The organism is Pseudomonas putida, assembly GCF_009883635.2.
GTDB classification, from domain to species: Bacteria; Pseudomonadota; Gammaproteobacteria; order Pseudomonadales; family Pseudomonadaceae; genus Aquipseudomonas; species Aquipseudomonas putida_W.
In genome coordinates this window covers 904809-1020151 of sequence record NZ_CP026115.2, presented here as the reverse complement: position 1 = coordinate 1020151, position 115343 = coordinate 904809, and the positions used below count along the sequence as shown (strand labels likewise).

At 63.8% G+C, this 115343-nt stretch carries 73 protein-coding genes and 6 tRNA genes (1 of these 79 only partly in view); 47 read left to right on the top strand and 32 right to left on the bottom strand.

Features of this window, described 5'->3' with window-relative positions; all coding sequences use genetic code 11:
* Positions 1–1405: the 5' portion of a type I secretion system permease/ATPase gene (locus C2H86_RS04540; RefSeq protein ID WP_159413057.1), read on the bottom strand. The gene continues 731 nt to the left of window position 1, outside the view; 1405 of the gene's 2136 nt are visible here — the first part of the coding sequence; it begins with the start codon at positions 1403–1405; the stop codon falls past the left edge of the window.
* 75 nt (positions 1406–1480) lie between these two features.
* Entirely contained in the window at positions 1481–2854 is a 1374-nt protein-coding gene (locus tag C2H86_RS04535; protein ID WP_159411599.1) for a TolC family outer membrane protein, read from the bottom strand.
* A 468-nt stretch (positions 2855–3322) separates the two neighbouring features.
* Here C2H86_RS04535 and C2H86_RS04530 point away from each other — a divergent pair, with 468 nt between their 5' ends.
* Positions 3323–11188 carry a retention module-containing protein gene (locus C2H86_RS04530; RefSeq protein WP_159411598.1) on the top strand — a complete coding sequence of 2622 codons (7866 nt, stop codon included), beginning with the start codon at positions 3323–3325 and terminating at the stop codon, positions 11186–11188.
* 80 nt (positions 11189–11268) lie between these two features.
* Here C2H86_RS04530 and C2H86_RS04525 read toward each other — a convergent pair whose 3' ends face one another.
* Together C2H86_RS04525 and C2H86_RS04520 are read right to left on the bottom strand one after the other, a co-directional pair.
* Positions 11269–11634 carry a YbaN family protein gene (locus tag C2H86_RS04525; RefSeq protein WP_159411597.1) on the bottom strand — a complete coding sequence of 122 codons (366 nt, stop codon included), beginning with the start codon at positions 11632–11634 and terminating at the stop codon, positions 11269–11271.
* A gap of 7 nt (positions 11635–11641) precedes the next feature.
* Positions 11642–12229 carry a YecA family protein gene (locus C2H86_RS04520; protein WP_012315632.1) on the bottom strand — a complete coding sequence of 196 codons (588 nt, stop codon included), beginning with the start codon at positions 12227–12229 and terminating at the stop codon, positions 11642–11644.
* Positions 12230–12474: 245 nt separating this feature from the next.
* Here C2H86_RS04520 and recQ point away from each other — a divergent pair, with 245 nt between their 5' ends.
* Together recQ and C2H86_RS04510 are read left to right on the top strand one after the other, a co-directional pair.
* Positions 12475–14619 carry a DNA helicase RecQ gene (recQ, locus tag C2H86_RS04515; protein ID WP_159411596.1) on the top strand — a complete coding sequence of 715 codons (2145 nt, stop codon included), beginning with the start codon at positions 12475–12477 and terminating at the stop codon, positions 14617–14619.
* Between the two features lie 138 nt (positions 14620–14757).
* On the top strand, positions 14758–15195 hold the full coding sequence (locus tag C2H86_RS04510) for a MarR family transcriptional regulator (protein ID WP_027921057.1): 438 nt from the start codon (positions 14758–14760) through the stop codon (positions 15193–15195).
* 32 nt (positions 15196–15227) lie between these two features.
* Here the strand turns inward: C2H86_RS04510 and C2H86_RS04505 are convergent, their stop codons facing one another.
* Entirely contained in the window at positions 15228–17414 is a 2187-nt protein-coding gene (locus C2H86_RS04505) for a patatin-like phospholipase family protein (protein ID WP_159411595.1), read from the bottom strand.
* 67 nt (positions 17415–17481) lie between these two features.
* On the opposite strand from C2H86_RS04505, the gene C2H86_RS04500 reads away from it, so the two are divergent.
* Positions 17482–17763: a SelT/SelW/SelH family protein gene (locus tag C2H86_RS04500; protein WP_159411594.1), complete on the top strand. Its 282-nt coding sequence runs from the start codon at positions 17482–17484 to the stop codon at positions 17761–17763.
* Here C2H86_RS04500 and C2H86_RS04495 read toward each other — a convergent pair whose 3' ends face one another.
* Together C2H86_RS04495 and C2H86_RS04490 are read right to left on the bottom strand one after the other, a co-directional pair.
* Complete coding sequence (locus tag C2H86_RS04495) at positions 17764–18654, bottom strand: DMT family transporter (protein WP_159411593.1); 891 nt, start codon at positions 18652–18654, stop codon at positions 17764–17766.
* 174 nt (positions 18655–18828) lie between these two features.
* Positions 18829–19593: a helix-turn-helix domain-containing protein gene (locus tag C2H86_RS04490; protein WP_159411592.1), complete on the bottom strand. Its 765-nt coding sequence runs from the start codon at positions 19591–19593 to the stop codon at positions 18829–18831.
* A 126-nt stretch (positions 19594–19719) separates the two neighbouring features.
* Between C2H86_RS04490 and C2H86_RS04485 the strand changes: the two genes are divergently transcribed.
* On the top strand, positions 19720–20532 hold the full coding sequence (locus tag C2H86_RS04485) for a UDP-2,3-diacylglucosamine diphosphatase (RefSeq protein ID WP_159411591.1): 813 nt from the start codon (positions 19720–19722) through the stop codon (positions 20530–20532).
* On the opposite strand, the gene C2H86_RS04480 is transcribed toward C2H86_RS04485, so the two are convergent.
* Positions 20529–20840 (bottom strand): DUF962 domain-containing protein, encoded by a 312-nt coding sequence (locus tag C2H86_RS04480; RefSeq protein WP_110636860.1) that lies wholly within the window; start codon positions 20838–20840, stop codon positions 20529–20531. The genes C2H86_RS04485 and C2H86_RS04480 overlap by 4 nt on opposite strands.
* A 155-nt stretch (positions 20841–20995) precedes the next feature.
* Between C2H86_RS04480 and C2H86_RS04475 the strand changes: the two genes are divergently transcribed.
* Positions 20996–22057 carry an AraC family transcriptional regulator gene (locus C2H86_RS04475; RefSeq protein ID WP_159411590.1) on the top strand — a complete coding sequence of 354 codons (1062 nt, stop codon included), beginning with the start codon at positions 20996–20998 and terminating at the stop codon, positions 22055–22057.
* On the opposite strand, the gene C2H86_RS04470 is transcribed toward C2H86_RS04475, so the two are convergent.
* The gene (locus C2H86_RS04470; RefSeq protein ID WP_159411589.1) at positions 22014–23468 is read right to left on the bottom strand and encodes a TrkH family potassium uptake protein; all 1455 of its coding nucleotides are present in this window, start codon (positions 23466–23468) and stop codon (positions 22014–22016) included. The two genes, C2H86_RS04475 and C2H86_RS04470, sit on opposite strands and share 44 nt — an antisense overlap.
* 102 nt (positions 23469–23570) lie before the next feature.
* Here C2H86_RS04470 and C2H86_RS04465 point away from each other — a divergent pair, with 102 nt between their 5' ends.
* Positions 23571–24128, top strand: a complete 558-nt coding sequence (locus C2H86_RS04465) for an NAD(P)H nitroreductase (protein WP_159411588.1) — start codon at positions 23571–23573, stop codon at positions 24126–24128.
* Between the two features lie 34 nt (positions 24129–24162).
* On the opposite strand, the gene C2H86_RS04460 is transcribed toward C2H86_RS04465, so the two are convergent.
* From C2H86_RS04460 to C2H86_RS04440, 5 genes are all read right to left on the bottom strand, one after another.
* Positions 24163–25500 carry a sensor histidine kinase gene (locus tag C2H86_RS04460; protein WP_159411587.1) on the bottom strand — a complete coding sequence of 446 codons (1338 nt, stop codon included), beginning with the start codon at positions 25498–25500 and terminating at the stop codon, positions 24163–24165.
* A 60-nt stretch (positions 25501–25560) separates the two neighbouring features.
* Positions 25561–25977, bottom strand: a complete 417-nt coding sequence (locus C2H86_RS04455) for a Spy/CpxP family protein refolding chaperone (protein ID WP_159411586.1) — start codon at positions 25975–25977, stop codon at positions 25561–25563.
* 124 nt (positions 25978–26101) lie between these two features.
* The gene (locus C2H86_RS04450) at positions 26102–26779 is read right to left on the bottom strand and encodes a response regulator transcription factor (RefSeq protein ID WP_110636848.1); all 678 of its coding nucleotides are present in this window, start codon (positions 26777–26779) and stop codon (positions 26102–26104) included.
* Between the two features lie 79 nt (positions 26780–26858).
* Positions 26859–27158, bottom strand: a complete 300-nt coding sequence (locus C2H86_RS04445) for a YciI family protein (protein WP_008091826.1) — start codon at positions 27156–27158, stop codon at positions 26859–26861.
* 1 nt (position 27159) lies between these two features.
* Positions 27160–27753 (bottom strand): septation protein A, encoded by a 594-nt coding sequence (locus C2H86_RS04440; RefSeq protein WP_205524596.1) that lies wholly within the window; start codon positions 27751–27753, stop codon positions 27160–27162.
* A gap of 67 nt (positions 27754–27820) precedes the next feature.
* Here C2H86_RS04440 and C2H86_RS04435 point away from each other — a divergent pair, with 67 nt between their 5' ends.
* The 7 genes from C2H86_RS04435 (at position 27821) to C2H86_RS04405 (ending at position 39093) form a co-directional block, all read left to right on the top strand.
* Positions 27821–28681, top strand: a complete 861-nt coding sequence (locus C2H86_RS04435; RefSeq protein ID WP_159411584.1) for a PHP domain-containing protein — start codon at positions 27821–27823, stop codon at positions 28679–28681.
* A gap of 13 nt (positions 28682–28694) precedes the next feature.
* Positions 28695–29324 (top strand): L-threonylcarbamoyladenylate synthase, encoded by a 630-nt coding sequence (locus C2H86_RS04430; protein WP_033696652.1) that lies wholly within the window; start codon positions 28695–28697, stop codon positions 29322–29324.
* A 128-nt stretch (positions 29325–29452) separates the two neighbouring features.
* Positions 29453–30178, top strand: a complete 726-nt coding sequence (locus C2H86_RS04425) for a segregation and condensation protein A (protein WP_163986004.1) — start codon at positions 29453–29455, stop codon at positions 30176–30178.
* The gene (scpB, locus tag C2H86_RS04420) at positions 30165–30935 is read left to right on the top strand and encodes an SMC-Scp complex subunit ScpB (RefSeq protein WP_159411582.1); all 771 of its coding nucleotides are present in this window, start codon (positions 30165–30167) and stop codon (positions 30933–30935) included. The genes C2H86_RS04425 and scpB overlap by 14 nt, the downstream gene beginning before the upstream one ends.
* A gap of 273 nt (positions 30936–31208) precedes the next feature.
* Positions 31209–32315: a 23S rRNA pseudouridine(2605) synthase RluB gene (gene rluB / locus C2H86_RS04415; protein WP_159411581.1), complete on the top strand. Its 1107-nt coding sequence runs from the start codon at positions 31209–31211 to the stop codon at positions 32313–32315.
* 644 nt (positions 32316–32959) lie between these two features.
* Complete coding sequence (locus tag C2H86_RS04410; RefSeq protein ID WP_163985939.1) at positions 32960–34378, top strand: amino acid permease; 1419 nt, start codon at positions 32960–32962, stop codon at positions 34376–34378.
* Positions 34379–34542: 164 nt separating this feature from the next.
* Positions 34543–39093: a dermonecrotic toxin domain-containing protein gene (locus C2H86_RS04405; RefSeq protein WP_159411580.1), complete on the top strand. Its 4551-nt coding sequence runs from the start codon at positions 34543–34545 to the stop codon at positions 39091–39093.
* A 53-nt stretch (positions 39094–39146) separates the two neighbouring features.
* Here the strand turns inward: C2H86_RS04405 and C2H86_RS04400 are convergent, their stop codons facing one another.
* Positions 39147–40031 (bottom strand): LysR substrate-binding domain-containing protein, encoded by an 885-nt coding sequence (locus C2H86_RS04400; protein ID WP_159411579.1) that lies wholly within the window; start codon positions 40029–40031, stop codon positions 39147–39149.
* A 151-nt stretch (positions 40032–40182) separates the two neighbouring features.
* Between C2H86_RS04400 and ydiJ the strand changes: the two genes are divergently transcribed.
* A complete protein-coding gene (gene ydiJ, locus C2H86_RS04395) occupies positions 40183–43203 on the top strand; it encodes a D-2-hydroxyglutarate dehydrogenase YdiJ (protein ID WP_159411578.1) in 3021 nt (1006 codons plus the stop codon).
* Between the two features lie 136 nt (positions 43204–43339).
* On the opposite strand, the gene C2H86_RS04390 is transcribed toward ydiJ, so the two are convergent.
* The 4 genes from C2H86_RS04390 to phhA form a co-directional block, all read right to left on the bottom strand.
* Positions 43340–44533 carry an MFS transporter gene (locus C2H86_RS04390; protein WP_159411577.1) on the bottom strand — a complete coding sequence of 398 codons (1194 nt, stop codon included), beginning with the start codon at positions 44531–44533 and terminating at the stop codon, positions 43340–43342.
* A gap of 98 nt (positions 44534–44631) precedes the next feature.
* Positions 44632–44760 carry a hypothetical protein gene (locus C2H86_RS28535; protein WP_256587427.1) on the bottom strand — a complete coding sequence of 43 codons (129 nt, stop codon included), beginning with the start codon at positions 44758–44760 and terminating at the stop codon, positions 44632–44634.
* 200 nt (positions 44761–44960) lie between these two features.
* The gene (locus tag C2H86_RS04385) at positions 44961–45317 is read right to left on the bottom strand and encodes a 4a-hydroxytetrahydrobiopterin dehydratase (RefSeq protein WP_159411576.1); all 357 of its coding nucleotides are present in this window, start codon (positions 45315–45317) and stop codon (positions 44961–44963) included.
* A gap of 39 nt (positions 45318–45356) precedes the next feature.
* Positions 45357–46145, bottom strand: coding sequence for a phenylalanine 4-monooxygenase (phhA, locus tag C2H86_RS04380; RefSeq protein ID WP_110636292.1), 789 nt, complete (start codon positions 46143–46145; stop codon positions 45357–45359).
* A gap of 255 nt (positions 46146–46400) precedes the next feature.
* Between phhA and C2H86_RS04375 the strand changes: the two genes are divergently transcribed.
* On the top strand, positions 46401–47960 hold the full coding sequence (locus C2H86_RS04375; RefSeq protein WP_103446422.1) for a sigma-54-dependent transcriptional regulator: 1560 nt from the start codon (positions 46401–46403) through the stop codon (positions 47958–47960).
* A 98-nt stretch (positions 47961–48058) separates the two neighbouring features.
* Here C2H86_RS04375 and C2H86_RS04370 read toward each other — a convergent pair whose 3' ends face one another.
* The gene (locus C2H86_RS04370; RefSeq protein WP_085675843.1) at positions 48059–48313 is read right to left on the bottom strand and encodes a DUF2790 domain-containing protein; all 255 of its coding nucleotides are present in this window, start codon (positions 48311–48313) and stop codon (positions 48059–48061) included.
* A gap of 420 nt (positions 48314–48733) precedes the next feature.
* On the opposite strand from C2H86_RS04370, the gene acs reads away from it, so the two are divergent.
* The 13 genes from acs to astE all read left to right on the top strand — a co-directional run bounded on the left by acs (position 48734) and on the right by astE (position 63483).
* Positions 48734–50695, top strand: a complete 1962-nt coding sequence (gene acs / locus C2H86_RS04365; protein WP_110636298.1) for an acetate--CoA ligase — start codon at positions 48734–48736, stop codon at positions 50693–50695.
* A 490-nt stretch (positions 50696–51185) separates the two neighbouring features.
* Complete coding sequence (locus C2H86_RS04360; protein WP_103446424.1) at positions 51186–51971, top strand: ABC transporter substrate-binding protein; 786 nt, start codon at positions 51186–51188, stop codon at positions 51969–51971.
* 91 nt (positions 51972–52062) lie between these two features.
* The gene (locus tag C2H86_RS04355) at positions 52063–52752 is read left to right on the top strand and encodes an ABC transporter permease (RefSeq protein ID WP_027921088.1); all 690 of its coding nucleotides are present in this window, start codon (positions 52063–52065) and stop codon (positions 52750–52752) included.
* Entirely contained in the window at positions 52749–53447 is a 699-nt protein-coding gene (locus tag C2H86_RS04350; protein ID WP_159411575.1) for an ABC transporter permease, read from the top strand. Before C2H86_RS04355 ends, C2H86_RS04350 begins: the two co-directional genes overlap by 4 nt.
* A gap of 22 nt (positions 53448–53469) precedes the next feature.
* Positions 53470–54234 carry an ABC transporter ATP-binding protein gene (locus C2H86_RS04345; RefSeq protein ID WP_159411574.1) on the top strand — a complete coding sequence of 255 codons (765 nt, stop codon included), beginning with the start codon at positions 53470–53472 and terminating at the stop codon, positions 54232–54234.
* Positions 54235–54334: 100 nt separating this feature from the next.
* Positions 54335–55315, top strand: a complete 981-nt coding sequence (argR, locus tag C2H86_RS04340; protein WP_159411573.1) for a transcriptional regulator ArgR — start codon at positions 54335–54337, stop codon at positions 55313–55315.
* A 534-nt stretch (positions 55316–55849) separates the two neighbouring features.
* Entirely contained in the window at positions 55850–57070 is a 1221-nt protein-coding gene (locus C2H86_RS04335; protein ID WP_103446427.1) for an aspartate aminotransferase family protein, read from the top strand.
* A 138-nt stretch (positions 57071–57208) separates the two neighbouring features.
* Positions 57209–58228, top strand: coding sequence for an arginine/ornithine succinyltransferase subunit alpha (aruF, locus tag C2H86_RS04330; RefSeq protein WP_159411572.1), 1020 nt, complete (start codon positions 57209–57211; stop codon positions 58226–58228).
* A gap of 66 nt (positions 58229–58294) precedes the next feature.
* A complete protein-coding gene (gene astA, locus C2H86_RS04325) occupies positions 58295–59323 on the top strand; it encodes an arginine N-succinyltransferase (RefSeq protein ID WP_159411571.1) in 1029 nt (342 codons plus the stop codon).
* A complete protein-coding gene (gene astD, locus C2H86_RS04320; RefSeq protein WP_159411570.1) occupies positions 59324–60787 on the top strand; it encodes a succinylglutamate-semialdehyde dehydrogenase in 1464 nt (487 codons plus the stop codon).
* A gap of 23 nt (positions 60788–60810) precedes the next feature.
* Entirely contained in the window at positions 60811–62160 is a 1350-nt protein-coding gene (gene astB / locus C2H86_RS04315) for an N-succinylarginine dihydrolase (RefSeq protein ID WP_159411569.1), read from the top strand.
* Between the two features lie 14 nt (positions 62161–62174).
* Positions 62175–62465: a hypothetical protein gene (locus C2H86_RS04310; protein WP_027921097.1), complete on the top strand. Its 291-nt coding sequence runs from the start codon at positions 62175–62177 to the stop codon at positions 62463–62465.
* A gap of 10 nt (positions 62466–62475) precedes the next feature.
* Entirely contained in the window at positions 62476–63483 is a 1008-nt protein-coding gene (astE, locus tag C2H86_RS04305; protein WP_159411568.1) for a succinylglutamate desuccinylase, read from the top strand.
* Positions 63484–63532: 49 nt separating this feature from the next.
* Here astE and C2H86_RS04300 read toward each other — a convergent pair whose 3' ends face one another.
* Entirely contained in the window at positions 63533–64705 is a 1173-nt protein-coding gene (locus tag C2H86_RS04300) for a M91 family zinc metallopeptidase (RefSeq protein WP_159411567.1), read from the bottom strand.
* 308 nt (positions 64706–65013) lie between these two features.
* Here C2H86_RS04300 and alaS point away from each other — a divergent pair, with 308 nt between their 5' ends.
* The 9 genes from alaS (at position 65014) to mgtE (ending at position 71923) form a co-directional block, all read left to right on the top strand.
* The gene (gene alaS / locus C2H86_RS04295; RefSeq protein ID WP_159411566.1) at positions 65014–67638 is read left to right on the top strand and encodes an alanine--tRNA ligase; all 2625 of its coding nucleotides are present in this window, start codon (positions 65014–65016) and stop codon (positions 67636–67638) included.
* Positions 67639–67723: 85 nt separating this feature from the next.
* The gene (locus tag C2H86_RS04290) at positions 67724–68959 is read left to right on the top strand and encodes an aspartate kinase (protein ID WP_085675858.1); all 1236 of its coding nucleotides are present in this window, start codon (positions 67724–67726) and stop codon (positions 68957–68959) included.
* Positions 68960–69124: 165 nt separating this feature from the next.
* Positions 69125–69313, top strand: coding sequence for a carbon storage regulator CsrA (gene csrA / locus C2H86_RS04285; protein ID WP_003254503.1), 189 nt, complete (start codon positions 69125–69127; stop codon positions 69311–69313).
* Positions 69314–69385: 72 nt separating this feature from the next.
* Positions 69386–69476: transfer RNA gene (locus C2H86_RS04280), tRNA-Ser, on the top strand.
* 106 nt (positions 69477–69582) lie between these two features.
* Positions 69583–69659, top strand: a tRNA-Arg gene (locus tag C2H86_RS04275).
* A 73-nt stretch (positions 69660–69732) separates the two neighbouring features.
* Positions 69733–69809: transfer RNA gene (locus C2H86_RS04270), tRNA-Arg, on the top strand.
* Between the two features lie 71 nt (positions 69810–69880).
* Positions 69881–69957: transfer RNA gene (locus C2H86_RS04265), tRNA-Arg, on the top strand.
* A 70-nt stretch (positions 69958–70027) separates the two neighbouring features.
* Positions 70028–70104, top strand: a tRNA-Arg gene (locus tag C2H86_RS04260).
* Between the two features lie 376 nt (positions 70105–70480).
* Positions 70481–71923, top strand: a complete 1443-nt coding sequence (gene mgtE / locus C2H86_RS04255; RefSeq protein WP_103446435.1) for a magnesium transporter — start codon at positions 70481–70483, stop codon at positions 71921–71923.
* A 96-nt stretch (positions 71924–72019) separates the two neighbouring features.
* Here mgtE and C2H86_RS04250 read toward each other — a convergent pair whose 3' ends face one another.
* Positions 72020–72346: an Arc family DNA-binding protein gene (locus tag C2H86_RS04250; protein ID WP_102683085.1), complete on the bottom strand. Its 327-nt coding sequence runs from the start codon at positions 72344–72346 to the stop codon at positions 72020–72022.
* On the bottom strand, positions 72303–72464 hold the full coding sequence (locus C2H86_RS04245; RefSeq protein ID WP_163985918.1) for a hypothetical protein: 162 nt from the start codon (positions 72462–72464) through the stop codon (positions 72303–72305). The genes C2H86_RS04250 and C2H86_RS04245 overlap by 44 nt, the downstream gene beginning before the upstream one ends.
* 229 nt (positions 72465–72693) lie before the next feature.
* On the opposite strand from C2H86_RS04245, the gene phnN reads away from it, so the two are divergent.
* The 7 genes from phnN to C2H86_RS04210 all read left to right on the top strand — a co-directional run bounded on the left by phnN (position 72694) and on the right by C2H86_RS04210 (position 100588).
* The gene (gene phnN / locus C2H86_RS04240; protein ID WP_159411565.1) at positions 72694–73281 is read left to right on the top strand and encodes a phosphonate metabolism protein/1,5-bisphosphokinase (PRPP-forming) PhnN; all 588 of its coding nucleotides are present in this window, start codon (positions 72694–72696) and stop codon (positions 73279–73281) included.
* Positions 73282–73409: 128 nt separating this feature from the next.
* A tRNA-Arg gene (locus C2H86_RS04235) sits at positions 73410–73484 on the top strand.
* Positions 73485–73688: 204 nt separating this feature from the next.
* Entirely contained in the window at positions 73689–74666 is a 978-nt protein-coding gene (locus tag C2H86_RS04230; RefSeq protein ID WP_159411564.1) for a TauD/TfdA family dioxygenase, read from the top strand.
* Positions 74667–74810: 144 nt separating this feature from the next.
* A complete protein-coding gene (locus C2H86_RS04225; RefSeq protein WP_159411563.1) occupies positions 74811–78206 on the top strand; it encodes a non-ribosomal peptide synthetase in 3396 nt (1131 codons plus the stop codon).
* Positions 78207–78208: 2 nt separating this feature from the next.
* On the top strand, positions 78209–85975 hold the full coding sequence (locus C2H86_RS04220) for a non-ribosomal peptide synthetase (protein WP_163985937.1): 7767 nt from the start codon (positions 78209–78211) through the stop codon (positions 85973–85975).
* On the top strand, positions 85968–99581 hold the full coding sequence (locus C2H86_RS04215; protein ID WP_163985935.1) for a non-ribosomal peptide synthase/polyketide synthase: 13614 nt from the start codon (positions 85968–85970) through the stop codon (positions 99579–99581). Before C2H86_RS04220 ends, C2H86_RS04215 begins: the two co-directional genes overlap by 8 nt.
* A 59-nt stretch (positions 99582–99640) precedes the next feature.
* The gene (locus tag C2H86_RS04210) at positions 99641–100588 is read left to right on the top strand and encodes an alpha/beta hydrolase (RefSeq protein WP_159411561.1); all 948 of its coding nucleotides are present in this window, start codon (positions 99641–99643) and stop codon (positions 100586–100588) included.
* 39 nt (positions 100589–100627) lie between these two features.
* On the opposite strand, the gene C2H86_RS04205 is transcribed toward C2H86_RS04210, so the two are convergent.
* From C2H86_RS04205 to pvdM, 6 genes are all read right to left on the bottom strand, one after another.
* A complete protein-coding gene (locus tag C2H86_RS04205; RefSeq protein WP_159411560.1) occupies positions 100628–100891 on the bottom strand; it encodes a DUF3077 domain-containing protein in 264 nt (87 codons plus the stop codon).
* 211 nt (positions 100892–101102) lie between these two features.
* Positions 101103–103583 (bottom strand): TonB-dependent siderophore receptor, encoded by a 2481-nt coding sequence (locus C2H86_RS04200; protein WP_159411559.1) that lies wholly within the window; start codon positions 103581–103583, stop codon positions 101103–101105.
* Positions 103584–103667: 84 nt separating this feature from the next.
* Positions 103668–105326 carry a cyclic peptide export ABC transporter gene (locus C2H86_RS04195; RefSeq protein ID WP_159411558.1) on the bottom strand — a complete coding sequence of 553 codons (1659 nt, stop codon included), beginning with the start codon at positions 105324–105326 and terminating at the stop codon, positions 103668–103670.
* A gap of 155 nt (positions 105327–105481) precedes the next feature.
* Entirely contained in the window at positions 105482–106336 is an 855-nt protein-coding gene (locus tag C2H86_RS04190) for a formylglycine-generating enzyme family protein (RefSeq protein ID WP_159411557.1), read from the bottom strand.
* Positions 106337–106361: 25 nt separating this feature from the next.
* A complete protein-coding gene (gene pvdN, locus C2H86_RS04185) occupies positions 106362–107651 on the bottom strand; it encodes a pyoverdine-tailoring periplasmic protein PvdN (RefSeq protein ID WP_159411556.1) in 1290 nt (429 codons plus the stop codon).
* Positions 107651–109009, bottom strand: coding sequence for a pyoverdine-tailoring dipeptidase-like protein PvdM (pvdM, locus tag C2H86_RS04180; protein WP_159411555.1), 1359 nt, complete (start codon positions 109007–109009; stop codon positions 107651–107653). Before pvdM ends, pvdN begins: the two co-directional genes overlap by 1 nt.
* Before the next feature lie 177 nt (positions 109010–109186).
* On the opposite strand from pvdM, the gene C2H86_RS04175 reads away from it, so the two are divergent.
* Entirely contained in the window at positions 109187–110821 is a 1635-nt protein-coding gene (locus C2H86_RS04175; RefSeq protein WP_159411554.1) for a twin-arginine translocation signal domain-containing protein, read from the top strand.
* A gap of 140 nt (positions 110822–110961) precedes the next feature.
* Here C2H86_RS04175 and C2H86_RS04170 read toward each other — a convergent pair whose 3' ends face one another.
* Positions 110962–111918 carry an endonuclease gene (locus tag C2H86_RS04170; protein ID WP_159411553.1) on the bottom strand — a complete coding sequence of 319 codons (957 nt, stop codon included), beginning with the start codon at positions 111916–111918 and terminating at the stop codon, positions 110962–110964.
* A gap of 132 nt (positions 111919–112050) precedes the next feature.
* On the opposite strand from C2H86_RS04170, the gene C2H86_RS04165 reads away from it, so the two are divergent.
* Positions 112051–113889, top strand: a complete 1839-nt coding sequence (locus C2H86_RS04165; RefSeq protein ID WP_159411552.1) for a diguanylate cyclase domain-containing protein — start codon at positions 112051–112053, stop codon at positions 113887–113889.
* 349 nt (positions 113890–114238) lie between these two features.
* Here the strand turns inward: C2H86_RS04165 and C2H86_RS04160 are convergent, their stop codons facing one another.
* Positions 114239–114565 carry an AzlD domain-containing protein gene (locus C2H86_RS04160; protein WP_159411551.1) on the bottom strand — a complete coding sequence of 109 codons (327 nt, stop codon included), beginning with the start codon at positions 114563–114565 and terminating at the stop codon, positions 114239–114241.
* Positions 114562–115281: an AzlC family ABC transporter permease gene (locus C2H86_RS04155; RefSeq protein ID WP_159411550.1), complete on the bottom strand. Its 720-nt coding sequence runs from the start codon at positions 115279–115281 to the stop codon at positions 114562–114564. Before C2H86_RS04155 ends, C2H86_RS04160 begins: the two co-directional genes overlap by 4 nt.
* Positions 115282–115343 lie beyond the last annotated feature (62 nt).

Genomic DNA, 115343 nt, shown 5'->3' with positions numbered 1-115343 from the left:
GCTCCAGGGCCTGCTGGTCCAGCTGACGTTCCTGAGGCAGGGCCATCAGCGCATCGGTGCTGCGCATGGTCAGCTGTGCCTGCTGGTATCGGGTGATCAGCCCGGCGATCTGGCCGAGGGGGGCTAGCACCCGGCTGCCAAGCATGTAGCTGGCGACCAGGGCGCCGACGCTGAGGTTGCCGGCGATGATGCTGTACACCCCGGCAACGATGGTCGCCATGCCGCAGAACTGCTGGATGAACAGCGTGCCGTTGCTGGCCAGCGACGACAGGTTGCGGGCATGGGCGTCGAGGCGGGCGATGGCGGCGTTGGTGTGCTCCCACTGGTACTGGCGTTCGCTTTCGGCGCCGCAGGCCTTGAGGGTTTCCAGGCCGCCCAGGGTTTCGATCAGCAGGGCCTGGCGCACGGCACCGAGGCTCAGGCTTTTCTGCACGGTGTCGCGCAGGCGGGCCTGGATGATCAGGGCAAAGCCCACTGCCAGCGGGAAGGCGATCAGCGGGATCAGTACCAGCCAGCCACCGAGCAGGCCGATCACCAGCAGCATCAGGGCCACGAAGGGCAGGTCGATGATGCTGGTCAGGGTAACGGCGGTGAGAAATTCACGCAGGCCCTGGAAGTCATGGATGCTCTGGGCGAAACCACCGATGGTGGCGGGCTTGGCCTTCATGGCCATGCCGGTGATGCGCTCGAACAGGGTGGCGGAGAGGATCAGGTCGGTTTTCTTGCCGGCCTGGTCCAGCAGGTGGGCGCGGACCATGCGCAGCACCAGCTCGAAGGCGGTGCCTAAGAAAAGGCCGGCGACCAGCACCCACAAGGTCGACAGCGCCTGGTTGGGCACCACGCGGTCGTAGGTCTGCATGACGAACAGCGGCACCATCAGGCCGAGCAGGTTGATCAGCAGGCTGGCCAGCAGGGCGTCGCCGTACAGCCAGCGGGAATGGCGCAGGGTGTCGCGGAACCAGGCGTTGACCCGCGGCAGCAGCGGAGCACGCACGTCTTCCAGGGTATGGCGTGGGCGGGCGAACAGGGCGTTGCCGCTATAGGCCTGTTGCAATGCTTCACGTTCGACCCATTGCTCGCCACCTTCAGCTTCGCAGGGCAGGATCAGCGCACGGCCGTCATCGCCCCAGCGTTGCAACACCGCGCTGCGGCCATTGTCGAGCAACAGCAGCACGGGCAGGTTGAGCGCCGAGATGTCATCAAGCGCTCGTTCCAGCACCCGCGCTTGCAGGCCGGCTCGCGCCGCAGCGCGCGGCAGCAAGCCTACGCCCAGGCGCTGCTGGGCCAGGGGCAGGCCGCTACACAGGCTGGCACGGCTGGCAGGGCGACCGTGCAGCCGGCACAGGATCAGCAGGCCATCGAGCAGTGGGTCATCGACATCCGGACGCGGTTGCGCGCTTTGCATACTGGTCACGATGGCCTACTCCCGCCAGGGTGGATGGGTTGCTGTGCAGGCGATCCGTGCCAGTGCGTGCGACGCTTAGCGCATCTCGGGCAATCTGGCTTCGGTCCGTACCTCGTTGTTGGCGATAGCCTCCGGGGGTAGTGAAATACGTTGCTTGCTCAACAGTTCACCCATGGTCGCCAGTACCCGGTACATGGAAAACTCTTCGGTGTAGCGCACTTCGGTGTAGCGGCGGTTGGCGTTGTACAGCTCGTTTTCACTGTCGAGCACGTCGAGCAGGGTGCGCTGGCCCAGGCCGAACTGGTCCTGGTAGGCCGCGCGCACGCGCTGGGTGGTCTCGGCGTACTCACGTGCGGTCGGGGTCTGCTTGCGGGCGTTGTTCATGGCGTTCCAGGACAGGCTGAGGTTTTCGGTCAGCTCGCGCAGGGCATTGTTGCGGATGTCCAGGGCCTGGTTGATCTTGTGCGCATCGGATTGCAGCCGAGCCTTGTCACTGCCGCCACGGAACAGGTTGTAACTGAGCTCGACGCCGGCCTGCCAGTCGTTGTTGCTGTGGCCTTGCTCGCCACCGATATTGTTGTTGGCACCTGTGGCCAGCACCGCGTCCAGGCGCGGGTAGAACGGCGACTTGGCCACTTCGTACTGCTGTTCTGCGGCATTGACGTCGGCCTGGGCCGATTTGAGGTAAGGGTTGTTCTGGCGCATGCCTTCGCGTGCCTGGTCGAGGGTGCCGGGTATTTCCACCTTGATCGACTGTGGCCCTTCCAGCTCGTCAGGCACGCGGCCGACCACGCTGTAGAAGTTGGCTTCGGCATCGGCGAGGTCGACTTCGGCGGTATCCAGGTTGTTTTCTGCCAGGGCGCGACGGGCGCGGGACTGGTCGAGGTCGGCGGTGCTGCCTACGCCGCGCTCGCTGCGCAGGCCGATCTGGTCGTTGACGCGCAAGTGCGCTTGCAGGTTGTTCTTGGCCAGGTCCACCAGCTCTCGACGCTTGAGCACCTCCAGGTACACCTCGACCGTGCGCAAGGCGACGTCCTGGGCGATGGCCTGGGTGTAATAGGCGCGCGAGGTCGCCACTGCCTCGGTGCGGCCCACCTCGTTGGCGGTGTTGAAGCCGTCGAAGATCATCTGCCGCAGGCGCAGTTCCGACTGTGTGTAGTTCAGGGTTTCCTTGTTGTGGTTGGTCGTGCCGTCCGGGTTGAGGCCGCGGGTATTGAGGTTGTCCGAACGCTGGCGCCCGTAACCGGCGACGAGGTCCACGGTCGGGTAGTAGCCACCACGGGCGAATTTCACATCCTCGTCGGCGGAAAGCTTGCTGTTGCGATTCGAGCTGATCTGCGGGTGGTAATCCACGGCACTCTGGATAGCTTCGTTGAGGGACATCGCCTCGACGTTGGTGCATGCCATGGCTACCAGCATTGCGCTGGCGAGGGGTGTTAGAACGCGCATGGGGGTACTTCTCCCTGGGTCACAAAAAATTCCTGCTTTCGCCAATAAAATGACGATATTTATAGTTCAAATCGTTTCACGTTTGTAACAACAGAGCTAAGAACATTTAACGCGCGAGCTAAGAATATTTTTTCATAACGCATATGCGAAAAAAAACTTATGCGGTCTATGCAAAGCAAGACATTGTTTCATCCAAGTGAATTTGCGAGCCGCTGCAAGGCGCGGCTTACAGGCACTTCAGGAAATTCCAGATTTTTTACAGCTAAGGACACGGATCGGATAGGTGAAAGCAGTATTTGGCGACAAAAAATTGGCATGTATTGATGGCCAACTTACATTACTACTATCGCCAAAGTAGTGCCTGAGAGAACGATTCTCACCGTTGAGATTTTTCGGACTCCTTGCTCACACCTGCCTGCGCAATGTCATTGGCTGATATAGCCGATCAGTTAGGGGAGGCGTGCGCTCATGGCTAAGTTAGTCGGTGTGGTCAGCAAGGTGATTGGTCAGGTTTTCGCAGTTGCCAGCGATGGTAGTCGGCGACCCTTGATCGAAGGTGACCGCCTGTTCGCTGGCGAGCAACTGGAAACGGGGGCTGCGGGGGCCGTGGCGGTGCACCTGCAGAACGGTGCCGAATTGACCCTGGGCCGTGACAGCAGCCTGGAAATGACCCCGGACCTGCTCGCCAACCGGGCACCTCATGTGCAGGGCCACGACGTTGCACCGAGCGATGCGCAACTGAGTGATGTGGAGCGCATCCAGCAGGCGATTGCGGCTGGCGACGACCCCACCCAAAGCGCCGAGGCAACCGCTGCCGGGCCAGGCAACGGTAATGCTTCGGGGGCTCTGGGGGGTGGCCACAGTTTCGTCATGCTGAGTGAAGTCGGCGCCCGTGTCGATCCGGTGGTGGGCTTCCCGACGGCAGGCTTCAATGGCTTTCCCGAGCTTGCCAACCGCGAAGTGGGCGGTCTCGACCCCAGCAATGGTAGTTCGCTCAACGGTCGGCCGGTTGGCGGCGACGATGGCGGCACGGGGCCTACGGAGCCGTCCATCCCGACGGTAGACGAAAACCATCCGGTCACGCTGCTGGGCCTTGATATCACACCCGGTGAGCTGAGCCTGAACGAGGCGAACCTGCCGCTGGGCTCTGCCAGTGATGCAGCGGCCTTGACCCAGCACGGCAGCTTTACCGTGGTGGCTCAGGATGGCGTGTTCAACCTCAGTGTTGGTGGCATCAATGTGGTCACGGGTGGCGTGGTGACCGGCGTTGGCCAGTCGATCACCACCGGGCTGGGCAACATCCTGACGATTACCGGCTACAACCCGAGCACTGGCGTGGTGAATTACAGCTACACGCTGACTGCAACCGGGCAACATATCGAGGACGACGGGGCCAAGTCGCTGACCGAGCACTTGCCGGTTCTGGTGAGTGACAGTGACGGCGATGTCGCCCAAGGTTCGCTGGACGTGATCATTCACGATGATGCGCCGCAGGCTTTCAACGATGGCAACGGGGTCACGGCGACCGAGCAGCATGTCGAACTGACTGGCAACGTGCTGACCAACGACGTGCAAGGCGCCGACCGCGTGGCTGGCGGCCCAGTGATTGCCGCCACTTATACCGGCACCTACGGCACGCTGGTGCTGGCCGCAGACGGCTCCTACACCTACACACTCAACCCCAACGCCCCGGACTTCAAGAACCTGGGCGGTGGCGGCAATGGCGTGGAGAACTTCACCTACACGATCAAGGACGCTGACGGCGACACCAGCACGGCGACGTTGACGCTGAACATCAGCAACCTCAACAACCCGGTCACTCTCGACGGCCTGGCCGTGCAGAACGGCGAACTGACGGTTTACGAGAAGCACCTGAGCGACGGCACCGCGCCAGACGCGAGTGCACTGACCCAGCAAGGTACCTTCAAGGTGACGGCGGCTGACGGCCTGCAAAGCCTGACCGTGGGCGGTATCGCCGTGGTCACAGGTGGCGTGGCTGCCGGCTTCCCGCAATCGGTGATGACGCCGGAAGGCAACACCCTGACCATCACCGGCTACAACCCGAGCACTGGTGTGGTGAGCTACAGCTACACCCTGACTGGCAACGAAAGCCACCCGGACGGCGCTGGTACCAACAGCATCAGCGAGCACTTCGACGTGGTCGCCAAGGATGTAGATGGCAGCACCGCCACCGGCAGCCTGGACGTGAACATTGTCGATGACGTACCGCAGGCGGCGGCGGATACCACCAGCGTGGTGGAAGGCGGGACAGCCACGGGCAACGTGCTGTGGAACGACAAGCTGGGGGCGGACCAGGCGGGCACGAGCAATGTCGTGGTCGGCGCACGCGCCGGCTCCGATACGTCGACATCGGCCATCGGCAATCTCAACACCGCGATCGTTGGCCAGTACGGCACCTTGACCATCGATGCGGCGGGTAATGCGGTCTATCACGCCAACCCGAATGCGGTGCTGCCACAAGGCGCCAGCGACGTTTTCGTCTATACCATTCGCGACACTGACGGTGACGAGAGCACCACGACCATCACGATCAATGTGCAGGACTGCTCGCTCGTTGCCGGCCCCGTTGGCGGGGTAACGGTCCACGAGAGCGCCCTGGATACGCATCAGGACGGCAACGACCTGGCCGCCGGCAGCGTCACTGGCAGCGACCCGGACTCGACCCGCGAAACCGCGTCCGGCAGCCTGGCGGGCACGGCCAGCGGCGGTGTCGGTGCGTTGACCTACAGCCTGTTGGGCAATGCCACTGGCCAGTACGGCCAGCTTCACCTGAACGCCGACGGTACCTACACCTACACCCTGACTTCGCCGGCCAATTCACCCACCCACGCCAATGACGGCCCCAACACCGTTACCGAAACGTTCACCTACCAGGTGAAAGATTCGGTCGGCAACTCGACCACCAGCACCATTGTCATCACCATCGTCGACGACGTGCCGCAAGCCCACAGCGATTTTACGAGTGTGTACAAGGGCGACGTAGTGCGCGGCAATGTGATGTACAACGATGTGGTCGGGGCCGACGTGCGCAGCGATGGCAACTACGTGGTCGGCGTGCGCGCCGGTAGCGACACTTCTACGTCGGCCATCGGCCAGCTGAACACCCAGGTGAACGGCCAATACGGCTACCTGACCATCGACGAGAAGGGCAACGCGGTCTACCACTCCAACCCGGACGTGGTGTCGCCGCGAGATGCCGTCGACACCTTCGTCTACACCATCCGCGATGCCGACGGTGACGAAAGCACCACGACGATCACCATCAACGTCCACAACTCGCTGATGGCTTGTGCGGACCGCGATGTCACGGTGTACGAAAACGCTCTGGACCTGCACAAGGATGGCAATGACTTGGCCGCCGGCAGCGTCACTGGCAGCGACCCGGATTCGACCCGCGAAACCGCCAGCGGCACCTTGGTCGGCTCTGCCAGCGGGGGTGTCGGTGCGTTGACCTACAGCCTGTTGAGCGATGCCACGGGCCAGTACGGCCAGCTTCACCTGAACGCCGACGGCACCTACACCTACACCCTGACTTCGCCGGCCAATTCACCCACCCACGCCAATGACGGCCCCAACACCGTCACTGAAACCTTCACTTACCAGGTGAAAGACTCGGTCGGCAACTCGACCACCAGCACCATCGTCATCACCATCGTCGACGACGTACCGCAAGCCCACAGCGATTACACCAGCGTGTACAAGGGCGAGGAGGTACGCGGCAATGTGCTGTACAACGATGTGGTCGGTGCCGACGTGCGCGGCGATGGCAACTACGTGGTCGGCGTGCGCGCCGGTAGCGACACTTCTACGTCGGCCATCGGCCAGCTGAACACCCAGGTAAACGGCCAATACGGCTACCTGACCATCGACGAGAAGGGCAACGCGGTCTACCACTCCAACCCGGACGTGGTGTCGCCGCGAGATGCCGTCGACACCTTTGTCTACACCATCCGCGATGCCGACGGTGACGAAAGCACCACGACGATCACCATCAACGTCCACAACTCGCTGATGGCTTGTGCGGACCGCGATGTCACGGTGTACGAAAACGCTCTGGACCTGCACAAGGATGGCAATGACCTGGCCGCCGGCAGCGTTACTGGCAGCGACCCGGATTCGACCCGCGAAACCGCCAGCGGCACCTTGGTCGGCTCTGCCAGCGGCGGTGTCGGTGCGTTGACCTACAGCCTGTTGAGCGATGCCACGGGCCAGTACGGCCAGCTTCACCTGAACGCCGACGGCACCTACACCTACACCCTGACTTCGCCGGCCAATTCACCCGCCCACGCCAATGACGGCCCCAACACCGTCACTGAAACCTTCACTTACCAGGTGAAAGACTCGGTCGGCAACTCGACCACCAGCACCATCGTCATCACCATCGTCGACGACGTACCGCAAGCCCACAGCGATTACACCAGCGTGTACAAGGGCGACGAGGTGCGCGGCAATGTGCTGTACAACGATGTGGTCGGTGCCGACGTGCGCAGCGATGGCAACTACGTGGTCGGCGTGCGCGCCGGCAGCGATACCAGTACCTCGGCCATCGGTCAGCTGAACACCCAGGTGAACGGCCAGTACGGCTACCTGACCATCGACGAGAAGGGCAATGCGGTCTACCACTCCAACCCGGATGTGGTGTCGCCGCGAGATGCCGTCGACACCTTCGTCTACACCATCCGCGATGCCGACGGTGACGAAAGCACCACCACGATCACCATCAACGTGCATGACCCGCGCATCGAAGTGTGCATGGACGGCGAAGCCACGGTGTTCGAGAAAGCCCTGGACTTGAACAAGGATGGCAGCGATCTGGCCGCCGGTACGGTCACCGGCAGCGATCCGACATCGCCCCTGGAAACCGCCTCTGGCAGCCTGGCCGGTTTGGCCAGTGGTGGCATCGGCGCATTGTCCTACAGCCTGGTCAGCAATGCCGTTGGCCAATACGGCCAGATTCACCTGAATGCCGACGGCAGCTACACCTATACCCTGACCTCACCGGCAAACTCACCGACCCATGCCAACGATGGCGCCAACACCGTCACTGAATCCTTTACCTATCAGGTTCAGGACGCCTACGGCCATTCGGCCACCAGTACCATTGTCATCAGCATTGTCGACGACGTGCCCCAGGCCCATTGCGATTTTGTCAGCGTCTACAAGGGCGACGAGGTGCGCGGCAATGTGATGTACAACGATCTGGTCGGTGCCGACGTGCGCGGCGATGGCAACTACGTGGTCGGCGTGCGTGCCGGCAGCGACACATCCACTTCGGCCATCGGCCAGCTGAACAGCCAGGTGAACGGCCAGTACGGCTACCTGACCATCGACGAGAAGGGCAATGCGGTCTACCACTCCAACCCTGACGTGGAGTCGCCGAGGGATGCCGTCGACCGCTTCGTCTACACCATCCGCGATGCCGATGGCGACGAAAGCACCACGACCCTGACCATCAACGTGCACGACGCAAGGCTCATGGCCTGCGAGGACCGCGATGTTACGGTGTACGAAAAAGCCCTGGACCTGCACAAGGATGGCAACGACCTGGCGGCAGGCAGCGCCATCGGCAGCGACCCAAGCTCGACCGGCGAAACGGCGTCCGGCTCGCTGGTGGGTTCGGTGTCCGGTGGTGTAGGGGCAATTACCTACAGCCTGGTGGGCAACGCGGTCGGCCAGTATGGGCAGATCAGCGTCAACCCTGACGGCAGCTATACCTACACGCTGACCTCGCCCGCCAATACACCGGGTGCCGACTCTACGGTCGAATACTTCACTTACAAGGCCACCGATTCCCTGGGTCACAGCATCACCAGCAACATTGCCATCACCATCGTCGACGATGTGCCCAACGCGGTTTGCGCCGAGCGCAGCATCACCCCGGGCCAGGTGGATTCCAACATCCTGCTGGTGGTCGATGTGTCCAGCAGTATGGCGTCGGCATCCGGCATCCCGGGCCTGACCCGCCTGGAAGCGGCCAAGCAGGCCATCGCTGCACTGCTCGACAAGTACGACGATATGGGCGACATCAAGGTGCAGATCGTCACCTTCGGCACCGGTGCAGAAATCAAGTCGGCCGAATGGGTCAGCATCGACGTCGCCAAGTCGATCGTCAACGGCCTGCACGCTGGCGGCACCACCCACTACGACAGCGCCGCCACCACTGCCCAGACGGCTTTTGCCCAGAACGGCAAGCTGGACGGCGCGCAGAATGTCAGTTACTTCTTCTCCGATGGCGAGCCCAGCTCCGGCCACGCCATTACCCCTGCCCGTGAAACCACCTGGGAAGCCTTCCTCGACAGCAATGGCATCAAGGCCTATGCCATTGGCCTGGGCAAGGATATCAATGCGGGCAACCTCAACCCGTTGGCCTACGACGGCACCAGCCATACCGACACCAACGCGGTAATCGTCACCGACTTCAACCAGCTCCATGGTGTGCTGTCAGGCACTGTGCAGGGTTCGCCGATTACCGGCAGCCTGCTCAGCGATGGCACCTTTGGTGCCGATGGCGGTTTCATCAAGGCACTGCTGGTGGACGGCACCACCTACACTTACGACCCGAAAGCCAACGCCGGGCAGGGCGGATACCTGGCTAGCGGTGTCGCAGACAACGCCAGCTTCGACACCACGGGCAATACGCTCACCATCAAGACCAGCCTGGGTGGCAACCTGCTGGTGAACATGGACAGCGGCGAGTTCACCTACACGCCGCCCAAGGGCGCTGACTACTTGCAGTCCGAACGCTTCGGCTTCATGGTCAGTGACAACGACGGCGATACCAGCAGCGCCGACTTGCTGGTGCTGATCAATGGCAATCATGCGCCGATGGCAGGCGCGGACCATGTGATTACCAATATCACCGGTGCCAGTATTACCGTGCCGTCCGAAGCGCTGCTGGCCAACGACAGCGACGCCGACAACGACCGTCTGAGTGCGGCGCCGATCACCGTCGACACAAACTTCGCCAGCAAGGGGGCAGGTTTCACCCTCGGCAACAGCGTTGCGAGCATCTCTTTCGATGGCCATGGCAATACGCTCGACAACCAGTTCAAAGCCCTGGAACGCAGCGCCTTCACCACAGCGGCCGGCAGCATGACCGCAGCGCTGGTGGTACTCGGCTACCTCGGCAACATCAGCAGCAGCAACGCCAACAGCGAGGATGTGATCACCGTCAGTCTGCGCAAGGGCGAGACCCTGCAACTGGACCATGATCGCCCAGACGGCAACGTGGGCCTGGAGTGGAAGGATGCCAACGGCAGCTACCAGCCCATTGCCGATGGCGGCAGCTTCACCGCCAGCCATGATGGCGTGTACAGCATCCATGTGGTCAACCAGATCAACCCGTCGGACCACAGCAAGGCTGCCGAGAGCTACAAGCTGAGCCTGGTGGTCGATTACAGCAACGCCGTGAACGAAGTGCATCAGGCCAGCTACACGGTCACCGATGGTCATGGCGGCAGTGCGGCCGGTGCGGTGGATATCACCTACCAGGCCGGGACTACCCTGGACGGCACGGCAAGCAATGATGTGTTGATGGCAAGCAACGCCGACACCATTCTCAATGGTGGTGACGGCCATGATGTGCTGGTGGGTGGTGCAGGCAACGATCAACTATACGGCGGCAATGGCGATGACCTGCTGATCGGAGGCGCCGGCAACGATCTGCTCGACGGCGGGGCCGGCAATGACACCGCCAGCTATGCCTCGGCCACCAGCGCGGTCACCGTAGACCTCAGCCTGGGCGGCCCGCAGAATACCCACGGCGCCGGCATCGACACCCTGGTCAGCATCGAGAACCTGATCGGCTCCGACTACAACGACACCTTGATCGGCAATGCCGGTGACAACGTGCTCAATGGCGGCCTGGGCAACGACGTGCTGAAGGGTGGTGACGGCAACGACACCCTCATCGGCGGGCCGGGCGATGACATCATGACCGGCGGCAATGGCAACGACACCTTCGTCTGGCAGAAGGGCGACACCGGGCATGACACTGTCACCGACTTCACTCCGGGCAGCGATCACCTGGACCTGTCGCAGCTGCTGCAGGGCGAGAATGCCACGGCGGCTTCGCTGGATGACTACCTGCACTTCAAGGTCAGCGGGACTGGCAGCAATGTGGTCTCGACCATCGAGGTCAGCAGCGTGGCGGGCGCGGCGCCGACCCAGACCATCGACCTGGCGGGCGTCGACCTGGCTCAGCATTACGGGGTGACTGCGGGGGCGGGCGGGGTGATTTCGGCGGGGCATGATACGGCGACCATCATCAACGGGATGATCAATGACCATTCGTTGAAGGTGGATACGGTGTAAGCAGGTCCGTCCTCTTCGCGGGGCAAGCCTGTAGGAGCGGGCTTGTCCCGCGAAGAGGACGGCACAGGCGACAGCAGGGCTCAGTTGGGCCGGCGCAAGGTCTTCTGCTTGAGGATGTAGGCAGTCACCAGCACTGCACTGGTGAGCATGAAAGTCCTGGCCCAGAACAACGGCACCAGGTAGCAGGACAAGCCGATGCTCGCCCACATCAGCCCGATGGCGTAGACCTTGCCCTTAAGCGGAATGCCTTCGCCACTGAGGTAGTCGCGGATCCACGGCCCAAGCCTGGGATGGTTGACCAGCCAACCGTGAAAGCGCGGTGAGCTGCGGGCGAAGCAGGCTGCCGCCAGCAGCAGGAACGGGGTGGTGGGCAACACTGGCAGGAAGATCCCCAGCACCCCCAGCGCAACACTGAGCCAGCCGATGGCCAGCAGCAGGTAGCGCACGGCCGACTCAGTGGTGGCGTGGCTTGAGCAGCGCCGGTTTCTCGTCTGGAGCGTGCAGCAGCAGGAACAGCGCGCTCAGCGCTTCCGGGATCTGCACGATCATGTCGTCCTGCAGGTTGGCGTTGCTGGCGATGTCGGCGAATTCAGGCTGTTCGTCGAACAGGCCGGAACCGACCATGATCGGCAGCAGCATCTCGCTGACTTCTTCCTCGGCGTTCTCGAACCAGGCCTCTTCACGCAGGAACACCCCCTCCATGAAGCCGATGCACCAGCCGCGCAGGTCGGAATCGTCCGGCTCGTCGGTCAGGTCCAGGTCGCATGGCAGGTCGAATTCCTCGTCGCTGGCCAACTGGCGGGCGATGTGGCCTTTGAGGGCCACCAGCGTCGCTTCGATTTCGGTGCGCTGGGCATCGCTGGCGTAATGGGGTTCTTCGGCGAACAGCGCGTCGATCCATTCACGCTCGGGGACGTCCTCGGAGCAGATCGACAGCGCGGTCAGGTAGCCGTGTGCGGCGACGTAGTCCAGCGCTTCTTCGTGCAGCTCGTCGGCGTCGAGGAAGGCTTGCAGGCGGGTCAGTTGCTCGGCGAAGGACATTACAGGGCTACCTTGGGGAATAAACGATAGTGAATTCTAGCACCTTGCGGCGACGCCGGGGCAAAGGGAACGTCTGTCACCGGGCATCCTGTGCGGGCCGTCACTACGGTATACTCCGCCGTTTTTCATCCAGGGGCGGGATTTCCCGACCTTCTGGCAAAAGCCGCTTACGCTTTTGGCGTGTGCGGGGCGGGTTTTTCGTCCAGCCTGTGTCCAGGATGGTACGGCGATTTGTGGAGTTGCACATGCTCGAACAGGCTCAGCGCGTTCTCAAGGATATCTTCGGTTACGACAGTTTCCGTGGGCGCCAGGCAGCGATCATCGAATGCGTGGCCAACGGCGGCGATGCCTTGGTGCTGATGCCTACCGGTGGCGGCAAGTCCCTGTGCTTCCAGGTGCCTGGCTTGTTGCGCCCGGGCCTGACGGTGGTGGTGTCGCCGCTGATCGCGCTGATGGACGACCAGGTCGCCACTCTCGACGAACTCGGCGTGGCCGCAGCGGCGCTGAATTCCACCCTGAGCCCGGAGCAGCAGCGTGACCTGGCCGGGCGCCTGCGCCGGGGCGAGGTGAAGATGCTCTATCTGGCGCCTGAGCGCCTGGTGCAGCCGCGCATGCTGGACTTCCTGCGTGACCTCGACATCTCGCTGTTCGCCATCGACGAAGCCCACTGTGTCTCGCAATGGGGCCATGACTTCCGCCCCGAGTACCTGCAGCTCGGTCAGCTGGCCGAATTGTTCCCCCATGTGCCGCGGATCGCCCTGACTGCCACCGCCGACATGCGTACCCGCGAGGAGATCGTCCAGCGCCTGCACCTGCAGGGTGCCGAGCGCTTCCTGTCGAGTTTCGACCGGCCGAACATCTTCTACCGCATCGTGCCCAAGGAGGCGCCACGCAAGCAGCTGATGGCCTTCCTCGGCGAGCGCCGTGGCAACGCCGGCATCGTGTACTGCCTGTCGCGCAAGAAGGTCGATGAAACCGCTGCGTTCCTCTGCGAGCAAGGTTTCCCGGCCTTGCCGTACCACGCCGGCCTGGCCGCCGAGACCCGCGCCGCCAACCAGCACCGCTTCCTCAACGAGGAAGGGCTGATCATGGTCGCCACCATTGCCTTCGGCATGGGCATCGACAAGCCCAACGTGCGCTTCGTTGCCCACCTCGACCTGCCCAAGTCGCTCGAGGCTTACTACCAGGAAACCGGTCGTGCCGGCCGTGACGGCCTGCCGTCGGATGCCTGGATGGCCTACGGCCTGCAGGACATGGTGATGCTCAAGCAGATGCTGCAGAACTCTGAAGGTGACGAGCGCCACAAACGCATCGAGCAGCACAAGCTCGACGCCATGCTGGCCCTGTGCGAAGAAACCCGCTGCCGTCGCCAATCGCTGCTGGCCTATTTCGACGAAACCCTCGAACAGCCGTGCGGCCACTGCGACAACTGCGTCGACCAGGTCCAGACCTGGGACGCCACCGAGCCGGCCCGCCAGGCCTTGTCGGCGGTGTTCCGCACCGGCCAGCGCTACGGCGTTGGCCACTTGGTCGACGTGCTGCTGGGCAAGGACACCGAGAAGGTGCGCAACTTCGGGCACGAGAAACTTTCGGTATTCGGCGTCGGTAAGGGCCTGGCCGAGGCCGAGTGGCGTTCGCTATTCCGCCAGCTGGTGGCGCGCGGCCTGGTCGACATCGACCTGGAAGGCTACGGTGGCTTGCGCCTGTCCGACAGCTGCCGGCCGCTGCTGCGCGGCGAGGTGAACCTGCAGCTGCGCCGCGACCTCAAGCCTCAAACCGTGGCCAAGACGTCTTCCAGCGGCGGCAGCCCGGCCAGCCAGCTGGTACGGGCCGAGGAGCGCGAGCTGTGGGAGGCGTTGCGCACCCTGCGGCGCAAGTTGGCCGAAGAGCACAGCGTGCCGCCCTACGTCATCTTCCCCGATTCCACACTGCTGGAAATGCTCCGCAGCCAGCCGACCAGCCTCAGCGACATGGCCCAGGTCAGCGGTGTGGGTGCACGCAAGCTGGAGCGCTATGGCCAGGCTTTCCTCGAAGTGCTCAATGGCGCCGGTGGCACCGAGGAGGCGCCAAAAGTGGTGCTCGACCTGCGCCACGAGCTGGTCAGCCTGGCTCGCGCCGGCATGACTCCGGCCCAGATCGCCGGGCAGCTCAACTGCAGCGAGAAGAACGTCTACAGCCTTCTGGCCGAGGCCTTGGGCCGTCAGGAACTGAGCCTGGAGCAGGCGCTGGACCTGCCGGAAGACCTGATGATGGAAGTGCAGGATGCCTTCCTCGATGGCGAGGGCGAGTTGCCGCCGGTGTCGGCGATTGCCCCGCTGTTCGGCGCACGGGTGCCGGAAGGCGTGCTGTACTGCGTGCGTGCGGCGCTGGCGGCAGAGTTCGAACTCTGATGGGCGGCATTTCCGTCAACTGCTGATGTTTGTCATCCTTTTTGACGATTATCGGACGTTTCCGGGGCGGGCAGCCTTGCCTGATGCCCCGGAGCATGGTTAGCTGACTAATAATTAGTTCTAGTCTATGAGTTGCTTATGCCCCTGACCGACAACCAACACCGCTTCGGCATGCAGCTGGCACAGATGTCCCGCGGCTGGCGCGCCGAGCTGGATCGCCGCCTGGCCGGGCTCAACCTGTCCCAGGCGCGCTGGCTGGTGTTGTTGCACCTGGCCCGTTTCGAAGAGGCGCCCACCCAGCGCGAGCTGGCGCAGAGCGTGGGTGTTGAAGGCCCGACCCTGGCGCGGCTGCTCGACAGCCTGGAAAGCCAGGGGTTGGTGCGTCGCCAGGCAGTACTGGAAGACCGGCGGGCGAAGAAGATCCTGCTGTGCCCACCGGCCAAGCCGCTGATCGAGCAGATCGAGACTATTGCCAATGCCCTGCGCCTCGAACTGTTCACGGGTGTGGACGAGGCGGATCTGGAAGTGTGCATGCGGGTACATGCCAAAATCCTCGCCAACCTCGAGAAGTCCTGAATACTCTGGGGCTGCAAAGCGGCCCCGGCAATCTAGAACGTATGCCCCAGGTTCAAATACACTGCCTGCTCATTCGCGGTGTTGGCCCCATAACTCAGGTTCAACGGCCCCAACGGCGTCTCCAGCCCCAGGAAGATGCTCGCCGCATTGATGTAGCCACTGTCGAACGCGTTGTCGTTGTTCCACGCCCGCCCACGCTCCAGCGACCCACCGATATACAGCGGGAAGTCAAGCGGCAGATAGGCCCGCGGCGTCAGGCGCCGGTAGTAGACCATCCGCAGCAGGCTGACGTTCTGCCCTGACACCGAGTGCTGGCGGAAGCCCGACAGCTCCCTCGCGCCACCCAGCACGAAGCTCGAAGTCACCACCTCCGTTGGGTCCAGCGTGCGTCCATAGCGCCCGCCCAGCACGAAGGTGTTCGGGCCGACGCTGAATGCCTTGTCCAGGTTCAGCAGCCACTGCCGGTAGTCCTCGTCCGAATCCAGCGACTTGTCGTACTTGCGGAAGGTCAGGCCGATGTCCTCGCCACGGTGCGGGAAGTACACATTGTCGAGGGTGTCGAACGAATACTTCAGCTCGTAGAAGCCTTCGTTGAAGCTGACGCTGGGCAGGTCCTGATCGCCAACACGCACGTCAGCCTCACCCCAGGCCTTGCCTACGCCCAGGCGCACCTCGCCGGAAGTGCCGATCTGGCGGCCGACGTTGAGGCCGAAGCCATAGCGTTCCAGCCGGTACTCGGCGATCGGGTCGTTGTCCAGGGTCGCTTCGATGTTCTGCGAACCGAAGTCCAGATAGGGCGCGACGAAGTAGCGCGAACCCACGTCCAGCGGCTGGTAGAACTCGCTGTACAACTCCTGCTGGTCACCGATCTGGGCACGGGTCAGCCATTCCGCGCCCAGTCGGTTGATGCCGTTCATGCGGTAGCTGGCGCCAAGGTTGAAGGCGCTGTCACCGCGCAGGTCGTCCGACAGGTTCAGGCCCAGGCGCAGGTAGTCGGTGCCGCCGCGTTTGCCGCGGGCGTTGATCACCAGGGTGTTGTCGTCGCCCTTGTGCACCACGCGGTACTGCACCCGGTCGAAGTAATCCAGGCCATACAGGGTGCCCATGTCGGTCTGCAGGCGGTCGAGCGCCAGTGGTTCGCCAATTGGCTGGCGAATGTAATAGCGGATCACGTCGTCGCTGACTTTCGAGTCGTTCTCTATCCTGATTGCGGTGATCACCGGTGTGCGCTGGCCTGGCGAGCGCGCCACCGCGAGGCTGGCGTCGCTCTCTGGTTGGCGCAACGCGGCCAGGCGCGCGTCTAGCAGGCGGGTGGCGCGATAGCCAGCATCGATCATGTCCTGGGCACGGCCGAAGTCGGTGACGCCGAAGGCGGCCAACTGTGGCTGGACCAGGATGTCATCGCGTTGCAGGCTGGCGAGCTGCTCCTCGGAATTGCGCCGGGTCATCAGGGTGATCGACTGGTTGAGCACGTCGACCACCGTGGCCAATTGCTTGCGGTCGCGCAGCGGAGTGCCGATGTCGACCACGATGGCCAGGTCGACGCCCATCTCCCGGGCGACGTCGAGCGGAATGTTGTCGGTCATCCCGCCGTCTACCAGCAGGCGGCCATCCAGCTCGACCGGGGCGAACACCGCCGGGATCGACATGCTTGCGCGAATCACCTGCGGCAGGTGGCCACGGCTGAACACCACCTTCTCGCCGCTGGCGATGTCGGTGGCCACGGCGCGGAAGGGGATTGGAAGCTTGTCGAAGTCGCGGATGTCGGCGGTGTGGGCCAGCTTGCTTTCCAGCAGCAGCGCCAGGTTCTGGCCCTGGATCACCCCCAGCGGCAGGCCGAGGCTGCCGTCGTCGCGGAAGCTCAGCTTCTGTTTGACCAGGAAGTCGCGGTCATCCTGCTTGCGCCGGAACGGCACGTCCTCCCGTGGCGGTGCATCGGACAGCGCCTGCTGCCAGTCCAGCGTGGTGGCAAGTTTTTCCAGCTCCTCGATACTGTAGCCGGAGGCATACAACCCGCCCACCACGGCGCCCATGCTGGTGCCGGCGATGGCGTCGATGTGCACGCCCTGTTCTTCCAGGGCCTTGAGCACACCGATATGGGCCAGGCCACGGGCGGCACCGCCAGACAACACCAGGCCGACCTTGGGGCGGGCAGGCTCGGCGGCGAACACGGTGAGGGCAGTGAGCGTCAGCAAAAGGCATAACAGCATGCGGCGCATCTTGAGTCTCAAACCGAAGGCTAAAGACCGCTAGTATAAGCGGCTCCTTACCTGGAGATACCTCAGCATGGCCGACAACAAGCCGGAAATCGTCATCACATATTGCACGCAGTGCCAATGGCTGCTTCGTGCCGCCTGGCTGGCCCAGGAGCTGCTCAGTACCTTCACCGACGACCTTGCCCGGGTAGCGTTGGAGCCGGGCACCGGCGGTATCTTCCGCATCACCTGCGAGGGTGTGCAGATCTGGGAGCGCAAGGCCGACGGTGGCTTCCCTGAGGCCAAGGTGCTCAAGCAGCGCGTGCGCGACCAGATCGACCCGCAGCGCGACCTGGGGCACAACGATCGCTGATCAGGCGCCCTCGGCCACGGCCTTGTGCCGGGGTGGCTGTTCGGCGGCCATGCGGCTCGACAGCACGATAGCGAAGATGATCAGCACGCCGCCCAGCAGCATGCGCAGGGTTGGCGTTTCGGCAAACATCGCCCAGGCCACGGCGATGCCGTAGACCGGCTCCATGGCAAACACCACGGCGGCGGTGCGCGCCTTGATCACCGCCAGGCTGGCCACGAACAGGCTGTGGGCGACGCCGGTGCAGAAGACCCCGAGCAAGGCGATCCACAACCAGTCGATGCGGGCGACCTGGCTCAGCCCTGGGCCGGCGAAGGGCAGCAGGCACAAGCCGACTACCAGGTTCTGCCACAGCGCCGCCTGCACGGCGGGCAAGCGCCCGGAACCGGCACGGTTGGTCAGCGACAGCAGCGAGAACAGCAAACCCGAGAGCAAGGCCCAGAGCAGGCCGCCGGTGGCCTGGCTGGCCAGGTCGAATGCCGGGGTGACCAGGATCAGGCCGATGCTGACCAGCACCACCAGCACGCCTTCGTTGCGCCGGATGCGCTCGCGGAACAGCAGGCCTTCGAGGATCACTGTGAAGGCCGGGAAGCTGGCGAAACCCAGGGTGGCGATGGCCACGCCGCCAACCTTCACGGCGATGAAGAAACTGACCCAATGGCCGGCCAGCAGCACGCCGCCGAGCAGCAGGCGGCGAATGTCCTGGCCGCTCAGGCGCCGCCAGCCGGGCCCGGTGAGGCTGGCGAACAGCGCCAGGGCCAGCACGGCGAAGGCGGCGCGGCCGAAGACGATGATCGCCGGGCTGGCGCTGGCGGCCAGCTTGCCGAAGACGCCGGTCAGGCCGAAGAACAACGCGCCGATGTGCAGGGCGCCGAGGGCAGTGCGGTGGTTCATGCTGAGTCCTTGCTTGATTCTCTACTGGCTGTGCCGGCCCTTTCGCGGGGCAAGCCCGCTCCCACAGTGGCCCTGCGCACCTCGAACATTGTGGGAGCGGGCTTGCCCCGCGAAAGGGCCGGCACAGGCAAAGTGTAAAGCCACCGGCCGATACGTTCTGTCGCCATCCTGCTATCAGTTGTCGCCAGGCTCTCGCCGCATGGCCAGCGGCGAGCAACCAAACGCGCGCAACATCGCCGCCGAAAACGCACTTTGCGAGCTGTATCCCACCTGCACCGCAATCTCCCCCATGGGCAGCAAGGTCTGCGTGACCAGCCGCTTTGCCTTGAGCAGGCGTCGCTGGCGGATATAGTCCATCGGCGTCATGCCGCACTCGGCGGTAAACCGTGCATGCAGCCGGGCACTGGACAAACCCGCGATGCGCGCCAGGTCGGCCACCTGCAAGGGGTAAGCCGCCTGCTGTTCGATATGCGCGTCGAATGCGGCATAGGGCAGGCGATGGCTGGGCGTGACCCTGGCCGAGGCGCTGGGGTTGAGGCTGGCCAGCAACAGCGCCGCGCCTTGCCGGGCGATCAGTGGGTCGTCCATGGGGCTCGCCGCCAGCCAGTCCACCAGTTGCTGCTGGCGATCATCCAGCCCCAGTGCGCCAGGCTGATCGAGCAGGTGTCGGCTACTATCGGCATGCGCCCCCAGTTGCTCGTGCAACCAGTGCTCACCGGGAACATCCAGCACCAGGCAATCGCTGCCAACATCGCTGGCGCAGGTGTGATGGGCGCCAGCGGGCACCACCATCAGCCCCTGGCGGGCAATCCTGGCGCCACGGCCCTGCACCTCGAAATCCAGGCGGCCGTGCAGGCCGAACACCAATTGCGGGTGCTCGTGACTGTGGGCGATCAGCTCATCGCGATAGTGGCGCAAGGAAAGTATCGGGCCGGCCATGGTGCATCCTCGGGAAGCTGCCCGCCATTGTGCCGCATTCCTGGCAGACCATCACTCGTCACATCCCTGCCACCAACCTGTCATCTGTGCCTGCCAGTCTCCAGCAAACAGCGCCGGAGCCTGCCCATGACCCATGTCGAACTCTCTCGCCCGTCACGCAAGCAGCGCGTGCGCACCTTGTGGATATCCGACGTGCACCTGGGCACTCGTGACTGCCAGGCCGAGCACCTGTCGCAGTTTCTCAAGGGTTACCAGGCCGACCGAGTCTACCTGGTCGGCGATATCATCGATGGCTGGAAGCTGCGCAGTGGCATCTACTGGCCGCAGGCCCACACCAATGTGATCCGCCGCTTGCTGACCATGAGCAAGCGCGGCACCGAGGTGATCTACGTCACCGGCAACCATGACGAATTCCTGCGGCGTTACTCGAAGCTGATGCTGGGCAACATCCAGCTGGTGGACGAGGCCGAGCACCTGACCGCCGATGGCCGTCGCCTGCTGGTGATCCATGGTGACCAGTTCGACGTGATTACCCGCTATCACCGTTGGCTGGCCTTTCTCGGCGACCGTGCCTACGAGTTCACACTGGTGCTCAACCGCTGGCTCAACCATTGGCGTGCGCGCTACGGGTATGGCTACTGGTCGCTGTCGGCGTACCTCAAGCACAAGGTCAAGGGTGCGGTGAACTTCATCAGCGACTTCGAGGATGCGATTGCCCATGAATGCACCCGTCGCGGTTTTCACGGGGTGGTGTGCGGGCACATTCACCATGCCGAGATTCGCCAGGTGGGGGAGGTGGAATACCTCAATTGTGGCGATTGGGTGGAGTCGTGCACAGCGCTGATCGAGCACTGGGATGGCAGCATCGAGCTGTATCGGCTGGCCGACGCACAGGCCCGCCAGGCCGAGGCCGCGACGGCCCTGCGCGAGCCGGCCTAGAGGCTGATCCTGCCGAGCAGGATGTCGCGGAACATGGCGAAATCACCGATCAGGCTGTACCACGGGTGCTTGAACGTCGCCGGTTTGTTCCGCTCGTAGAAGAAATGCCCGACCCAGGCGAAGCCGTACCCGCAAAACGGTACGGCCAGCAGCAGCCACCACTTGCCGCTGCCAATGGTGTAGGCGAGCAAGGCAATCACCAGGCTGGTGCCGACGAAGTGCAGGCGTCGGCAGGTGGGGTTGCTGTGTTCCCCCAGGTAATACGGATAGAACTCGGCGAAACTGCGAAACTGCGCGGTGCTGGTCATGGGCAGTGCTCCGGGATTATCACTTTTGGACAGGATACACGGCGTGGAGCCTGAATCGAGTCTAGAGTCATTGGCGGTGCCGGCCAGTGACAATAGGCGCCAAATGAGTATCCTTGGGGTTCACCGCATGAAGCGGTCAGTATAAGAAGCCTGCCATGAGTGAAAGAACCACGTCAGCCAGCTGGGCATCAGGGATTGTCAAGGCGCTGGAGCTGGAAGGGCTCGATTGCCCGGCCATGTTCAAGCAGCTGGGGCTGGATTTCGCTGCACTCGACGACCCGGATGCACGCTTCCCGCAGGACGCCATGACCCGCCTCTGGCAGCTGGCGGTCGAACTCTCGGGCAACGAGGCCATTGGCTTGAACATGGCACGGGTGGTGCGCCCGGCTTCGTTCCATGTGGTGGGCTATGCGTTGATGTCCAGCCGCACCCTGGCCGAAGGTTTCGAGCGGCTGGTGCGCTACCAGCGCATCATTGCCGAAAGTTCGGACCTGAGCTTCATCCTCGGCCCTGAAGGCTATTCGCTGATTCTGACTGTGCATGGCGATCACCTGCCACCCACCCGGCACAGCGCCGAAGCGTCGCTGGCCTGCGCGCTGGCCTTGTGCAAATGGCTCAGTGGCAGGCCGGTGCAGCCGCGGCGCGTGCTGGTGCAAGGGCCGCAGCCGAAGGATATCGAGCCGTACAAGGTGGCATTCCATTCCCCGCTGGTATTCGATGCTCCCCATGATGCACTGGTGTTCGAGCGGGCTGACATGGAAGCGCCATTACCCACCGCCAACGAAGCCATGGCCATCCTGCATGACCGCTTTGCCGGCGAATACCTCGCGCGTTTCTCGGAAAGCCGCGTGACTCATCGGGTGCGTCAGGTACTGTGCCGCATCCTGCCGCAAGGCGAACCCAAGCGCGAAACCCTGGCCCAGGCCCTGCACCTGTCCCAGCGCACCTTGCAGCGCCGCTTGCAGGAAGAGGGCACCAGCTTCCAGACCTTGCTCGACGACACCCGCCGCGAACTGGCCGAGCAGTACCTGGCCCAGCCAGGCATGACCCTGCTGGAAACCGCCTACCTGTTGGGTTTTGCCGACCCGAGCAACTTCTACCGGGCGTTTCGCCGCTGGTTCGATGTGACCCCCAGCGAATACCGCGCCCGGCTGGGTGCGGAGCCCGCCGCGGTCAGTGACGCCAGAACGCCGGCATACACAACACCAGCACCGTGATGATTTCCAGGCGGCCGAGCAGCATGCCGGTGGCGAGGATCCACTTGGCGGCATCCGGCAGCGTCGAGTAGTTGCCCGAAGGGCCGACCACTTCGCCCAGGCCTGGGCCCACACCTGACACGGTGCCGGCAGCGCCAGTCAGTGCGGTCATCCAGTCAACGCCCAGCAGCGACAGCAGCAGGGCCATCACGCAGATGGTGATGGCGAAGAAGAACGAGAAGGTCAGGATCGAGCGGACGATTTCTTCGTCCAGTCGGTGACCGTTGTACTTCTGCTTGATCACCGCACGCGGGTGGATCAGCTGGTTGAGGCTGGCCTTGAGCAGGATGTAGGCCACCTGGAAGCGGAAGATCTTGATACCGCCGGCGGTGGAGCCGGAGCAGCCGCCGACAAAGCCCAGGTAAAAGAACAGCATCAGCGAGAAGTTGCCCCACAGGCTGTAGTCGCCCAGGGCGAAACCGGTAGTGGTGACCACCGAGGTCACGTTCAGCGCCACGTGGCGCAGGGCGTCGAGCCAGTGCAGGTTGGTGGTGTACCAGTACCAGGTGCCGAGCACGATCCAGGTCACCACCAGCATGCCCAGCAAACCTTGCACCTGCTGGTCGCGGATAAGCGCCTTGCGGTTGCCGCGCAAGGTCGCCACGTACAGCGTGAAGGGCAGGCTGCCCATGATCATCACCACCACCGCGACCCAGTGCACGGCGGGGATGTCCCATTTGGCCAGCGACTGGTCGGAGGTCGAGAAGCCACCGGTGGAGATCGCCGACATGGCGTGGTTGATGGCATCGAACGGGCTCATGCCGGCCCACCAGAAGGCAAGCGCGCCAAAGATCGAGAAGCCGACGTACACGCCGACGATCGACTTGGCGACCATGTGCGAGCGCGGCATGACCTTTTCCGAGCGGTCCGACGACTCGGTCTGGAACAGGCGCATGCCACCGATGCGCAGCAGCGGCAAGATCGCCACCGCCATGGCGATGAAGCCGATGCCGCCGAGCCAGTGCAGCATCGAGCGCCACATCAGGATGCCCGGTGACATGGTGTCGAGCCCGCTGAGCACTGTGGCGCCGGTGGCGGTGATGCCGGACATGCTCTCGAAGAAGGCGTCGGTGTAGCTGATATGCTGGGTCAGCAGAAAGGGCAGGGCGGCGAAGATGCACACCACCACCCAGCTGCTGACGGTCAGCAGGTACATGTCGCGCGGGCGCAGGTGGACGTGCTCGGGGCGGCCCTGCAGGACCATGGCCAGGCCGGCGATGAAGGTGATCAGGCTGGACCAGAGGAACGATGGCAGGTCGCCGGTGCGTTCGAAGATCACCAGGGTGGCCATGGGCACGACCATGCTGACCGCCAGGGTGATCAGGAAGATGCCGATGATGAAACCAATGATCCTTAAGGTCGGCAACGCCATGTGATCTGCTCTGACTTGAAACGGAAGGGCGCCATTCTACCTATGGGTCTGGTGATGTAAACGCTAGAATGGCCGCACATTCACCTGCCAGGAGGGTAGCCGATGGAGGCTCTCGACGCATTGCTCAACCGTGTTTCCGTACCGCGCCTGACCGACCCTGCGCCCAACGAGGCCCAGCGCGAGGCGCTGTTCCAGGCCGCCTTGCGCGCACCGGACCACGGCCAGCTGCGGCCGTGGCGCTTCCTGACCATCGAGGGTCAGGGCCGCGACAAGCTCGGTGAACTGTTTGCCGAAGCGGTGCAGCACAAGGGCGACGCCAGCCAGGCTGCGCTGGACAAGGCACGGGCGATGCCACTGCGTGCGCCGTTGCTGATCGTGGTGATCGCCAAGCTGCAGGACCATTTCAAGGTGCCCAAGTCCGAGCAGCGCCTGGCGGCGGGTTGCGCGGCCCATGGCATCCTGATTGCGGCGCATGCCCAGGGGATCGGGGCGGTGTGGCGTACCGGTGACATGGCCTTCGATGCCCATGTGCACAAGGGCTTGGGCTTGGCCGAGAACGAGGAGCTGATTGGCTACCTGTATGTCGGTACGCCGATGGCCGAACCGCGTACGGCGCCGATTCTTGAAACCGCCGAGTACGTCAGCGTCTGGGGCGAATAACGTAGGGGGCCGCTTTGCGGCCCCATTGGCCCTGTCAGTTGGCAGCAATGTTATCAGGCAACTCCAACCGGGCCACGAACCCACCCTGCGGGTGATTCTCCAGCACCAGGCTGCCGCCATGTCGCTCGGCCGCCTTGCGCGCGATCGCCAGCCCCAGCCCATGCCCCGCCGCTTCCTGCCCCGGCGCCCGGAAGAACGGCTCACCCAACTGCGCCAGGTGCTCCGGCGCCGCACCTGGCCCATGATCGCGCACGCTCAGGACGATCTTGTCCTGCTCGCGCTGCGCACTGATCTCGATCGGTTGCCCCTCCGGGTTGAAGCGCAGGGCATTGCGCACCAGGTTGTCCACGGCACGCTCGATCAGCGTCGGCCAGCCTTGTAGCGTCAGCCCCGGTTGCGCCTCCAGCTTCACTTCCTGCTCCGGCGCACTGAGCTGAGCATCCTTGCGCACGCTGCCGAGCAGCGCGTTGAGGTCGACAGGCTCGGCATGGGCCTGCTCGGCATCGACCCGGGCCAACGTCAGGATTTCGCTGATAAGGTCTTCCAGGCGGTCACATTCCCGGGTCAGGCGTGGCCACAGGGCCTGGCGCTGTTCGGTTTCTGCACGCTCGGCCAGGGCCAGGGCAATGCGCAGGCGAGCCAGTGGCGAGCGCAGCTCGTGGGACACGTCGCGCAGCAGCTGGCGCTGGCTGCCGATCAGGCTCTGCAGGCGTGCCCCCATCTTGTTGAAGTCCTTGGCCAGCACGCCGAACTCGTCACGCCGGGCGGCCAGGCGGGCCAGGCTGTTCTGTTGGTAGCTGGCCTGGCCAAGGTCGTGCACGGCGCCGCGCAGGCGGCTGAGCGGGCGGGTGATCGACAGGGTCACCAGCAGGCTGAACAAGGTCAGCACCACCAGTGCGATGCCCAGGGCACTCAACGGCCAGAGCAGGCTCTCGCGGTGCCAGGCGTCCAGCTCCGGGTGCGGGATGCGGTAGATCAACAGATAGGTGTTGCCGCTGTCGGGGCTGGTATATTCCTCGGTCAGGCGGCGCCACGGCAGGCGGCGCTCGTCATTGTGCTGGCGCGCCTCGAACGCCGCCGCGCGGCGCGGGAAGGTGCCCGGCACCACGGCATCGCCGCTGTCGTCGAGCACCTGCACATCGATCTTGTAGCGCTCCTTGCGTCGTTCCAGGAAGGCTTGGGCAGACTCCAGGCCCTCCTGCTCGTAATGCTTGGCCCAGTGGCTGGCCATGGTCTTGAGGCCCGGGTGGCGGCTGAGGATCCAGGCGTCCTGGTTGAGCATGTGGCCCAGCAGGATCGACAGGCCCGCGACCAGGGTGATAGCCAGCCAGAAACTGGCCAGGATGCGCCAGAACAGAGAACGCAAGAGCACCTCCTGAAAACGGGAAAAGCCCGGCCCGCTTGAGGGCGGGCCGGGCATTGGGGTGACAGCTTACTGGGCCTTGCCAGCTTTTTCAGCTTTCCAGGCCTGGAACTCCTTCCATTCAGCCTTGCGAGCTTCACGTTCCTTCTGCAGTTCGTCGAACTTCTTCTGCTGGTCAGGCTTAAGCAGCGCGCGGACCTGGCTGTCGGTCTTGTCGTGGCTGGCCTTGAGCTCGTCTTTCATGGCCTTCTGGTCGGCTGCCGGCAGCTTGTCCAGGTAGCGCTCGGTGATTTCGCGGCGGTGCTGCATCTGCTCGCCCATCAGCTTGCCGATCTGCTGGCGCTGGTCGCGGCTCAGGTCCAGTTGGGCGAAAGGCGCATCACCGCGATGATGCGGGCCGTCGTGACGCGGGCCGCCTTCAGGCATGGCCATGGCCACGGTCGGCAGGGCGGCGGCGAACATCAGGGCGATAAGGGTCTTGCGCATGGTGTCTCTCCTGTCATGGGCCGGTGTTTACCGGATGAGCTCAGTCTAGGGAGATCAAGGTCAAGCGCAGTCAGCGGACGGTAAAGGCAGGGTAAAGATGGGGCACAGGCGGCCCCATGCAGATTTACAGGCTGTAGTAGTAACCGCGGCTACGCAGTGCCACGATCCGCGGCCGACCATCGGGGTGTGGGCCGACTTTCTTGCGCAGGTTGCTGACGTGCATGTCCAGGCTGCGGTCATACAGGGTCAGCTTGCGCCCCAGGGCGATCTGCGCCAGTTCCTGTTTGTCCAGCGGCTCGCCCGGCTGGCGCAGCAGCGCCTCGAGAATGCGGCTTTCCGACAGGGTCAGGCTCATGTCACGGCCATCGATGCTGACCACGCCGCGCACCGGGCTGAACGCCAGGTCGCCGATTTCCAGCTGGGTGGTGGTGGCGGTGGGGTGGCTGCGGCGCAGCACGGCGCGCAGGCGGGCGGTGAGCTCACGAGGGTCGCAAGGCTTGGCCAGGTAATCGTCGGCACCCAGTTCCAGGCCGAGGATGCGGTCCAGGGGTTCGCCGCGGGCCGACAGCATCAGCACCGGCAGCTCGGCGTGTTCGCTGCGCAGCTGCTTGAGCAGCTCCAGGCCACTGCCGTCGGGCAACATCACATCCAGCACCACGGCCGCCGGGGCCTGCTCGGCCAACGCCTGTCGCGCGCTCTGGCCATCGTGGCAGGCGCGTACCGCAAACCCTTCCTGGGTCAGCCAGCTGCCGAGCAGCTCGCAGAGTTCCTGGTCATCATCAATCAGTAACAGCTCGCTCATGACTCACTCAATTCAAATCGACGGCGTCTGACGCGCTCGCCAGTGGCAAAGATACCGCAGACGCCGCCAATTTAATCGATCAGGGCAAGACTTGCTTGAATGGCTTGACGATTACCTTGTCGTACACGCCCGCGGCGATGTACGGGTCGGCATCGGCCCAGGCCTGGGCGGCGGCCAGGGAGTCGAACTCGGCGACGATCAGGCTGCCGCTGAAGCCGGCTTCACCCGGGTCGTTGCTGTCGATGGCCGGATGCGGGCCGGCCAGCACCACACGGCCTTCGGCCTTGAGCTGTTGCAGGCGCTCGATGTGCGCCGGGCGTGCGGCCAGGCGTTTTTCCAGGGAGTTCGCGACGTCGCTGGCGATGATGGCGTAGAGCATGTCAATCCTTGGGTTTGGAGGTGGAAGGGTCGTCGTGCAGGTGACGCGACAGGTACACGCCCTGCGCCACCAGGAAGATCACGGTCATGCCCAGGCTGCCGAACACCTTGAAGTCGACCCAGAAGTCCTGGAAGGTGAAGGCCACGAACAGGTTGGCGGCGCCGCAGAACACGAAGAAGGCGATCCAGGCGACGTTCAGGCGCGCCCAGATCGCGTCGGGCAGGGTCAGCGCGTGGCCCATGATGCGCTTGATCAGCACCCGGTCGCCGATGAAGTGGCTACCGGCGAAGCCCAGGGCGAACAGCCAGTTGACCACCGGCGCCTTCCACTTGAGGAAGGTTTCGCTGTGGAAGGTCAGGGTCAGGCCGCCGAACACCAGGCAGGCGACCAAGGTCAGCCACTGGCCTTTTTCCAGCTTGCGCTGGCGCAGGAAAAGCGCGCCGTACACCACCAGCGAGCTGATGATCAGCATCGCCGTGGCGCTGTAGATGCCGCCGAATTCGAAGCTGTGGCCGGCGACGTCCAGCGGGCGTGGGTCGAGCTTGTAGACGATGAAGAACAGCAGCAGCGGGATGAAATCGATGAATTGTTTCACAATGGCAGCCAGAATCGGGATGTGACGGCATAATAACAAACATCGATTCCAGCGAAAGCGCTCCTCCATGAATGTTGATCTGCACTGTCACAGCACGGCCTCCGACGGCGCCCTGTCGCCCACGGACCTGGTCGCCCGGGCCCATGAGCACGGGGTGCAAACGCTGGCACTGACCGACCACGACACCCTCGAAGGGCTGCCCGAAGCGCGCCAGGCCTGCCACGCGCGTGGCATGCGCTGGGTCAGCGGGGTTGAGCTGTCGTGCACCTGGGGCGGCGCGACCATCCACGTGCTGGGCTACCACTTCCCACTCGATGCGCCGCCCTTGCTCCAGGCGATCGAGGCCTTGCACCGTGGCCGTTGGTTGCGCGCCGAGGAAATCGACAAACGGTTGGCGGCCAAGGGCATGCCGGGCGCCCTCGACGGCGCGCGGGCCGTGCAACAGGAGCTGGGGGACAGCGGCAACGCCCCGGCGCGGCCGCACTTTGCCGAATTCATGGTCCGCGCCGGCCATGTCAAGGACCGCGGCGAGGCCTTCCGCAAGTGGCTGGGGGCCGGCAAGCTGGGCGACGTCAAGCAGCACTGGCCGACGCTCGAGGAAACTGTCGCCACCCTGCGCCAGTCAAACGCCTGGGTGAGCCTTGCGCATCCCATGCACTACGATCTGACCCGCAGCAAGCGCAGGCGGCTGATTGCCGACTATATTCAGGCAGGCGGGCAGGCACTTGAAGTGGTCAACGGGATGATGCCGGCCGAGCAGGTGGGCACGATGTCCATCCTTACCCGTGAGTTTGGCCTGCTGGCAAGCGCTGGCAGCGATTTCCACGGCCCCGGCACCTGGGGCGAGATCGGTGCCTACCGGCCATTGCCCGAGGACTTGCCACCTCTGTGGCGTCGATTCAGCCATGAACAGCCTATGGCGCTATGAACAGGACGACTTCGTGAGCCAATTTTTCCAGATTCATCCGGAGAACCCTCAACCGCGCCTGATCCGCCAGGCGGTGGAGATCATCCGCAAGGGCGGCGTGGTGGTCTACCCGACCGACTCGGCCTATGCCCTGGGTTGCCAGATCGGCGACAAGGCGGCGATCGAACGGGTACGCCGCCTGCGCGGCCTGGACAAGACCCACAACTTCACCCTGATGTGCTGCGACATGTCGCAGCTTGGGCTGTACGCCAAGGTCGACACTGGCACCTTCCGCCTGCTCAAGGCCCATGTGCCCGGGCCCTATACCTTCATCCTCAACGGTACCCGCGAAGTGCCGCGCCTGCTGCTGCATGAAAAGCGCCGCACCATCGGCCTGCGCGTGCCGGACCACGCTATTACCTTGGCGCTGCTGGCCGAACTGGGCGAGCCGCTGATGAGCGTGAGCCTGATCCTGCCGGGCGACACCGAGCCGATGACCGACCCCTACGAAATCCGCGAGCGCCTGGAGCACCATGTCGACCTGGTCATCGACGGCGGCTTCGGCGACCTCAAGGCTTCGACCATCATCGACCTGTCCGGCGACGAGCCTGAACTGATCCGCGAAGGCTGCGGCGACCCCACGCCGTTCATGGTCAACGCGTGAGCCAGGTGGAAGCACCCGAGGCGCCGGCCGAACAGATCGAGCCGCCGCCACAGCAGTTGCAGCTGGCGCTGGTCTACGGCGAAGCGCTGACCGAAATGCCGGTGGACCTGTACATTCCGCCGGACGCCCTGGAAGTCATCCTCGAAGCCTTCGAGGGCCCGCTGGACTTGCTGCTATACCTGATTCGCAAGCAGAACATCGACATCCTCGACATCCCGGTGGCGGAAATCACCCGCCAGTACATGGGCTACGTCGAGCTGATGAAGAGCGTGCGCCTGGAGCTGGCCGCCGAGTACCTGGTGATGGCCGCCATGCTCGCCGAGATCAAGTCGCGCATGCTGCTGCCGCGCTCGGCCGAGGTCGAGGAAGAGGAGGGCGACCCGCGCGCCGAGCTGATCCGCCGCCTGCAGGAGTACGAGCGCTTCAAGGCCGCCGCCGAGGGCATCGATGAGCTGCCGCGGGTGGGCCGCGACGTCGTCGTGCCGCGTCTTGAGGCCCCCCAGGCCAAGGTACGCAAGCTGCTGCCGCAGGTCAGCCTGGAGGAGCTGCTGGTGTCCATGGCCGAGGTCATGCGCCGCAACGACTTGTTCGAAAGCCACCAGATCACCCGCGAGACGCTGTCTACCCGCGAGCGCATGAGCGATGTGCTGGAGCGACTCAAGGGTGGCGCCTTCGTGCCGTTCGTCGAGCTGTTCACGCCCGAGGAGGGCAAGCTCGGCGTGGTGGTGACCTTCATGGCGATCCTCGAGCTGGTAAAGGAATCGCTGGTCGAACTGGTGCAGAATGAGCCCTTTGCGCCGATCCATGTGCGGCTGCGCCCCGAGTCTGTCGAAGAACCTGATGAATCTGAATGAACCCCGCGACCTGGCGTCGCTGATCGAAGCCTTCCTGCTCGCCTCGGGCAAGCCGCAGTCCCTCGAACGCCTCTACGAGCTGTTCGAAGAGGCCGAGCGCCCCGAGCCGAAAGTCTTCAAGAAAGCCCTGGAAGTGCTCGCCAAGTCCTGCGCCGGGCGGGCTTTCGAGCTCAAGGAAGTGGCCACCGGTTACCGCTTGCAGATTCGTGAAGATTTCGCGCCCTGGGTCGGCCGGCTGTGGGAAGAGCGCCCGCAGCGTTATTCCCGGGCCTTGCTCGAAACCATGGCGCTGATCGCCTACCGCCAGCCCATCACCCGTGGCGAGATCGAGGATGTGCGCGGCGTGGCGGTCAACAGCAACATCATCAAGACGCTGATGGAGCGCGAGTGGATTCGCGTGGTCGGCTACCGCGAGGTGCCCGGGCGCCCGGCGATGTTCGCCACCACCAAGGCGTTTCTCGATCACTTCAACCTCAAGAGCCTGGACGAGCTGCCAGCGCTGGCCGAACTGCGCGAGATGGAGCCGGAGCCGCTGCTCGACCCGGATGATGCCCCGGTGCCGGCGCATATTCAGGCCTTGGCCGATGCCAGCCTGGGTGAAGAGCAAGCAGTCGGCGAGCCGAAGGAAGAGACCAGCTTCCGCAGCTTGCTGGTGGAGCTCGATGCCATGGAAGAAGGGCTGAAGACCGACTTCGACGACCTGCGCGAGGAAGAGCCTGAAGCCTCGGTGGAGGATGAGAGTAAATTGCAGCCCTGATTGCTTTGCTGCCAGTACCGGCCTCTTCGCGGGACAAGCCCGCTCCTACAGGTTTTGAGTTTCCCCGGCGGATGGAGATCTCCTGTAGGAGCGGGCTTGTTCCGCGAAGAGGCCGGCAACGCCTACATCACCATTAGGCAGAATTCACTCCCAAAGCCCACAAAACCCTCTACCCTGCAGTGCGTTCCCCCAGCGAACCGCGTATGATGCGCGGCCTTTTGGCGCGTTCGTCGCCAGAAACCTGTTTTCATTCCTACACCGGGAGGTGCCCAGATGAGTGAGCAAGACCTGCAAAATACCGAAATCACCCCGCCAGCCGGCGAAAAGCTGCAGAAAGTGCTGGCGCGCATTGGCGTTGGTTCGCGCCGTGACGTCGAAGCCTGGATCAGCCAGGGCCGCATCAAGGTCAACGGCGTCGAGGCCACCCTCGGCCTGCGCGTCGACCTGCATGACGCCATCACCGTCGACGGCAAGCTGATCAAGCGCGAAGAGGCCGCCGAGGCCACGCGCCGGGTGATCATGTACAACAAGCCCGATGGCGAGATCTGCACCCGTGACGACCCGGAGGGCCGCCCGACCGTGTTCGACCGCTTGCCGCGGCCGAAGGAAGGCCGCTGGATCAACATCGGCCGCCTGGACATCAACACCACCGGCCTGCTGCTGTTCACCACCGACGGCGAACTGGCCAACCGCCTGATGCACCCGTCCTACGAGATGGACCGCGAGTACGCCGTGCGCGTGCGGGGTGAAGTCGACGACGAGATGATCGATCGCCTGAAGGCGGGCGTGATGCTCGAAGACGGCCCGGCCAAGTTCACCGACATCCAGAAGGCGCCGGGTGGCGAAGGCTTCAACCACTGGTACCACTGCGTGGTGATGGAAGGCCGTAACCGCGAAGTACGCCGCCTGTGGGAATCCCAGGGCATGGTGGTCAGCCGCCTGAAGCGCGTGCGTTTCGGCCCGGTGTTCCTCAACTCCGACCTGCCGATGGGCCGCTGGCGCGAAATGACCCAGGGCGAAATCGACATCCTCGCCGCTGAAGTGGGCCTGCAGCCGGTGGCGCTGCCAACCCTGAACCTCAAGGCCAAGGACAAGATGGAGCGCCTGCAGCGCAAGTCGAGCCGGCCGATGGGGCGCAACGAGCGCGTGCGCAGCCTGCGCCCGGCCCATGAAGGTGGTGCTGCAGCCGCTGAGCGCCCGGCTCGTCAGCCGCGCGATACCTCGGGTGAGCGCCCAGCACGTCAGTCGCGTGACGAAGCGCCGCGCAAAGGCAGCCGTGGCAGCGCCGTGGCCGAGCGCCCGAGCGAAATGCGCAAGCGCCCAGGCAAGCCTGACGGTGACAAACCGGCTGGCCGTGGTCGCGGTAAGCCGCGCGGCTGATGGGTCAGAGCGGTGATGAGAAGCCAGCCTTCGGGCTGGTTTTTTTATGCCTGTGAGAATTTGGGGCAGCGCAGCAGCCCCAAGATATTGAAGAAAAAGAAATTTTCGGACGACTGGCAAGTTTCCAAACCACCCTGTAAAGAAATTTATACACAGCTAGCCGAATTCAGCCTGCAATTCGGAATTTTCCTTTTCGTGTAAACAGAACTTGCCACGCCGCCCGCCGCAAAGCCCCTGCCTCCACCCCGCCCAGTCTTGCCCAAACCCCCGTACCAAGGTGATATAGCGCTCATTGCCGTGTGCAAAAGCCCGTCCACAGAGCCGGGCCAACAGAACAACAAATGGAGGCGCCATGTACGCCGATCACTTCGCCTTTTCAGGCTCCTACCACAGGACCGCTGCGTTTTTTCCCGAGGAAACGATGCAACGCGTTGACGTCTGCGCGTTTGCAGGGGTATACAGTGCGCCGCGTTTTACCTGTGACCCTCTTGCGTACCGCGCACTCTTGCCCACACCTGGCTGATCCGCCCCGGCGGCATCCTTTGGCAAGAAACCCAAGGTAACCACCTTGCCCATTCCGCTGCGCCACGAGCGCGGTGGGTCCGATTCCGTCACAGATAAAAACAATGCAGGTGACTTCGTTCATGAGTGGACAAAACATGCATTCAGGCGAGCTCAAGCGGGGCCTGAAGAACCGCCACATCCAATTGATTGCCCTCGGTGGCGCGATTGGTACCGGCCTGTTCCTCGGCTCGGCAGGCGTGATGAAATCCGCCGGCCCGTCGATGATCCTTGGTTACGCCATCTGCGGCTTCATCGCCTTCATGATCATGCGCCAGCTCGGCGAGATGATCGTCGAAGAGCCGGTGGCGGGTTCGTTCAGCCACTTTGCGCACACCTACTGGGGCGGCTTCGCCGGTTTCCTGTCGGGCTGGAACTGCTGGGTGCTGTACATCCTGGTGGGCATGTCGGAGCTGTCGGCGGTAGGCAAGTATGTTCACTACTGGTGGCCGGAGATCCCGACCTGGGTTACGGCGGCAGCGTTCTTCGTGCTGATCAACGCCATCAACCTGATGAACGTCAAGTTCTTCGGTGAGGCCGAATTCTGGTTTGCCATCATCAAGGTCGTGGCCATCGTCAGCATGATCGGCCTGGGTGCTTACCTGCTGACCAGCGGCAGCGGCGGCCCGGAAGCTACCGTAGCCAACCTGTGGTCGCATGGCGGCTTTTTCCCGAACGGTGTCAGCGGGCTGGTAATGGCCCTGGCGTTCATCATGTTCTCCTTCGGTGGCCTGGAAATGCTCGGCTTCACCGCCGCCGAGGCCGACAAGCCGAAGACCGTGATCCCCAAGGCGATCAACCAGGTCATCTACCGCATCCTGATCTTCTATGTCGGCGCCCTGGTCGTGCTGCTGTCGCTGACCCCGTGGGACAACCTGGTCGCCAGCATCGACGCTTCGGGTGGCAGCTATGGCAGCAGCCCGTTCGTGCAGGTGTTCTCGCTGCTGGGCAGTGACGTGGCCGCCAACCTGCTGAACTTCGTGGTCCTGACTGCCGCACTGTCGGTGTACAACAGCGGCACCTACTGCAACGCCCGCATGCTGCTGGGCATGGCCGAGCAGGGTGATGCCCCGGCATCCCTGGCCAAGGTCGACAAGCGCGGCGTGCCGGTGCGTTCGATTCTTGTGTCGGCGGCGGTGACCCTGATCGCCGTGCTGCTCAACTACCTGATGCCGCAAAACGCCCTGGAACTGCTGATGTCGCTGGTAGTGGCCACCCTGGTGATCAACTGGGCGATGATCAGTTACTCGCACCTGAAATTCCGCCAGCATCTGGACCGTACCGGTCAGAAGCCGCTGTTCAAGGCGTTGTGGTACCCGTACGGCAACTACGTAGTGCTGGCCTTCGTGGTGCTGATTCTCGGCATCATGCTGATGATTCCGGGTATTCAGGTGTCGGTATACGCGATTCCGGTCTGGCTGTTCGCGATGTTCGTGGTGTACATGGTCAAGCCGCGTCGTCAGGCGCAGGCGGGTCGAACTGCCGGTCACGCGGCCAAGTAAGCCGCTAAAGCTACTCGTAAAACCCGAAGCCAGGTGACTGGTTTCGGGTTTTTTTTTGCGTTGTCCCAAAGCCTGGCGGGATGCCGGGTAGTAGCCGAATAGTGCCTGCTGCAGCCTCCCTTGGCCAATGCTGCAGCTATTTGCGAGCAAGGTTTCAGGCACACATGGCTACCGACAATTTTCACTCCACACCGTCTGATGTAAGTACGCAACTGCGCAGCTTTCAGGATGGCTTTATCGCCAGACGGCTTCCTGGCTGGTTGCAAAAACTCGACCCTGCGCGGTTTGCCTTGCTGAGCGAGGCGTTGCACGCCGGGCTTGCAACGCGTCGGCAACTCTCTGCAATTTTTTCCAGGGTGCAAAACATAGATGAGTTTGCCAGGCGACGAATTGTCGATCAGTTTGGGCTGAGTACGGCACCCGATAAGCTGTTTCTGCAGCAGTGGTACACCTATTCATCGCCCACCGTGCATTGGGTTACCGGTCGGCTACCGATTCAGGACCGCGACTGGTACGCCATTTCGCTGCTATGGGCGGCGTTGCAAAACTTCAGCGATGACCACGTCACGATGAAAAAGGATTGCGTGATCGACATGGCCGGCAACAAAGTTGCGCAGCCTTCAGCCAAGGCATTTATCCAGGCGTGCCGCAGTCTTGATATCGGCGGTCAATACCAAAAGCACTTGCAATCTGTACTGCAGTCGCCAGAGGGGGGCGGCGCTAACGGGCAGGGCTTCGCTGAATTGCTGCAAAGGCAGATACGTTCGATGATGCTGGTCGATGCACTCAAGGCGCACTCGGATGGCGTCCTCAGTGAGGTGCAGCTGGAGTGGGTGATCGATGTTTATCGTCAAGGCCGCCCTGGCCGACTGGCGGGTGCGCCGGTGGTTGCCAGAAAACTGCAGATACTGGGTTGCGAGCTCCAGCAGATTGTTGTGTTCGATGTGATCGATGAAGGGGTCTTTCGTAATACCAGCCAAGCCGTGCTGGTTTACATACCAGCAGATCCGCAAGGTCCCTGGAGCGTGAGCAACGATCTCGAGGCGTTTGCCCGCAGGGTGCTGGGACGTCGCTTGCGCGATGAACAGTACCGCAAGTTTTTCAGTCGCTTTGTGCGCAGGCGTGACAGCCAGCTTTTTTTTTCCGAAGTGCAGAAACGACTGGGCGATGTCGCCGACTTTGCTACCCCAGACCTGGATCAACACATGACGCGTGATCTGGATTCGCTATTCCAGGGGCTGGCGAACGGGCGGATCAGGCAGATCAAGGATGATGCTGCGATGATTGCGGTGCCTGTAGCTCAGATCGACACTGCCGCGCAGGCGGAACATGACCGGCGCATGGTCGCTGAGGGATGGGCGGGATTGACGCTTGCGAGCCTGTTTGTGCCGCAGTTGGGCGTGATCCTGCTGGCGGTGATGGCCTGGGATCTGCTGGACGAGACATTTCAAGCTGTGGCGGATTGGCGCGAGGGCGACGACGCTGCAGCGCTGGATCATCTGCTCAATGTGGGCAAGAGCTTGGCCATTGTGGCGGCGGTGGGCGCTGCAGGTGCGGCCGCGCGACATGCGTGGCAACGTGCGGTGATGGTCGATGACATGGTGCCTGCGGTGCTGGGGGACGGTAGTGAAAAACTGTGGAACCAGGATCTTGCACCTTATGTGAGTCAGCCGCCGCCAGTGACTGCGGTGGTTGATGCGCAGGGTGTCTACCGTCAGGGCGCGCAAAGCTGGATCGAGATGGATGGGGCGTACTACCAGGTAAGTGAGCGTGTTGACGGGGAATGGTACCTTCATCCGCACGCTAATCATTCGCCTCAGCTGGAGCACAACGGCGCAGGAGCATGGCGGCTCTGGAGTGAGCGGCCAGAGCAATGGCGTGATACGCAAAGAATGTTCAGCCGACTGGGCGGCCCGTGCGCCCGGCTTCCGCGCAGCTTGGTTGATCATGTGATTGCCGTGCATGGCCTCAGCGACCTGCACCTGAGGGCGTTGCACGTTTTTGGTCAGGCACCTGAGGTTGAGCTGATTGATACGGTAAACCGGTTCCTGATGGCTGAGCGAGTGGCTGATCTGCAGCGACGTTTGCGTTCCGGTCAGCAAGTGGTGGATCAGCCTTTGTTGTTCAAAGCGCGCGAACTCCCCGGTGCCGCCGGGTTGGCGGATGATGGCCTGGCCCAAATCGTTGCCGATCATCGACGGCAGCTGTTCCAGATGCTGTATGACCCTTTGGACGTAATGGATGAAGCCACTCGTCCTTTGCGGCGGGCTTTTGCCAGCCTGCACCAACTGGCTGCGCAGCAGGTGCTGGAGGAGGCGAGTGAGGCCCAGCGCAGCCAGATGGCCGAATCGGGGCGTGTGCCGCTGACAATGGCGCTGGCTGCGCGGGAGCGAGTTTTGCGCATCAGGGTGACGCGAGTGGGCGAAGGCTTGTGGATCGACGTGCCGCAGACGTTCGATTTTGCCAGGGCTGTGCTCAAGCTTGTGCAAGGGCTGCCTGGTGTGCCTGCTGATAAAAGCTGGCACTTGATTGATGCGCAAGGCCGCTTGGCATTACCCGCGACGAACAGCCTGCCCACTGCATCGAACTTGCTCTACCAAGACGGTGCGTTCTGGTTGCGAGATGCGCAGGGCAACGATGAAAGTACACCAGGAGAACTGTTTGAAACCCTGGCCGATACATTCAGCACAGCAGAGCGTGCTGCCATGGGGATTGAAGAGCCTTTTGCCATCAACCTTCGGCAATCAGTGGCAAGGCAGTGGATGACAGGCCGGCGGGACATCGAGAGCCTGTTCGGAGGCGATCACCCTGCGGCGCCCTTCTTGCTGCCCAGGCGTTTGGATGATGGCAGAATAGGTTATCCACTTTCCGGCGGTGGTCGGCTGTTCGGCACCCGCCCGCCCGCCGCGCTACCAGCCCGGCTACGAAAGTTGTGCGCCGGCGCCAGTGACGAGCAGATCGAGGCGTGGCTGAGTGCAGCGGGGCCTGAGAATGCCGAGACAGCAATTCGTGAATTTGAGAGCCAGTTTAAAATATTGAAAACAAGCTTGACGCGTTGGCAGCGGCTCGGTGCGTTCAAGCTTGAATGGTTGGCACGTTATGGTTTTCGCAAAACGCTGATTGCGCGGTGGCGCTTTTCGATCCTCGGAAAATTTTTGGATCTCAAGTTGCCAACCGCGCTATGGGATATCGGGATAGGCTTGCAGAAACTTCCCGAGCTCCCGGAGTCAATCGTCTTTCCAAAAGTTTCCCAGTTTGCGCTGAGAGACTCCGAACTGACGGAGATTTCTGAAAAGTTTCTTCGTGCGTTCCCGGACTTGCGGGAGCTTGATCTGACCAATGGTGAAATTCGCAAGATTTCCTTGCCCTCCTTTCTTCGTGGTCAGTTGACCTCGTTAGACTTGTCGGGAAATAAAATAAAACTGGACGCCCAGCAAGTGGAGGTATTGGAAGCTTGCACGGGGCTGCAGTACCTGAACTTGTCGAATAACCCGCTGAAACGACGGTTTTCAATCAGCGGGATGCCGGAGTTGAGGTCGTTGCTGCTTAATTCTACCGAGCTCACGGCCATGCCAGAGGGCGTATTGAGGCACAGGAAATTGTCAAGGCTTGAACTGATTGGAAGCGCGGTCACTTCATTCGATGCAGGCTTTTGGGAGTCACCGATAGCGCGCGAGGGTAGATTTCGGATAGGTGTGCATGGGGAAACAGAGAGGAATTGGTACGACCCTGAGAATGTTCTGAATCCTGTGTCTCAGCGTTATCTGTGGGCAGACGCTATAGATTCGGAGTTCAGGGACGATCTGGAATCGTTATGGCAGAGTATCGAAGAGCTGCCCGGCTCGCATAATTTCTTTGACCTCCTCAAACGGTTGACCACGTCTGCACAGTTCGCTACTGACATCGGTGCGAATGAGCTTGTCTATCGGGTGCAGTCGATGATGGAGGCGATCAATGACGCCGGTGATTCGCTCGTGATTACAGAGGGTGAACTTGCCACGATCGTGGAAAACAAACTGGCGGAGGAGACCGGGTTGAATGCAGGCAGGGAAAAACTGATGGCCGATACCCGGGAGGAGTACAGCTTCAGGGCTGATTTCTTCAAGGACTCTGAGGTCAATGCCTGTGGTGATGATGCGCTCTCTCATTTTATCGATCTTGAGATGAAGATCCAGACGTGGGAGCTTATCCGAAATAATGAAGCCCACTCGGAGGCAGAGTTATTGAGAGTCGGTAGTCAATTTTGGCGGATGCAAAAGCTGGATGAGTTTGCCTGGAGGCATGCTTTTAGTTTGGGAATGGGGGCGAAGTCGGTCGACGTGCAGTTGATGTATCGAATCGAGTTGCACGATGACCTGCAACTTCCCATCCGACTTCCTGTTATGCGTTTTACCGGTGAGTTTGACCGAAGGGCTGTAGACCGTTCAGGGGTGTTGAAGGAAATCCGAGAGCATCAAGTGGTTGCCGAAATGGCCTCATGGTTTTGTGACCAAGCGTATTGGAAAAAATACCTAGAGCGGACTTCGCCTGCACGCTTCAAGCTGCCAGCGCAACGCATCAGCGAGAAGGCCACATTACTAGAAGCAGAGGACACAGAGGGTATGGAGGCATTCAACAAATGGGAGGAGGGCTGGTTGCGTGATCAGCGTAGGGTGCTGACCGAGGCGGCCATGCAGCGCGCGGCATTTATGTGGAATGTCTACATCCCCGACTGAATGATACGGCTGCAGGGCAATTGCGGGGTGCTGGGTATTCCAATGCTTACGCCCTATATCTGCCCCAGCAGCCAGCCACGAAAAGCCTTGAGCGACGGCAGCGCCTCATTTCGCGAAGGGTAGACAAGGTAATAGCTACGCTGGCTGGCAATGGCGCTGCCAGGGCTATACAGCTCGCCCTTGCTCAGTTCTTCATCAACCAGGATTCTTGGCACCAGGCCGATGCCGATCCCGGCCCGTACCGCCTGGATCAGGTGCGACGTCAATTCGAAACTTGGCCCCAGGCGCATAGCCCGATGCGGCAGGCCATGGTGCGAGAACCATTCGCCCCAGGCATGCGGGTTGTTGGCCACGTTGAGCAGCACCTCCTGGCTGATGCGCGTCGGGCCCCAGCCCTGGGGATCGGCGCCGGCCTCAGGTGGCAGGATCACCACTAGCTCTTCGGCATGCAGGCGATGGCAGATCAGCCCCGGCAAGTCGTGGCTAGCCACGCCGATGGCGGCGTCGATCTCGCTGGTGTCAAAGTTGATTGCTTCGATGCGTGAATGAATATGCACCAGCATGCCCGGGTGGGCGCTGTAGAACGCATGCAGGCGTGGCAGCAGCCACTTCGAGCCGAAGGTGGGCAGGGTGGCCAGGCGCAGGGTGCCGACCCCGGACTGGTAGGCAAGCGCCTGCAAGGTGGCGCTGCGGATGCGCCCCAGTGCCTCGCTCAACTCGCGCTGGTACAGCCGGCCGACGTCGGTCAGTTGCACCTGGCGGCCCTCGCGGCGGAACAGGGTCAGGCCCAGTTGCTGCTCCAGCGCCTGCACCTGGCGACTTACCGCGCTTTGGGTCAGCGACAGTTCGGCCGCGGCGCGGGTGTAGCTTTCATGACGGGCGGCGGCCTCGAAAGCCAGCAGCAGTGACATGGACGGTGTCAGGTGGCGGTAATTCATTCATAAAAGTCATTGATAGCGGCAGGATTATCCGTTTGCCCCTGAAGCGAAACTACAGGAACATTGGCCTATACGTCATCCCTGCATGAAGCGATGCATGCCGGAACGACAGGATTCCCGTGAATTAGCCCATATCAAGAGGCCATCCCCGATGATCGCCCAGCTGTCGACCCTTGCGCCGAGCGCCAACTACCCCGAATTCCTCGAAGCCCTGCGCAACAGTGGTTTCCGTGGCCAGATCAGCGCCGACTACGGCACCCGTACGGTGCTGGCCACCGACAACTCGATCTACCAGCGCTTGCCCCAGGCGGCGGTGTTCCCGCTGGACGCCGATGACGTGGCGCGCGTTGCCACGCTGATGGGCGAGCCGCGTTTCCAGCAGGTCAAGCTGACCCCGCGTGGTGGCGGCACCGGTACCAACGGCCAGTCGCTGACTGACGGTATCGTGGTCGACCTGTCGCGGCACATGAACCAGATCCTCGAAATCAACGTCGAGGAGCGCTGGGTGCGGGTCCAGGCCGGTACCGTCAAGGACCAGCTCAACGCCGCGCTCAAGCCTCACGGCCTGTTCTTCGCCCCTGAGCTGTCCACCTCCAACCGCGCCACCGTCGGCGGCATGATCAATACCGACGCCAGCGGCCAGGGCAGCTGCACCTACGGCAAGACCCGCGACCATGTACTGGAATTGCACAGCGTGCTGCTCGGCGGCGAGCGCCTGCACAGCCTGCCGATCGACGACGCCGCGCTGGAGCAGGCCTGCGCCGCGCCTGGCCGGGTTGGCGAGGTGTACCGCATGGCCCGGGAGATCCAGGAAGCCCAGGCCGATCTGATCGAAAGCACGTTCCCCAAGCTCAATCGCTGCCTGACCGGCTATGACCTCGCGCACCTGCGTGACGAACAAGGCCGTTTCAACCTGAACAGCGTACTGTGCGGTGCCGAGGGTTCGCTCGGCTATGTGGTCGAAGCCAAGCTCAATGTGCTGCCGATCCCGAAATACGCCGTGTTGGTCAACGTGCGCTACACCAGCTTCATGGACGCCCTGCGTGACGCCAACGCACTGATGGCGCTCAAGCCGCTGTCGATCGAAACGGTCGACTCCAAGGTGCTCATGCTGGCGATGAAGGACATTGTCTGGCACAGCGTGGCCGAATACTTCCCGGCCGACCCCGAGCGCCCGACCCTGGGCATCAACCTGGTGGAGTTCTGCGGCGACGAGCCGGCCGAGGTCAACGCCCGGGTCCAGGCGTTCATCGACCACCTGCAGAGCGACACCAGTGTCGAGCGCCTGGGCCACACCCTGGCCGAGGGCGCCGAGGCGGTGACCCGCGTCTACACCATGCGCAAGCGTTCGGTGGGCCTGCTCGGCAACGTAGAGGGCGAAGTGCGCCCGCAGCCGTTCGTGGAAGACACGGCCGTGCCGCCGGAGCAACTGGCCGACTACATCGCTGACTTCCGTGCGCTGCTCGATGGCTACGGCCTGGCCTACGGCATGTTCGGCCACGTCGATGCCGGCGTGCTGCACGTGCGCCCGGCACTGGACATGAAAGACCCGGCCCAGGCTGCGCTGGTCAAGCCGATTTCCGACGCCGTGGCGGCGCTGACCAAGAGCTACGGCGGCCTGCTGTGGGGTGAGCACGGCAAGGGCCTGCGTTCGGAATACGTGCCGGAGTACTTCGGTGAGCTGTACCCGGCGCTGCAGCGCCTGAAAGGCGCCTTCGACCCGCACAACCAGCTCAATCCGGGCAAGATCTGCACGCCGCCGGACAGCGCCGAGGGCCTGACCAAGGTCGACGGCGTGACCCTGCGTGGCGACCTCGACCGCACCATCGACGAGCGCGTGTGGCAAGACTTCCCCAGCGCCGTGCACTGCAACGGCAACGGCGCTTGCTACAACTACGACCCCAACGACGCCATGTGCCCGTCGTGGAAGGCCACCCGCGAACGCCAGCACTCGCCCAAGGGCCGTGCCTCGCTGATGCGCGAATGGCTGCGCCTGCAGGGCGAGGCCAACATCGACGTGCTGGCGGCGGCGCGCAACAAGGTCTCGTGGCTCAAGGGCCTGCCCGCGCGGCTGCGCAACAACCGCGCCCGCAACCAGGGCCAGGAAGACTTTTCCCATGAGGTGTACGACGCCATGGCCGGCTGCCTGGCGTGCAAGTCGTGCGCCGGGCAGTGCCCGATCAAGGTCAACGTGCCGGACTTCCGCTCGCGCTTCCTCGAGCTGTATCACGGCCGCTACCAGCGCCCGCTGCGTGACTACCTGATCGGCTCGCTGGAATTCACCATCCCGTACCTGGCCCATGCACCTGGCCTGTACAACGCGGTCATGGGTTCGAAGTGGGTCAGCAAGCTGCTGGCGGACAAGGTCGGCATGGTCGACAGCCCGTTGATCAGCCGCTTCAACTTCCAGTCGACCCTGACCCGCTGCCGTGTCGGCGTGGCCAGTGTGCCAGCCCTGCGCGAGCTGACCCCGGCCCAGCGCGAGCGTAGCATCGTGCTGGTGCAGGATGCCTTCACCCGCTACTTCGAGACGCCGCTGCTGGCCGCGTTCATCGAGTTGGCCCATCGCCTGGGCCACCGGGTGTTCCTGGCGCCCTACAGCGCCAACGGCAAGCCGCTGCACGTGCAGGGCTTCCTTGGTGCCTTCGCCAAGGCGGCGATCCGCAATGCGACCCAGCTCAAGGCCCTGGCTGACTGCGGCGTGCCGCTGGTGGGCCTGGACCCGGCGATGACCCTGGTCTACCGCCAGGAGTACCAGAAGGTGCCGGGCCTCGAAGGCTGCCCGCAGGTGCAGCTGCCGCAGGAGTGGCTGATGGATGTGTTGCCGGAGCAGGTGTCGACCGCGCCGGGCAACTTCCGCCTGATGGCGCACTGCACCGAGAAGACCAACGTGCCGGCCAGCACCAAGCAGTGGGAGCAGGTGTTTGCTCGCCTGGGGCTGAAACTGGTGACCGAGGCTACGGGCTGCTGTGGCATGTCGGGTACCTACGGACACGAGGCGCGCAACCAGGAGACTTCGCGGACCATCTTCGAGCAGTCGTGGGCGACCAAGCTGGACAAGGAAGGCGAGGCGCTAGCGACCGGTTACTCATGCCGCAGTCAGGTCAAGCGCATGACCGAGCGGCAGATGCGCCACCCGCTGGAAGTGGTGTTGCAGTACGCCAAGCGCTGACCTTCAGCGCCCCGGGGCTGCTCCGCAGCCCATTCGCGGGGCAAGCCCGCTCCCACAGGAATATCATTGCCCTCTGGCCCTGTGCTATCCCTGTGGGAGCGGGCTTGCCCGCGAAGAGGCCGGTACAGGCGCCCATTTATTCGGATTCTTTGCGCCGGCTACGAGCCTGCTTGTAAAGATAAAGACTCAACACCAGCCCACAACAAGCCGCCGCCGCCGCAAACAGAAACATCGAAGCAAACCCGAACCCCGATGCCACCGCACCCACCAGCGGCCCGGTAATCCCCAGCGACAGATCGATGAACAACGAGTACGCCCCCACCGCCGCCCCGCGGTTGGCCGCCGACACCTGGTTCACCGCTTCCACGCCCAGCGCCGGGAATACCAGCGAGAAGCCGAACCCGCTCAGCGCTGCCCCCGCCAATGCCATCTCGGCATTAGGCGCCATCCACAGCATCAGCAGCCCCAGTGTTTCCACCGTCAGGCAAACGATTGCCACCCTGAACCCACCAAGCCGGTTGATCAGGTTGCCGAACAGCAACCGCGCGCAGATGAAGCTGGCGCCGAACAGGCTCAGGGTCAGTGCCGCATTGGCCCAGCCGCGGCTGGCGTAATACAGGGTGATGAAGGTGGCGATGGTGCCGAACCCTATCGAGCCCAGCGCCAGCCCGGAGCCATGCGGGAACACCTTGCCCAGCACCTGCATGAACGGCAGGCGCTTGCCGCTGACCACAGGCGCTGCACGTTTCGGCCAGGCCAGCAGCAGGCCCAGGGCGCACAGCAGGATGATGCTCACGCCCATGCTCCACAGCCCCAGGCTCTTGACCATCAACACGCCCAATGGTGCGCCGATTGCCAGCGCGCCATAGCTGGCGATGCCGTTCCAGGAAATGACCTTGGCCGTGTGTTCGGCACCGACCCGGCCGATACCCCAGCCGATAGAGCCGGAACCCACCAGGCTTTCCGCACTACCCAGCACCAGGCGGCCGACCAGCAGGCAGCCCAGGCTGACCCACGGCAAGTCGGTGAGAAAGGCGCAGGCCAGCATGAACACGCCGCTCAGGCCGCAGCCGGCGAGGCCATACATGACCGCCTTCTTGCTGCCGAGGTTGTCGATGATGCGGCTGGCAGTAGGGCGGCTGAGCAAGGTGGCGAGGTACTGCACGCTGATCACCAGGCCGGCGATCACGGCGCTGAAGCCGAGGTCGTTGTGCACGTAGCCGGGCAACACGGCGAGGGGGATGCCGATGTTCAGGTAGCCGATGAAGGTGAAGAGGACGATGGAAACGACTTGCAGGGTGACCGCAAGAGGGCGCGGTGAGTCAGGCATGGGGGTCTTCGTGGCAGAGGTTCGTGACGGTGTGAAAACGTGATGACGGGGGTAGCCCGCAGGTCAGCCGTTTTCACACAGTCGGAGGGTTGCGCGGTTTATTCCTGGTCAGCGCTGGATTGATCGTCACCATCCTGATCGACGGCAGGCGTCGGTTCGGCGTGGACGGTAACGGATGGCTCTTCGGGGTTCAGGCTTGGGAAGGGAAGATTCGGGATTTCATGCATCTCGTCGTTCCTCGCAAGTGTGAGTGAAAAGTCTGCGCCAGGCGCGTTCGGAGCTTCGTAAAGCTGGGGCAGGATACACAAGTCTGGATGACAGTTTGTAAATTTTCCCGGTCGCTTGTCGGTTTTGCGGGCGGATACCGGACAGATTTCGGGTAGGCGCCGGGCAAAAAAACAGGGCCCTGAGGCCCTGTTCGTGGTGTTTACTTACGGCCTTCAGCCGTCTCGGCGACCTTGTCGGTGCGTGCGCACATGATGAAGTCATTGCGATGCAGCCCTTTGATCGAGTGGCTCCACCAGGTCACGGTGACCTTGCCCCATTCGGTCATCAGGCCAGGGTGGTGGCCTTCGGCTTCAGCGATTTCGCCCACAGCATTGGTGAATGCCAGGGCCTGCTTGAAGTTCTTGAACAGGAACACGCGCTCCAGTTCCATGTGGCCGTCGCGGACTTCGATGTTCCAGTCAGGGATCTCGCGGATCAGTACCGCCAGTTCCTCGTCGGTGACCTTGGGTGCGTCAGCGCGGCAGGCTTCGCAGTGGGCTTGGTTCAAGGCATTCATGGGTGTGTTTTCCGCTTCGAGTTGTTATCGGCAAGGCGCTCAGGCAGCGACCTTGGGTGGAAATTTCGGTGCGTGCAGCCCCAGCTGCATGGCTTGCTGGACCATGGCCATGATGTCTTCATGGGCCAGGTCGAACAGACGCTTCATGTTCGGCAGCACGAAGTACAGCGGCTGCAGGATGTCGATACGGTACGGCGTGCGCATGCACTCGATCGGGTCGAAGGCCTGGTGTTCAGGTTCGCCAGAAAGACTGTAGACGGTCTCTTTTGGCGAGGAGAGGATGCCGCCACCATAGATCTTGCGACCCTGCGCGGTTTCCATCAGGCCGAACTCGATGGTCATCCAGTACAGGCGCGCCAGGTACACGCGTTGTTCCTTGGTCGCGGCCAGGCCGAGCTTGCCGTACGTGTGGGTGAATTCAGCGAAGAACGGGTTGGTCAGCAGCGGGCAGTGGCCGAAGATCTCGTGGAAGATGTCCGGTTCCTGCAGGTAGTCCAGCTCTTCCGGGGTGCGGATGAAGGTGGCGACCGGGAAGCGCTTGCTGGCCAGCAGCTCGAAGAAGGTCTGGAAGGGGATCAGCGCCGGGACGCGGGCAACCTGCCAGCCGGTGGTGGCGCCCAGCACCTTGTTGACTTCACCGAGCTGCGGGATGCGGTCATGGGGCAGCTTGAGCTGGTCGATGCCGTCCAGGTATTCCTGGCACGCGCGGCCTTCGATGACTTTCAGCTGGCGGGTGATCAGGGTGTTCCATACCGCATGCTCTTGCTGCGGATAATCGATAAAACCGTGCGCATCGGGCTCGCGTGCCACGTATTGCGTCTGTTTCATGTGGCTCTCCTGGTGAGGGCTTTCTTGTTATGTCCACGACATGACTTAGGAATATCCCTTCACCAGACGATTTGCACGGGGGCAGGCCCTGCTGGCGGGTGCCCATTGAGCTGCCTTGCGTAACGATAATTTTACAAAATGCCAAGTATGCCGGAAAATCCGCGTCATCAAGCTGCGTTTTATTGGGTTTTTGTCAGCTTATCTTTACGACTTTTCCGTGCGAGGTTGAAAAACTTCGCCACTTCGAGAGCATTCATGCGTATCAAAGTGCACTGCCAGAACCGCATCGGAATCCTTCGCGACATCCTCAACCTGCTGGTGGAATACGGCATCAACGTGCTGCGCGGCGAGGTGGGTGGAGACCATGGCAACGCCATCTACCTGCACTGCCCGAACCTGATCAATCTGCAGTTCCAGGCATTGCGGCCCAAGTTCGAGTCGATTGCTGGCGTATTCGGGGTCAAGCGCGTCGGACTGATGCCCAGCGAGCGCCGGCACATGGAACTCAATGCGTTGCTCGGTGCGCTGGACTTCCCGGTGCTGTCGATCGACATGGGTGGCAGTATCGTCGCCGCCAACCGCACGGCGGCTCAGCTGCTCGGGGTGCGCGTCGACGAAGTGCCGGGCATGCCGCTGGCGCGCTATGTCGAGGATTTCGACTTGCCTGAGCTGGTACGTGCCAACAAGTCGCGCATCAATGGGCTGCGCATCAAGGTCAAGGGCGATGTGTTCCTGGCCGATATCGCGCCGTTGCAGTCCGAGCACGATGACAGCGAAGCCCTGGCCGGTGCCGTGTTGACCCTGCATCGCGCCGACCGCATCGGTGAGCGCATCTATAACGTGCGCAAGCAGGAGCTGCGCGGTTTCGACAGCATCTTCCAGAGTTCGCGGGTGATGGCGGCGGTGGTTCGTGAGGCGCGGCGTATGGCGCCGCTGGATGCGCCGTTGCTGATCGAAGGCGAGACCGGCACCGGCAAGGAATTGCTGGCCCGTGCTTGCCACCTGGCCAGCCCGCGTGGCCAGGCGCCGTTGATGGCGCTCAACTGTGCCGGCCTGCCGGAGTCGATGGCCGAAACCGAGTTGTTCGGTTATGGCCCCGGGGCATTCGAGGGAGCACGTGCCGAGGGCAAGCTGGGGCTGCTGGAGTTGACCGCCGGCGGTACCTTGTTCCTCGATGGCGTGGGGGAAATGAGCCCGCGCTTGCAGGTCAAGCTGCTGCGCTTCCTGCAGGATGGTTGCTTCCGCCGTGTCGGCAGCGACGAAGAGGTGTACCTGGATGTGCGGGTGATCTGTGCCACTCAGGTTGACCTTTCCGAGCTGTGCGCCCGTGGCGAGTTCCGCCAGGACCTGTATCACCGGCTCAACGTGCTGTCGCTGCACATTCCGCCGCTGCGCGAGTGCATGGATGGACTGGAAGGCCTGGTACAGCACTTTCTCGACCAGGCCAGCCGGCAGATCGGCTGTGCCATGCCGCGCCTGGCGCCGGCGGCCATGGACAAACTCAGCCAGTATCACTGGCCGGGTAACGTGCGGCAGCTGGAGAACGTGTTGTTCCAGGCGGTTTCGTTATGCGAGGGCGGGGTGGTGAAAGGGGAGCATATTCGTTTGCCGGATTATGGCGTGCGGCAACCGTTGGGCGAGTTTTCGCTGGACGGGGATCTGGCACAGATTGTCGGACGATTTGAAAAGGCCGTTCTGGAAAGTCTGATGGGCGAGTTTCCAAGTAGCCGGGCATTGGGTAAACGCCTGGGGGTTTCCCATACGACGATTGCCAACAAGTTGCGGGATTATTCCCTGGGCAAGTCGGCAGATTAAATAGCGGTTATTTAATGGCCCGTTAACTTTTACAGCGGCGTGGAAGTTGCGTGCGGGCAAAACGCGAACGGGGCCCACAAGGGCCCCGATTCAAGGTTTCAGCCGTTGGAGCAGCCGTTCCCCATCACGCGGTATTCGAGAATGTGCTTCTGGCCCTTGGAGTCCTCGTAGGTCATGCGGGCCGGCACGACTTCACACACGTTGGGCACTTCGCTCATGGAGATGACGCGGGCAATGTCCAGGTGCTGCGAGTAACTGTACTGTTCAACCGGGATCTGCTCGACATTGTTTGCTTCGCCGGCCATCGCCGCGCCGCAAAGACCGCCAAGTACCAATACCAGTAAAGCTTTCATTTTCATTTTACCTGTCTAAGGTCGTGAGGGGGCACGCCGCGCTTGTGGCGCCGCGAGTACTGCCAAAGTTCAACTATCAGAATGAGAGGGGGATTAACCGATTGCCTTCGTGGGGGCTGTTTCCAGTAGTTAATCGCCTTGCCGTTGCTGGCGAGGTGAATCTTATGCCTGGGCAACTAAGGGAAACAGATGGCGTTTTGATAAAGTTTTTTTGCCTTTTTCCAGAATCTGTAACAATCCCTCGGTATCTGCTATCGCCTTTTCCCCTGGCCGGGCCGGCAGCTGCGGGCTAGAGCCTTCCTCGCTGTTCACATGAAGATTTTCACGTCGCGCTACTACCATCGTCGTATGGTTTTTCCCGCTCTGGTACAGTTACAAACGATTCCATACAAAAACAACTATTACACCGAGGTAACACAGATGAGTGCGGCTCCACTGTATCCCGTTCGCCCCGAGGTTGCGGCCACTACCCTGACCGACGAGGCCACCTACAAGGCCATGTACCAGCAATCGGTGATCAACCCGGACGGCTTCTGGCGTGAGCAAGCCCAGCGTCTGGACTGGATCAAGCCGTTCACCAAGGTCAAGCAGACCTCGTTCGACGACCACCATGTCGATATCAAGTGGTTCGCCGACGGCACTCTGAACGTTTCCTCCAATTGCCTGGACCGCCACCTTGAAGAGCGTGGCGACCAGCTGGCAATCATCTGGGAAGGCGACGACCCTTCCGAACACCGCAACATCACCTACCGCGAGCTGCACGAGCAGGTCTGCAAGTTCGCCAACGCCCTGCGCGGCCAAGACGTGCACCGTGGCGATGTGGTGACCATCTACATGCCGATGATCCCCGAGGCCGTGGTGGCCATGCTGGCCTGCGCCCGCATCGGTGCGATCCACTCGGTGGTGTTCGGCGGCTTCTCGCCGGAGGCCCTGGCTGGCCGCATCATCGACTGCAAGTCCAAGGTGGTGATCACCGCCGACGAGGGCCTGCGTGGCGGCCGTCGTACTCCGCTCAAGGCCAACGTCGACCTGGCGCTGACCAACCCGGAAACCAGCAGCGTGCAGAAGATCATCGTGTGCAAGCGCACCGGTGGCGACATCGCCTGGCACCAGCACCGCGACATCTGGTTTGAAGACCTGATGAAAGTGGCCTCCAGCCACTGTGCACCGAAGGAAATGGGCGCCGAGGAACCGCTGTTCATCCTTTATACCTCTGGCTCCACCGGCAAGCCGAAGGGCGTGCTGCACACCACCGGGGGTTACCTGGTGTATGCCGCGCTGACCCATGAGCGCGTGTTCGACTACCGCCCGGGCGAAGTCTACTGGTGCACCGCCGACGTCGGCTGGGTCACCGGCCACAGCTACATCGTCTACGGCCCGCTGGCCAACGGCGCCACCACGCTGCTGTTCGAAGGCGTGCCGAACTACCCGGACATCACCCGGGTGTCGAAGATCGTCGACAAGCACAAGGTCAACATCCTCTACACCGCACCGACCGCCATCCGCGCCATGATGGCCGAAGGGCAGGCCGCCGTTGCCGGCGCCGACGGTTCCAGCCTGCGCCTGCTGGGTTCGGTGGGCGAACCGATCAACCCCGAGGCCTGGAACTGGTACTACAAGACCGTGGGTAAGGAGCGTTGCCCGATCGTCGACACCTGGTGGCAGACCGAGACCGGTGGCGTGCTGATCAGCCCGCTGCCGGGTGCCACGGCGCTCAAGCCGGGTTCGGCGACCCGGCCATTCTTCGGTGTGGTGCCGGCGCTGGTGGACAACCTGGGCAACCTGATCGAAGGGGCCGCCGAAGGCAACCTGGTGATCCTCGATTCCTGGCCAGGCCAGTCGCGTTCGCTGTACGGCGACCACGACCGCTTCGTCGACACCTACTTCAAGACCTTCCGTGGCATGTACTTCACCGGCGACGGCGCGCGCCGTGACGAGGATGGCTACTACTGGATCACCGGCCGCGTGGACGACGTGCTCAACGTGTCCGGCCACCGCATGGGTACCGCCGAGATCGAAAGTGCCATGGTCGCCCACGCCAAGGTAGCGGAGGCCGCAGTGGTCGGCGTGCCGCACGACATCAAGGGGCAAGGCATCTATGTCTACGTCACTCTCAATGCCGGTATCGAGCCGAGCGAGCAGCTGCGCCTGGAGCTGAAGAACTGGGTGCGCAAGGAGATCGGCCCGATTGCCTCGCCGGATGTGATCCAGTGGGCGCCAGGGCTGCCGAAGACCCGTTCGGGCAAGATCATGCGGCGTATCCTGCGCAAGATCGCCACCGCCGAATACGATGCCCTGGGTGACATCTCGACCCTGGCCGACCCGGGCGTGGTGCAGCACCTGATCGACACCCACAAGGCGATGAGCCTGGCTTCGGCCTGATAAGCCCGGGTTAACGAGTGTGCAAAACCCCGCCAAGGCAATCGGCGGGGTTTTTGCTTTACTGTTACCCGACAATCATCGGTAACTCTTCTGTCACCGTTTTCGCACAGGATCGGGGCACTCGGAAACAGATCTGAGCCGTTTCGGTGCGCTTGCGTGGGCATTTTCAGCAAGGTGAAACGCTGCACTTGCCGTATTGCAAGGGTTTGCCAATAATAGGCCCGGTAATTGCTTGGCTTACAGGTTATTTCTCTAGAGCTCTTGCATGATTTGCAAAAGCTGTCAACATCGCCCGCCGCGATTTCAAGCGCTTCTGTAAGTAGTTGTCGCTTTGAAGAAATATCGACTACCGGGCTGTCGTTAAAATGCCACTCACTCGCTCGTGGTCTGCGACCTTGGTCGAACCCTGCGCGGCTCGCGTTGTACCCATTCGCATATCGGGCAGCTGTTACCCCTGCCTCGTATTGCCCCGTACCGATGGAGTTACCTGATGAAGAAGCTCGCACTGCTTGGCGCCCTGGCGCTTTCCGTGTTTTCCCTGGTATCGCAGGCCGATGAAAAACCGTTGAAGATCGGCATCGAAGCCGCCTACCCACCGTTCGCCTTCAAGCAGCCGGACGGCAGCATCGCCGGTTTCGACTACGACATCGGCAACGCCCTGTGTGAAGAGATGAAGGCCAAGTGCACCTGGGTCGAGCAAGAGTTCGACGGCCTGATCCCGGCACTGAAAGTGCGCAAGATCGACGCCATCCTGTCGTCCATGTCGATCACCGATGATCGCAAGAAGTCGGTCGACTTCACCAAGCGCTACTACCTGACCCCGGCGCGCCTGGTCATGAAGGACGGCACCACCGTCAGCGACAGCCTCGACGAACTCAAGGGCAAGAAGATCGGCGTGCAGCGCGGCTCGATCCACGACCGCTTCGCCAAGGAAGTGCTGGCTCCGAAGGGCGCCACCGTAGTTCCATACGGCACCCAGAACGAAATCTACCTCGACGTTGCCGCCGGCCGCCTGGACGGTACCGTGGCCGACGCCACCCTGCTCGAAGACGGCTTCCTGAAAACCGATGCCGGCAAGGGCTTTGCCTTCGTCGGCCCATCGTTCACCGACGTGAAGTACTTCGGTGACGGCGTCGGTATCGCCGTGCGCAAGGGCGACGATGCCAACCGCGAGCGCATCAACAAGGCCATCGACGCCATTCGCGCCAACGGCAAGTACAAAGAAATCGAGAAGAAGTACTTCAACTTCGACATCTACGGTCCAGACTCGAACTAAGACGTCGGGTTTCACCTGTGCAATGGTGCAAACAGCAGAGGCTCTGAGGTTTGCACCATTTTTCATTCCCAAGCCCTGAGGAATCCCAATCATGTTGAAAGGCTATGGGGCAGTCATCCTCGACGGGGCGTGGCTGACGCTACAGCTCGCCCTGTCGTCGATGGCCCTGGCCATCGTCCTCGGCCTGATCGGCGTGGCGCTGCGTTTGTCGCCGGTGCGCTGGCTGGCCTGGCTGGGGGATCTGTATTCCACGGTGATCCGTGGCATCCCCGACCTGGTCCTGATCCTGCTGATCTTCTACGGCGGCCAGGACATCATCAACCGGGTGGCACCGCTGCTCGGCTATGACGATTACATCGACCTGAATCCGCTGGTAGCCGGTATCGGCACGCTGGGCTTCATTTTCGGTGCGTACCTGTCGGAAACCTTCCGTGGTGCGTTCCTCGGTATCCCCAAGGGCCAGGCCGAAGCCGGCGTGGCCTATGGCATGAGCGCGCGCCAGGTGTTCTTCCGCATCCAGGTGCCGCAGATGATCCGCCTGGCCATCCCGGGCTTCACCAACAACTGGCTGGTGTTGACCAAGGCCACGGCGCTGATTTCGGTGGTCGGCCTGCAGGACATGATGTTCAAGGCCAAGCAGGCGGCCGACGCCACCCGCGAGCCTTTCACCTTCTTCCTGGCCGTGGCCGCGCTGTACCTGGTGATCACCAGTATTTCGCTGCTGGCGCTGAAGTATCTGGAGCGCCGCTACTCGGTAGGCGTCAAGGTGGCTGAACTATGATTTTCGACTACAACGTCGTCTGGGAAGCCATGCCGCTGTACCTCGGCGGCCTGCTGACCACCCTCAAGCTGCTGGCGCTGTCGCTGCTGTTTGGCCTGGTGGCGGCGATTCCGCTGGGCCTGATGCGCGTCTCCAAGCAGCCGCTGGTGAACATGGGCGCCTGGCTGTACACCTACGTGATTCGTGGCACGCCGATGCTGGTGCAGCTGTTCCTGATCTACTACGGCCTGGCCCAGTTCGAGGCGGTGCGCGAGAGCATCTTCTGGCCGTGGTTGTCCAGCGCTACCTTCTGCGCCTGCCTGGCCTTCGCCATCAATACCAGCGCCTACACCGCAGAAATCATCGCCGGCAGCCTCAAGGCCACGCCCCATGGCGAGATCGAAGCGGCCAAGGCCATGGGCATGTCGCGCATGAAGATGTACCGCCGCATCCTGCTGCCATCGGCCCTGCGCCGGGCGCTGCCGCAGTACAGCAACGAAGTGATCATGATGCTGCAGACCACCAGCCTGGCGTCGATCGTCACCCTGATCGACATCACTGGCGCCGCGCGCACGGTCAATGCCCAGTACTACCTGCCTTTCGAGGCCTACATCACGGCGGGCGTGTTCTACCTGTGCCTGACCTTCATCCTCGTGCGCCTGTTCAAGATGGCCGAACGCCGCTGGCTCGGCTACCTGGCGCCGCGCAAGCACTGAACGCTCTGTGAGAACCGACAGCATGTACAAACTCGAAGTCCAAGACCTGCACAAGCGCTACGGCAGCCATGAAGTGCTCAAGGGCGTGTCCCTGGCGGCCAAGGCAGGCGATGTGATCAGCATCATCGGCTCCAGCGGTTCTGGCAAGTCGACCTTCCTGCGCTGCATCAACCTGCTCGAGCAGCCCCATGCAGGCAAGATCCTGCTCAACAACGAAGAACTCAAGCTGGTAGCTGGCAAGGATGGCGCGCTCAAGGCTTCCGACCCGCGCCAGCTGCAGCGCATGCGCTCGCGCCTGTCGATGGTGTTCCAGCATTTCAACCTGTGGTCGCACATGACTGCACTGGAGAACATCATCGAAGCCCCGGTGCACGTGCTGGGGATGAACAAGAAGGAAGCCCTGGAGAAGGCCGAGCACTACCTGGCCAAGGTTGGTGTGGCGCACCGCAAGGATGCTTTCCCGGGCCACATGTCCGGTGGCGAGCAACAACGTGTGGCAATTGCCCGGGCCCTGGCCATGGAGCCAGAGGTTATGCTCTTCGACGAACCGACTTCGGCACTCGACCCCGAGCTGGTAGGGGATGTGCTCAAGGTCATGCAGGCACTGGCCCAGGAAGGCCGCACCATGGTGGTGGTGACTCACGAAATGGGCTTTGCCCGCGAAGTGTCGAACCAGCTGGTGTTCCTGCACAAAGGCCTGGTCGAAGAAACCGGTTGCCCGCGTGAAGTGCTGGCCAACCCGCAATCGGAGCGCCTCAAGCAGTTCCTCTCCGGCAGCTTGAAGTAAAACGCTGCACCTTTGCACCAGAATAGGGCATGCTGCGCAGCGAGCGCAGCCTGACCCGGCGCCACAGACTCGAACGAACCCAGGTTTCGGACCGTACCCTATGACCACCCAGCGAATCGGTTTTCTCATCTGGCCAAGCACCAAGCCTTTGACCCTGGCGCTGGCGGAGGAAGTGTTGCAGGTGGCCCAGCGGGTGCATCCGGAGGTGGTCTACGAGATCGCCTTCCTCCAGGCAGAGCCTGCCGAGGAGGGCGCCTGGCGCCTGCCGGGCGAGCCGTGGAACGGGCGCCTGGAAGGATGCCACAAGCTGTTCCTGCTGGCCGACGACCTGCCCCAGGCGGTGGGCTCGGCGCTGTCGACGGCGCTAAAGCAGCTGGCGCGCAGTGGTTGCATGATCGGTGGCCTGTCCGCCGGGGTGTACCCGCTGGCCATGCTCGGGCTGCTCGACGGTTATCGTGCTGCGGTGCACTGGCGGTGGCAGGATGACTTTGCCGAGCGTTTCCCCAAGGTGATCGCCACCAGTCACTTGTTCGACTGGGACCGTGATCGCCTGACCGCCTGTGGTGGCATGGCCGTGACCGACCTGCTGCTGGCGGTGCTGGCCCGCGATCATGGGGCCGAACTGGCGGGGGCGGTATCCGAGGAACTGGTGGTCGAGCGCATCCGCGAAGGTGGCGAGCGCCAGCGCATCCCGCTGCAGAACCGCCTTGGCTCGAGTCATCCGAAGCTGACCCAGGCCGTGCTGTTGATGGAAGCGAACATCGAAGAGCCGCTGACCACTGACGAAATCGCCCAGCATGTCTGCGTGTCGCGCCGGCAGCTGGAGCGGATCTTCAAGCAGTACCTGAACCGCGTGCCGAGCCAGTACTACCTGGAGCTGCGGCTGAACAAGGCGCGGCAGATGCTGATGCAGACCAGCAAGTCGATCATCCAGATCGGCTTGTCCTGTGGCTTCTCCTCGGGGCCGCATTTCTCCAGCGCCTATCGCAATTTCTTCGGCGCCACGCCGCGGGAAGACCGTAACCAGCGGCGCAGCAGCAGTCCGTTCGAACTGAGCTCGGCACCGGCCGAAAAGGGCTGAGGTTTTGGTGGGGCCTGGGGTGCATGCCTTGGGTTTGATGGTGGTGCCGAAATCGAGCGCCGCCCGCGCGGCGCATCGCGAGCTAGCGCTCGCTCCTACGTTTATTTTTGGCCAGTAACGCCTGTGGCAGGCGTGCGCGACCGACTTGTTGGTACGACAATATAACGAGACGGGCGCCAAGGCGTTCGCGCGCAAATCCCACAGGAATAACTGGCCCGAAACAAACGTAGGAGCGAGCGCTAGCTCGCGATGCGCCGCGCGGGCGGCGCTCGATTTCCGCCACAACACAACAACAACGGCGTGCACCCGCTGCTCCGCCCCGAATTGCCTGTGCACACCCGTTCACCCAGCTCCCTCTCTCCCGTACACTGCGCGATTGCGACAGTGTTTGTCGCATTGCCGAAAGCCTTGGTAAAACTGGGTTTTGCGCTGTAACAAGTTGTCGCTTGGCCGCAAGGACAGGCGCGGATCAGTCCTTACAATCCCCCCATCGCTCGCCACTTCCAGGCCAGCGTTCCTCTTCAGGAGACTCAGATGTCCGTTGAGCAAGCCCCGGTGCAACGTGCCGATTTCGACCAGGTCATGGTTCCCAACTATTCTCCGGCGGCCTTTATTCCTGTGCGAGGCGAGGGTTCCCGCGTCTGGGACCAGTCGGGTCGCGAGCTCATCGACTTTGCCGGCGGCATCGCGGTGAACGCCCTGGGCCACTGCCACCCGGCACTGGTCAAGGCCCTGACCGAACAGGCCAACACCCTCTGGCACGTCTCCAACGTCTTCACCAATGAGCCGGCCCTGCGCCTGGCGCACAAGCTGGTCGACGCCACCTTCGCCGACCGTGCGTTCTTCTGCAACTCCGGCGCCGAGTCGAACGAGGCCGCCTTCAAGCTGGCCCGCCGCGTCGCCCACGACCGCTTCGGCCCTGAGAAGCACGAGATCATCGCGACCGTGAACAGCTTCCACGGCCGCACCCTGTTCACCGTCAGCGTCGGTGGCCAGCCAAAGTACTCCGACGGCTTCGGCCCGAAGATCACCGGCATCAGCCACGTGCCGTACAACGACCTGGAAGCCCTGAAGGCACAGATTTCCGACAAGACCTGCGCCGTGGTGATCGAGCCGATCCAGGGTGAAAGCGGTGTGGTGCCGGCCGACAAGGCCTACCTGGAAGGCGCGCGCAAGCTGTGCGACGAGCACAACGCCCTGCTGATCTTCGACGAAGTGCAGACCGGCGTCGGCCGCACCGGCTCCCTGTATGCCTACCAGCACTACGGTGTGACCCCGGACATCCTGACCAGCGCCAAGAGCCTGGGCGGCGGTTTCCCGATCGGCGCCATGCTGACCACCACCGACATCGCCAAGCACCTGGCCGTCGGTACCCACGGCACCACCTACGGCGGCAACCCGCTGGGCTGTGCCGTCGCCTGTGCCGTGCTGGATGTGGTCAACACCCCGGAAACCCTGGCTGGCATCAAGGCCAAGCACGAGCGTTTCAAGTCCCGCCTGGAGAAGATCGGCCAGCAGTACGGCCTGTTCAGCCAGGTGCGTGGCGTCGGCCTGCTGATCGGCTGCGTGCTGACCGAAGCCTGGCAGGGCAAGGCCAAGGACGTGCTCAACGCCGCTGAAAAACAAGGTGTGATGGTGCTGCAGGCAGGCCCTGACGTGGTCCGCTTCGCCCCAAGCCTGGTGGTCGAAGATGCCGACATCGACGAAGGCCTGGACCGCTTCGAGCGCGCTGTGGCGCAACTGACCAAGGGCTGATCGGCCTGCGGTCCGTTCACCGACCCGGGCGCTTCGCGGCGCCGGGGCGGTGAACCCCGAATTCCAGTGCGGGTGCTGATGCGCCCGCCGTTTTCCCGTGCCGTCCTGAATGGCCCGTTTTTCCAAAGGAGTGACACCATGCTGGTGATGCGCCCCGCGCAAATGGCTGATCTGAACGAAGTGCAGCGCATGGCTGCCGACAGCCCCGTTGGTGTCACCTCGCTGCCGGACGATGCCGCCCGCCTGGGCGACAAGATTGCCGCCTCGGAAACCTCCTTCGCCGCTGAAGTGAGCTTCAACGGTGAAGAGAGCTACTTCTTCGTGCTCGAGGACAGTGAGACCGGCCAGCTTGCCGGCTGCTCGGCCATTGTCGCCTCGGCCGGCTACTCCGAGCCGTTCTACAGCTTCCGCAACGAGACCTTCGTGCACGCTTCACGCGAGCTGAAGATCCACAACAAGATCCATGTTCTGTCGCTCTGCCACGACCTCACCGGCAACAGCCTGCTGACCAGCTTCTATGTGCTGCCGGAACTGGTGAACAGCGGCTGGGCCGAGCTCAACTCCCGTGGCCGTCTGCTGTTCATGGCCTCGCACCCGGAGCGCTTCGCCGATTCGGTGGTCACCGAAATCGTCGGCTACAGCGACGAGCAGGGCGAATCGCCGTTCTGGGACGCCATCGGCCGTAACTTCTTCGACCTCAACTACGCCCACGCCGAGCGCCTGTGCGGCCTGAAGAGCCGCACCTTCCTCGCCGAGCTGATGCCGCATTACCCGATCTACGTGCCGCTGCTGCCCGATGAAGCGCAGGAAGCCATGGGCCAGGTGCACCCGCGGGCGCAGATCACCTTCGACATCCTCATGCGCGAAGGCTTCGAGACCGAGCACTACATCGACATCTTCGACGGTGGCCCGACCCTGCATGCGCGTGCCTCGGGCATCCGCTCGATTGCCCAGAGCCGCGTGGTGCCGGTCAAGGTGGACGACGCCCCGGTCAAGGGCGGGCGCCCTTACCTGGTGTGCAACGGCCAGTTGCAGGACTACCGCGCAGTGCTGCTGGAGCTGGACTGGGTGCCGGGCAAACCGGTCAGCCTGAGTAGTCAGGCGGCCGAGGCCCTGGGGGTCGGCGAAGGTGCCAGCGTGCGCCTGGTCGCGGCCTGAGCCGCGGCGCGCAAGCCGGAACAATGAGTTTCGCGGCAGGCACTGGCCACCGCACAAGGAGATAGCATGATCGTTCGTCCTGTACGCAGCAGCGATTTACCCGCGCTGATCGAATTGGCCCGCAGCACCGGCACCACCGGGCTGACCACCCTGCCGGCCAACGAAGAGCGCCTTGGCCACCGCGTCGGCTGGGCCGAAAAGAGCTTCCGTGGCGAAGCCGAGCGCGGCGACACCGATTACCTGTTCGTGCTGGAGAACGATGAAGGCCTGGTGGTCGGCATCAGCGCCATCGCCGGGGCCGTGGGCCTGCGTGAGCCCTGGTACAACTACCGGGTCGGCCTCACCGTCAGCGCCTCCCAGGAGCTGAAGATCTACCGCGAAATCCCCACGCTGTTCCTGGCCAATGACCTGACCGGCAACTCCGAGCTGTGCTCGCTGTTCCTGCGCAGCGATTACCGCTCCGGGCTCAACGGCCGCCTGCTGTCGCGTGCACGCATGCTGTTCATTGCCGAGTTCCCTGAACTGTTCGGCAACAAGATCATCGCTGAAATGCGCGGCATGTCCGACGAGCAAGGCCGCTCGCCGTTCTGGGAAAGCCTGGGCCGGCACTTCTTCAAGATGGAGTTCAGCCAGGCCGACTACCTCACCGGTGTTGGCAACAAGTCGTTCATTGCCGAGCTGATGCCCAAGTTCCCGCTGTACACCTGCTTCCTGTCCGAGGCTGCGCGCGATGTCATTGGCCGTGTGCACACCGACACCGAGCCTGCGCTGGCGATGCTCAAGCAGGAAGGCTTCAGCTATCAGGGCTACGTCGACATCTTCGACGCCGGCCCGGCCATCGAATGCGAGACATCGAAGATTCGCGCCGTGCGTGAGAGCGAGACCCTCGTGCTGGCCGTGGGTACCCCGGGCGATGACGCGACCCCCTACATCATCCACAACCGCAAGCGCGACGACTGCCGCATCACCGCAGCGCCTGCGCGCCTTGCCGCAGGCACCCTGGTGGTCGATCCGCTGACTGCCAAGCGCCTGCGCATGGGTGCCGGCGACAACGTACGTGCCGTACCGCTGTCGGCAAGCCGGGAGGCCCAGTAAATGACCACGCATTACATCGCAGGCAACTGGCTGGCCGGCCAGGGCGAGGTCCTGCAGTCGCTCAATCCGGTGACCCAGGCCGTCGTCTGGCAAGGGCAGGGCGCCGATGCCGGCCAGGTTGACGCAGCCGTCAAGGCGGCCCGCCAGGCATTCCCGGCCTGGGCGCAGCTGAGCCTGGAGGCGCGTATCGACGTGCTGGAGAAGTTCGCCGAGCAGCTGAAGCAGCATGCCGAGGCGCTGGCCCACTGCATCGGAGAGGAAACCGGCAAGCCGCTGTGGGAATCGGCCACCGAAGTGACCAGCATGGTCAACAAGGTGGCGATCTCGGTGCAGAGCTACCGCGAGCGTACCGGCGAAAAGAGCGGCCCGCTGGCCGATGCCACGGCCGTACTGCGGCACAAGCCCCATGGCGTGGTGGCGGTGTTCGGCCCTTACAACTTCCCCGGCCATTTGCCCAACGGCCATATCGTACCGGCACTGCTGGCTGGCAACTGCGTGGTATTCAAGCCCAGTGAGCTGACCCCCAAGGTCGCCGAGCTGACGGTCAACTGCTGGATCGCCGCCGGCCTGCCGGCTGGTGTGCTCAATCTGCTTCAGGGCGCCCGTGAAACCGGTGTGGCGCTGGCCGCCAACCCGGGTATCGACGGCCTGTTCTTTACCGGCTCCAGCCGCACCGGCAACCTGCTGCACCAACAGTTCGCCGGCCGCCCGGACAAGATCCTCGCCCTGGAAATGGGCGGCAACAACCCGCTGGTGGTGGATGAGGTCAAAGACCTCGACGCCGCGGTGTACACCATCATCCAGTCGGCGTTCATCTCTGCCGGCCAGCGCTGCACCTGTGCCCGCCGTCTGCTGGTGCCGCAGGGCGCCTGGGGCGATGCGCTGGTTGCGCGGCTGGTCGAGGTGTGCCGGAGCATTACCGTCGGTGCCTTTGACCAGCAGCCAGCGCCGTTCATGGGCTCGGTGATCTCGCTGCAGGCAGCGCAGGCACTGATTGCGGCCCAGGCCGAACTGCTGACCAAGGGAGCCGTGAAGCTACTGGCCATGACCCAGCCCCAGGCCGACGCCGCACTGCTGACGCCCGGCATTCTCGATGTCACCGCCGTGGCCGATCGCCCGGACGAAGAGTTCTTCGGCCCGCTGCTGCAGGTGATCCGCTACGCCGACTTCGATGCCGCCATCGACGAGGCCAACAACACCCAGTACGGCCTGGCCGCCGGCCTGTTGTCCGACTCCCGGGCGCGCTACCAGTACTTCTGGCTGCGCAGCCGTGCCGGTATCGTCAACTGGAACAAGCAGCTGACCGGCGCCGCCAGCAGCGCGCCGTTCGGTGGCGTGGGTGCCAGTGGCAACCACCGCGCCAGTGCCTATTACGCAGCCGATTACTGCGCTTACCCCGTGGCTTCGCTGGAGACCGCCAGCCTTGCCTTGCCGGCGACCCTGACGCCGGGCGTCACCCTATAACAACAGGTCACGGAGCCTAGCCGATGAAATCCTATGAAGTGAATTTTGATGGCCTGGTGGGGCCTACCCACAACTACGGCGGCCTGTCCTACGGTAACGTGGCTTCACAGAGCAACAGCCAGCAAGGGTCAAACCCGCGGGAAGCGGCACGCCAGGGCCTGGCCAAGATGAAAGCGCTGGCCGACATGGGCTTCAAGCAGGGCGTGTTGGCACCGCAGGAGCGCCCGGACGTGGCCGCCCTGCGCCGCCTGGGCTTCAGCGGCAGCGATGCCGAGGTGATCCAGCGTGCCGCCAAGGAGGCCATGCCACTGCTGGTCGCCAGCTGCTCGGCCTCGAGCATGTGGGTGGCCAACGCTGCCACCGTCAGCCCGAGCGCCGACACCGCCGATGGCCGCGTGCACTTCACTGCCGCCAACCTCAACTGCAAATACCACCGCAGCATCGAGCACCCGACCACCAGCCGCGTGCTGGCGGCGATGTTCAACAACGAGAAACACTTTGCCCACCACGAAGCTCTGCCTGCCGTGGCACAGTTCGGCGACGAGGGCGCGGCCAACCACACGCGCTTCTGCCGCGAATATGGCGAGGCTGGTGTGGAATTCTTCGTCTATGGCCGCAGTGCCTTCGACAGCCGCTACCCCGCACCGCAGAAGTACCCGGCGCGGCAGACCCTGGAGGCTTCCCAGGCCGTCGCCAGGCTTCACGGCCTGAGCGATGACGGTGTGGTCTACGCTCAACAGAACCCAGCGGTGATCGACCAGGGTGTGTTCCACAACGATGTGATTTCGGTCGGTAACGGTGAAGTGCTGTTCTACCACGAGGACGCTTTCCTCGAGACCAACGAGGTGCTTGGCCAGCTGCAGGCTAAACTGGCCAGCAAGGGTGGCAACTTCCAGGCCATCCGCGTGCCGCGTTCGTCGGTAGCGGTAGAGGATGCAGTGCGCTCCTACCTGTTCAATAGCCAGCTGCTCAGCCGTGACGATGGCTCGATGCTGCTGGTGGTGCCGGAAGAGTGCCGCAACAACGAGCGGGTTTGGGCTTATCTGAGCCAGCTGACCGCCCAGGGCGGCGCGGTGAAGGAGGTCAAGGTATTCGACCTCAAGCAGAGCATGCAGAACGGCGGTGGCCCGGCTTGCCTACGTTTGCGCGTGGCATTGAAGGAATCGGAACTGGCGGCGGTCAATCCAGGCGTTATCATGACCGCCCCGCTGTACGACACCCTGGTGCAGTGGGTCGACAAGCACTACCGCGATCGCCTTGGCGAAGCCGACCTTGCTGACCCGCAGCTGCTGCTGGAGTGCCGTACCGCGCTGGATGAATTGACCCAGATCCTGAAGTTGGGCTCGGTGTACCCGTTCCAACGCCAACCTTGAAGAGAGAATTTGCAATGACCGACGCCCTGCGCCTGATCCTCGAAGATGTAGACGGCACCCAGCTGGAAACTTCCTGCACCCGTTTTGCCATTGTCTGGCAAGGCAAGGAAGTGTGGGTTCAGCAGGACGGCCGTGGCCAGCTGCTGATCGGCGTAGATGTCGAGGAAGGCGATGCTGAATACGCCAACCTGCTGCTGCGCCCGATGGCCACCAACCTGGTCAGCCTGCAGCTGGAAATGGAGCCGGCGGAAGTCGGCGAAGATGACGATCACGTCCATGGCCCCGACTGCGGCCACCACCACTAAGGAAGCGCCTATGCTCGCCCTTGGCAAATTGCTCGAGCTGACCCTGACCGATCACGAGCCGGCCGAGAAGACTCAAGTGACACCCAAGGGCGTGCGGTTGCGCTGGCTGGGGGAGGGCGCACTGGAAGTGCGTCCACCTGAAGGTGAGGATTGTGGGCTGGACCTGCTCTTGTCTGCCGGTATCCACGGCAACGAGACGGCACCTATCGAGCTGCTCGAACGGCTGTTGCATGGCGTGGCCAATGGCAAGATCAAACCCCGTGCGCGGATTTTGTTCCTGTTCGGCAACCCGGTCGCCATCCGCAAGGGTGAGCGTTTCGTCGAGCAGGATATCAACCGGCTGTTCAACGGTCGTCACGAGCTCTCCAGTGGCTTCGAGGCATTGCGTGCGGCCGAGCTGGAGCAGTTCGCCCGCGTGTTCTTCAGCAAGCCTGAGCGCACTCGCCTGCATTACGACCTGCACACCGCGATTCGCGGCTCGAAGATCGAGCAGTTTGCCCTGTACCCCTATAAAGAGGGGCGCAAGCATTCCCGGCGTGAGCTGGCTCGCCTTGCCGCAGCCGGCATGGAGGCGGTGCTGTTGCAGAGCAAGTCTTCGATCACCTTCAGCGCCTTTACCTACGAACAGCTGGATGCCGAGGCATTCACCCTGGAACTGGGCAAGGCACGGCCGTTCGGGCAAAACGAGCAGGTCAACCTCGACAAGCTCGAAGAGCGGTTGATCCGTATCATCGAGCACACCGAGCCAGAAGACGAGGGCTCGCTGGATGGTCTGCAGCTGTTCAGTGTTTCCCGCGAAATCATCAAGCACAGTGACAGCTTCCACCTGCACTTGCCGGCGGATGTCGAAAACTTCTCCGAGCTGAGCAAGGGCTACCTGCTGGCTGAAGACCTGGCCGAGACGCGCTGGGTGGTCGAGGAGGAGGGCGCGCGCATCATTTTCCCCAATCCCAAGGTAAAGAACGGTTTACGTGCCGGAATCCTGATTGTGCCGGATGCGGGGCAGCGCCTGGGTTGAGTGTCGCTGTAATTGCGCGGCGCGCGTCACTGCGCCGTGCATAGGGCATTCAATAATAGGCGCGCCCGGATAAACCCAGTTCCTCACGTAGCGCGTTTTCGTTAAAAGGTGAGGGGTTGGTGTCCGTCGGTGGGGTTTGCGCGTTTTCGTCGAAGTCAAAAAACAGCCCGGTGGGTAAGCCGATAGCCTGCAGTTGGGCTCGGGCTACGGTGATCTGTCGACGATCAATTGTTTTTATCTGGGTGGTACCGGGTACTGTTGTACCGTTGAACGCGTTATAGGCCTCGCACAAGCAGCGGTAGAAGTCGAACAGTGGCAGATTGTCGCTATCGGAGTGGGTCAGGTTGAACCACAGTTCGCCGCCCTCCGCGGGAAAGCCGGAGACCCACTCCAGGCTGCTGTTTTTACTCAAGTGGTGGTCGCTGTCGGTGGGGTCGGATATGTAAACGTCAAAATGGGTGATTTTCTGTGATTCGATGATCTTGATCCATGATCGCTTGGTTAGCTCTTCCAGCAAGCGTTGGCCACAGCGTGTATGGCGAAGGAACTTCAGATGGTTCTGGACCGCCTCTTTGAACGTATCGCTACCTAGTACCCTGAATGTATCGCTTCCCAGGGTATCAAGCGGTGCGTCCAGCGGTTGCTCAAAACGGGCATCGCCCGGCTGGTTGCGGGCGTAGATAACCGAGTCGTGGGGGTCATCAACCAGAATATGGCCTGTGATACGGCTACGCTGCTCAGCACCTTTGATAAAGGTCAGGCCTTGGCCAACGTTGATTTGCGTGTCACCAGTGCCGCTGAACACCTGGGTGATGCCGCCGCCCGTATCAATGCGTTTGTTCCCGTTGCCGGCCTGGATGATCACGGGCGTTTTGACGTCTTTCGCCACCTTGATACTGCCGCTACCGTCGGCAGTTCTTATGATTAGCGTTTGTCTGCGCGTCGGTGCAAGGACAAAGAGTTTGGTGCCCACCTGGGCCATCAGGTGGCAATCGTAAGTGGTTATTTCAATGTCTATTCCGGGTTCATGGCTTTCGATCACCATGTGGTGCTTGCCAGGGATCTGGCCTTGCTCAAACCATACCTGCTCGAGAAGGATGTCCAGCTTTTCGTCCCTGTACTCATAGAATTTATGGATATCCTTGTCTTCTGTGGCCGGGTCGATGAATTGTTGAAAGCCGCTGCTTCTACCGGAGATGAAGTAAATGGGGTTGGGGTGCATGTTGCTACCTCGCTGGCGGTGGGTGGCTATGTGCTGTCACGGATGGCCAAGGATAAGAAGCCAGCGATGGCGAGGCGTGGTAGTTATCTAGGCCCGGCACCAGAGGCGACGAGGAAGGGAAGCGGCCCGCAGGCCAGCTGAGCCACCGTCAATCGGATGCCTGGGGTGGCGAATTCATGTGTTTGGTCGTGTTGAGCGTATAAACACACTGTAACTCCCGTTCAGGCTGGCTATAATGGCGCCCTTTGCCGTCGTTTCGTCGATTCGACGTATTAGCCCAAACGGCCGCCGTTTCCGTGGAAGAACCTATGAAAAGCGCAGAAATCCGTGAAGCCTTCCTTCGCTTCTTCGAAGAGCAGGGCCATACCCGAGTCGCCTCCAGTTCGCTGATCCCGAACAACGACCCGACCCTGCTGTTCACCAACGCTGGCATGAACCAGTTCAAGGACTGCTTCCTCGGTGCCGAGAAGCGTGCCTACACCCGCGCTGTCAGCAGCCAGAAGTGCGTGCGTGCCGGTGGCAAGCACAACGACCTGGAAAACGTCGGCTACACCGCGCGTCACCACACCTTCTTCGAAATGCTGGGCAACTTCAGCTTCGGTGACTATTTCAAGCGCGACGCGATCACCTTCGCCTGGACCTTCCTGACCTCGGACAAGTGGCTGAACCTGCCCAAGGAAAAACTCTGGGTCACCGTCTACGCCTCTGACGACGAAGCCTACGACATCTGGACCAAGGAAGTCGGCGTGCCGGCCGAGCGCATGGTGCGCATCGGCGACAACAAAGGCGCCCCGTACGCCTCCGACAACTTCTGGACCATGGGCGACACCGGCCCGTGCGGCCCATGCACCGAGATCTTCTACGACCACGGCGCCGACATCTGGGGCGGCCCACCCGGCTCGCCGGAAGAAGACGGCGACCGCTACATCGAGATCTGGAACAACGTCTTCATGCAGTTCAACCGTACCGCCGACGGCGTGCTGCACCCGCTGCCAGCGCCGTCGGTGGACACCGGCATGGGCCTGGAGCGCATCAGTGCGGTAATGCAGCACGTGCACTCGAACTACGAGATCGACCTGTTCCAGAACCTGCTGTCCGCCGCGGCCAAGGCCATCGGTTGCAGCAACGACGGCCAGGCTTCGCTGAAAGTGGTGGCCGACCACATCCGTTCCTGCGGCTTCCTGATTGCCGACGGTGTACTGCCGTCCAACGAAGGCCGTGGCTATGTGCTGCGTCGCATCATTCGCCGCGCTTGCCGCCACGGCAACAAGCTGGGCGCCAAGGGCAGCTTCTTCTACCAGATCGTCGCCGCCCTGGTCGCCGAGATGGGCGAGGCCTTCCCAGAGCTGCAGAGCCAGCAGGCGCATATCGAGCGCGTGCTCAAGGCTGAAGAAGAGCAGTTCGCCAAGACCTTGGAACAGGGCCTGCGCATCCTCGAGCAGGACCTGGCCCAGCTCAAGGGCGACGTGGTCCCGGGCGACGTGGTGTTCAAGCTGTACGACACCTACGGCTTCCCGATGGACCTGACCGCCGACATCGCCCGCGAGCGTGAGCTGACCATCGACGAAGCCGGCTTCGAGCGCGAGATGGAAGCCCAGCGCGAGCGTGCCCGTTCCGCCAGCAGCTTCGGCATGGACTACAACAGCCTGGTCAAGGTCGACAGCGCCACCGAGTTCCTCGGTTATGACGCCACCGAAGGCCAGGGCAAGATCATCGCCCTGTACAAGGACGGCCAGGCCGTCGACCAGCTGGGCGAAGGCGAGCAGGGCGTCGTGGTCCTCGACCGCACCCCGTTCTACGCCGAGTCCGGTGGCCAGGTCGGCGACAGCGGCTTCCTGCAGGCCGGCGCCGCACGCTTCGACGTGCGCGACACCACCAAGACCGGCGGTGCCTTCCTGCACCACGGCGTGGTTGCCAGCGGTGCGCTGGTCATCGGTTCGCCGGTCGAGGCCAAGGTCGATGCCGAGGTGCAGCACGCCACCTCGCTGAACCACTCGGCCACCCACCTGCTGCACGAAGCGCTGCGCCAGGTACTGGGCGAGCACGTGCAGCAGAAGGGCTCGCTGGTCGACAGCCAGCGCCTGCGTTTCGACTTCAGCCACTTCGAAGCGGTATCGCCTGCGCAAATCAAGGCCCTGGAAGACATCGTCAACCGTGAAGTGCGCAAGAACACCCCGGTTGAAACCGAGCTGACCGATATCGAAACCGCCAAGGCCAAGGGTGCCATGGCCCTGTTCGGCGAGAAGTACGGTGATACCGTGCGCGTGCTGAGCATGGGCGGCGATTTCTCCGTCGAACTGTGCGGCGGTATCCACGCCAAGCGCACCGGCGATATCAGCCTGTTCAAGATCATCAGCGAAGGCGGCGTGGCCTCGGGCGTACGCCGTATCGAAGCGGTTACCGGCGCCGCTGCACTGGCCTACCTGAACGCTGCCGAAGAGCAGGTCAAGGAAGCCGCGCAGCTGGTCAAGGGCAACCGTGACAACCTGATCGACAAGCTGTCGGCTGTGCTCGAACGCAACCGCCAGCTGGAAAAGCAGCTCGAGCAGCTGCAGGCCAAGGCCGCCAGCGCCGCCGGGGACGATCTCTCCAATGCGGCCGTTGAGGTCAAGGGTGCCAAGGTGCTTGCAGCCCGCCTGGATGGGCAGGATGGCAAGGCACTGCTGGCGCTGGTCGATCAACTGAAGAACAAGCTCGGCCACGCAGTGATCCTGCTGGGCAGCGAGCATGAGGGCAAGGTCGTGCTGGTGGCCGGCGTGACCAAAGACCTCTCCAGCCAACTCAAGGCTGGTGACCTGATGAAACAAGCCGCTGCGGCAGTGGGTGGCAAGGGCGGTGGCCGTCCGGACATGGCCCAGGGTGGTGGCGTCGACGTCGCTGCACTGGACCAGGCCCTGGCGCTGGCCGTGCCGTTCGCAGAGCAGGGACTTTGAGATGAAGGGGCGGGTGGTCTAGTCATCCGCCTCTTCATGTTGGATGGTTTTTTTGAGGCCCGGTACGGGCTGAGGCACCATTGAAATGGCGTTGATCGTACAGAAATTTGGCGGCACCTCTGTCGGTTCCATCGAGCGGATCGAGCAGGTAGCCGAAAAGGTCAAGAAACACCGTGAAGCGGGCGACGACCTGGTGGTTGTGCTGTCGGCCATGAGCGGTGAAACCAATCGCCTGATCGATCTGGCCAAGCAGATCACCGATCAGCCGGTTCCGCGTGAACTGGATGTGATCGTGTCGACCGGTGAGCAGGTCACCATTGCCCTGCTGACCATGGCCTTGATCAAGCGTGGTGTGCCAGCGGTGTCCTACACCGGCAACCAGGTACGCATCCTCACCGACAGCGCGCACAACAAGGCGCGCATCCTGCAGATCGACGACCAGAAGATCCGTGCCGACCTCAAGGAAGGCCGCGTGGTCGTGGTGGCCGGTTTCCAGGGCGTCGACGAGCACGGTAGCATCACCACCCTCGGCCGTGGTGGCTCCGACACCACCGGCGTGGCCCTGGCGGCTGCGCTGAAAGCTGATGAGTGCCAGATCTACACCGACGTCGATGGCGTCTACACCACCGACCCGCGCGTCGTGCCACAGGCCCGTCGCCTGGAGAAGATCACCTTCGAAGAGATGCTGGAAATGGCCAGCCTCGGTTCCAAGGTGCTGCAGATCCGTTCGGTGGAGTTCGCCGGCAAGTACAACGTTCCGCTGCGCGTGCTGCACAGCTTCAAGGAGGGTCCAGGTACCCTCATTACCATTGATGAAGAGGAATCCATGGAACAGCCGATCATTTCCGGTATCGCCTTCAACCGTGATGAGGCCAAGCTGACCATTCGTGGCGTACCGGACACCCCGGGCGTTGCCTTCAAGATCCTCGGCCCGATCAGCGCTTCGAACATCGAAGTGGACATGATCGTGCAGAACGTTTCGCACGATAACACCACCGACTTCACCTTCACCGTACACCGCAATGAGTACGAAAAGGCCCACAGCGTGCTGGAAAACACCGCACGTGAAATCGGTGCCCGTGAAGTGATCGGCGACACCAAGATCGCCAAGGTGTCGATCGTTGGCGTCGGCATGCGCTCCCACGCGGGCGTTGCCAGCCGCATGTTCGAAGCCCTGGCCAAGGAGAGCATCAACATCCAGATGATCTCCACCTCCGAAATCAAGGTCTCGGTGGTTATTGAAGAGAAGTACCTGGAGCTGGCCGTACGCGCGCTGCACACCGCGTTCGAACTCGACGCTCCTGCCCGACAGGGCGAGTAACGCGTTGCCCGGAGGGCGCGGCTTGGCCGCGCCCTTCGCGTTTCTGGTCGCCACGCAGGCCCTGTCCTGCCGGCGGGGCGATCATCCAGGCTGTGTGTCGTCGTCCACGACTGGCCTGACATCCCAAGACTGAAATCCCTGAATGTTTTGCGTAAGGAGAAAGCTATGTTGATTCTGACTCGTCGGTGCGCCGAGAGCCTGATCATTGGAGACGGCGAGATCACCGTGACGGTGCTCGGCGTCAAAGGCAACCAGGTGCGTATTGGTGTCAGCGCCCCTAAAGAAGTGGCCGTTCACCGCGAGGAAATCTACCTGCGGATCAAGAAGGAGAAGGATGAAGAGCCAAGCCTTTAATTTTTTTGAAGTTTTTTTCAAAAAAAGGGTTGCAAAGGTGAAAGAGGTTCTTTAATATTCGCCTCGTGTTGCGGTGAGGTGGCCGAGTGGCCGAAGGCGCTCCCCTGCTAAGGGAGTATACCTCATAAGGGTATCGGGGGTTCGAATCCCCCCTTCACCGCCATTATTTGCGTAGGGCGCTGTAAACGGTAAGAACGCTAAGTCGTTGAAGTTAAACGAAAAAGTTCTTGCAAAAATGTTTCAGCGAACTATCATGCGCGGCAAGACATGGACTCATAGCTCAGCTGGATAGAGTACTCGGCTACGAACCGAGCGGTCGCAGGTTCGAATCCTGCTGAGTCCACCACTTTTGGAGTGGCTTTGTTTGCAAGGCTGCTTCAAATCAACCAGTGGTAATCTGGTCTAAAACTACCAATCGCGGACTCATAGCTCAGCTGGATAGAGTACTCGGCTACGAACCGAGCGGTCGCAGGTTCGAATCCTGCTGAGTCCGCCACTTTTTGAAGTGGCTCTGCTTGCAAAGTCGCTTCACCCGCCAGCGGTATCTGGTTTGAAACTGCCAACCACGGACTCATAGCTCAGCTGGATAGAGTACTCGGCTACGAACCGAGCGGTCGCAGGTTCGAATCCTGCTGAGTCCACCACTTTTGAAGTGGCTCTGCTTGCAAAGACGCTTCACCCACCAGTGGTAATCTGGTCTAAAACTACCACCACGGACTCATAGCTCAGCTGGATAGAGTACTCGGCTACGAACCGAGCGGTCGCAGGTTCGAATCCTGCTGAGTCCACCATACAATCAAGAAGCCCGCTCAATTGAGCGGGCTTTTTGCTTTCTGTTTCACTGCTTTGTCAGTGATGCCTGACTAGACTGCACAGTTACCGGCCCTACAAGTTTTGCGCGGTGAATGTGTTTTTTATTGCGCGCCTGCCGTCGCACTGATGGCTTCGAGCGTTGTCCCAGCTTTATCGCGCAAACGATTGTTCTGGCCAAAATTTTAAGCGATCTGACAGCTTAGGCAGTGTATGATTGCGCCCGTCAGCCCCGCCGGGGCTTGTGGAAAACCACCATGGACTTACCCAGTAGTTACTCCTTAACAAGATTCATACAGCTAGATCTGACTGATTGATTCTCCCGGCGTGCTCCGCTGCTGGGAGTGGAGTTCGCCTATGACTGAAGTAGAAGTAAAGAAAGCGCAAGAAAGCCTGCAGGATCGCCTGGCCCAGGTGGTCGAACTGCTGCAGCGCCAACGTGTGGTAGAAGACCTGACCCACCGTCAGGAAGGTCAGCACAATGACCTGGTGGAGAACCTTGTCCACCGCCAGAACCTGGTCGACCTGCAGCGCAAGCTGGACGACCTGCACCCTGCCGACGTCGCCTACATCCTCGAAGCCTTGCCCCTGCAAGACCGCCTGACGGTCTGGCAGCTGGTGCGCTCGGATCGGGACGGCGACATCCTCCTCGAAGTTTCCGACTCTGTTCGTCAATCGCTGATCGCCGACATGGACGATCACGAGATCCTGGCTGCCGCCAAGGAAATGGACGCTGACGAACTGGCCGACCTGGCGCCAGAGCTGCCACGCGATGTTGTGCACGAGCTGATGGAAAGCCTCGATGCCCAGCAGCGCGAGCGTGTGCGCTCTGCGCTGAGCTACGACGAGGAGCAGGTCGGTGCGCTGATGGACTTCGAGATGGTCACCATCCGCGAAGACGTCAGCCTGGAGGTGGTACTGCGTTACCTGCGCCGCCTGAAAGAGCTGCCCAACCATACCGACAAGCTGTTCGTGGTCGACTATGAAGGCATCCTCAAGGGCGTGCTGCCGATCAAGCGCCTGCTGGTCAACGACCCGGAGAAGAAGGTGGCGGAGGTCATGGCGACCGACCCGGTATCCTTCCAGCCCGAGGAAGATGCCTACGACGCGGCGCAAGCCTTCGAGCGTTATGACTTGGTATCGGCGCCGGTAGTCGATAAGGCCGAGCGCCTGATTGGCCGTCTGACCATCGACGAGATGGTCGACCTGATCCGTGAGGAGAGCGAGAGCGAAGTGCTCAACATGGCGGGTCTGCGCGAGGAGGAGGACATCTTCGCCTCGGTCTGGCGTTCGTTCCGCAACCGTTGGGCATGGCTGGCAATCAACCTCATTACCGCCTTCGTAGCTTCGCGCGTGATCGGCCTGTTCGAGGGGTCGATTGAAAAACTGGTGGCGTTGGCTGCGCTGATGCCGATCGTTGCTGGTATTGGTGGCAACTCAGGTAACCAGACCATCACCATGATCGTCCGTGCCATGGCGCTGGATCAGGTATCGCCGGGCAATACCAGCCGCTTGATGCGCAAGGAGTTGGCGGTATCGCTGATCAACGGCCTGGTGTGGGGCGGGGTGATTGGTGCGGTGGCGTTCTGGCTGTATGGCAGCTGGTCACTGGGCGTGGTGATGACCGCGGCGATGACCTTGAACCTGTTGTTGGCGGCGTTGATGGGGGTGTTGATTCCAATGACCCTGGCCCGCCTGGGGCGTGACCCGGCGATGGGTGCGAGCGTGATGATCACGGCTGTGACCGACAGTGGTGGCTTCTTCATCTTCCTGGGCCTGGCCACACTGTTCCTGCTGTAATGCGAGTGGGGCGCCTTGCGCGCCCTTGGTCATTTTGCAGGCGCAACGAAAAAAGCCAGCTTACGCTGGCTTTTTCGTGTCTGCTTGCTGCCGGCCTCAGGGGGCGTCGGCGGCCATTTCCACATCGTGAGCGATGAGGGCCACCAGCGCATTCTGCTGACGGTGCGACAGCTGGCGGAAACGTTGCAGGAGCTCGCGCTCGTGCAGCGACAGCTCCGGGCTGTCCAGGCGCATGCTCAGCTCGTCGCCCAGCGCACCTTCCTGGATAAGGCTCTGCTCCAGGCGCGCGATGATCTCGGAGTTCATGCTGCGGTGATGGTTGCGCGCTACCTCGGCAATGCGCTCACGCATCCCGTCTGGCAGGCGGACGACGAACTTGTCAGCGGTGCGGCTCGAATAAATAGCCTGTTTCATTGGGCGCATATAAATTGACCGGATTTACTGGTTCAGGGGAAGCGGTTCTCAAATTGGCCGCACGGGGTGGAAGTACGACCGTGGCGACGACAAAATGTTCAACCGTCATGAAAATTTGGATGGTCATCTTGCCTCATGGTCGCCGATTCCTTGGCGTCAATTCTGTGACAAATAGTGAGCCGGATAAAGGCTTTTTGCCAGTACCAATTATCAGAAATGAGCACTGGTTTGAAAAGTTTTGCATTATCCGGCCCGCCGCACCGTCAGCCTTTTGCCGTCAAAAACCTGTAAAACGCAGCAAAGGCCCCAGAAAACACCTAGAATGCGCGGGTTTCCTTCCATAGAGCATAGTGGCTATGCAACATGACGCAAGCGCCCGAGATGTAGCCTCAGGCCGCCTGATATTCCTGGTAGGACCCTCCGGTTCGGGAAAAGATTCCCTGATCGATGCTTCTCGCGCGCAATTGTCTGCTGCAGGGGTGGAAATTGCCCGTCGCGTGATCACCCGTTCCGCCGAGGCCAAGGGTGAATCTGCCCACGGCGTCAGCGCCGAGCGGTTCGCGCAGCTGCGCGAGGAGGGCGCTTTCGCCATGCACTGGCGAGCCAATGGTCTGGAGTACGGCATTCCGGCCCAGGTGGATCAGTGGCTGGCGCAAGGGCGCTCGGTGCTGGTCAATGGTTCGCGGGCATATCTGCATGAAGCACAGGCGCGCTACCCAGATCTGTTGGTCGTGTGCCTGGACGTGCAACCCGAGGTGCTGCGTGAACGCTTGCTCGCTCGCGGGCGGGAAACCCCGGAGCAGGTCGACCAGCGCCTGGCGCGCAATGCCCGGCTGCAGCTTCAGGCTGCACCGTCGGTCCACCACCTCGACAATTCAGGTGATCTGGCAACGGCAGTTGCGGCCTTGCTCGATCTGCTGCATCAGGAAAAGTTGATTGCCTGAGCGGCTCTCAGAAATACCCTACGTGCAAAAAGCCCGATTCAGGCATGACAAACGGTGGCGCGCTGGTTAACATGCTCGCCGTCCCGCTGTTGCTGCATTCAGGCAGCACACATGGCTGGCGGGTTTCAGTCCCTGTAGTTTAATGGATAGAACGGGGTCCTCCTAAGACTCTGGTGCAGGTTCGATTCCTGCCGGGGACGCCATCCACGCTAAATCCCTCCCTCTGCCCCTCGTTTCCTTTGCACAAGGCCGACGTGCGCTGCGCGCGCCCGAACCGGAGCTTGCTGTCATTTCATCGAGGGTCCAAGGATGCTTGCCGCCACCTGCTTCAAGGCCAGCCAGGCGCTGCCTGTTGCCAATCAATTGCTGCTCAACCCGCTGCGGCCAGCTGCCGCAAGGGGGAGATCATGAGCGCCATACTGGAACTGCTGGCCCGGCCCCTGCTGCCTGGCCAGCGCAGCCTGCCCTTGCTGGTCGAGGCGCCCCACGCCGGCCTGGACCTCAACGAGGCGCTGGAGCCGATCCGCGAACTGGTCGACCGGCACTTGCTCGACGCCGGCGGCATCCTTTTTCGCGGCTTCGAGGTAGGCGGCGCCGAGGCCTTCCGCAGCTTCGCCGGCGGCTTCGGCCACCCGCTGCTCAATTACGAGTTCGGCTCTACCCCGCGCAGCAACGTTACCCAGGGCGTGTACACCTCCACCGAGTACCCGCCGCACCAGAAGATCCCGCTGCACAACGAACAGGCCTACACCCGTGAATGGCCGATGAAAATCTGGTTCTACAGCATGATCGCCGCCGAGAGCGGAGGGGAGACGCCAATCGCCGACAGCCGCGAGGTGTTCCGCCGGATCGACCCGCGCATCCACGAACGCTTCAACCGCCATGGGCTGATGTACGTGCGTAACTTCGGCAATGGCCTGGATGTGCCTTGGGAGCAGGTGTTCAACAGTGACGACCCGGCAGTGGTGGAAGCCTACTGTCAGCGCCATGCGATCACCTGCGACTGGAAGTACGACGGCGAGTTGCGCACCCGCCAGGTCTGCCAGGCCGTGGCCCGCCACCCGCGAACCGGCGAGGATGTATGGTTCAACCAGGCGCACCTGTTCCATGTGTCCAACCTGCCGCCCGAGGTGCGCGAGAGCCTGCTGGAGGTCGTCGACGAGGAAGACCTGCCACGCAACGTCTACTACGGCGACGGTTCGCCCATCGAAGACGCGATCCTCGACGAGGTGCGCGGTGTGCTGGATGAGTGCACCATCGCTTTCCCGTGGCAGGAAGGCGATGTGCTGATGCTCGACAACATGCTCGCCGCCCACGCCCGCAGCACCTTCACCGGCAAGCGCAAGGTCATCGTGGCCATGGCTGAAGGCCACGCCGCGGGCTGAATCAGGCGGCAGGGCAGGGTCCGCCGGCATACCTTCGGGCGCACCGGCGGGTTTTGCATATAGCACCTAAATGCGAGCCGTAATCATTCGTTCAACAGGTATCGCGGAGCCCAGGGCGGCTCCCATCACCGGTTCGGACGACCTATGAGCACCCTCGATCAATCCCTGAAGCTGGCGCGCCGCTTCATTGAACTGCCGCTGGAAAAACGCCGTGTCTTCTTCGCCGCCCTGCGCGACGAACAGGTCGATTTCACCAGCTACCCCATCCCCGACTGCAGCGGCATCGCCGGCCGCGACCAGCTCTCCTATGCCCAGCAGCGCATGTGGTTCCTCTGGCAGCTGGAGCCGGGCAGCGCTGCTTACAACCTGCCAGGGGCCGTGCGCCTGCTCGGCGGCCTGAGTCACCAGGCGCTGGACCTGGCCTTTGCCGATCTGGTGCAGCGCCACGAGTGCCTGCGCACCACCTTCGGGGAAGTTGACGGGCAGGCGTTGCAGCGTGTCGGTGACGGTGCGCAGGTGCAGGTTCGCCATGTCGACCTGTCCGGCCTGGATGCAGATCTGCGCCTGCAGCGCACCCGCGAAGAAGTCGCCCGCGAAGCCGGCCAGCCGTTCGACCTGCAACAGGGCCCGCTGCTGCGGGTGGCGCTGCTGCAACTGGCGGCGGATGAGCATGTGCTGCTGCTGACCATGCACCACATCATTGCCGATGGCTGGTCGATGAACATCCTGATCGAGGAGTTCATGCGCTGCCTGGACGCCCGCAGCGCTGGCAACCAGGCTCAGTTACCGGCGCTGGCCGTGCACTATCGCGACTACGCCCTGTGGCAACGCAGCTGGATGGAAGCCGGCGAGCAGGCCCGCCAGCTCGACTACTGGCGCGCTCAGCTGGGCGAGGAGCATGAGCCACTGGAACTGCCCACCGACCGCCCACGCCCGGCCCAGCCGAGCCATGCCGGTGCGCGCCTGGAGTTCGCCATCGACGCGGAGCTGCGCAGCGGCCTGAAGGGGCTGGCCCAGCGTCAGGGCACGACCTTGTTCGTGGTACTGCTGGCGGCCTTCAAGACCCTGCTGTACCGCTACAGCGGGCAAGGCGACATCCGCGTCGGCGGCCTGATTGCCAACCGCAACCGCAGTGAGGTCGAGGGCCTGATCGGTTTCTTCGTCAATACCCAGGTGCTGCGCAGCCAGCTGGATGGGCGCCAGACCTTCGAGCAGTTGCTGGCAGCGCTGCGCCAGACGGCCCTTGGCGCCCAGGCCCACCAGGAACTGCCGTTCGATGCACTGCTGGAGGCGCTGCAGCCCAGCCGCAGCCAGAGCCACAACGCGCTGTTCCAGGTCATGTACAACCACCAGCCGCTGGTCACCGACATCCAGGGCATGCGCCTGGGTTGCGGCCTGCAGCTGGCGCATCTGGACGCCGAACAGAGCGTGGCCGGGGCCCGCAGCCATGCCGCAGCCAGTGACCTGATGCTGGAAACGCGCGAGGAAGGCGAACGCTTGCTGGCCGCCTTCACCTACGCCACCGATCTGTTCGACGCCGCCACCGTCGAGCGCATGGCCGGCCACTGGCGCAACCTGCTGCGCAGCGTGCTGGCCGACCCGCAACGCCGAATCGGCGAGCTGCCATTGCTCGATGCCGCAGAAACCCGCCAGTTGCAGCATTGGGCACTGCGCGCACCTGCCCCGCAGGCCTCGGCACTGGCCCATCAGCGTTTCCAGGCCCAGGCAGCACGCACGCCCGAGGCGGTCGCGCTGGTGCTGGCCGGCGAGGGGCAGGGCGCCAGCCTGAGTTACGCTGAGCTGGAGCGTCGCAGCAACCGCCTGGCCCAGCGCCTGGTGCAGTCGGGTGTCGGCCCCGAGGTGCTGGTCGGTGTGGCACTGGAGCGCTCGCTGGACATGGGGGTTGCCTTGCTGGCGGTGCTCAAGGCCGGCGGAGCCTATGTGCCGCTGGACCCGCAAGCGCCCAGCGAACGCATCGCCCAGGTGTTCGCCGACAGCGGCCTGCGCCTGCTGCTGACCCAATCGAACCTGCTGAGCCAGCTGCCAGAGGCTGAGGGTATCGAGGTCCTGTGCCTGGACCAGGCGCAGGGCGAGCAACCTGAGCATGCACCGCAGGTATCACTGCAGCCCGGCAACCTGGCCTACGTGATCTACACCTCCGGCTCCACTGGCCGCCCCAAAGGCGTCGCCATCAGTCATGGCGCGCTGGCCGAGTTCTGCGAACTGGGGGCCGACTATTCGCGCCTGACCGCGGATGATCGCGTGCTGCAGTTCGCCACCTGCAGCTTCGACGGTTTCGTCGAGCAGTTCTACCCACCGCTGTGCGTCGGTGCCCGCGTGGTGCTGCGCGACAGCCGCCTGTGGGACAGCGCCAGCTTCCTGCAGGCACTGGAGCAACACGGCATCACGGTCGCCGACTTGCCGGCCGCTTATTGGCACATGCTGGTGCAGGATTACGCGCGCGACACGCCACGGGCGTTTGCCGCACTGCGCCAGGTGCATGTCGGCGGCGAAGCCATGGCGGTGGACGGCCTCGACCTGTGGCGCCGCGCCGGCCTCGCTGGTGTGCGCCTGCTCAACACCTATGGCCCGACCGAGGCCACGGTGGTGTCCAGCATCCACGACTGCACGGCGTTGGCATCGCCGGATGTGTCCTGGCGAGGCATCCCCATTGGCCAGGGCCTCGCCGGCCGCCGCTTGCGCATTCTTGACGGCGAAATGCAGGCAGTGCCGGCCGGTGCCATCGGCGAGCTGTACATCGGAGGGCCCGGCCTGGCGCGTGGGTATCACGGCCAGCCCGCGCTCAGCGCCGAACGCTTCCTGCCCGACCCCGAAGCCCCCGGCGAGCGCCTGTACCGCACCGGTGACCGTGCCCGCTTCGACGCCAGTGGCGCCATCGAATACATCGGCCGCGTCGACCATCAGGTGAAGGTGCGCGGCTTCCGCATCGAGCTTGGCGAAATCGAGATGCGCCTGCATCAGTGCCCTGGCGTGCGGGAGGCGGCGGTGCTGGCCCTGGACATGGCCGGCGGCCGGCAACTGGTGGCCTATGTGGTCACCGAAGCAGATGACACCCGTTCCGACGCGCGACGCCAGGCGATCCGCGAGGGCCTGCGCGCGACGCTGCCGGACTACATGGTTCCTTCGCACCTGATGCTGCTGGAGCGCCTGCCACTGACCCCCAGCGGCAAGCTCGACCGCAAGGCCTTGCCCGCGCCCGACCCGAGCCAGTTGCAGGCCAGCTTCCGCGCGCCGGTCAGCGAGCAGGAACAACAGCTGGCGGCGATCTGGATGGAGGTGTTGCAGGTGCCCCGCGTCGGCCTCGACGACAGCTTCTTCGACCTGGGCGGGCACTCGTTGCTGGCAGCCCAGGTCATTGCCCGGATCAAGTCCGAACTGGGCGTAGCGCTGCCCATGCGCAGCCTGTTCGAACGCCCGCACCTGGCCGCCCTGGCTGAGGAGCTGCAGGCCCTGGGCGGCACCGCCGACGAGGACTGGGCCGACATGGAAGCGTTCATGAATTCACTGGAGGAGGTTTGAGCATGACCCGCAACACTACGCTGCGTATCGCCGAGAAGTTCATCGGGTTGCCGCTCGAACAACGCCGTCAGTTCCTCGCCAAGCTGCACCAGGATGGCAAGGACTTCGGCCTGCTGCCGATCCCGGTCAGCCGCCATGGCCTTGAGGCCATTCCACTGTCCTACGCCCAGCAGCGCCTGCTGTTCCTCTGGCAGCTCGACCCGCAGAGCGCGGCCTACAACATGGCGGCCGGCCTGCGTCTGGAGGGAGAGCTGGACCAAAGCCGTTTGCAGGGCGCCTTCGACGCCCTTGTCGAGCGCCACGAAGCGCTGCGCACCGTGTTTCAGGTCGACGGCGACCAGCCGCTGCAACGAGTGCTCGCGGCCGAGCCCCTGACCCTGCGGTATGTCGACCTCGGCACGGCCGACGAGGCCGAGCTGGCCCGCCAGGTGGAAGACGAAGTCGGTCGCCCGTTCGACCTGCTCAATGGCCCATTGCTGCGTGCCAGCCTGTTCCGTCTGGGCCAGGATGAACACGTGCTGGTAGTGTGCATGCACCACATCGTCTGCGACGGTTGGTCGATGGATGTGATGGTCCGCGAATTCGTCCAGTGCTATCAGGGCGGCGCCCAGGGCCTGCCAGCGCTGCCGTTGCAGTATGCCGACTACGCCGTGTGGCAGCGCCGCTGGCTGGAAGCGGGCGAGGGTGAGCGCCAGTTGCAGCACTGGCGCGAGCAACTGGGCGACGAACACCAGCTGCTCGACGTGGCGGCCGATTTCCCGCGCCCGCCCGTTCAGAGCCTGCAGGGCGAGACTCTCAAGTTCGATTTCGGCGGGCCGCTGTCGCAGCGCCTGCGCGATGCAGCCCGGGGCCAGGGCGTGACGCTGTTCATGCTGATGCTGACCGGCTACGCGCTGTTCCTCTCGCGCCATTCCGGCCAGCGCGACATCCGCATCGGCGTGCCCAACGCCAACCGTGGGCGCGAAGAGGTGGAAGGGCTGATCGGCTTCTTCGTCAACACCCAGGTGCTGCGTTGCGTGGTCGACGAGCGCCTGTCGCTGAGTGAACTGCTGGTGCAGGTGCGCGAGGCGACTTTCGCCGCCCAGGCCAATCAGGAGCTGCCCTTCGAGCAACTGGTGGAAGTGCTCGCGCCCGAGCGCAGCCTTGGCCACAACCCACTGTTCCAGGCCAAGTTCAACCAGAACGTCGGCGTGCAGAAGCAGACCGCGCTGCAACTGCCGGGGCTGGCCGTCAGCGAGTATCCGCTGCGCAAGGAAGGCACCCACTTCGACCTCGCCCTGGACATCACCGACGACGGCAGCCTGGTGCACGGCGAGATGACCTACGCCAGCGATCTCTACCAGCGTTCCACTATTGAAGGGTTCATCGCTGCATTGCGTGAGCTGTTCGAGACCTTGCTGGCCGCGCCAGATTCGCCGCTGCATACCCTGGTCAAGGCGCCTGCCGCAGAGGTTGTCGGTCACCGTGAGCAGCCGGCCCTGGTCCTGCAGCGCTGGGACGAACAGGTGCGCCGCCAACCCGACGGCATCGCGGCCGCGTGTGCGGGGCAGCAGCTCAGCCATGCCGAACTGGACAGCCAGGCCAATCGCCTGGCCCATCATCTGCGTGACCTGGGCGTAACCACGGGGGCACCGGTCGCGGTGCTGATGGAGCGCTCGCTGGATTGGCTGGTGTGCCTGTTGGGCATTCTCAAGGCCGGTGGCGTGTACATGCCGCTGGACATCAAGGCGCCGACCGAGCGCCTGCAAGGCATGCTGCAGCGTAGCGGCCCGCAGGTTCTGCTGTGCGATGCTGCTGAGCTGCGCCAGCAGGCGCTGGCAGCGTCTGGTTGCCAGGTACAGCCCTATGCGCCAGAGCGCTGGGCCTCGTTGCCGGGTGATGCGCCAGAAACCTGGACACTGGCAGGTGCACCGGCCTACGTGATCCACACCTCCGGCTCGACCGCCCAACCGAAGGGTGTGGTGGTCAGCCATGGCGCGCTGGCCAGCTATGTCGATGGCCTGCTGCAACGCCTGGATCTGGCCGCGGATGCGAGCATGGCGCTGGTCTCCACCATCGCTGCCGACCTTGGCCACACGGTGCTGTTCGGCGCCCTGTGTTCCGGGCGCACCCTGCATGTGCTGCCGGAGGCGCTGGGCTTCGACCCGGATGCGTTTGCCGCCTACATGGCCGAGCAGCGCATCGGTGTGCTGAAGATCGTCCCCAGCCACCTCAACGGCCTGCTGCAGGCAGCCAATGCCGCCGACGTGCTGCCCGAGCATGCTCTGATCGTCGGTGGCGAAGCCTGCTCGCCCGCGCTGTACCAGAAGGTGCGCGAGCTCAAGCCCGGCTGCCGCTTCATCAACCACTACGGCCCCAGCGAAACCACGGTCGGCGTGCTGACCCACGAACTGCAAGGTGCAGTGACGCAAGCAATGCCATTGGGCGTGGCGCTGCCGGGGGCCAGCGTGCGGGTGCTGGACGATGTGCTCAACGTGCTGCCCGCGCGCGTCGCGGGTGAGTTGTACATTGGCGGCGAGAGCCTGGCGCAAGGTTATCTGGGCCAGGCGGCACTGACCGCCGAGCGTTTCGTGCCCGACCCGTTTGGCGCGTCGGGCACGCGCCTGTACCGCAGCGGTGACCGCGTGCAGCGCGACAACGCAGGCCTGCTGCACTTCCTCGGGCGTGCCGACGACCAGGTGAAGATCCGTGGTTATCGTGTCGAGCCAGGGGAGGTCGGCCGCGTGCTGCGTGGCCTGGCGGGCGTGCATGACGCCGTGGTGTTGGCAGTACCGCAAGCGGACGACGCAGCACAGCTGCAGCTGGTCGGCTGGTGCGTGCCGGGCACCCCTCAGCTGAGCGTCGAGGCCCTGCGCGCGCAGTTGCAGGCGCTGCTGCCGGACTACCTGGTACCGGCCCATCTGCTGTTGCTGGAGCGCCTGCCGCTGACTGCCAACGGCAAGCTGGACCGCCGTGCCCTGCCGCAGCCGCAGGTGCAACTCAAGCGCCATGTCGCCGCCAGCACACCGCTGGAGGAGCAACTGCTGGCCATCTGGCAAGCGGTGCTCAAGCGTGACGACATCGGCGTCGAAGACAACTTCTTCGAACTGGGTGGCGACTCCATCCTCAGCCTGCAGATCATCGCCCGGGCCAAGCGTCAGGGCATCAAGCTGACCCCGCGCCAGCTGTTCGAGAAGCAGACCATCACTCAGCTGGCCCAGGTCGCCAAAGTGGCCCCCGTGGCGGCCAAGCCTGCTGCGGTTGCGCAGGTCAGCGGTGCCATGCCGCTGCTGCCGGTGCAGGCGCGCTTCTTCGAGCTGGCCCTGAACCAGCCTGGGCACTACAACCAGGCGGTCATGCTGCAGCCACGCCAGGCGCTGACGGCGAACATCGTCGAACAGGCCCTGGCGCTATTGGTCAACCAGCACGACGCACTGCGCCTGGCCTTCAACCAGGCGGACGGCAGCTGGAATGCCGAACACCGTGCGGGCGTACCAGGCGCAATGCTCTGGCATCGTCAGGCGGCCGATGCCGCACAACTGCAGGCCATCGCCGAAGAGGCACAGGGCAGCCTCGATCTCGCGCAAGGGCCGCTGCTGCGTGCAGTGCTGTGTGAGCTTGCCGAAGGTGGGCAGCGCCTGCTGCTGGTGATTCATCACCTGGTGGTCGACGGTGTGTCCTGGCGGGTGCTGCTGGAAGACCTGGAGCAGGCCTGCGTCGCCCTGTTGGCCGGGCGCACACCCGCGCTGGCGGAGAAGGGCACGGCATTGAAGGCCTGGGCCGAGCGCCTGGTGGGCTGGGCCCAGGAACCTGCCCGTGATGCAGAACTGGCCTACTGGCAAGCGACCCTCGCGGGGCAGACCGGCGACCTGCCTGCAGCACGCCGTGACGCCGGGCTGCAGGTGCGTCATGCCCGCACCGTGCGCTGCCGGCTGGATGCCGACACCACGCAAAGCCTGCTGCAGCAGGCACCAGCGGCCTACCGCACGCAAGTCAACGACCTGCTGCTGACCGCCCTGGCGCGGGTGCTGTGCCGCTGGACCGGGCAGGGCAGTGCGCTGGTCCAGCTAGAAGGCCACGGCCGCGAAGACCTGTTCGACGGTGTGGACCTGAGCCGTACCGTGGGTTGGTTCACCAGCCTGTTCCCGGTGGCGTTGACCCCTGCCGATGACCTGGCCGGCTCACTCAAGGCCATCAAGGAGCAGTTGCGTGGCGTACCCGGGCGCGGCATCGGCCATGGCGTGCTGCGTTACCTCGGCAGCCCGGCGCAGCAGGCGGCGTTGCAAGCGCTGCCGCAAGCGCGGGTAACCTTCAACTACCTCGGCCAGTTCGACCAGGGCTTTGGCGAAGACCGGCTGTTCGCACCTGCCGTGGAAAGCGTTGGCGCCACCCAGGCGGCTGATGCGCCACTGGGCAACTGGCTGAGCGTCAACGGCCAGGTGCTGGGTGGCGAGCTCGAATTGGGCTTTACCTTCAGCGAACTGATGTTTGATGAGCCGGCAATCGCCAGCCTGGCCGACGGCTACGCCCGGGAACTGGCCGCGCTGGTGGCCCACTGCCTCGACAGCCAGGCCGGTGGCGCCACGCCGGCCGACTTCCCGCTGGCCGGCCTGACGCAGGCGCAACTGGATGCGCTGCCGGTCGACCTGCGCCAGGTCGAGAATATCTACCCGCTGGCACCCATGCAGGAAGGCATGCTGTTCCACAGCCTGTACGACGGCCAGGCCAGCAGCTACGTCAACCGCCTGCGCCTGGACCTCGACGATCTCGACCCTGAGCGCTTCATCCAGGCCTGGCAGCAGGCGCTCGACCAGCATGAATCGCTGCGCGCCGGGTTTGCCTGGGAGCAGGGCCTGGAAGCGCCACGCCAGGTGGTGTTGCGCCATGTCCAGCTACCGGTCGAACGCTTCGACTGGGCCGGCGAGGCCGATATCGACGCCCGCCTCGAAGCGCTGGCGCAGGCCGAGCAGGCACGTGCCTTCGACCTTGGCCAGGCGCCGCTGCTGCGCCTGGTACTGGTGCGCACTGGGCCGCAGCGCCATCACCTGATCTACACCAGCCACCACATCCTGATGGACGGCTGGAGCAATTCGTTGCTCTTTGCCGCCGTGATGCAGGCCTATTCGGGGCAGCCTGCCGCAGTGGCGCAGGCGACGCGCAGCGACTACCTCGGCTGGTTGCAGCAGCAGGATCGCGCGGGTGCCGATGCGTTCTGGAAAGCCCAACTGCTCGACCTGGACGGCCCGACACTGCTCGGCGGTACACGTGATGCCAATGAATCCGGGCAGGGCGCGGTGGTACTGGAGCTGGGCGAGGTATTGAGCCAGGCCCTGAAGCACTTTGCGCAGGCCCAGCAAGTCACCCTCAACAGCGTGCTGCAGGCCGCCTGGGCGCTGCTGTTGCAGCGCCGCACCGGCCAGCGTCGGCCCTGCTTCGGCGCCACCGTGTCCGGGCGCCCGGCGGAGTTGCCGGGGATCGAGCAGCAACTGGGTCTGTTCATCAACACCCTGCCGGTGGCCGCCGAGCCGCAAGGGCAGATGCCGGTCGCCGACTGGGTGCGGGAAGTGCAGGCGCTCAACCTGCGCCTGCGCGAATACGAATACCTGCCGCTGTATGCCATCCAGGCAGCGGCCGGGCGCCATGGCGAGGCGTTGTTCGACAGCCTGCTGGTGTTCGAGAACTATCCGCTGGCCCAGAGCCTGTCGGACAGCAGTGCCGGGCTGCGTCTGTCGGGCCTGGACTATCAGGAATACAGCGGCTACCCGCTGACCCTGATTGCCGAAGCGCGGGATCAGATGCAGCTGACCTTCGCCTACCAGCGCCAGGTCTTCGGCCTTGCGCAGGTGCAGCAAATAGCGGCCGAGCTGCGCCATCTGCTGCAAGGCTTCGCCAGCGCGCCGCATGCCTTGCTGGGCAGCTTCGGGCTGGTCGACGCAGAGGCTCATTCGCGAATCGTGAAGGATTGGAATGCCACGGCACGGGACTACCCAGGCACGCCTTATGTGCACCAGCTGTTCGAACAGCACGTCATTCTTCAGCCGCAAGCACCGGCGCTGACCTTCGCCGACTGCACCTTGAGCTACGCCGAACTGAATGCCGAGGCCAACCGCCTGGCTCAGTATCTGCGCGGCCAGGGCGTCGGCCCGGACGTGCTGGTGGGCATTGCCGCCGAGCGTTCGGTGGAAATGGTCGTCGGCCTGTTGGCAATCCTCAAGGCCGGTGGTGCCTATGTGCCGCTGGACCCGGAGTACCCGCAGGACCGCCTGGCCTACATGTTCGAAGACAGCGGCATCACCTTGCTGCTGACCCAGTCGCACCTGCGCGATGGCCTGCCGATTCCTGCCGGGCTGGCGGTGCTCGATCTGGATCGAGCCGAAGCCTGGGATGCGCTGGACGCGCACAACCCGGACGTGGCACTGCACCCGGAAAACCTCGCCTATGTCATTTACACCTCCGGCTCCACCGGCAAGCCGAAGGGCGCCGGCAACCGCCATATCGCCTTGCACAACCGCCTGGCCTGGATGCAGGAGGCTTACTCGCTCACCGCCAATGACAGCGTGCTGCAGAAAACCCCATTCAGCTTCGACGTGTCGGTGTGGGAATTCTTCTGGCCGCTGATGGAAGGCGCACGCCTGGTCATGGCGCTGCCCGGTGACCACCGCGACCCGGCGCGCCTGGCCGAGCTGATCACCCGCGAGCAGATCAGCACGCTGCACTTCGTGCCGTCGATGCTGCAGGCCTTCGTCGCTGACGAAAACGCCGCCCGCTGCACCTCGCTGCAGCGCATCATCTGCTCCGGCGAAGCGTTGCCGGTGGAACTGCAACGCCAGACCCTGGCGCTGCTGCCGCAGAGCGGCCTGTACAACCTGTACGGCCCGACCGAAGCGGCCATCGACGTCACCCACTGGACCTGCGTCGAAGAAGGCAAGGATGCGGTGCCGATCGGCCAGCCAATCGCCAACCTGCAGACCTACGTGCTGGACGGCGAACTGAACCCGGTCAGCCCGGGCGTGACCGGCGAGCTGTACCTGGGCGGCATTGGCCTGGCCCGTGGTTACCACCGTCGTCCATCGCTGACCGCCGAGCGCTTCGTCACCAGCCCGTTCGGCACTGGCCAGCGGCTGTACCGCACCGGCGACCTGGCGCGCCAGCGCGAGGACGGCGTGATCGAGTATGCCGGGCGCATCGACCATCAGGTGAAGATCCGCGGCCTGCGCATCGAGCTGGGCGAGATCGAAGCACGCCTGCAAGAGCAGGACACCGTGCGCGAGGCAGTGGTGGTGGCTGCTGAGGGACAACTGGTGGCCTACCTGGTAGCCGAGCAGGCCGACAGCCTGGAAGCAATCAAGGCACACCTTGCGGCCGTGCTGCCGGACTACATGGTGCCCGCGCAGTGGGTGCTGCTTGAGCGCATGCCGCTGTCGCCCAACGGCAAGCTCGACCGCAAGGCACTGCCGAAACCGGAGCTGGGCCAGTCCCGGCGCGAGTACCTGGCGCCGCAGAGCGAACTGGAGCAACGCCTGGCCGGCATCTGGCAGGAGGTGCTCAAGGTCGAGCGGGTCGGCCTCAATGACAACTTCTTCGAACTGGGCGGGCATTCGTTGCTGATGGTGCGCCTGGTTTCCCGAATCAAGACCGAGTTCTCCGTCGAATTGCCGATCCAGGACGCCTACCTCGCCGACGACCTCGGCGCCTTGGCCGCCCTGGTGACAGGTAGCGCGGGCCCGGCAGAGCAAGACTACGACGCCATTTTTGACGCCTTGGACGAATTGGAGGCATTTGATGCTTAAGCAAGGGACCCAACAGGGCAATGAGCTGGTCCAGCGGATCAGCGGGCTGGGCCACGACAAGCGTGTGGCCCTGTTCAAGCGCCTGCTGGAGAAAGGTGTCGATCTGGGCCGCCTGCCCATCGTGCCGCTGGCCGACGGCGAGACACTGCGCCTCTCCCATGCCCAGCAGCGCCAGTGGGTGCTCTGGCAACTGGACCCGGAAGGCGCTGCCTACAACATGGTCACCGTGCTGCGCCTGCGCGGGGCATTGAACCTCGAGGCCCTGCGCCAGGCATTCGACGACCTGGCGACGCGGCATCAGACGCTGCGCACGCGCTTCTTCCTCGATGCCGACGGCCAGCCACGCCAGTGCATCGAGGCGGCCGGGTCGCTGACGATTGACACGCGTCAGCTTGGGCAAGTTGACGAGCCGGCATTGCTGGCCGCCATCGAGGCCGAAGCGACTCGCCCGTTCGACCTGGAGACGGGCCCGCTGTTGCGGGTGGCGCTGCTGGAAGTGGGCGATGCGGACCGCGTACTGGTCCTGACCCAGCACCATATCGTCTCCGACGGCTGGTCCATGCAGTTGATGGTCGATGAACTGATCAGCCTGTACCAGGCTCACTGCCAGGGGCATGCAGCGCAGCTGCCGGCCTTGCCGATTCAGTATGTCGACTACGCCGGCTGGCAACGCCAGTGGCTGGCCGCTGGCGAGCGCGAGCGTCAGCTGAATTACTGGACGCAGCGCCTGGCCGGGGAGCAAGGCCCGCTGGAACTACCGTTCGACCGCCCACGGCCGGCGCGCCGCAGCAGCCAGGGCTCACGGGAAATTCTCGAGCTGCCAGCCGCGCTGCTGCAGGGCATCCGGCAACTGGCCCAGGCCCAGGGATGCACACCGTTCATGGTGCTGCTGGCCTCGTTCCAGTTGTTGCTGCATCGCTACAGCGGCCAGGCTGACATCCGTGTTGGCGTGCCATCGGCCAACCGCAACCGCGCCGAGACCGAGCGCCTGCTGGGCTTTTTCGTCAACACGCAGGTGCTGCGCGCGGACGTCGATGGCCAGGCAGGCTTCCTCGACCTGCTCAAGCAGGTGCGCCAGGCTGCACTGGAAGCCCAGGCCCACCAGGATCTGCCCTTCGAACAGCTGGTCGAAGCCCTGCAGCCGGAGCGCAGCCTGAGCCACAGCCCATTGTTCCAGGTGATGTTCAACTATCAGGTGAGCGAGGGCGCTATCAGTGACGGCGTGAAGCTGCCGGGGCTGGATGTGGCCCAGATGCAATGGGCCATGCCCAGTGCGCAGTTCGACCTGAGTCTGGACTGTGTCGAGCACCCGCAGGGGCTCAGCGCCTCGCTGATCTATTCGACCGACCTGTTCGATGCACCTCGCGTCCAGCGCATGGCCGTGCACTGGCAGAACCTGTTGCAGGCGATCATCGAAGCGCCGGCACAGCGCATGGGCGATTTGCCCATGCTGCACGATGAAGAGCGAGCGCTGGCGATCACTGGCTGGAACGCCACGGCGCGGGACTACCCAGGTACGCCTTATGTGCACCAGCTGTTCGAACAGCAAGCCGCTCGCCAACCGCAAGCGCCGGCACTGACCTTTGCCGACCGCACCTTGAGCTACGCCGAACTCAATGCCGAGGCCAATCGCCTGGCTCAGTATCTGCGCGGCCAGGGCGTCGGCCCGGACGTGCTGGTGGGCATTGCCGCCGAGCGCTCGGTGGAAATGGTCGTCGGCCTGTTGGCCATTCTCAAGGCCGGTGGCGCCTATGTGCCGCTGGACCCGGAATACCCGCAGGACCGCCTGGCCTACATGTTCGAAGACAGCGGCATCACCTTGCTGCTGACCCAGTCGCACCTGCGCGATGGCCTGCCGATTCCGGCCGGGCTGGCGGTGCTCGATCTGGATCGAGCCGAAGCCTGGGATGCGCTGGACGCGCACAACCCGGACGTGGCACTGCACCCGGAAAACCTCGCCTATGTCATTTACACCTCCGGCTCCACCGGCAAGCCGAAGGGCGCCGGCAACCGCCATATCGCCTTGCACAACCGCCTGGCCTGGATGCAGGAGGCTTACTCGCTCACCGCCAATGACAGCGTGCTGCAGAAAACGCCATTCAGCTTCGACGTGTCGGTGTGGGAATTCTTCTGGCCGCTGATGGAAGGCGCACGCCTGGTCATGGCGCTGCCCGGTGACCACCGCGACCCGGCGCGCCTGGCCGAGCTGATCACCCGCGAGCAGATCAGCACGCTGCACTTCGTGCCGTCGATGCTGCAGGCCTTCGTCGCTGACGAAAACGCCGCCCGCTGCACCTCGCTGCAGCGCATCATCTGCTCCGGCGAAGCGTTGCCGGTGGAACTGCAACGCCAGACCCTGGCGCTGCTGCCGCAGAGCGGCCTGTACAACCTGTACGGCCCGACCGAAGCGGCCATCGACGTCACCCACTGGACCTGCGTCGAAGAAGGCAAGGATGCGGTGCCGATCGGCCAGCCAATCGCCAACCTGCAGACCTACGTGCTGGACGGCGAACTGAACCCGGTCAGCCCGGGCGTGACCGGCGAGCTGTACCTGGGCGGCATTGGCCTGGCCCGTGGTTACCACCGTCGTCCATCGCTGACCGCCGAGCGCTTCGTCACCAGCCCGTTCGGCACTGGCCAGCGGCTGTACCGCACCGGCGACCTGGCGCGTCAGCGCGAGGACGGCGTGATCGAGTATGCCGGGCGCATCGACCACCAGGTGAAGATCCGCGGCCTGCGCATCGAGCTGGGTGAGATCGAAGCACGCCTGCAAGAGCAGGACGCGGTGCGTGAAGCGGTGGTGGTGGCCGCCGATGGCCCGAGCGGCAAGCAGCTGGTGGCCCATGTGGTACCAGAGCCGACTTCTCTGGCACGCGCTGAGGCCGAGATTCAGGGCGGCTACCTGCAAGGCGTCAAGGCGCAATTGCTGGATGTGCTGCCGGATTACATGGTGCCAGCGCAGTGGGTACTGCTCGAACAGATGCCGCTGTCGCCCAACGGCAAGCTCGACCGCAAGGCCCTGCCCAAGCCCGACCCGGCGCAATCGCGCAGCGAGTACCAGGCACCGCGCAATGCCCTGGAGCAGCGCCTGGCGCTGATCTGGCAGGACGTGCTGCGCCTGGAACAGGTCGGCGTGGACGACAATTTCTTCGAGTTGGGCGGGGATTCGATCATCTCCATCCAGATCGTCAGCCGGGCACGCCAGGCCGGGATCCGCTTCGCCCCGCGTGACCTGTTCCAGCATCAGAGCATTCGCCGCCTGGCCACTGTGGCGCAACTGAGCGAGACCCTGCAGATCGACCAGGGGCCGGTGACCGGTGAGGCACCGCTGCTGCCGATCCAGCAGACGTTCTTCTCCACTGAGATCCCCAACCGTCAGCACTGGAACCAGTCGCTGCTGCTGGCCCCGGCCGAGCCGCTGGACGGCGAACTGCTGACCCGGGCCCTGGCCGCGTTGCTGCAACAGCATGATGCCCTGCGCCTGCGCTACCAGCCGTTGGACGGTGGCTGGGTACAGCGCCATCAGCCACAGGCGAGTGCCGAAGGACTGATCTGGCAGCGGCAGTTGGCCAACCTCGACGAACTGCCTGCGTACTGCAGCGAAGTGCAGCGCAGCCTCGACCTGGGCGCAGGCCCCATGCTGCGCCTGGGCCTGATCACCTTGCCGGACGGTACACAGCGCTTGCTGCTGGCGATTCACCACCTGGTCATCGATGGCGTTTCCTGGCGTATCCTGCTCGAAGACCTGCAGACGGCTTATCGCCAGCTGCAGGCGGGGCAGACGCTGCAGTTGCCGGCCAAGACCACCTCGTACAAGGCCTGGGGCGAGCGCCTGGGCGAACATGCCCGCTCCGCGCCGATGGTCGCGCAGCTCGGCTACTGGCAGCAGCTGCTGGAAGGCGCGCCGCAGGATCTGCCGCGGGACAATCCGCAAGGGGGGATGGACAACCGGCATGCCCGCAGCGTCGCCACCCGGCTGGACGCTACCCGTACCCGTCAATTGCTGCAGGAAGCGCCAGCGGCGTACCGCACCCAGGTCAACGACCTGCTGCTGACGGCCCTGGCCCAGGTCGTCTGTGCCTGGAGTGGCGAGGCGTCGGCGCTGGTGCAACTGGAAGGACACGGCCGCGAAGACCTGTTCAGCGACATCGACCTGTCACGCACGCTGGGCTGGTTCACCAGCATGTTCCCGGTGCGCCTGACGCCAGCCAGCGACCTTGGTGCCGCCATCAAGGGCATCAAGGAGCAGCTGCGCGCGAATCCGGACAAAGGCCTGGGCCATGGCCTGTTGCGCCACCTGGGTAGCGATGAGGCACGCGCAGCGTTGGCCGCCCTGGCGCAACCGCGCATCACCTTCAACTACCTGGGGCAGTTCGACGGCGAATTCGCCGAGGGCGCGTTGTGGGTGCCCGCCAGCGAAGGGCGTGGTGCCGGGCAAGATCCACAGGCGCCGCTGGGCAACTGGCTGAGCGTCGATGGCCAGGTGTTCGGCGGCGAACTGAGCCTGAACTGGACCTTCAGCGGCGAGGTGTACGCCGAGGCAACCATCGCACGCCTGGCCGAGGCCTACCAGCAGGCCCTGGAGGCGCTGATCGCGCACTGCCTGGTCGAGACCAACGCCGGGCTGACCCCGAGCGATGTGCCGCTGGCCGGGCTTGGCCAGGCTCAACTCGATGCCCTGGCATTGCCTGCCCGGGCCATCGCCGAGATCTATCCGCTGTCGCCCATGCAGCAAGGCATGCTGTTCCACAGCTTGTACGAAGCCAGCGGCCGTACCTACGTCAACCAGATGCGCCTGGATATCCGTGGCCTCGACGTCGAACGCTTCGCCAGTGCCTGGCAGCAGGCGGTCGACCGCCATGAACTGCTGCGCGCAGGCTTCCTCTGGGACGCCGGGCTGGAAGCGCCGCGCCAGGTCATTCACCGCCAGGCCAGCCTGGAAATCGTGGTCGAGGAGGGCGGTGATGGCACTGCCCGCCTGCTCGACGAACGTGCCAGCCGTGAGCTGGACCGCGGTTTCGATCTGGCCTGCCCACCGCTGCTGCGCCTGTGCCTGCTGCGCACTGGCGCTGACAGCCATCACCTGATCTACACCAGCCACCACATCCTGATGGACGGCTGGAGCAACTCGCGCCTGCTCGGCGAGGTGCTGCAAACCTATGCCGGCCAGGCCGTCGTCGCGCCGGAAGGCCGCTACCAGGACTACCTCGCCTGGTTGCAGGGCCAGGACCAGGCGGCCAGCGAGCGCTTCTGGCAGGCGCAGCTGGCGCCCCTGGAGGAGCCGACCCGGCTGGCCCTGGCCTGCGCCCGGGCGGACCTGGCCGAGTCCGGCCAGGCTTTGCACAGCGCTCGGTTGAACGGCGAGCAGACCCGCCGCCTGCAGGCCTTTGCCCGGCAGCAGCAGGTGACCCTCAACACCCTGGTGCAGTCGGCCTGGCTGCTGCTGTTGCAGCGGTACACCGGCCAGCGCAGCGTGGCTTTCGGCGCCACCGTATCCGGGCGCCCGGTGGAGCTGCCGGGGATCGAGCAGCAACTGGGCCTGTTCATCAACAGCCTGCCGGTGATCGCCAGCCCGGATGGCGCGCTCAGCGTCGCCCAGTGGGCCCAGGCGGTGCAGGCGCAGAACCTTGCGCTGCGCGACCACGAACATACACCGTTGGCAGACGTGCAACGCCTGGCCGGGCGTAATGGCGAGGCGCTGTTCGACACGCTGCTGGTGTTCGAGAACTATCCGGTTTCCGAAGCCCTGCAAGCGGCCCCGGGCGGCCTTGGTTTCAGCAACCTGGGCTACAGCGAGCAAAGCGGCTATGCCCTGACCCTGATCGCCCAGGTCGGCGATGAGCTGGAACTGGCCTTCAACTACCTGACACAGGACTTCGCCGAGCCGACTATCCGCCGCATCGCCGGGCAACTGACCCAGTTGCTGCTGCAGTTCATGGCGCACCCTGATAGCCCTCTGGGCGAGCTGCCGCTGCTGGAGGAAAACGACCGCCAGCAAGTCGTCGAGCAGTGGAATGCCACGGCGCGGAGCTACCCAGGCACGCCTTATGTGCACCAGCTGTTCGAACAGCACGTCATTCTTCAGCCGCAAGCACCGGCGCTGACCTTCGCCGACTGCACCTTGAGCTACGCCGAACTGAATGCCGAGGCCAACCGCCTGGCTCAGTATCTGCGCGGCCAGGGCGTCGGCCCGGACGTGCTGGTGGGCATTGCCGCCGAGCGTTCGGTGGAAATGGTCGTCGGCCTGCTGGCCATTCTCAAGGCCGGTGGCGCCTATGTGCCGCTGGACCCGGAGTACCCGCAGGACCGCCTGGCCTACATGTTCGAAGACAGCGGCATTACCTTGCTGCTGACCCAGTCGCACCTGCGCGATGGCCTGCCGATCCCGGCCGGGCTGGCGGTGCTCGATCTGGACCGGGCTGAGGCCTGGAGCGCTCTCGAGGCGCACAACCCGGCTGTAGAGCTGCACCCGGAAAACCTCGCTTACGTCATCTACACCTCCGGTTCCACCGGCAAGCCGAAGGGCGCCGGCAACCGCCATATCGCCTTGCACAACCGCCTGGCCTGGATGCAGGAGGCTTACTCGCTCACCGCCAATGACAGCGTGCTGCAGAAAACGCCATTCAGCTTCGACGTGTCGGTGTGGGAATTCTTCTGGCCGCTGATGGAAGGCGCACGCCTGGTCATGGCGCTGCCTGGTGACCACCGCGACCCGGCGCGCCTGGCCGAGCTGATCACCCGCGAGCAGATCAGCACGCTGCACTTCGTGCCGTCGATGTTGCAGGCCTTCGTCGCTGACGAAAACGCCGCCCGCTGCACCTCGCTGCAGCGCATCATCTGCTCCGGCGAAGCACTGCCGGTGGAACTGCAACGCCAGACCCTGGCGCTGCTGCCGCAGAGCGGCCTGTACAACCTGTACGGCCCGACCGAAGCGGCCATCGACGTGACCCACTGGACCTGCGTCGAAGAAGGCAAGGATGCGGTGCCGATCGGCCAGCCAATCGCCAACCTGCAGACCTACGTGCTGGACGGCGAACTGAACCCGGTCAGCCCGGGCGTGACCGGCGAGCTGTACCTGGGCGGCATTGGCCTGGCCCGTGGTTACCACCGTCGTCCATCGCTGACCGCCGAGCGCTTCGTCACCAGCCCGTTCGGCACTGGCCAGCGGCTGTACCGCACCGGTGACCTGGCGCGCCAGCGCGAGGACGGCGTGATCGAGTATGCCGGGCGCATCGACCATCAGGTGAAGATCCGTGGCCTGCGCATCGAGCTGGGCGAGATCGAAGCACGCCTGCAAGAGCAGGACACCGTGCGCGAGGCAGTGGTGGTGGCTGCTGAGGGACAACTGGTGGCCTACCTGGTAGCCGAGCAGGCCGACAGCCTGGAAGCAATCAAGGCACACCTTGCGGCCGTGCTGCCGGACTACATGGTGCCCACACAGTGGGTGCTGCTTGAGCGCATGCCGCTGTCGCCCAACGGCAAGCTCGACCGCAAGGCACTGCCGAAACCGGAGCTGGGCCAGTCCCGGCGCGAGTACCTGGCGCCGCAGAGCAAACTGGAGCAACGCCTGGCTGGCATCTGGCAGGATGTGCTGAAAGTCGAGCAGGTGGGGCTCAACGACAACTTCTTCGAACTGGGCGGTGATTCCATCGTCTCGATCCAGCTGGTCAGCCGTGCCCGCCAGCAAGGCCTGCGCTTCACGCCCAAGGACGTTTTCGAGCAGCAGACCCTGCAGCGCCTTGCCGGCGTCGTCGACCAGAGCGAAGCCAGCCAGGTCGAGCAAGGCCCGGTGACTGGCGAGGCACCGTTGCTGCCTATCCAGCAGCTGTTCTTCGAAACGGACATTCCTGCCCGCCATCACTGGAACCAGGCCCTGCTGCTGGCGCCGGTCGAACCTCTGGATGGCGAGCTGCTGCGCGCCGCGCTGCAGCTCGTGACGCTGCACCACGACGCCCTGCGCTTGCGCTATCGCCAGGACGCAGCGGGTTGGGTCCAGTACCACGCCGCCGTCGACCAAGCCGTGCAGCTGCAGTGCGTACAGGTCGAAACTCTCGAACCCGTGGCCGCCGAGGCCCAGCGCAGCCTGTCGCTGGAGCACGGTCCGCTGTGCCGTGCGCTGCTTGCCAGCCTGGCCGATGGCAGCCAGCGCTTGCTGCTGGTGGCTCACCACTTGGTCATCGACGGTGTTTCCTGGCGCATTCTGCTGGAAGACCTGCAAGCCACTTACCGCCAGTTGCAGCAGGGCGATGTACCGCGCCTGCCAGCCAAGACCAGCGCGTACAAGGCCTGGGGTGAAAGCCTGGTCGCTCACGCGCAGTCAGAAGCGATGAACGACGAACTGAGCTACTGGCAGGCGCAGCTTGCCGAGGGTGGCGAAGGCATCCTTGCCGACCACCCAGAGGGTAGCCAGGCCAAACGCCATGCCCACACACTCACCAGCCGCTTCGACCTTGCATTGACCCGCGCGCTGCTGCAAGAGGCACCGGCGGCCTATCGCACCCAGGTCAACGACCTGCTGCTGACCGCCCTGGCCCAGGCCCTTTGCGCCTGGAGCGGCGAGGCATCGGCACTGGTACAGCTGGAAGGGCATGGCCGCGAGGAACTGTTCGACGCTATCGACCTGTCGCGTACCCTGGGCTGGTTCACCAGCCTGTACCCGGTGCGCCTGCAACCCGCTGCCGATATCGGCACGTCGATCAAGCGCATCAAGGAACAATTGCGCAGCGTGCCGAACAAAGGCATCGGCTATGGCCTGCTGCGCCACCTCGGCCCACAGGCAGCCCGGGAGGCGCTGGCCGCTCTGCCGCAGCCACGCATCACCTTCAACTACCTGGGCCAGTTCGATACGGGCTCGGCAGAGGATGCGCTGTGGCGCCTGGCGGATGAATCGGCCGGCAGCGGCATCGACGACGATGCACCGCTGGGCAACTGGCTGAGCCTGGATGGCCAGGTGCACGAAGGTGTGTTGAGCCTGAGCTGGACGTTCAGCACCTGCACCTTCGAGGCAAGCCGGGTACAGGCGCTGGCGACAGCATTCGAAGACGCCCTGCGGGCGCTGGTGGAGCATTGCCAGCAACCGGCCAACCGTGGCGTGACAGCGACGGACTTCCCGCTGGCCGGCCTCGACCAGGCCCAGCTCGACGCGTTGCCGGTGGCAGTGGATGACATCGAGGACGTTTACGCGCTGTCGCCGATGCAGGAGGGCATGCTGTTCCACACCCTCTCCGACGGTGGCTCGGCGCTGTATGTCAACCAGGTCTGCCTGCCTGTCGAGGGCCTCGACCCGCAACGCTTCGCCGCCGCCTGGCAGCGTGTCATGGCCCGCCACGACATCCTGCGCACCAGCTTCCACTGGCAAGGGCTGCCGCGCCCGGTGCAAGTGGTGCACCGCCAGGCCCGCCTGGACTTCGAACTGCTCGACTGGCGCGCCGAGGCGGTCGACGAGCAACGCCTCGCCGCGCGTGCCGAAACGGAATGCGCCCGCGGCTTCGACCTGACCCGCGCGCCGCTGCAGCGGCTGCTGCTGATCCGCGTGGCGGAGCACAGCTACCACATGGCCTGGACCAGCCACCACATCCTCATGGATGGCTGGTCCAGCTCGCAGTTGTTCGGCGAGGTGATGGAGCAGTACCACCAAGGCAGCAGCAACGGAGAGGTCGGCCGCTATCGCGACTTCATCGCCTGGCTGCAGCGCCAGGATCAGGGCGCCCTCGAGGGCTTCTGGAAAGAGCGCCTGCAACGCCTGGACGAACCGACCTCGCTGAGCCAGGCCGTGCACCCGCGGCATGTCAGCGACGAACCGGGCCATCACGCGCTCTACACCCGCTGGGACGGCGAGCGTACCGCCCGCCTGCAGCAGCGTTGCCGCGAACTGCGCATCACCGCCAACACCCTGGTGCAGGGCGCCTGGCTGCTGTTGCTGCAGCGCTACACCGGCCAGGCGGCGCCGTGCTTCGGCGCCACCGTCGCCGGCCGGCCTGAAGGCCTGGCTGGGGCAGACCGCATGCTGGGCCTGTTCATCAACACCCTGCCGGTGATTGGCCGGATGGATGCCGAACAGACACTGCTCGACTGGCTGCAGGCCTTGCAGCGCGACAACCTGGAACTGCGCGAGCACGCCCATGCGCCGTTGGCTGACGTGCAGCGCTGGTCTGGGCAGGGCGGGCAGCCGCTGTTCGACAGCATCATCGTCTTCGAGAACTACCCGATCGACCAGCGCCTGGGCGAGAGCGCGGCCAGTGGGCTGAGCTTCGGCCAGTCGTCCAACCACGACGTCACCAACTTCCCGATGGACCTGGCGGTGCACCTGGGCGAGCAGCTGTCGATCGAATACCTGTACTTGCGTGGTTGCTTCAGCGAGCCGGTGGTGCAAGGCATTCGGGCCATGATGGAGCACCTGCTGGAAGAAATCCTCGCCAACCCACAGGTGGCCCTGGGCAACCTGCAGCGCCTGCCTGCGGCACAACGCTCGGCCTTGCAGGGCTGGAGCATGGCGCCCGGCAATACCTGGCAGGCACAGTCGCTGGTCGGGCTGATCGCCCGCCATGCCGAGCAGCGCCCGCAAGCGCTGGCGGTTCAGTGTGGCGCGCAGCAGCTCGACTACCTGCAACTGGAGCGCTCGGCCAACCGCCTGGCTCATCGCCTGCAAACTCTGGGCGCAGGCCCCGAAGTGGTCGTCGGCGTCGCCCTGGAGCGTTCGGTGAAAACCCTGGTGGCCTTGCTGGCGGTGATGAAGAGCGGCGCCGCCTACCTGCCGCTGGATATCGACTACCCGGCCGAGCGCCTGGCCTACATGGTCGAGGACTCGGGGATGGGCTTGCTCATCACCGAGAACGGGCTGCAGGACCGCGTGCCGGCACCGGCTGCCCTGCAGCGCGTGCTGCTCGATGCCGAAGACCAGGGCCATTGGCCAGAAACCGCACCCGTGTCGCAGGCGCAGCCGGGCAACCTGGCCTACCTGATCTACACCTCGGGCTCGACCGGCCGGCCGAAAGGCGTAGCGGTGCCGCAAGGGCCACTGAGCATGCATTGCCAGGCCATTGCCGAGCTGTACGAGATGGAACCTGGCGTACGCGAGCTGCACTTCATGTCGTTCGCCTTCGACGGCGCCCATGAACGCTGGCTGACCACGTTGATGGTCGGTGGCACGCTGGTGATTCGCGATGGCAGCCTGTGGACCCCGGAGCAGACCTGCCGCGCGCTGCACGAGCAGCGTATCGACATCGCCTGTTTCCCGCCTGCCTACCTCAAGCAGATGGCCGAGTTCGTCGAGGGCAGTGGTATGCCGGCGCCGCCAGTGCGCATCTACTGCTTCGGTGGTGATGCGGTACCGGAGCGCAGCTTCGAGCAGGTCCGCGCAGCACTGCGCCCGCGCTACTTCACCAATGGCTACGGCCCCACCGAGACCGTGGTCACGCCGTTGCTGTGGAAGGCGGCGGGCGGTGACCGCTGCGGCGCCGACTACGCGCCCATCGGGCGTGCCGTCGGCGAGCGCAGCCTGCATGTGCTGGACGAGCAGCTCAACCCGTTGCCGGTGGGCTTCGCCGGCGAGCTGTACATTGGTGGTGAAGGAGTCGCCCGTGGCTATCAGAACCGCCCTGGGCAAAGCGCCGAACGCTTCATGCCCGATCCGTTCGGCAAACCCGGCGCACGGCTGTATCGCACCGGCGACCTGGTACGCCTGCGCGAAGACGGCATTCTCGATTACCTGGGGCGTATCGACCAGCAGGTGAAGATCCGCGGTTTCCGTATCGAGTTGGGTGAAGTCGAAGCAGCGCTGCGTCGCCAGCCGGGTGTCGAGGATGCCTTGGTGGTGGCACGCGACAGTGCTTCGGGCAAGCAACTGGTGGGCTACGTGGTGGGTGAGTCATCGCTGTCGGGAGACCGGCTGAAGATGGCCCTGCGCGCCAGCCTGCCGGACTGGATGGTGCCCATGCAGGTCATGGTGTTGCCCGCGTTCCCGGTCACGCCCAACGGCAAGCTGGATCGCAAGGCGCTGCCGGAACCGAGCTTCCAGCAAGAGGCCTATGTGGCGCCACGCAACCTCGAAGAACAGCTGCTGGCCGAGATCTGGGCACAAGTGCTGCAGGTCGAGCAGGTCGGCATCGAAGACAACTTCTTCGAGCTGGGTGGTGACTCGATCCTCAGCTTGCAGGTGGTGTCGCGGGTGAAGAACCACCCAGGCCTGGAACTCGACCTGAAGCTGCGTGACCTGTTGCGTTATCAGACCATCGCCGGCATCTGCGAGCGGCCAGTGGAAACGGTCAGCGGCAAGCTCGAGGACGACAGCCTGCAGGCCGCCGAAGGCGCCTTCCGCCTGCTGCCGATCCAGGAATGGCTGTTCGCCGAGGACATGCGCGAGCCGCAGCACTTCAACCAGGCACTGATGCTCAAGGCGCGCGGCGCGCTGGACCTGGATGCACTGGAGCGTGCCCTTGGCGTGATCCAGCAGCATCACGATTCGCTGCGCCTGCGCTTCAGCCGTGACAGCGGGCGTTGGCTACAGCACTACCTGGCCGAAGACGCCTGCGCGCCGCAGCTGTGGTGTCGCGAGGCCGCCGATGCCAAGGCGCTGGAGGAGCTGGCCAACCAGGCACAACGCAGCCTGGACCTGGCCGAGGGCCCGATGTGGCGTGCCATGCACGTATCCATGGCCGATGGTGAAGCCCGCCTGTTGCTGGTGATCCACCACCTGGTGGTGGATGCGGTGTCGTGGCGGGTGTTGCTGGAGGACCTGCGCACTGCCTACGAGGCCTGCTGCCTGGGCCAGGAACCCACGTTGCCGATGCGCAGCAGTAGCTACCGCGCCTGGGTCGAGCGCCTGGTGCAGGACGCCGGGCGTATCGCCACCGAAGAAAGCGACTGGTGGCTGGGGCAACTGGACCGTCCGGGCCAGGACCTGCCGTGCGACAACCCGAGGGGCCGCAACCAGGTCAGTGAACAGGCGGTGGCCAGGGTGGTGCTTGACAGCACCCCGACCAGCCGCCTGCTCAAAGAAGCGCCAGCAGCCTATGGCACGCAGATCAACGATTTGTTGCTGACCGCCCTGGGCCGTGTGCTGTGCCGTTGGAGCGAACAGGAGTCGGTGCTGGTGCAACTGGAAGGCCATGGCCGCGAAGACCTGTTCGAGGCCCTGGACCTGTCGCGCACGCTGGGCTGGTTCACCAGCATGTTCCCGGTACGCCTGCAGCCCGAGGCGGATATCGGCAGCTCGATCCTGGCTATCCAGGGGCAACTGCAGGCGGTACCGAACAAGGGTATCGGTTACGGCGTGCTGCGCTACCTGGGTGAACCCGCACTCGGCGAGCGCCTGGCGCGCCTGCCACAGGCGCGGATCACCTTCAACTACCTGGGGCAGTTCGACCAGAGTTTCGACGACAAGGCGCTGCTGGTGCCGGCGGCCGAGGGCACGGGGGACTGCTACAGCCCTGTGGCGCGCCTGGGCAACTGGCTGGAGATCATCGGTCAGGTCTACGACGGCTGCCTGGCGCTGCGCTGTGTCTACAGCACGCGCCGCTACCGCCCGGAAACCGTGCAAGCGCTGATGGACGACTACCGCGCCGAGCTGGAGCTGTTGATCGAACACTGCCTGCAACGGCTGGGCTGAGTCTTTTCGTCATTCAATCGAGGGAGGCCGCAGCAGGCCTCCCTCTATCGAGGAACACCATGCTGCATCCTGAACTTGAAGCTTTTCTCGACCTGGCTGAAGCCAACGCTGACAACGCGCCGTTTCATCAGATGAGCCCTGAAGAGGCTCGCCGGGTCTTCCAGCAGTCCACCGAGCAACTGCGCTGGGCTGCGCCCACGGGCTTGGCGGTCGAAGCGCTGCAAGCGCCGGCCAGGGACGGCGCGGTTATCCCGCTGCGCCTGTATCGGCCGCCACAGGCAACGGCCCCGCTGCCGGTGCTGGTGTATTTCCACGGCGGCGGTTTTGTCGTCGGCAGCCTCGACAGCCACGATGGCGTGTGCCGTGAGCTATGCGCTCGTTCCGGTTGTGCCGTGTTGGCGGTGGGCTACCGGCTGGCACCAGAGCATCGTTTCCCGGTCGCCCTGGAGGATGGCCAGGATACCTTGGCCTGGTTGGCCAGCCAGGCCAAGCGCCTGGCCTTGGACAGTGCGCGTGTGGCCTTCGGTGGCGACAGCGCCGGGGCGACCCTGGCCACGGTGCTGGCGATCGAAGCGGCGCGCGCGGGGGAGCGAGCGGTGCTCAAGCCCCGTGCCCAGCTGCTGTGCTACCCGGTTACCGACGCCAGCCGGCAGAGTGTTTCGCGCACGCTGTTTGGTGAGGGCTATCTGCTGGAGAGCGATACCCTGGAATGGTTCTACGACCATTACGCACGCACCCCGCAGGACCGCCAAGACTGGCGTTTCTCGCCGCTGCTGGCCGAGGACCTGAGCGGTGTGGCGCCGGCCATCGTCGCCCTGGCCGGGCTCGATCCGCTGTTGGATGAAGGCCGGGCTTATGCCGAGCGGTTGCGCGAGGCGGGGGTTGAGGTCGAGCTGGTGGAGTTGCCTGGGTTGACCCATGACCTGCTGCGCATGGCTTCGGTACTGCCGGATGTGCTGCAGGTGCATGAGCGGTTGTGTGCGGCGTTGGGCAGGGCGTTGGGGTAGGGGTGGGGCGGCGTACACCTGGCCGCCCAGACACATCATTTAGCGTGTCATGCCCAGTTCAGCATCATCCATCAGTGCCTTGGCCATGGCACTGAGATAGTGGGATGCCCAGATCATCATCGGTTTCTCATCCATCAGGCCGATGATGGTCAACTCTCTTACATAGCCCATCAATTCCGAGGCCTGCTCGCGGGCATCCCGGCAGGGAATGCCTGGCTCGATGCGGAACAGGGGATGGGTCTGGTGTTCGCCTTGGAAGAAGGTGGTTTTGCCGACAGTGAATTGGGTGTCGTCTGTGGTCATAAAATTCCCTCCTGAAGTTTCTCGATTGCCTGTTCTGGCCTCTTCGCGGGACAAGCCCGCTCCTACAGGGAGATCACAGGCCTCAAGACTTGCATATCACCGGTAGGAGCGGGCTTGTCCCGCGAAGAGGCCCGCTAATCCAACCTCAATGCAGGCTCACCCAACAAAAAGGGCCGCTAAGCGGCCCTTTCCATGTTCAAGCAACCGCTCTTCAGAAATCGCCCTTGAGGGTCAGCATGAAGTTGCGTGGCTCGCCGTAGTAGTTACCCCAGCCGGTAGCACCGATGGTGGAGTAGTACTTCTTGTCGAACAGGTTGTTGCCATTGACCGCCACTGTCCAGTGCTCGTCCAGGCGGTACTGCACGCGGCCGCTCCACAGGGTGTAGCCGGGCTGCTCGATGCGGATGTTGCCTTGGCGGCGGAAGTTGTCGCTCTGGCTGGACACCCCGGCACCGATGGTCCAGCGATCCAGCGCGCCATCAAGCTGGTAGTCACCCCAGACCTTGAGCATGTGCCGCGGAATGAAGCTGGAAGTGAAGTTCAGCTCGGTCGGGTCGGTATCGTTGATGGTCTTCAGGTACTTGGTCTGGGTGTAGGTGTAGCCGGCCAGCAACTGCAGGCGATCGATCGGCGAACCGCTGATCTCGGCCTCGAAGCCCTGGGCGCGTACCTTGCCGCTGTCGGTGTAGCAGTAGCCATCGCTGGAACCGGCACAGACATTCTCGTAGTCGGTTTCGGCGCGGTGGTCTTCGATGGTGCGGAACAGGTTGAACGAGGTGTTCAGCTGGCCGTCGAGCAGCTCGCCCTTGATGCCGAGCTCATAGCTGCCGCCGGTCTTGGGCTGCAGCGATTGCCCATCGGCAGTGGTCAGGTTGCCTTGTGGCTGGAAGATCTGCGCATAGCTGGCGTAGGCGGTCCACTGGTCGTTCAGGTCGTAGAGCAGAGCGCCGAACGGGGTGACCTCGCCGTTTTCCTGGCTGCGGATATGCTCCCAGGTGTCCCAGCGCTGGGTGTAGGAATCGCGGTTGTTGCGGTACCAGCTGACGCGGGTGCCCAGCACCAGGGTGAGCGGCTCGGCCAGTTTCAGGCGCAGGTTGGCATAGGTGCCCCACTGGCTGGTGGTGGAGTCGGTCGGGAACGGGCCGCCGCGGATGGTGCCGGTCTGGTAGTCGGCCTTCGACGGATGCGGGAAGTTATCCGACGGGTCGAAAGGGTTTTGCCTGCCGCTCAAGGCCAGCAGGGCGAAGTAGTCGTGGTTCTTCTGGCGGCTGGCGTTCACACCGACGATCAGCTCGTGCTCCAGGCCGAACGCCTCGAATTTACCGTCGATGTAGCTATCGAAGCCGTAGTCGTCCTGGTCGTAATCGAAGCGGCCGGAGTAGCGGCCCATCGCCCCGGTGGTGGCGCCCACCGGCACCGAACCTTCGGAGTAGCCGTACTCGATGTTCTGGTTGTTGTGGGTGTAGACCGACGCGAAGTTCAGCGACCAGTCATCGTTGAAGCGGTGCTTGGCGTCGGCGAAGGCGGTGATGCGCTCGCTCTGCAGGTCGTTCCAGCTGGCACCCAGGCAGGTCGAGCGGGACAGCTTCAGGTCGCTGCCGTCGGCATAGCGCGGCAGGCCGTGGTAGCAGGGCGTGGCGTCGACATCCTCGTACGCCAGGCCAAAGCCCAGGGTGGTGACGGGGGTCACGTCCCAGTCGATGGCGCCGTAGGCGATGCGGTCCTGGCGCTTGGAATTGTCGTAGAAGTACTGTTTGTCCTGCAGCGCCGCCACGGCGCGGCCACGCACGGTACCCGACTCGTTCAGCGGGCCGCCCACGTCCACCTGGCTGCGGTAGTTGTCCCAGCTGCCAGCGGACAAGGTTACAGAAGTGTGGGCCTTTTCCTGGCCACGCTTGCGCACGAAGTTGACGCCACCGGCCGAGGAGCCGGAGCCCTTCATCATGCCGGCCGCGCCCTTGAGGATCTCGACGCGGTCATAGAACGCCATGTCGCTGGAAAAGCTGTTGGCCTGCACGTAGTTGCCGCCCACATCCAGCGGTACGCCGTCGTACTGGTACTGGCCGTCGAGGTTGAAACCGCGCGAGTAGAAGTACTTGCCGCCCATGGGCGAGTCGTAGGTGGTGATGCCGGGCGTCTTGTCCAGCACCTGCTCGAGGGTGTTGAGGTTCTGGTCATCGAGCATCTTGCGGGTCATGACGGTGACCGACTGCGGCGTTTCCTTCAGGGTGTGCACGCCTTTGCCAATGGTCACGGCGCGCGCGGCGTACGAGTTGGTCCCCTCACTCGTGGCGTTCAGTGCATTGGCATTGATGTTGAGCGGCCCCAGCTCCATCGCCGAAGACGAACCCGATGCGCCATTGAGGATTACCGTGTGGCCGTCGATCTGGTAGGTCAGGCCGCTGTCACGCAGCAGCAGGCGCAGCGCCTGTTCCGGCTCCATGTTGCCGCGGACTGCCGGTGCGGTGGTGTTGCGCACGGTTTCCGGGCTGTAGAGCAGTTGCAGGTCGGCCTGTTTGGCCAGTGTGTTGAGTGCCCCGACCAGCCCTTGAGAAGGGATATTCAGTTGCACGGGCTCGGCGTGGGCGCTCATCGAAGCTGCCAGCGCACAGGCCAGCAGCGACGGGGTGAGCAATGCCAGTGATTTGCTGCGAACCGCCCGGGCGAGCGGCGAAACCGTGGTAATGGACATGCGGATACTCAGTGTTAGCAGATTGACTAGTTATGAGATTTATTTGCATTTATGTGACGTACCGGCTCCCCAGAACCGGAAAGATCAATGTGAAAATTCTGTGATTTCTTTTTCCACCCGCTTGCCGTTGCGCAAACGCAGCAGGTGATCGGCCACGTCGAAGTAGCGGTCGTCGTGGCTGATGACGATGATGGTCTTGCCCAGACGCTTCAGTTCCGGCAGCAGTTCGGTGTAGAAAATGCGGCGGAATGTCGGGTCCTGGTCGGCGGCCCATTCGTCGAACACCAGCACCGGGCGTTTCTCCAGCCAGGCGTTGACCAGCGCCAGGCGCTTGCGCTGGCCGGTGGACAGGTCGGTGGTGGTGAAGGCGCCGTCGCGGATCTGCACCTTGTGCGCGATCTCCAGGCGTTGCAGGTACTTGCCGGCATCCTCGGGCAGGGCCTGGCCGTCCTGCAGCAGGTCATCGAACAGGTAGTAGTCGGCGAATACCGTGGTGAACAGCTGGCGATAGTCGTCGCGGTTGCTGGCGGTGACGGCTTGGCCGTCCAGTACGATTTCGCCTTCGTGTGGTGCGTACAGGCCCAGCAGCAATTTGATCAGGGTTGTCTTGCCGCAGCCGTTCTCGCCGACGATGAACAGAATGTCGCCCTGTTCGATGCGCAGGTTGATCGGCCCCAGGGCAAACGGCGCTGCGCCCTCTACTGGTGGGAAGGCGAAGCGCACGTCACGCAGTTCAAGGCTGCGGATCTGCTGATTGGGTACTTCGGCGGCGTCGAGCAGCAGGTGCGGCTCCGGGGAGGAGAACTGGCGCGACAGCTCGGCGATGCGGCGGAAGGCGATCTGCGCACGGCTGACGATCGGCAGGGTCGAGACCAGGTGCTCCAGCGGCCCTTTCATGTACAGCAGCACCAGCACGAAGCCGCTGGTGACCTTGGGGTCGCTGACCAACTGGGCCTGCTGCAGGGCCAGCACCAGGCCGATGACCACGAAGAACAGCATCGAGCCCAGGCTCTTGGCGATGACGAAAATGTTGATCGAGCGCACATGGGTGTCACGGATAAAGTTAGCCGTGCGACTGATGCGCTCATTGAACATGCGCTGGCGACGCGGACGGCTGATGCGCAGTTCCTTGGCGCCCGAGGCGACACCGTCGTAGTGCTTCTGCAGTTCGTCTTCGGCCTCGCGGGCTTCGTTGAAACCGCGGATGCCACGGATGCGTGCGATGTACTGCACGGCAGTACCGATCAGCACGGCAAGGGCGGCGATCAGGAACATCGGCCACGACAGCTGCGCCAGGTAACCCAGGCAGCCCAGGGTCACCGACAGCGAGATGGCCAGCGGCGCGAAGGCGAAGGCGAAGTCGCTGATGGTGTCGACGTCATGGGTCAGTACCGGAATCAGGCGGTGGCTGCGGTAGCGCTCGATCTGTTCGATGGGGGCACTGAGTACCTTCTCGCCCAGGTCGCGGCGCAAGCCGGCGATCACATGCTGACCTACGTAGTTGGTGCCGATGTCCGAGGCGATGGAGGAGGCCAGCGCCACCAGACAGATACCGGCGAACGCCAGCACCACGCCCCAGCTCAGGGCGCCGGGGGCATGCAGCAGGTTGTTGATGTTGGCCAGCAGCAAGGTGATGCAGAAGCCGCCGACGATGCCCAGCCCGACGGCAAAGGCGACGATCAGCCGGTAGGGTTTGAGCAAGCCGAGGAGTTCGCGAAGTGCGCCAGGGGTCGATTGGTTCATGCTGAGTTCCTGGTGGATGCGCGGATGCGCTTTGGGGCGCTGTGCGGGGCAGGCGCCGTGCGGGCCTTTGCCCTGTGAGGAAGACGTTCGAGAAGTGTTCTTATTTAGGAGGCCCAGGCCGTGGGCCTGGGCAGGTGGAGCTGGCGGCGCGCGCTTCAGAGCTCGCGGGCTACCCGGAAGCCCAGCCAGTCGCCGCGCACGTAGGGTTCGCGGTAGTTGCGGTTGCCGGAGCGGGAGAACACCGGCGCTTCGCTGTAATCATTGCCACGGATGTGGTTGTACTCGCAGCTCGCTTCCATCCAGGCGCTGCCGTCGCTGGGGGCGCCGACGTAATTGTCGTGCATGCAGTCGGCGACCCATTCGTAGACGTTGCCATGCATGTCGTACAGGCCGAAGGCGTTGGCCGGGAAGCTGCCGGCGGGCGAGGTGTAGTTGTAGCCGTCGGCGGCGCCATAGGTGTTGGCATGCTTGGCGATGCTGTATTCCTTGCCTTCATCGAAGGGGAACGGGAACGGGCCGCTGGTGCCTGCGCGGGCACCGTATTCGCGCTCGGCTTCGCTGAGCATGCGGTAGTGCTTGCCGGTCTTCTTCGACAGCCAGGCGACGTAGGCCTTGACCTCGTCGTAGCTGATGCACACCGCCGGCTGGTCGGGGCCTTGCGGGTAGCTGGGCTTGCCGTTGGTGCAACGCCGGCCCGGGCGGTCGTCGCCGTCGGGGAGGGTGACCTTGGCGTCGCGCTGCCAGGCCTGCAGCTGTTTGGCCTGCACCTGGAACTGGCTGATGGCGAAGGGCTTGGCAAAGGTCACGGTGTGCATCGGGCCTTCGTCCGGCTGGCGGCCGACTTCGTCATCGGGTACGCCCATGGTGAAACTGCCGGCGGGCAGCACGACCATCTCGGGGCAATCCTTGCAGTCCTTGAACGTCTTGCCAGGTGCGTGCGCGTCGGCGGCGAAGGCCGGGGCGCTGGCGAGCAGGGCGGCCACCAGGGCCAGGGGCTTGAACATGTGCATGGCGGTTCTCTTGAAAGGCAAAAGGTCAGGCGAGTTGCGGGGTGAGGATGGCCATCACCCGGTCGATTTCGGCTTCGTCGTTGAGCAGGCTCGGGGCCAGGCGCACCACTGGGCCGACGTCACGGTCCACGGCGTCGCTGATCACCTTGTTGGCCATCAGGTGGCGGGCGACGGCGTCACAATCGCGGCCTTCGACGCGGAAGAAGGTGAAGCCTGCGGACAGCTGGCTGCTGCGTGGCGTCACCATCTGCACCTTGGTGTGCTCGGCGAGGCGCTGCTTGAGGTAGTCGTTGAGCTGGTGCACGCGGGCCTGGACATCGGCCTTGCCCAGTTGCAGGTGTAGTTCGAACGCCTTGCCCAGGGCCAGGCGGTGGTCGAAGGCGTGGTAGCCGCCGGGGGTCATCAAGGTGCCGAAGTTCTCGCCCTTGGTGAAGGTCGGCAAGCTGGGCACCAGGTACGGCTGCGGCTTTTCTTCGCGGGCGATGATCACGCCGGTGCCGCGTGGGCCGAACAGCCACTTGTGGGTACCGGCGATGAAATAGTCGCAGTTGAAGTCGGCGAAGGTTACGTCCTCGATGCCGAAGCCGTGCACGCCGTCGACCACGTAGATGATCCGGTCCTGCTCGTCGCGGCTTTGGTTGACGGTTTTCACCAGTTCGCCGACTTCGCGGATCGGCAGCTTGACGCCGCTGCCGGACTGCACCCAGGTCATGCCCAGCACGCGGGTTTCGGGGCGGATGGCCTGGCGGATATTGCCCAGCATCTCGTCCACCGAGGCCAGCTGCGGGTCTTTGAACAGCGCCACACGGCGCACTCGGGTGCCCATCATCTGCTCGCGGTATTCGAGGCGGGTGTTGGTGGAGTAGTGCTCGTGGGCGCTGACCAGGATCTCCTTGCCCGGCGCCACCTGCAGGCCGCCGTAGATCATCGACAAACCTTCGGTGGTGCTGCCGGTCAGGGCCACCTGGCCTGGTTGCACGCCGAAGTAGCGACCGGCCCAGGCGCGCACGTCATTTTCATAACCCCAGAGTTCTTCGCGGTCCCAGTCGACCATTTCGCCCGGGTTCTGGTCCAGCCGCGCGCGGAAGCGGGCGATGGCCTCGCTGACCACACGGGGGTGGGAGGCCAGCAGGAAATTGCAGAAGTGCAGGTAGGCCGGATCCAGGTCGAACTGCTGGCGCAGGGCTTGCCATTTGCCCTGGCCGGGTTTCGCCGCAGGCGCGGCTGCCAGTGCGGTCTGGGCAAAGCTGCCGGTCAAGGGCAGGGCGGCGGCGAGCAGGCCAGCCTGCTTGAGAAAGCGGCGACGGTCGTTCATCAACCACGCTCCGCTTGCGTGTTGGCACCGGGCTTGGCCAGGCGCTGCACTTCTTCCCACACACGCAGGAAGTTCCCGCCCCACAGCTTGGCGATGTCGGCATCGGAGTAGCCGCGCTGGATCAGCTCGGCGGTGACGTTGCGCGACTCACCGACGTTCATCCAGCCGGTGACGCCGCCACCGTCGTTGAAGTCGGAGGCGATGCCGACATGGTCGATGCCGATCTTGCGCACCGTATAGTCGATGGCGTCGACCATGTCCTTGACCGTGGCGCGGGGCTCTTCGTCGAGGATGGCGTAGAGCGCGCTGGCGTACTCGCCGAACTTCTTCTCGGGCCAGATGGAGATGATCGCATCACCCGGCATCAAGGCGTTGGCCAGACCGTTCAGCGGTTGCAGGTCGAAGCGCTTGCGCAGGGCATTGAGCTTGTCCAGGGTGCCCTGGCTCAGGGGCTTGAGGTAGGCCGGGAAGCCCACTACCTGCACCACGCCGCCGCTGTGCTTGATCGCCTGCAGCTCGTGGTCGCTGAGGTTGCGCGGGATGTCCACCAGCGCACGCGGTGCGGAGTGGGAGGCGACCATCGGCGCGCGGCTCAGGCGGGCAACGTCTTCCAGGGCCAGGGTGGACATCTGCGACACGTCGATGATCACGCCAAGGTCGTTGAGCCGGCCCACGGCCTGCTCACCCAGCGGCGACAGGCCACCGAAGGCGTCGGGGGTGTCGTTGAGGAACGGCAGCGGGCGCGAAGAGTCGGCCCAGGCGTTGTTGCCCACGTAGCTGAAGCCGAACATGCGCATGCCGCGGGCGGCCCAGGTGTCCAGGGCATTGAGGTCGTGGCCCAGCGGGTAGGCATTGAGCATGCTGAGGAAGATCGCGAACTTGCCTTCGCCGTGCAGGCGGCGGAAGTCGGCAGGGGTGTAGGCGATGGCGACCTGGTTGGGGTAGTCGCGAACCATGCCGGTAAGGATCTTGTAGCGCATCTCCTGCTGCTGGCGTGCTTCGTCGACGAAGGCAGCGGTCGGGCGATGGGGCGCGTTGTCGCCGTTCCAGATCTCCGGCCAGCCGAAGATCGTCAGCGCCGCACCGGAGAGCCGGCCGCGGCCGGCCTTGACCAGGTCGAACTGGCCGCTGCCATCCTTGTCGGCCTCCTTGCCTTCGGTGCCGAAGTTCAGCGGCACGGTGATGTGGCTGTCGAAGGAGATGATGCGCTCCTGAAGGTCTTCGGCATGTTTCATCACCTCGCGCGGGTAGCCAGCGGGCTGGTAGATGAAGAAGTACCAAGCCGCCGCGCCCGCAAGCGCGAGGATCAGCGCCAGGGCAGCGAGGTAGGGGGCCTTGCGCAAGCGTGTCGTGTTCATTGCCATCCCGTTGGTTGCAGGGTCGATGCGGTTGCGGCAGCCGCGATCACGGGGCTTGCCTGTCACGGAGGGACGAGCGCGACAGCGGGAAATTTAGCGCCGTGCTGCCGGTAAATTTGCCGCGCGGCATCTCGTTCTAGCTCGATAGGCGTGGCTGACACGGATACGGATGTGGCGATGAGGTTTTCCAGGCGTGGGTTCATGGTGGGGCTGGCGGTAGCCGGTGCGGCGGGGTCGGCAGCGTGGTATGCGCGCCAGCCGGCAGACCACGACGAGAAACTCAAGAAAGACGAGGTCGAGACCCCCGGCGAGGCCACGGTCGAGGCCGCCGCCGGTGCGGGCGTGCGCATCGGTGACAAGCTGCGCGGCATCTGGGATGTGCGCTTCAGTGGCGCCGAGGCTGGCCTGGACGGCCTGCCCTTGGAAGGGGTGCAGATGCTGCTCGATGTCGGCCCGACGGGTCGCTCGCTGCGTGGTTTTGTCGACGTGGCTGAGCGCCTGCGCGGCAGTGAGCCGCCGCACTACCGCGTGCTCGGCGAGCTGGTCGCCGCCGATGCCGGCAAGGTTCGCTGGCGTCTGGTGCCGGTTGGGGCGTCGGCGCCCAGCCATGAGCTGGAGGCGACCCTTGATGAGGTCTGGGCCTCTTGGGGCAACGCTGGCACGGGCACCCTGACCGGGCGCATCCGCCGCATCGACCGGCCTTTGTTGAGCACTGAGCCGGACAACCACTTCGTCGCCAGCAAACGCGCTTTCCCCGAGGCACGCCAGGTCACGCCGCTGGCGCCGGCGCTGATGGCCTGGCTGAACTCCCCCGAGCACCGCCTGTTCCACCAGGTGTGGCATGCCACCCGCGACAAGTGGCATCGCCTGGACGATCACAAGCGGGATGGCCTGCGCGGTGCCGGCTGGCAACCTGGCCCGCGTGACGCCGAGCGTGGCGCACGTGGGCGGCGCAAGCACCTCAATGGTTCGGGCGAGGATTTCTTCTTCATGCACCGGCACATGCTGGGGCACGCCCGCGGCCTGCAGCCTGACCTGCCGAACTGGACACAGCTGCCGCTGCCGTCGCCGCAGCTCGAATACGACCGGTTGGGGTTCATCCGCTATCAGGAAAACCATGACGGCAACTCGGTGCCGCCGGCCTGGGTCGCGGCAGATGATGAAGAGCTGAGCCAGTGGCTGCATGGCGTCAAGGCGGCGGAGACTTTCTTCAGCAATTTCCAGGTCTGGGAATCGCAATACCAGGACCCGGACTACCTCAGCCGCCTGACCCTGGGGCAGTTCGGTTCGGAAGTGGAGATGAACATTCACGACTGGCTACACATACGTTGGGCCACGGTCACCCGCGACCCGTCCAACGGCATGCCGGTTATGGGTGACCGCGAGCAGACGGACTACGCGGCACGCTGGTTCCGTGAGGAAAACGACTTCCTTGGCGACCCGTTCTCGTCCCATGTGAATCCGGTGTTCTGGCGTTTCCATGGCTGGATCGACGACCGCATCGAGGACTGGTACCGGGCCCACGAGCGCGCCCACCCGGGGGAAGTGCAGCGGCGTGAGGTCAATGGTGTGTCGTGGTTTGCGCCGGGGCGTTGGGTGCAGGTTGGCGACCCTTGGCTTGGGCCGATGACCCATGGGTGTGGGGGGATTTCCGATGCCGGGGGCGGTGCTGGGGAGATGGAGGTCGAAGCGATGAAGCTGGCGTTGCGCATTGCCTTCAGTGGTGAGCGGGATGTTGGCGACCTGCTGCGGCGGACGCCGCGCAGGCCTTGGTATGCGCGGCATATGAAGTTGCCGGAGGGGTCGGTTTAGGTTGCTTGATGGCTTGCAGGTGCTCGCCATGACAGGTTCAGCGCCTGGGAGATCGAGCGCCGCGCGGGCGGCGCTCGATCTCAAAGGCGCTGCAACTGTTGCGGCAGGCAATTGCCAGCCCTCACACAACCCCCACACCCTTACTTGCAGTTCCCCGCCTTGCGATACCCCGCCGCCATCGCCTCGGCCTCACTGCCAAACGCCACCTGGTTCTTCTGCGAAACCTGGCTGTACCCCGGGCAACCACTGGCCAGGTGATACACATGGCTATTGCGGTTACCTAGCACCGCACCGCTTGCTGCCGTACTGGCCAGTGTCGGCTTGGCCGCCTCTTTCACTGCTGTGGTCGGCACCACAGCCGCACCCTGCGGCGTATACCCCAACGCCCACTTGCGCTCACCGGTCACGAACGGGTTGTTGTGCCCCATGATCGCAGCAATCCGCTGGTCACGCTGCTTCTCCCAGGCCGTCACCGGATGCTGCTTGTCCCAGGCCATCAGCACCTGTTGCTGCTGGCGCGACATGCTTAGCTTGTAGCGATCGAACATGTAGAACGTGGTGCGTGCCACCAGCCCCTTCACCTCGTCGCGTGGCTCGGCGGTTTTCTGCTGGAAGTCGATCTTGGTGGTGCACTGGCCGTACTGCGGCGCAACGCCAGAGACCATGCCGTAGTTGAAGTTGCTGCGGTCACCGTTCACTTCGCCCACGGACGGGTAGAGGTTGAACAGGTCGGCCTCCATGGCGCGGAAGGTCGGGTCGCTGTCGACGCACTGCTCGCGCCCGCCGTTCTGCCAGCACTGGCGCTGGTGGCCGAAGGTCCAGGCCGGGACGATGTGCTCCCACTCGGTACGCTCGGCGCGGGTCTGCAGCTTGCGGGTTTCATAACCACAGGATTTCAGGTCGACCCGGCCGCCGGACTTGCCGACCCAGGTCCACTTGCAGCCACAGTACAACTCGCCCATGGCGCTGTTGCCCTGGTCGAGGTAGATCTTCTGTTTGGCGACCACCTTGGCTTCGGTGAAGGTGGCGGGTGGGGTGGCGAAGGCGGCGGGGATGGCGGCGAAGGCGAGGGCGACGGCGCAAAGCAGTTTCTTCATGAAAATACGTCTTAGGCTTACAAAAAAACGCGATTATACGGCTTGAGCGATTTGAAAGAAGAGATCAAAGGCTTGCGCTTGAGCGCTGCGCCGCTATCGTTTGCGGGTCAGGATTTTGTCGAGCGAGTTGTCATGCAAATTGCCCCATCGCCTCTCAACGAAGCAGCCCGCCTGTGTTTCCTCGAGAGCCTGAACATCCTCGATACCCCGGCCGAAGAAACCTTCGACCGCATCACCCGGTTAGCCAGTGTGCTGCTCGATGTACCCATGGCATTGGTATCGCTGGTCGACATGAACCGCCAGTGGTTCAAGTCGCGCCAGGGCGTGGAGGTTGCCGAAACCACGCGCGATGTGGCGTTCTGTGCCCATGCCCTGCATGCCGAAGACATCCTGGTGATCCCGGATGCCTGCGCCGATCCGCGTTTCGAGGACAACCCGCTGGTGACCGGCGGGCCGCGCATCCGTTTCTATGCCGGCGTGCCGCTGCGTTTTGCCGGCGAGCTGACCGTGGGCACCCTGTGTGTGCTGGACACCCGGCCCCGCCAGGTGTCGGAAACCGAGTTGGCGCACCTGCGCGACCTGGCGCGGATCGTCGAGCGCGAGATGCTCCACCGCAGCCTGGCCATTGACTCGGGCAGCGCGCTGCAGCAGGCGGAGCAGGGCGCTTTGATATCCTCCGAGGCGCGTTTCCACCGGGTGTTCGACAACAGCCCGACGAGCAAGGCCTTGGTCGATCTTGACGGGCGCATCCTTGAGCCCAACCGGGAATTCTGCCAGTTGCTGGGCAGGGCCCGGGAGTGGTTGGTGCTGACCCGGCTTGGCGAGCTGATCGACCCACAGGACCTGGCCAAGCTGGACGAGCCCTGGCAGCAGATCGTTGCCGGCGAGCTGGATTCGCTGGTCATCGAAGTGCGGCTGGTCACCCCCGGCAATGACGCACTGTGGAGCGAGCTGAGCGTGTCGGCACTGCGCGACGCGCACGGCGTTACCGAGCAGCTGGTCGTGTTCGTGCGTGACGTCAGCGAACGCAAGCGCCGCCAGCAGCAACTGCAGCGCTACCAGGCGACCCTGGAGCAGCAGGTGGCGCAGCGCACCGAAGAGCTGGCACGTAGCCAGGAAACCCTGCAGGCCATCGCCGACAATATCCCGGTGCTGATCGCGCAGATCGGCACCAACCTCGAATACCGCTTCAACAATGCCGTGTACCGGCAGATCTTCGGCGTCGAACCGACCCAGCTCAAAGGCCGCAAGGTGCAGGATGTGCTGCCGGCGGACGTCTACCAGCAGCTGCTGCCGTGCTTTCACAAGGCATTGGCCGGCGAGCGGGTGGAAGCTGACAACGTGCGTTACAGCCCCGACGACTCGCGGATCTGGCACGCGTCCTATGTGCCGGATATCCGCAACGGCAAGGTCGAGGGCTTTTTCGTCATGTCGCTGGACGTGACCGAGCGCAAGCGCAAGGAAAAGACCCTGCTCGACCAGGCCACCCTCGACCCGCTTACCGGCCTGCCCAACCGCGCGGCGTTGCATGAAGAGCTGGATTTCGCCCTGCAGCAGCGGGCTGCGTTTGCCTTGTTCTTCATCGACCTGGATGGCTTCAAGCAAGTTAACGACCAGCATGGCCACGAGGCGGGTGATGCCGTGTTGCAGGCTGCTGCGGGGCGAATGCTGGCGATCATGCGCGCGGACGACACGGTGGCCAGGCTGGCCGGGGACGAGTTCGTGGTCATCGCCCAGGCCGTGGCCAACCAGGCATCAGCCCGGGATATTGCGCGCAAGTTGTGCGACGTGCTGTCGGCGCCGGTTGCGGTAGAAGGGGCCGAAGTGGCTGTGGGGGCCAGTATCGGGGTTTATCTGAATTTGTCCGGGCATGACCCGCAGAGTGCCGAGGAGGCTTTGGCGTTGGCGGACAAGGCGATGTATGAGGCCAAGCGAGGGGGGCGGAACAGGTTTAGTCTGGTGGGGGATTGAGGGAGATCGCCTGAAGATCGCACGGGGGCATGCAACTGTCCGCCACAACAGATGCAGGGCCTGGGAGATCGAGCGCCGCCCGCGCGGCGCATCGCGAGCTTTGCTCGCTCCTACGTTTGTTTCCGGCCAGTAACGCCTGGGGCATACGCGCGCGACTGCCTTGTTTGTACAACCCGATATCGCGCCATGCGCCAAGGCGTTCGCGCGCAAATCCCACAGGAATAATTGGCCCGAAAAAAACGTAGGAGCGAGCAAAGCTCGCGATGCGCCGCGCGGGCGGCGTTCGATCTCACAGGCGCTGAATGTGTCATGGCGAACACCTGCCCGCCACAGCGCCATCATCAGCCGATCAAACCCCCAAATACTGCAACCCCCACAACGCCCCCATACCCACCGCCAGGGTCAGCAGCGTGCTGCGCGTGCGCCAGGCGACCAATCCGGCCACGATCGCGGCCGGTATCTGCGGGTTGCTCCAGTCGATACCCGGCTGCCCGGCCTTGAACACCACGGCCGGCAGCACCAGCGCAGCCAACACACTGGCCGGCACATACACCAGGGCGCGGCGCAACATCGGCGGAATGCGCAACGCGCCGTAGAACTCGATGAACGACAGTCGTATCGCAAAGGTGCCCAGCCCGATCAGGGCGAAGGTGATCCATGGTGTCACGTCGTTCATGGCGCCTCCGCTGCCACGGGTGCGCCCTTGCGCAGTTGTTCGATGCTCAGCCCGCTGATCACACCGCCCAGCGAGGCGACCAGCAGGCCGAGGTTGTAGGGCAGGTCGTGTGCCAGCACCGCCAGCGCGCCGCCCACCACCGCTGCGCCCAGCATCGCCGGGTTACGGATGCCCGGCACCAGCAGTGCCAGGAACGACAGCGGAATGGCAAAGCCCAGCGACCAGGACTCTGGAATGCCGGTGCCCAGGTACACGCCGGCCAGCACCGCCAGGTTCCAGCCGAACCACATCGGCAAGGCGGTGCCCAGGTAGTAGGGGAAGGCAAATCGACCGAGGCCGCCGGCGCCGAATTTCAGGCTGCACAGGGCGAACGACTGGTCGGAAAGCAAGTAGGACAACGACCAGGTCTTGCGTCGTGGCAGGTCGCTCAGGTGCGGGGCCAGGGCTGCGCTGTACATCAGGAAGCGCAGGTTGATCACCAACGCGGTGACCACCATGGTCAGTGGCAGCGCGCCGCTTTGCATCAACTGCAGCACCACCATCTGCGCGGAGCCGGAATAGAACAGCAGGGTCATGCCCATGGCGTCGAGCGGCGACATGCCAATACCGATGGCCGTCACCCCGGTGATCAGGCCGAAGGGCACCATACCGGTCATCAGTGGCAAAACCGCGCGGACACCCTCGGTGAATGCGTGCGTCGCGCTTTTGTAAGGCATTTGGGTTCCTTGAACATTCATCTGGCTAGCTCAAGGTAAAACCCGCCCGGCTTGGTAACAAC

Excerpts from the sequence above, each read along its gene's own strand:
- C2H86_RS04535 (WP_159411599.1), bottom strand. The coding sequence starts at position 2,854 with ATGCGCGTTCTAACACCCCTCGCCAGCGCAATGCTGGTAGCCATGGCA.
- C2H86_RS04530 (WP_159411598.1), top strand. The coding sequence starts at position 3,323 with ATGGCTAAGTTAGTCGGTGTGGTCAGCAAGGTGATTGGTCAGGTTTTC.
- C2H86_RS04520 (WP_012315632.1), bottom strand. The coding sequence starts at position 12,229 with ATGTCCTTCGCCGAGCAACTGACCCGCCTGCAAGCCTTCCTCGACGCC.
- recQ (WP_159411596.1), top strand. The coding sequence starts at position 12,475 with ATGCTCGAACAGGCTCAGCGCGTTCTCAAGGATATCTTCGGTTACGAC.
- C2H86_RS04510 (WP_027921057.1), top strand. The coding sequence starts at position 14,758 with ATGCCCCTGACCGACAACCAACACCGCTTCGGCATGCAGCTGGCACAG.
- C2H86_RS04505 (WP_159411595.1), bottom strand. The coding sequence starts at position 17,414 with ATGCGCCGCATGCTGTTATGCCTTTTGCTGACGCTCACTGCCCTCACC.
- C2H86_RS04500 (WP_159411594.1), top strand. The coding sequence starts at position 17,482 with ATGGCCGACAACAAGCCGGAAATCGTCATCACATATTGCACGCAGTGC.
- C2H86_RS04495 (WP_159411593.1), bottom strand. The coding sequence starts at position 18,654 with ATGAACCACCGCACTGCCCTCGGCGCCCTGCACATCGGCGCGTTGTTC.
- C2H86_RS04490 (WP_159411592.1), bottom strand. The coding sequence starts at position 19,593 with ATGGCCGGCCCGATACTTTCCTTGCGCCACTATCGCGATGAGCTGATC.
- C2H86_RS04485 (WP_159411591.1), top strand. The coding sequence starts at position 19,720 with ATGACCCATGTCGAACTCTCTCGCCCGTCACGCAAGCAGCGCGTGCGC.
- C2H86_RS04480 (WP_110636860.1), bottom strand. The coding sequence starts at position 20,840 with ATGACCAGCACCGCGCAGTTTCGCAGTTTCGCCGAGTTCTATCCGTAT.
- C2H86_RS04475 (WP_159411590.1), top strand. The coding sequence starts at position 20,996 with ATGAGTGAAAGAACCACGTCAGCCAGCTGGGCATCAGGGATTGTCAAG.
- C2H86_RS04470 (WP_159411589.1), bottom strand. The coding sequence starts at position 23,468 with ATGGCGTTGCCGACCTTAAGGATCATTGGTTTCATCATCGGCATCTTC.
- C2H86_RS04465 (WP_159411588.1), top strand. The coding sequence starts at position 23,571 with ATGGAGGCTCTCGACGCATTGCTCAACCGTGTTTCCGTACCGCGCCTG.
- C2H86_RS04455 (WP_159411586.1), bottom strand. The coding sequence starts at position 25,977 with ATGCGCAAGACCCTTATCGCCCTGATGTTCGCCGCCGCCCTGCCGACC.
- C2H86_RS04450 (WP_110636848.1), bottom strand. The coding sequence starts at position 26,779 with ATGAGCGAGCTGTTACTGATTGATGATGACCAGGAACTCTGCGAGCTG.
- C2H86_RS04445 (WP_008091826.1), bottom strand. The coding sequence starts at position 27,158 with ATGCTCTACGCCATCATCGCCAGCGACGTCGCGAACTCCCTGGAAAAA.
- C2H86_RS04435 (WP_159411584.1), top strand. The coding sequence starts at position 27,821 with ATGAATGTTGATCTGCACTGTCACAGCACGGCCTCCGACGGCGCCCTG.
- scpB (WP_159411582.1), top strand. The coding sequence starts at position 30,165 with ATGAATCTGAATGAACCCCGCGACCTGGCGTCGCTGATCGAAGCCTTC.
- rluB (WP_159411581.1), top strand. The coding sequence starts at position 31,209 with ATGAGTGAGCAAGACCTGCAAAATACCGAAATCACCCCGCCAGCCGGC.
- C2H86_RS04410 (WP_163985939.1), top strand. The coding sequence starts at position 32,960 with ATGAGTGGACAAAACATGCATTCAGGCGAGCTCAAGCGGGGCCTGAAG.
- C2H86_RS04405 (WP_159411580.1), top strand. The coding sequence starts at position 34,543 with ATGGCTACCGACAATTTTCACTCCACACCGTCTGATGTAAGTACGCAA.
- C2H86_RS04400 (WP_159411579.1), bottom strand. The coding sequence starts at position 40,031 with ATGAATTACCGCCACCTGACACCGTCCATGTCACTGCTGCTGGCTTTC.
- ydiJ (WP_159411578.1), top strand. The coding sequence starts at position 40,183 with ATGATCGCCCAGCTGTCGACCCTTGCGCCGAGCGCCAACTACCCCGAA.
- C2H86_RS04390 (WP_159411577.1), bottom strand. The coding sequence starts at position 44,533 with ATGCCTGACTCACCGCGCCCTCTTGCGGTCACCCTGCAAGTCGTTTCC.
- C2H86_RS28535 (WP_256587427.1), bottom strand. The coding sequence starts at position 44,760 with ATGCATGAAATCCCGAATCTTCCCTTCCCAAGCCTGAACCCCGAAGAG.
- C2H86_RS04385 (WP_159411576.1), bottom strand. The coding sequence starts at position 45,317 with ATGAATGCCTTGAACCAAGCCCACTGCGAAGCCTGCCGCGCTGACGCA.
- phhA (WP_110636292.1), bottom strand. The coding sequence starts at position 46,145 with ATGAAACAGACGCAATACGTGGCACGCGAGCCCGATGCGCACGGTTTT.
- C2H86_RS04375 (WP_103446422.1), top strand. The coding sequence starts at position 46,401 with ATGCGTATCAAAGTGCACTGCCAGAACCGCATCGGAATCCTTCGCGAC.
- C2H86_RS04370 (WP_085675843.1), bottom strand. The coding sequence starts at position 48,313 with ATGAAAGCTTTACTGGTATTGGTACTTGGCGGTCTTTGCGGCGCGGCG.
- acs (WP_110636298.1), top strand. The coding sequence starts at position 48,734 with ATGAGTGCGGCTCCACTGTATCCCGTTCGCCCCGAGGTTGCGGCCACT.
- C2H86_RS04360 (WP_103446424.1), top strand. The coding sequence starts at position 51,186 with ATGAAGAAGCTCGCACTGCTTGGCGCCCTGGCGCTTTCCGTGTTTTCC.
- C2H86_RS04355 (WP_027921088.1), top strand. The coding sequence starts at position 52,063 with ATGTTGAAAGGCTATGGGGCAGTCATCCTCGACGGGGCGTGGCTGACG.
- C2H86_RS04350 (WP_159411575.1), top strand. The coding sequence starts at position 52,749 with ATGATTTTCGACTACAACGTCGTCTGGGAAGCCATGCCGCTGTACCTC.
- C2H86_RS04345 (WP_159411574.1), top strand. The coding sequence starts at position 53,470 with ATGTACAAACTCGAAGTCCAAGACCTGCACAAGCGCTACGGCAGCCAT.
- argR (WP_159411573.1), top strand. The coding sequence starts at position 54,335 with ATGACCACCCAGCGAATCGGTTTTCTCATCTGGCCAAGCACCAAGCCT.
- C2H86_RS04335 (WP_103446427.1), top strand. The coding sequence starts at position 55,850 with ATGTCCGTTGAGCAAGCCCCGGTGCAACGTGCCGATTTCGACCAGGTC.
- aruF (WP_159411572.1), top strand. The coding sequence starts at position 57,209 with ATGCTGGTGATGCGCCCCGCGCAAATGGCTGATCTGAACGAAGTGCAG.
- astA (WP_159411571.1), top strand. The coding sequence starts at position 58,295 with ATGATCGTTCGTCCTGTACGCAGCAGCGATTTACCCGCGCTGATCGAA.
- astD (WP_159411570.1), top strand. The coding sequence starts at position 59,324 with ATGACCACGCATTACATCGCAGGCAACTGGCTGGCCGGCCAGGGCGAG.
- astB (WP_159411569.1), top strand. The coding sequence starts at position 60,811 with ATGAAATCCTATGAAGTGAATTTTGATGGCCTGGTGGGGCCTACCCAC.
- C2H86_RS04310 (WP_027921097.1), top strand. The coding sequence starts at position 62,175 with ATGACCGACGCCCTGCGCCTGATCCTCGAAGATGTAGACGGCACCCAG.
- astE (WP_159411568.1), top strand. The coding sequence starts at position 62,476 with ATGCTCGCCCTTGGCAAATTGCTCGAGCTGACCCTGACCGATCACGAG.
- C2H86_RS04300 (WP_159411567.1), bottom strand. The coding sequence starts at position 64,705 with ATGCACCCCAACCCCATTTACTTCATCTCCGGTAGAAGCAGCGGCTTT.
- alaS (WP_159411566.1), top strand. The coding sequence starts at position 65,014 with ATGAAAAGCGCAGAAATCCGTGAAGCCTTCCTTCGCTTCTTCGAAGAG.
- C2H86_RS04290 (WP_085675858.1), top strand. The coding sequence starts at position 67,724 with ATGGCGTTGATCGTACAGAAATTTGGCGGCACCTCTGTCGGTTCCATC.
- csrA (WP_003254503.1), top strand. The coding sequence starts at position 69,125 with ATGTTGATTCTGACTCGTCGGTGCGCCGAGAGCCTGATCATTGGAGAC.
- mgtE (WP_103446435.1), top strand. The coding sequence starts at position 70,481 with ATGACTGAAGTAGAAGTAAAGAAAGCGCAAGAAAGCCTGCAGGATCGC.
- C2H86_RS04250 (WP_102683085.1), bottom strand. The coding sequence starts at position 72,346 with ATGCGCCCAATGAAACAGGCTATTTATTCGAGCCGCACCGCTGACAAG.
- C2H86_RS04245 (WP_163985918.1), bottom strand. The coding sequence starts at position 72,464 with ATGACCATCCAAATTTTCATGACGGTTGAACATTTTGTCGTCGCCACG.
- phnN (WP_159411565.1), top strand. The coding sequence starts at position 72,694 with ATGCAACATGACGCAAGCGCCCGAGATGTAGCCTCAGGCCGCCTGATA.
- C2H86_RS04230 (WP_159411564.1), top strand. The coding sequence starts at position 73,689 with ATGAGCGCCATACTGGAACTGCTGGCCCGGCCCCTGCTGCCTGGCCAG.
- C2H86_RS04225 (WP_159411563.1), top strand. The coding sequence starts at position 74,811 with ATGAGCACCCTCGATCAATCCCTGAAGCTGGCGCGCCGCTTCATTGAA.
- C2H86_RS04220 (WP_163985937.1), top strand. The coding sequence starts at position 78,209 with ATGACCCGCAACACTACGCTGCGTATCGCCGAGAAGTTCATCGGGTTG.
- C2H86_RS04215 (WP_163985935.1), top strand. The coding sequence starts at position 85,968 with ATGCTTAAGCAAGGGACCCAACAGGGCAATGAGCTGGTCCAGCGGATC.
- C2H86_RS04210 (WP_159411561.1), top strand. The coding sequence starts at position 99,641 with ATGCTGCATCCTGAACTTGAAGCTTTTCTCGACCTGGCTGAAGCCAAC.
- C2H86_RS04205 (WP_159411560.1), bottom strand. The coding sequence starts at position 100,891 with ATGACCACAGACGACACCCAATTCACTGTCGGCAAAACCACCTTCTTC.
- C2H86_RS04200 (WP_159411559.1), bottom strand. The coding sequence starts at position 103,583 with ATGTCCATTACCACGGTTTCGCCGCTCGCCCGGGCGGTTCGCAGCAAA.
- C2H86_RS04195 (WP_159411558.1), bottom strand. The coding sequence starts at position 105,326 with ATGAACCAATCGACCCCTGGCGCACTTCGCGAACTCCTCGGCTTGCTC.
- C2H86_RS04190 (WP_159411557.1), bottom strand. The coding sequence starts at position 106,336 with ATGCACATGTTCAAGCCCCTGGCCCTGGTGGCCGCCCTGCTCGCCAGC.
- pvdN (WP_159411556.1), bottom strand. The coding sequence starts at position 107,651 with ATGAACGACCGTCGCCGCTTTCTCAAGCAGGCTGGCCTGCTCGCCGCC.
- pvdM (WP_159411555.1), bottom strand. The coding sequence starts at position 109,009 with ATGAACACGACACGCTTGCGCAAGGCCCCCTACCTCGCTGCCCTGGCG.
- C2H86_RS04175 (WP_159411554.1), top strand. The coding sequence starts at position 109,187 with ATGAGGTTTTCCAGGCGTGGGTTCATGGTGGGGCTGGCGGTAGCCGGT.
- C2H86_RS04170 (WP_159411553.1), bottom strand. The coding sequence starts at position 111,918 with ATGAAGAAACTGCTTTGCGCCGTCGCCCTCGCCTTCGCCGCCATCCCC.
- C2H86_RS04165 (WP_159411552.1), top strand. The coding sequence starts at position 112,051 with ATGCAAATTGCCCCATCGCCTCTCAACGAAGCAGCCCGCCTGTGTTTC.
- C2H86_RS04160 (WP_159411551.1), bottom strand. The coding sequence starts at position 114,565 with ATGAACGACGTGACACCATGGATCACCTTCGCCCTGATCGGGCTGGGC.
- C2H86_RS04155 (WP_159411550.1), bottom strand. The coding sequence starts at position 115,281 with ATGCCTTACAAAAGCGCGACGCACGCATTCACCGAGGGTGTCCGCGCG.